Source organism: Vibrio mytili (assembly GCF_000830505.1).
GTDB classification, from domain to species: domain Bacteria; phylum Pseudomonadota; class Gammaproteobacteria; order Enterobacterales; family Vibrionaceae; genus Vibrio; species Vibrio mytili.
Map to the genome: position 1 here is coordinate 57,672 of NZ_JXOK01000049.1, position 115,343 is coordinate 173,014.

A 115,343-nucleotide genomic window follows, 5' to 3' on the forward strand; every position below is an offset into this window, starting at 1 on the left:
ACAAGAAACTCTGCGGCATTGGCAACGTAGGGCTGATTGCCTGCGTATTCTGCTAATAACGCCCGCTTGTCTGCGTCAGTGACACGAATAATCGATACAACTTGTAACATGCTGGAAGAGGACGCGGCCAAGCCTGATTTAATAATGGTTGCTAGCTGTTCTTGTTCGATAGGCTGTTCAGTGAACTTTCGAATTGAGCGGTGGTTTAATAGGGTCTGAATCGTACTATTCATGATGGCTGTGCACTCTTTTTATCGTTCTCAAATGATTGATATATCACCATAACGACATTTGAGAATTGGGTAAACCGTAGAGAGAGAAAAATTACTGTTCAATACAAGCCGAACTAAGCGTTGAGGTATAAGTTTGGAGTGATACGCTGGAGGAGATCAATTCAGCTTAAAGTTTTAGCGAGCCACAGTTGAGCAGCTCGCTCTGTTGAGTTTAGTCTTGTTTGCGCTGTTGTTCTTTTTGGGCCAGTTTGGCGGCGCGTCTGGCTTCACGCTGCTTGGCACTTTCTCCGCCTACGTGTTGTTCACCTCGCTGCTCCGCCAATGCGATTTGTTTCTCACGTTCACGGAAACGTGTAATTTGCTCTTCTGAATGCGTGCCGTGACATTTAGGGCAACTTACGCCTTGCTCGTAGAGATCAGACTGTTTGTCTTCTTCAGTGATTGGCAGGCGACATGCATTGCATAGATCATAATCGGCTTTTTCTAGCTGGTGGTTGACTGCAACGCGACCATCAAACACATAGCAATCACCTTCCCAAAGGCTTTCTTCTTCTGGCACTTCCTCTAGATATTTCAGGATGCCGCCTTCTAGGTGATAAACCTCGTCAAAGCCTTGCTCTTTCATGTAGGCCGTGGATTTTTCGCAACGGATACCACCGGTACAGAACATGGCCACTTTTTTATGTTTGGCTGGGTCCATGTTTTCTTTGACGTAGTCAGGGAACTCACGGAATGTGTCTGTATTTGGGTTTACCGCCCCTTTGAATGTACCGATCTCGATTTCGTAATCATTGCGAGTATCAACGACAAACACTTCAGGATCAGCAATCAAATCGTTCCATTCTTTTGGTTTAACGTAAGTCCCCACGACGTGACGAGGATCGATACCTTCTACGCCCAATGTGACGATTTCTTTTTTAAGTTTCACTTTGGTGCGGTTAAAAGGTTGGGAGTCTGAGAAAGATTCTTTGTAGACAGTACCTTTTAGTCGAGGCTCTGCTTCTAGCCATGTAAGCAGTGCATCAATACCAGTACGATCAGATGCAACGGTGCCATTGATACCTTCACCAGCGAGCAATAATGTGCCGCGGATATGGTGTTGTTCCATCAGCGCAAGCAATGGTTCACGCAGGTCTTGATGATTATTCAGTTCTACAAATTTATACAGCGCACACACTACGTACTGGCTCATGATCTTTCCTTTATAAAAAACAGGTGCTGAAAACCTTTAAATTTTAGCGGGCAGAATTATACCTGACTAATTTAGTCGGAAATACACGAAAAGTGTGTGGGTATTCTAACTACGTCGTGTGGTCGAGCTGGACATGTTGAATTAAATTAACGTCGCTGCCGTTTGCTTACCCATTGCGATCAAAGTGTCGAGAATATGTTCCCCATCGGCTCGCAAGCCATTGTGCTCATATTCATTGGTGATCCATGCTTTGGCATTCGGTATTGCCGCTAACGTCTCTCGGCTAATGTCCATTTCCACAAACATATCCTCTGCGTACACGGCGCAGCTTACCGGTACTTTGTTTTTTGCAAGCTGGCTTTCATCATAGAGCGGTGACCAGTCGTCTTTGCTCGCCAACAACTCCGCTGCTTCTTTCAAGGGTTTCAGGTTGACGTATTGGTCGAACATCCAAGGGAAGACCATTTCTCCGGTAAAATAAAAGGATTTACCGGGTTCATAGTTGAAGGCTTGAATGGTTTGACGAACGCGATGGGCACTCCAAAGAGAAGCAAAACCCTGACAATAAATGGACTCATGTAAAATGGCGTAAATAGGGTTGGTTTGGAAGTTTTGTTGCGCCAGCATATCGCTCAAGAATTCATAGCGTAGTTGCGGTTTGCCATTTACATTGATCAACGCACTCTCCAGCCAATAATACGTTGGTAAAAAGGTGTCACTGACGCCAAAGTTAATCCCAATTTGTTGAAACTGTTCCACGGTAAAGCGCTGTCCGTTCGGCAGGTATTCTTGGTTTTCGAGAAGGTGGTCTGCAATGCGTTGGCATAATTGCTGCGCTTTAGGGAACTGCTGAAAGAACGCTTGGTTTTTCTCCATTGTGCGCTTAAAGGTGGCTTGATAAACATAGTCGGGATGGCGCGAAATAGAGGGAATACCACCCGTGATGTAACTTGCCAGTAGACTTTTTGGGAAGAGTGAAAGGTAAGTCAGAGAACAAAACCCACCGAAACTTTGACCAAGAATGGCCCATTTTTCTACTCCGAACTGTTGACGAATGAATTCAGCGTCTCGAACAATATTGTCTGCACGAAAGTAGCTCAAGTATTCTGCTTGCTGCTTGGGTGTTAAGTGGGCGAGCGTTTGATGATTGATGACCGAACTGTTACCCGTTCCACGTTGATCGAGAAGTAATACCCGGTAATCTTTGAGTGCACGTTTGATCCAACCATTATTGCCATTTGGGCGAGGAGAAGGGAAACCTGGTCCACCTTGAAAATATACAAGCCAAGGTTTGGAAGTGTTGTCTTCTCCAACTAAGCAAATAGAGCGGGCAAATAGGTCAATAGTGCCCTTGCTAGTATCGGCATAATCGAGTGGCACTTGGAACGTGTGTGGAGCGTAGTGGAGACCTGCATCGATAAAAGATTGAGCATTCATTGTTCTACTTGGGTCCTTCTGGTTAGGGGGAGCCTGTGGCTGTTCACAGGTTTGTTACTTTAATTGTAATTATATTATTCACCAATACTATTTGCGGTTATCCGCACAGTTTCACATGGTACTGTTACGATACATTCATTTGTATAAATTAAAATGGTTGGGCAACAAGTTGAATGGTTTATGCTTAAGACTGTTGTAACCAATAGCTGCGCCAATGATGGAGGAAGTCGGATGAGAGTGCTACTGGCTCGATGGATGTTTTTTGCTTGTTTTATAAGTGTGCCTGCTTTTGCAGTCGTCACACCGAATCCCCCTCAATTAAATGCTAAAGGTTATGTGTTAATGGACTTTCAGTCCGGAACCATTATCGCAGAGCAAAATGGCAGAGCGGGTTTAGCGCCGGCGAGTTTGACCAAGCTCATGACCGCGTACGTCGTCGGACAGGAGATACATGCAGGTCGGCTCAATTGGGATGATGTGGTGACAGTCAGTGAAAATGCTTGGTCAGCGAAGTTTCCTGGCTCGTCAAAAATGTTCATTAAGCCAAAAGATGAAATTAGTGTGTCAGATTTACTTCACGGTGTGATTATCCAGTCGGGTAATGATGCGTGTGTCGCACTTGCAGAGCATGTTGCGGGTACAGAGCGTGGGTTTGTTGCCTTAATGAATGGGTGGGCAGAAAAGCTTGGCCTTCAAGACACTTACTTTGTCAATTCCCATGGTTTGGACAGCGAAGGCATTCAAACCTCCCCAGAGGATATGGCGAAGCTGATGCAGGCCATTATCAATGATGTTCCCGATGTATATGCGCTCTATAGCCAAAGAGTCTTTAAGTGGAATGACATCACTCAGTACAATCGCAACAAGTTACTTTGGGATAACTCAATCAATGTGGATGGCGGTAAAACGGGATACACCAGTAATGCCGGGTACAGCTTAGTTAGCTCCGCAACAGAAGGCAAAATGCGCTTGATATCGGTCGTTATGGGTGCACCAAGCCCAGAAGCACGGGTCAGCCAATCGAAGAACCTACTTAGCTATGGCTTTCGCTTTTTTGATACCAAGAAAGTCGCAACTCAAGGTCAAGTAGAATCAAAAGTTCGTGTCTGGAAAGGCAGTATCAGTGAAATTGAAGCCGGTTTTGCGAAAGATGCGTACGTAACCTTACCTCGTTCAATGACTGCGAATTTAGAGAAAGTCGTGGAACTGAATGAGCCATTGATGGCTCCACTTCAGGTCGGTGACGTTGTCGGTAAAGTCGTATGGAAAAGTGACGATCAAACGGTCGCGAGTTACCCATTAGTTAGCAAGCAAGCGGTTGAGCCCGGCTCTTGGCTCACCAATATCTGGGACAGTCTTGTTTTATGGGTGACATCATTTTTTAATTAACAACATCAATATTTCTTAGTCAGAAAGTCAACCTTAGCCAAGCTATGGCTCTCGGTTATAAAGCGGCTCTCAGTGATTAAACAGCCTTGCCGTAAAGGTGGGGCTGTTTTAGTATTTCGATTCGTAATGTCATTAAGTCGTTCATCTGTTCTCAACTCACCGCTGATTATTGTGTTTTATTTTCAAATTTAATTTGAAAATGTTTTTAGATCAAACCCGTTTCTTAAATTAACTCATAAGGTTATGCTGTCGGCCAAGACACTATTGTTTTTGGAGACTGTCATGGACATCGTACAAGCCGCTAAATCTCGCTATTCAACTAAAGCTTTTGATCCGACTCGCAAACTACCTCAAGAAAAAGTAGATGCGATAAAAGAGCTGATTCGTTTTAGCCCATCAAGCGTGAACTCTCAACCTTGGCATTTCCTTTTAGCGAGTACCGAAGAAGGCAAGCAGCGTATTGCTAAGGCGGCACAAGGCACTTACGCATTCAATGAAGCGAAAATCTTAAACGCTTCTCACGTTTTGGTGTTCTGTGCAAAGACAGATATTGATGAAGAATACCTTGAAGCGCTGCTGGCTCAAGAAGAGAAAGATGGCCGATACCCAACAGAAGACGCAAAATCAGCCGTTCGAGGTGGTCGCGGCTTCTTCGTTAATATGCACCGTTTCGATTATAAAGATGCGAATCACTGGATGGAGAAGCAAGTCTACCTAAATGTGGGTACGTTGTTGCTAGGTGCATCAGCACTGGAGATCGATGCAGTGCCAGTCGAAGGGTTTGATCCTAAGGTGCTCGATGCAGAGTTTGGTTTACGTGAACAAGGCTATACCAGTGTCGTGATCGTGCCGCTAGGTTACCACGCGGAAGACGATTTTAATGCTAAATCACCGAAGTCACGCTGGGACGAAAGCACTGTACTTACGGAAATTTAATCATACGGTAAAACTTTAGAGCGATGACCTTACTTGAGGTAGGGTTCACTCTCTGATGAATGACAAAATGTTGCCAGTACTTTTGCTCTCTGCTGGCAGCATTTATCTTGGATAAATTCACGGAAAGTGCGGATGCTTGGCGTAAGCAGTCGGCGATCGGCACAAACCATATAAAGTGGCACAGGACCACAATCCCACTCTGGCAGCACTCTTACTAAACGACCTTCAATTAAATCCTGACTAATATCCATTAATGATTTATTCGCGATACCTGTCCCTTTAATAGCAAGGCGATGTGGTAAATCACTGTCGTTGCTCAGTAAGTTACCACTGACGACGATCTGCTGTTTTTGATCTTCTCGTGTCAATGTCCATTTGTTGTAAACCGAGTCTGCAACCATGTAGCATAAACAGTTGTGCTGAGCTAAATCCTCCGGAGACTTCAACTCTGGGTGTTTGGCGACATAGTCTGGAGATGCACACAAAATACGTTCGTTTTTGCCACATAAAGCGAGCACGACTAAATTGGAGTCTGCTGGTTCTCCGTAACGAATCGCAATGTCGACTGGTTTAGCGTACATATCGGTGAGACTGTCCGACAACTCAAGCTTGATGGTGACTTTTGGGTAAAGAGACATAAACTCCTCCACCCAATCGAGCAGCATATTGCGTCCAAAATCGGATGGCGCACTGATGTGTAGTTGACCCGCAAGCTCCCCTCTGGCACTTGAGATTTGATCTAATCCATCTTGCAGCGTTGCCAGTGCTTGGGTGGTTTTATCCAAAAACAATTCACCTTCGGAGGTGAGCCTTAAGCTACGTGTTGAACGTACAAACAGTGGAAATCCGATTTGTTCTTCTAGGCGTTTAATGGATGCACTCACCGCCGCGGGCGTAATATCCATACTGGAGGCAACCTTAGAAAAGTTACCTTGGCGTGCAGTCTCGACAAAAATGTTCAGGTCGTTAAGGGCTTTCATCTCAAAAGGTATCTGGGAATTTAGCCCCACTATAGTAGGTAGTGATCTAAATTCAACGCTTATTAGTGGGGTTATCGTTGAACATGTCGGCCTAGGCGTCCCGACCGCGTTAGTGTAGAAGTCTCGTTGCTGTCAAAAAAGGAGAAGCCGCGCGACAACCTCTCCTTGTTTATCAACTTAATTGATGTGTATTACCAGCCGTGGCTTCTAGATCGAGCACGGATTGGCGTATGTGCTCAGGAACGTCTGTTTTTACATTATTTTTAAAGTCGAACATCACGCCCGTTGCGGTTGCCGTTGTGGTTATCGCTCCCCACTTTTTACTGAATACATGATATTCCATTGTCATGCGATCTGATTGCATGTCTATCACGCGCGATCCAATAAGTAGCGTATCCGGAAAGGTCACGGGAAGCTTATAGCGACATTGTGTTTCGCTCAATACGGGACCAATTTGTGAGGTTTTTAGATCGACCATCATATTGATCTTAGAAAAATAATCGAGACGAGCGGTTTCAAAGTAACGAAAGTAGACGACGTTGTTGACGTGCTGCAGTGCATCCATTTCTCCCCAAGCGACTTTTATTTCCGTCACGACTGGAAAATCTTTTAGTAGTGTATCCATCATCTTTCCTTTTCATTAGCCCTGTCACAGATTTTACTGTGGCTTGTCGGTTTGAGTATTTATTCTAGATGTATTTGCTTCAAATGTAATAAATTTGTTTTTAAAATGTGAATTAAACTGGTAAGTGACATATGTAAAGTGTAGACTTTACTTAGCTAGGCGAGTCAGAGAGTTGGGCGAGTCAAGTTTGCTTTAGGTTAACCACGAAGGAGGTGTTTCGTGACAGAGTTGAAAGGATTCAATCTCGCCAGTGTTGAAAAGCGAATAGACTGGACCAAAGACGTATTCAGTTTACGCGTGTCTGGGGCTTCTTTATCTTTTAAAGCGGGGCAATTTACCAAGTTGGCGTTACTTGATGACGATGGAAACCCTATCAGTCGCGCATACTCCATCGTGAATGCGCCCAGTGAGCAGTTTGATTGGCTGGAATTCCTTATTGTCGCGAACCCAAATGGTCAGCTATCGCCTAAGCTGCAAAATTTAAAAGTGGGCGATGGTATTTATGTTGGGCAAACCGCTCATGGTGACTTAGTGCACGATACGATCCCTAAACAAGCGCATGATTTATGGATGCTTGCAACGGGGACGGGGATTGGGCCTTTTCTTGCTTTGCTCGATGACATTAATCTTCTTCCTCACAATGAAAAAATTGTATTAGTCCATGGCGTCCGGTATGAAAAAGATCTGGTATATCGTTATTTAATTGAACAGTTGCAGCAGCGTTATGAAGGGCGTTTGCAATACATTCCGATTATCAGCCGAGAAGCGGTCGCAGGTCAGCTACAAGGCCGCATCCCAGACTGTATTTCGTCGGGTGCATTAGCGAATAGAGCGGATTTACCTTTTAGCGCCCAAAGTAGTTTTGTGATGCTATGTGGTAACCCAGACATGATTAAAGACACGTCAACGGTGTTACAAGAAATGGGGCTAGAAAAATATCGTACCAGAACTGGTGGAAATATAATCTACGAACGTTATTGGTAATGATGCACGTGAAAAAAGCCACTGATGTGGCTTTTTCTACGACGAGACTGAGAGATAGTCGTAATTATTGTTGATTGAGGTACGCTTTAAAGCGCGCTTTGGTGTCAGCATCTGCTTTTTGATACCAAAAGTGCAGCATCTCTTCGGCTGTTGAATCTGCTTTCGCAGCTTCTGCTCGAGCTTGTTTGAGATCGTCGGGAATTGGAGCTGGCAGAGTCATGGGTTGGACTGCTGCAATCGACACAGCGGCTATACCTCCGGTCTTGTTGTAATCTTCCGTTTCTCGAATGTAGTCGCGGCCAATTTGAACACCAGGTTTGATCAGCTTGTCTTGTTGTACATCAACGGTATTCCCTGACTTATCGTTTAATGTCCAGTCCAGATCGCCAATGTTGTTTTCTGCATCACTCAAATTGCGATATTTTGGTAATTGCATCGTTAGATCCGCATCTGAAGCAACAAACTTAGCGATAATTACGTCGCTTTCGGTGCTAACGCGATCGTTACCTTGGCTAAAAAATGGGGTATAGCGAAATACAAATTGATTCACTCCGTTAGGTAGGATCAATGTTTTTTCGGACGCGAAAAAACCACCTGAGAGCTTCACTTTATCCCCGTTTGCCGCCAGAACAGAGACTTCGTCAGGCACACGTACAGTGACATCCGCGAATGCCATACCACTCATTGTAAGAGCGATCATACAAGTTAAAGGCTTGATCAATTTCATTGTTTTTATCCTAAGCACTGTGATTAGCGATGGATGAGAGTGCACCGTTAGCCATTTGATTGCAACTCTCTACTGTTAGATGAATGAAAAATTCACAGTACCGTCATTTTTGTTGATTGTGCGAGCTTCGACTGACAGTCTGCGCCCGTTGAAGACAACGCATCAGAAAGCAAAACAAACCGCTGTAAGGCAACGGTTTGTTTCTTGTTTATAAGGTTTTTTAAATAAATGACGAAAGATGGAATGCTAAATACCAGCGCCTTGCCCAGAGTTGGCTTGATCATCCACCTCTTGCAGTTCAGCTAACTCCTCTTGTTGTTGAGCTTTTTCAATGTTTAACCACCAAACAAACAGCTCATACCAAATCGCGAGAATCACCGCACCCAAGAACAAACCGACGATACCATAGAACAGCATACCGCCGATGGCACCGATCAGAATCACTGGCATAGGGACATCGACACCACGACCCATTAACATTGGTTTGAGTAAGTTTTCAGATAAAGCACCAACAACGGCCCACACCGTAAACATGGTCGCTGTGCTGCTGTCTTGTGTCATGTACATATAGCCTATGACGGGTAAAACGGCTAACAAGGCGGGCAGTTGAGCGATACACAAAATCATCAAAATGAGCGTGAGTAAGCCAGCGGCTGGAACACCAAATATGAAGAATCCTGCACCGATAATCAGTGCTTGGATTGCAGCAACACCAACCACGCCGAGTAGAACACTCTTTATGGTTCCTGCGATCATTGTTGCCCAGCTTTTCGCATTGTCGCCGGCAGTACGAATGGCAATCGTTGTTAGTCCGGATGACAGTGACTCTGAATAAGTCATGAAGCCTGCCGCAATGGCCAGTGATAAAATGGAAAGTAATAGACTACCAATGGCGCCACCAACCATACCCAGTAATGCCGTTAGGCCAGATTTAATCTGTGGCATAAAGGTTTGTATCGCTTGCTCTAAGTTGGTCGCAAACATTGTCCAAGTATCAAACAGTTTATCGCCGACCAGAGGCCAGTCTGCAACCGAAGGTTTAGGACCTGGTATTTTAACACTTCCGCTTTGCAATACTTCGAGGGCGTGTGTGGCTCCGTCGTAAATGGAACCAGACACCATCACCAGAGGCGTGACCAATAAAGCAATACCCAACAATGCAATCGTCGTGGCTGCTAGTCCACGTCTACCCCCATAGGCGCGTTGCAGTTTTTGGGTGATGGGCATTAATGCTACTGCGATGATCGCCCCCCAGATTACTGGAATGATGAAAGGCTTGATAATATCGTACGTAAACATCAGCAATACGAATATCAAGCCAATACGTATTGATGACTCCACCATGTTACTGATGAAAAGCTTACTTTCATGTCTTTCCGATTGTTTATTCATTTTTATTTACCTGATGATCGATGTTAGAGCTGACGAGGCTTGAAACGACTATTGCCATATAAAACACACCTGTAATTGCCTCTAAATACACAATGACTTGCGCCAAAGGGGTTAGAGGACTGATGTCGCCATAACCTAGCGTGGTTAAAGTGACAAAACTAAAATACGCTGCGTTGGAAAAGTTCTGCCCCCAAGAAATGGCTTCCATACCTGTAAAGGCATTTGGAGAAAACTCAAGTAAGATGAGATAGGCAATGGCCCACATCAAACCAAGCAGTAGGAACAAAGCGACTGAACCGATCACCTTGTTGCTGTTCACAGAGCCTGTAAACAGAATTTGTCTCGCGATCGATTTGAACGTGCCAAAGAAAAACGCGAAGGTCAGCGCAAGCATCACAACGTTCATTTTTTCAATATCAAAAATGGTTTTGAGTGTGATGACAAGCACCCAGATACTCAGGAGAGAATAAAGAAAACGCGACCATGCTTTATCGAAGCGTAGGCTTGCCATACAGACGATAAACGTGATGATCGTCAACGCTTGTAGAATATGTTCTAACGCACCTTCGCCGACTCCCTGAAAAAAAGCACTGCACACAAGTAAGGTCACTAGCGCTAATGTCAGATAGAAAAAATTATTTTCTTCATTGATATTTTTGAGTTTTTTACCAATAACCATGACGGTTCTCACTTAAATTCTAGTCATTCATCTTTATTTCTAGTTATTCACCTGCAGATGATTCGCTCATCACCATAATAGATGCGGAAAGCCCAAATCTCAGTTCAACACCTTCTGGTAATTCTTTGAGCGAAACACGGACAGGAATACGTTGTGCTAAACGAATCCACTGAAAAACAGGATTTACGTTAGGTAATAGGTTGTAACCCACCGTGCCATCTCTTGGCGCAATGCCCCAACCAATGGAGTCTACGGTGCCATCAATCGGTGTATCTGGATGAGACATGAGGGTGACGCGCGCGCTATTACCTGATTTTATTTGAGTAAGTTGATTTTCTCGGAAGAAGCCAAATACCCAAAAACTGTTCTTATCGATCAGTGCCAGTAACGGTTGATTCGCGACGGCCTGGGTACCGTTTCGAATATCTAGGTTAGATACAAAGCCATCCACGGTGGCATATACTTTGGTGAATCCGAGATTTAGTTTGGCTGATTTCAATTGTTCTTCTGCAGATTTGATCTGCAGTAGAGACTCTTCATACGCAATCTCGCGACGAATCAAATCTTTGTGGGATACCGCTCCACGATCTTTGGTGCGGATGTCTTTTAAGCGCTCGTATTCGATCTGTTTTCCACGTGCGTTGACCTTTGCTCTTTCTAGGCCAACTTCCGCTTGAGAGAGCGCAACCTCATAAGTCGTAGGATCGATCTCAAACAGCAAGTCTCCAGCGGTTACTTCTTGGTTGTCTTGTATTGCCACGTTGACGATTGGACCGGACACACGTGGAGCGACTTTTATGACGTTTGCTCGTACCTGACCGTCACGGGTCCAGGGATGATGAAAATACTCGTCATACTTCTGATAGCCTAGCCAAGCTGCGCCGCCAAGAATGACAAGATTGAGTGCAATTACGAATAGTTTTTTCATCTTGTTTGGCACCTAAAATTGAATATAAAAACTGTCAATCGTGACCACATAAAAAACCATGATGGCGATAAAGGTCAGCGATGGAAAAGCGATGAAACGCGATAATCGGGTTTTGTTTAAAATGATGACGGTTATCCATGTGGCGGTCACCGCAAGAAATAGAACTAATAGCAAAGGAGAGAAGTACACATCGCCCCAAGAGAGTTCATACGGCATTATGGCTCCTCCCTTTTAGAGTCCGTTGGATTGTCGGGCGGCTGTTTGATACGCAGTGGCGGTAGTACGCGCTCGTCTTCGTCCAAATACCCACCCCAGTCAACGCGCTGTTGCATTTGCTGAGCAATGGCTTCGCTAACGAAAGGTTTGCCGGTTTTGGTTTGCCATCCCCCGCCTAACGCTTTGTACAACGCCACGACTTGGCTGGCTACGTTACCTTTAATCTGGGCGTAGCTGTCTTCGGCTCGAGTCATCTTCTCGACGGAATTGAGCAGACGTTCAAACGAGATTTGACCGTTTTCATATTGCGTCATCGAGATATTGAATGCGCGAATGGAGGAGTTAACAGACTGCAGGCGCAGGGATTTTTGTTTTACATACAGGTCATACGCTTCTAACGCATTCGTGACTTCGTTGACCGCTTGTAAAACGGCTTTGTTGTAGTTAGTCAACGTCTCTTGGAAGCTGGCATCTTCAAGGCGAATGTTATTTTTTACCCTGCCATATTGGAATATATTCCAGCTAAACGTTGGGCCAATCACCATGGTCAATGAGTCACTAAAACTGAAGCTGTCGCCATCAGGAACGGTACTATCGATACCAATCGAACCAAACAGTGAAAAGCTCGGATACAACGCGGATTCTGCGACGCCAATTTGGGCACTTTGCGCCCGTGCAAGCATTTCTGAGACTTGTAAGTCAGGTCGACGCATGACCAAGTTTGCGTCTATTTTGCTTTGTAAAACGGGAGGGCGAGGCACAATGGATACTTCATCGTTACCCGATAAAGCCAATTTTCGCCCAGTCGATTTAAACTGAGTTTCATAAGCAGTGATACTTTCAGGGATACCATTTGATTCAAGAATGACATCAACCTCTTCGGGCAATACACCTAACAAGAGCGCGAGTGCGGAGCGGGACTGCTTCATCGCGATTTCTAGACCCGGTTGCGCCGCTTTGGTTGTATACAGCTGGTTTTTCGCTTGTTGAACATCAAGTTCGGTGACGTTACCTGAGTCATATTGGACTTGAGTGATGTGCACAACGCGCTCTTGGATCTCGATGTTGCGGCGAGACAACAAAATGCGCTCTTGGTAGGTACGGTAATTAATATAATTGCGTGCTACCTCTGCCGTGATGGTGACCATAATGTCATGGTATGACGCAATCGTTGCATAGTAACCCGCTTCGGCAGATTCAATACCACGAGCGTATTTACCCCATATATCCATCTCCCAAGCCGCATCAAAGGACAGTGCCGCGTTATTAAACCCTTGATCGTTGACGTACGCACGAGCCACATTGCCAGATACGGTTTGTACTTGCGGGTATTGTAAGCCTGTTGTGATACCTAAAAGCGCACGTGCTTGGATGATACGCAAACCTGCCGCTTCCAAATCTAAGTTCTGTTGGCTGGCGATCTCGACTAATTGATTGAGCGTCGGGTCATTAAATTGTTGCCACCACTGCTGCATCTGTTGCTCTGATTGCTGTGTGTACTGCACGGCGCTCTTGAGCGACCAATCACTGGGTAATGCAGACTGCTGTGGATGGACATAGTCCGGTCCCACAGTTGTACAGGCACTGACCCCGAGTAGTGCCAGTAGGGTAAGGCTCGGTTTCGTGAGCTTTGAAATCAACATACCTTCACCTTTAAAACCGTTTCTGACGTAAGTTCACCCAATCGATATCCTCATAGGTCTGCTTGCAATGTTTGATTGCTTCGAACACGTTCCGTTTTAAATTCAGCAAGATATAAAAATCCGCTATCTCTGAATAAGCGTAGTCAGATAAATCAAGTTCACTAAAAAAACCTTCCAATTTATCTTCCAAGACTTGGTAATCTTGACTGTATTGCTCAAACACGGAATCGAGTTCTTCGGTTATCTGATGACTGGCTAACGAGCCTGCCATCAATGGAATAATATTGTCGCTATACTCTTGACGAAGCTTTGTGATAAGGGGGTTCATCGCCAATTTCTTTTCGGCCGACATTAACGTATTGATGTGATTACTCAGCACATCACAAGCGTGGCTGAACGCAGCAATGGCTTGCGGAGTGGTTTTATCAAAGTGCTTGTGATTGATTTTTGAACCCCACACTTTGAGCTTGTGCACAGACACATTAAGCGTCACAAGATGTAGAGCGCATTTCAAAGACGTAAAGTGACGGTTTGGCGGCTTTTGATAGATTGCAAGCAGGCTACGAGTATGCCGGAAATACCGCTCTTTCACCGTTAAAAAAAGGTGCTCTGGCTTTGAACTAAATGGAAAGTAGTGAGCAAAAATGATCATAAATACAACCATATAGAACAAGGTCATGATCGTCATCATAATGCCAAAGTGATACGTCATTGTGTTGTCTAAACCGAGAACGAACAGTCCGATCATGTAGAAAATGGTGATGGGACCATTGAATAGGTAAAACCCAATAAAGGTATAGATGAAGATAAACAGTCCCAGCTCTAACCCGAGATCCAGTTGCGGCAAAATAAATACGTAAGAGGGCACCGCAAACAAGAAACCAAACGTAAACAGAACAAGTAGCAATATGGGATGGACTGGCACAAAAGAGAGCAAGGACATAAAGATGGTTGAGAAAACCACAAATGAATACCCGCCTGGAGGATTAAGGTAAATCCAGATTAACCCTGCAACCCAATAGGTGACGAAGGTCTTTACCGCAGTTTTGAAATTTTCCGCATCCCACCACAAGAACTGACCATTTGCTTTAGGCAGTTGGATATCAAACGAAACACTATGGGTTACCGAGTCGATACAACGAATAGTTTCTGCTAGACGAGAAAGTTGCTGATGCATGGACTCCAATAGATACCCCAATGTTAATGCCGAACCTTTGGTTAGGTGAGGCTTGTTGTCTAGGGACTCATGATTATAGTCAACATTAAAGGGTTGAATGTTGTCAGGGTTCGCTTTGTCATCCCAAGCTTGGTGACAGCTATCAAACAGGGCATTGATTTCATTCTTCGCTTGATCAAAGTTATTGATGAATTCTAGCGCTTCTTGGTGACTAAACTGACTGCGAGCCGCAACAGTCAATTGCTGAGTCACTTGTTTACTAAGGTGCAGCGATAAGCGCCACTCTTTCAAATAAGCCGAGACGTCACTGCATTCCGCACTCACGGTATTAAAGCGTTGCTCTAGTGCATTTTGCGCGACAAATACCTTATCAAGAAGTTCATCGAGGTTAAGTTGAGGAGCAGGGGGGGCCAACGTCATTGCCTCTTCGCTTGGGTTGCCATCTTCTACAGTATGATCGACTTGTTGAGTAAAGTTCTTCACAATCGCGTTGAATAAGTTTTGCTGAGCTTGGTTTAACTGCTCTGTCAATTGTCTGAGGTTTTGCTCTGTTTTGGTTGGGAATAAAAATGTCCCGACGAGCGTGTATACCACCACACCAAACACCGTCATATAGGCGCGATCGATACCGTAAAGAAATGCGCCTTCCGCATCTCCCCCGTTGGACATCATGAGCGTCATAACGCCAGTCAGCATGAGCAAAGTTGGATCTTTTCGGTAGGCGTTGCGGAAGTAAAATATGAATGAAACGACAATGGATACGCTCAGCATGTATAGAAAACGATCTTGAGCAAACCATCCGACAAGCAGCAAACCGACAACGGCACCCGCTATCGTGCCGAGCACACGTAACGTTCCCTTCGCGAGAGATTCTCTGCGACTTCCGGTCGAAGCGATAAGCATTACTGTGGTCGCGGCCGTGGAGGCTTGGGGCCAGCCCATCGCAAAAGGGACCAAGTAAGCCAGCGTGAGGCTAAGCGATACTTTTATGGAGAATTTGATTTTATCATTCATAGTGTCAAAGTCTGCTCGGGCTTATCGTTTTTTCTCTAAAATGATGAATTTATTAATTAATTTGTAATTTTAGAATGTCGTTCTGTCTCCAGTGTGCGGAATGTATCGATAGTAATAATGGGCTTTGTGAACTTATTGTCAGGATTCTTAGCGAACAGAATGGTCAACGAGGCTCTAGCCCTTGGTATGACTCAGTTTTAGATAAAAAGAGCCAAAAATGCGAATATCATGAATTCTCACATGTAAGACATTATCGCTATTGCGGAAGAATACACACTCACCAGAGCACGTTTATCAAACGTGTTTTCTAAGTCTCTAGTCTGATATTTGTTAATGCACATATGCTCATAAAAAGCATAGATCATGAATTCGCAGTTTATGGGAAAGTTTTGTTTTTATTGAAATGTTTTCGGCGGGTTAAGGGGTGGTATTCTGAGAACGAGATACAAAGACTAACGCGATACCACCGAGTACCATCGAGCTTGTCATAATAGCGTGGAAAGAAAAGTACTCCTCCAGAAACATTGCGCCGAGAAGCAAGGTAATCACCGGGACGGAGAGTTGACTGATAGCAGCTTGAAGCAGAGAAAGCTTCTGCATCACTTGATACCACATTAAGTAGCCAACCCCAGATGTCAGTGAGCCAGATACAACCGCAAGCAGGGCTCCTTCACTAGAAACTTGCAGTGAAGACAGCAGCAAGGGAGACACAACCACACTGATGACAGAAGCGGAGATAAATCCCCAAGTGATGCCACTACTTGGAGAGGGTGCTTGTTTACTGAGTGCAGTAAAAACGGCCCAGCAAACACCGGATACTATCATTAATAATGAAGACCAAATATCTGGGCGTGTCGCGGAGGGGAGCATTAACCACACAAACCCGAGTATGGACAACGCGATTCCAAGCACTTCTAATCGATTAAAGCGCTCGCCTTGCCACCAATACATAGTGAGAAGGGTAAGCTGTACCGCGCCAAACAGCAGCAATGCACCAGTGCCCGCGGAGAGTTGTAAATAAGCATAAGAAATAAGGACCGCATAACCAAATAACGAGCAGCCAGAAAATAGGATGAATCGATTATTGGGCTTTTCAGTGCGCAATTTACCCGACATAATCAAGAAAAAAACTAAGGTAACGGCGCCTGAAATTAGGCGAATAAATGTAAAACTGCCTGCATCGCTCAAACCGTCTGCCAGTGCTAAACGGCAGAGCAGAGAATTTGCGGCAAAGGCGAACATGACGATCAGTGTGAGTAGAAAGGTTAACATCCTTGCCCCTAATTGTTGGTGTATCGAGCGAATGTGGCGTTATCGTCATTCAACTGTTTGACAATGCTCTAGTAACAAAACTTACTGGTGTTACACTTTAGTCATGCTAATTAGATAGCATAGGGAAGGAAGACTATGATTTCAATCGAGAAGTACACGCCTCTTCAGCACGATCAAGCATGTGCGCTCAGTGTGTTTGACGAGCAGTTAGCTTACACGGTTTCTGATATAGGGGAGATGCTGAGCTGCGTTACGTCTGATGAAATCCCCCATTTGATAATTCAAGATGGGCAGGTCGTCGGCTTCTTTGTGATGGATTTAGGGTATGCAGACCATTACGATTTTAGCCCTAAGAACGCGATTGGTGTGCGTGCCTTGCTGGTGGATCATCGGTTTCAAGGGCAAGGCGTTGCGAAAAAAGCGCTCTACCAATTGGCTGACTATACTAAACGGCAGTTCCCTACCTTTGACTCGCTCTATCTAACCGTAAACTGTCGCAATATTACCGCCTATCAGTGTTATCTTAAATCTGGCTTTGCGGATACCGGACAGCTGTATTATGGAGGCCCAGTTGGTCCTCAGCACATCATGAAATGCGAGCTTAAGCAATAATTCGGCAGCCATTCGGTCGCCAGTAGCGCATCTAACTATTGAAACAATTCCTTCTTTGACCGTTGCTATTCTTTATCCTGAGAGCAATGACACAGAGAACCGTTGAAACTAAAACTAAAAGGAAAAATCATGATCGATTTTGAAAACTCGTCTGTATTTAAGCTCAAGCCAATTGAAGTAACAAAGGTACGAGATGACTTTCATAAGTTTCTCATTGATGGTGAAGGAGTCTTTGCTGGCTTCAAGACCGTTCGAGATCAAGTGGTGTTTACCAACAAGCGAGTGATAGCGGCAAATGTTCAAGGTCTAACGGGCTCGAAAGTAGATTATACATCGCTTCCTTACAGCAAAATCAGTGCATTTTCAGTGGAGTCGTCTGGCTCGTTTGATTTGGACTGCGAGATAGAGTTTTTCATTAGTGGCGTAGGGCGTGTTCGTTTCGAGATAAAAGGTTCGTTTGACTTGGTCGCTTTCAATCGAATCATCAGTGAGCACGTGCTCGGTTAGCTTAAAGTCAACTCATGCGTTAATCGCTCTTTTTAAGATCCAGCCTCACCAGACTTTGGGAATATTCCTACAACGAGTTTTGTGAATTACTGTTATATTTCATAAAGTAAGCTCACTAATAGATTCGGTGAGACTCCCACGAGAATGATATAAAAAAGAGCGATGATAATGAATGAATTTGCTTTTCGATTGATGAAGTGCGCGCGAACTTATGAAAGTTTTATTGTGGCCAAGCTGGTAGACAAGCAAACCATCGACACGAAAGAGTTGGCTGCAATTGAAAAGGAAGCGATATCTATATTCCCCGAGCTTACCACGCGTAAACAACAAGAGAGCGTGACGGCTGAATTAGAACTGTTTAATAAGGTGTTAAGTAACCTGATTTTAAAAATCGGATTTAGAACTCTGGATAATAGTAGTTCAGTTTACACGCGTTGAGTCGTCGTTTAGTCAAAGGTTTATTCGTCGATTCGCGTATTCAACCGCACACGTTCAACCGCACACGTTCAATCACATAAATAGTGGTATAAAGAGCGTGGTATATACATAACGCCACGCTCACAAGCCTACAAATTACTGCTGACGTCGTCTGCGCCACCAACCGACACAAACTGAGAAGAGAAGCATTCCCGCACCGATGGAGCCTCCACCGCCATTACCGCTTTTTAAAGAGCTTGAATCGTTATTGTCTGAAGTCTCGTCATATTCGGTTTTTTGGCCGGCGCTGGTTTGCGCTTCAATCCATGACGTATAGTGTAATAATTCAGAAAAAACGCTTGGGAAAGAAGGATTCTCACAAACCGTTGAACCGTAGCTAACCACACCGATTTGTTGGTAGTTGCCATTGTCATCTTTATACGTGAGTGGACCACCAGAATCTCCTCGGCAAACCCCAGTATAGTCTCTGTCTTCAAACCCATTGGCACACAAGGACTCTTCAGCGTTATATCCGTTTACCAGTGCAGAACATTCTGAGTCGGTAAGCGGTTGAACTTCGGCCCAACGCAAATAATTCGGTCCACCAGTGTCTTCGGTTGACGTTTGACCGAGTCCAAAGATTTGATAAACCGAACGGTTACTGTAGTCACCAAAGTCTTGTGGCAAGGTAATGGATTGGACGTTGGCGGTGATCGGCTTGGAAAGCTCTAGTATCGCGATATCATTCAGCCAAAGTCTGCTTGCATCGTAGTTTGGGTGAAGAGTGATTGATTTAACATCGATAAACTCATCGACAGAAACATTGTCCATGGTTGGGTTGTCAACCAATACATTTAGGTCGTCTTTGGTCCATCCATCGGTAAACACGCTATCTTCGACACAATGTGCAGCGGTTAATATAAAACGGTCATTGATAATTGAGCCGCCACAAATATTGAAAAATTGTCTCGACCCCATTGTATGGATAATCAACCGGGCAAAAAAAGGCAGTTGATTCGGTGAAGCCTGCTGACCGCCTATGATTGCAGGAGAGAGGTCTCTGTCTGTGGCCGAGTCTTGGGCAACACTGCTGGTGGTTGCTAGAAGGCATACGCCAGTGATTAATACATTCAACAACTTCATAACCCATACCTTTGAGAATCGTACGTCACGTTATTGACCCCAGTCTAAATGCCGTTAAGCAACGCTATTCGCTGGCTAAGTGCGCAGACCGAGAATCAGTGACTTGTAGCAATATTAAATTATAGTAGGAATAAGTTTGAATGGATCACCCTTGCTACTCAATCGATTTTGTATTCATGGTGCACTAAGTAAAGCTAATTTGTGAGGCATTCGGACGTTTTTAAACATCAAGTTACATAACATCTTCATTAAAGCCCATACAGTACCTATTGTTTTAAGTCCGCCGAAATGATTGGGCATGGATACTGTTGATTCTGCTTGCCCGTTTACATCTCTGTACTCCTTGGGTATACAATACTCACTTATTTACGTATTCAAGAGATTCGACAATGGAATTTAAGGTTGATACCCATACCCATACGTACGCGAGCGGTCACGCTTACAGTACCTTGATTGAAAACGCTAAGCTCGCGCAAGAAAACGGTTTACAAATGTTTTGTACTACGGACCACGCAGAGTCGATGCCGGGCGCGCCTCACTATTGGTTTTTCTCCAACCAAAAAATTTTACCTCGCTTCTTAGAGGGGGTAGCGATTCTTCGCGGTGTCGAGTCTAATATTATTAACGCAGAAGGTGAGATTGATATTCCAAGCAGCGTTGACCGTAATCTTGATTGGGTCATCGCGAGCTTTCATGAGCCAGTGTTTACTCCAGCGAATAAAGAAATGCATACTGAAGCGTTATTGAATGTCATAAAAGGCGGACGAGTAGATGCACTGGGTCATCTAGGCAATCCGAATTTTGACTTTGATTTTGAAGTGGTTTTGCAATGTGCGCAGAAACACAACGTCGCGATTGAAATTAATAACACCACACTCAAGGGTAACAGTCGCGTCGGCAGTGTTGATCGCTGCTTTGATATTGCGCAAATAGGCAAAGAATTAGGTGTTTTCTTTACTACTGGTAGTGATGCTCACTTTTGTCATGATGTCGGTAACCTTACATTAGTGGGAGAACTTATGGATGAGATTGGCGTTGATCCCAACAAAGTGATTACTCACACTTCTAAGCAATTTTTGTCGTTCCTAGCATTGCGTGGACGTCAGCCAATTGAAGAATTGAATGCGGCTTTCAGCGAATAAACTTGATTACATTTTTTCCTATGTCCTGTCATTGTTATTGTTTACACTGACGGACTCAATCGCTCAGGTAATTATAAATCTTGAGCTACCAAGCCGACACAGAATTCGGTAGATAAAATCATAAAGCGGAGAAATAAAAATGTTACGTCCTTTAATGCTAGGGTGTGTCATCGCGTTGGGCTCAAGTTATGCAGCGGCAGAAGCGGTAGATTTAAAGCAGAATATGAAGCAGATGAAAATGGACTTTAAACAAGCCGCGGAAGCGTCTGATGTGGAAACCATGAAGTCAGCGATAGACAATATGCAAAATGTCATTGAACAATCTAAGCGCGGAAACTACCCACCAGAAAAGTTTGACACGTATCTAGAGGGCTTTAATAAGCTTACCGTTACCTTAGATAAAATCGATGCTGAGTTAGACGCGGGAAACCTAGACAAAGCAAAAGAGCAGCTGCGTCAGATAGATCAACTGCGCGAAGAGTATCATGATAAACGTAATCCAAGCATTTGGAGTAAGCTATTTGGTTAGGCGAATAGCGTAAACGTAGCATATCAGCGAAGAGAATGTTTTGAGCCCGCGATTAATAATCAGCGGGCTTTTTCATGCCTGTCATTTACGTATAAGCGATGGCGTCTCATCGTTGATAGACCTCTAGTGGCAAACCATCTGGGTCTTGAAAAAAGGTAAACGCCTTGCCAGTAAATTCATCGATGCGAATAGGCTCAACGGCGATATTTTTTGATTCGAGATATTGTTTGACTTGCTCTACGTTGTCCACGTGAAAAGCGAGATGTCGCAGACCTTGAGCTTCGGGGAAGCTTGGCCTTTTGGGCGCATCCGGAAAGCTGAATAACTCGATTTGTGTACCGTTAGGCAAGGCGAGGTCGAGCTTGTATGAATCCCGCGCTCTGCGATAGTTTTCTGCAACAATGGTTAAGCCTAACACCTCTGTGTAAAACTTTTTCGATGTAGAGTAATCGCTGCAAATAATCGCAACGTGATGGACGGCATTAAACATTAGTTTTCCTTAGCTACCAAGTGCTCATTCACAAAGTCAATAAACACGCGTAAACGAGCTGGCATATACTTGGTTTGTGCATATTGCATGGCGATTGCACCATGATAGTTACTCTTGATCATCCAGTCAGAAAGTACTTCAACGACTTCTCCACGGCTTAATGCTTCTTTGATGACAAAGTCATGAAAAATTCCAATGCCTAAGCCATCTTTTACGCCATTCAAGCGCATTTGAGAGTGGTTGACTGCGTAGTGTCCAGTGACTTGGATAGAATGAAATACTTCATCTTTAAAAAAAGACCAAATGTTATCGGTTTCGTTTTCGGCTAGGTAGATGCACTCGTGTTGTTCTAGCTGTGTTGGGTGTTCAGGAATACCGTATTTAACAAGATAGCTAGGTGAAGCGCAAAGCACCAAGTTGGTTTTTCTGATTTCTTTCAAAACCAGATTTTCGTCGGGTTTATCGGTCAGTTTAAATGCGACATCGACACCCTGTCGAAAAAGGTCTATCTCACCATCGGCTGCACGTAATCGTAATTGGATCTTTGGGTAACGTTTAAGAAAGGGCAACACGAAGGTTGGAGCACCGAGTTCAAAAACGCTTCTGGTGCCGCTACCGTTAATGTGCCAGTTGGTTCTGTATGATCTTCAGCTGATAACTCAACGGCTTGTTGTGCCGCATTAACCATGGCAATACTTTGGTCATACACCTTTTGTCCTGCTTGCGTAATGACTAATTTGCGCGTTGTACGTTCAAACAGTTTAACCGATAGCGCTTGCTCAAGCCGGGTGATCAATTTGCTTAATGCGGAAGGTGTGACCCCGAGCTTTTTGGCGGCGGCGGTGAAGCTCCCTTCATTCACGACTAGGATAAATGAAGCAAGATCAGGAAGTAACGCGATGAGTTTTGGGTTAACCATAAATTGTCAGATCTAGACGGTAGAATATAGCGTATTGTCCGGCACAATGTACTTTGGTTCAAGTCCATCAGCTAGCACTCACGCGGTCGCAGACTATGCGCGAGTCAGCGCTATCGATAAACCGCTTTTCCATTTCTTTCTATAGATTACTAGTATTACATACTTGTAGCTCGGGTATTACGTGCTACTTGTGATATTTGATTAACGTGAACTCAGCTAAATAGTCTCAATCGTTAAAATGAAAAAGCATCAACGAAATGCAATCATAAACTAAGGTATGAGTAATTCTAAACTTTGCATGCCTAACATGTATATAAGTGATTATTCTGTATGGTTTTAATTGTGTATAAAGGTGAGTGAGTTTTGTTTTTTTAAGGGAACCCTCCTAAAATTGGAAGCAAGGTCACATAATGGCGTTTGGGTACGTCCAACTGCTGTTTTAATAAGTAATACTAGTTTAGTAACAGAGAGTTACGCTTATCATAATTAGTAACATGGTTAATATTCGACAAGGATTTATACATGAGCATCAAGGAAAAACCTCAGACAGATCGTAGCCGCCGTCAGTTTCTGAAAGGCGCAACGGGCGCAGTTGTCGCAGGTGTCACAGCATCTACTTTTTCTAACGCGGTACAAGCTCGAGGCCATGGACATGGCTGGAGAGGCAATCACTCAGGACATCACAATGAAGATCAATTTTGGCGCCGAGTGAAAAGAGAGTTCGTATTGGACCGTCGTACAACGTATATGAATGTTGGCACTACAGGATCGATGCCAAAACATGTGCTTAAAAATTACGATGATAACAATAAGTTGGTCGCGAAATATCCTTGGGACATGCAAAACAAATTTGGAGCGTGGCCTCATGTAACTGACATGGCAGCGGAAATCGCCCCAGGTTTTGGTGCTGATGGGGATGAAATTATCCTGAGCCGTAATACCACCGACGGTTTATGTACCATCATCAACGGCCTGCATTTTGAAGAAGGCGACGTTATCCTGACGACGCACCATGAGCATATTGCCGCAACGTCTCCACTTAATGTTGTTTCGCAACGTTTTGGTGTAAAAGTCGAGGAGATTCAGCTTCCTGTGTTTACTGGTCACGAAGACGTCTCTGAAGCAGACTATGTTGAAGCATTCCGTCAAGCATTAGAAGCGAATCAAAATGTTCGACTGATCGTTTTCTCTCACATCACCTATAAAACGGGCGCGGCGTTGCCAGCCAAAGCAATTTGTGAACTGGCAAAAGAATACCAAGTACCTACGTTAATTGATGGGGCACATACTATCGGTATGTTTGACCTTGATTTACATGACCTTGATTGTGATTTTTATGCTGGCTCTGGTCATAAATGGCAATGTGGCGCGGGTGCGACGGGGATCCTCTACTTACGTAAAGATGAAGGCGGGGTATTAGGCGGACGACTGAACCAATATTGGTGGGATAGGACAAACCCATTATGGTTGATAAACTCTTCGCTTTCTCACGCAGATTATTTGGGTAAACAAGTCCAACTCCAATACGTAGGTAATGATAACTTTCCGGCGAAGCAAGCACTTACTGATAGTTGCAAAATGTGGGATGAGATTGGCCGTGACCGCATTGAAGAACGAGTCTTATCTCTCGGTAAACTATGCAAAGAACGACTTGCAGAAGCCTTGCCGCAAGCACAGATCTACTCGCCTAATGTGAAAGGGCTAAGTAGTGCGATTACCACTTTCAATCCACTCAATGATGTCACCAACGCAGACGATTTGACTCTATTCCGTGACCGTCTTCGCGAAGAATATGGGTACATTATTCGAACCACGAGTTTCAAATTAAAGAAAGACGATGGGTATGACACACAAGCGCTTCGCATTTCGACACATTTGTTCCATGATGAACAGGATGTGGAGGGATTAGTGCAAGCGATTACTGATCTGTACCACTCTTTCTAAGGGCAAGGTTCCTTCGTATAAAGCGCCCATGTTGGGGCGCTTTACTGGAACATGGATAACGAAGCTAAGGATTCGCGCTATGTCAGTCAAAAAACTAAAACGATCGCTAATGGCAATAACTATCCTAGTGTCGTCGGTCATTGGGTCTCCGGCATGGTCAAGTGATTTGCAAGATATAAAAGAAAGAGGAGTCTTACGCCATATTGGTGTGCCCTATGCCAATTTTGTCTCATACATAGAGCAAGGTGACATGCAGACTTTGTCTGGTTTGGATGTTGATATCATAAAAGGCTTCGCTGAATCACTAGGGGTAAAGTATGAATACGTTCCTGCCCGGTGGAGTAATTTGATTGGTAAACTGACCGGGCAAAACGCGCAATATAAAGACAAACAGGTAGTCTTGGGTGAGAGTGTTCCCATTGAAGGTGACTTAATTGCAAATGGCGTAACCATTCTTGACTGGCGAACTGATGTAATCGATTTCTCGAACGACTATTTCCCCTCAGGTGTTTGGTTAGTGGCCAGAACAGACTCTACGCTTGAACCTATCAAACCGGCAGGCTCGATCGAAAAAGATATTAGTACGGTTAAGCAGTTGATTAAGGGACGAGATGTACTCGCTCTGGAGCATTCCTGCCTTGACCCGAATCTGTATGATTTGTATGACACTGGAGCCAACGTCATCATACCGGATGGCCATCGTCTATTGAATGAAATGGTTCCTGCGATTATGAAAAACGACGCGGAAAGTACCTTGTTAGATGTAGCAGATACTTTGATCGCGTTAGAAAAATGGCCGGGGGAAATAAAAGTGATTGGTCCTGTGTCTGAGAATCAAAGAATGGCGGTCGCATTTCGAAAGGAATCGCCTGAACTGCGTGAAGCGTTCAATCAATATCTAAGTTCAATAAAGAAAGATGGAACATATGATGAACTGGTTAAGCAGTATTATCCATCTATTTACTATTTCTATAGCGATTACTTCGTTGAAGGCAGCAAAAAATAACAATGAAGAAAACGGCAAGTAAGATAACCAGCAGAAAAACGATCACAATAAGCGCGGTATTGGTTGCCATTTATCTCGCTGTGCTTATTGCTATTACAAGTGTTGGTCAAACAAAGCTGAAAGAGTCACAGTATAGAGAATTGGATCTAAAAGTTAAAAGTTATGCCACTACACTGAACAACTTTTTTACCGTTGCAAGTGAGGATATTGATAATTTATCCAACGATAAAACGGTACAAACTTTTTTTGCCAACTTAGCTTCAGGTATGTCGATCGAGTATGGTCTAGGAGCAAGTCTAATAAATTTGAAACACAGATTTGACGGTGAACTAAACGCCAAACTAATCAACGATCTCAACATCTATGACCAACTCACTCTTGTTGGCAATGATGGCAACACCATCGTTGCTGTCGGTCAGTCAACACCGCATCCCGTCGATATAAAACGATTTACATTCAATGAAGAGTATAGTGAAGAGATTTACGCAAGGCAGGCTAATGACTCTGTACTCATACAAGTGATTAAAAAAGTAGAGTTTTCTGGCAAGCCTGTAGGCTATTTAGTCGCTGATCTTAACCAAGATGTTGTGATCGAACACTTAACGAATCAAGAACATGAAGATAGCTACAGCCGATTGTTATTGAAAATCAATGATGTTGAAATGGTGGTGTGGGACTCAATAAGTAAACATACAACCCAGAGTCATGGGAAAAATTATCAACTTAGTAGCGATCATAAAAACCTTTATTTCGAAGTCGCTGTACCGCAGCATCACTTTAAGTTAATGGCTTGGTTTGAACCTTTAAGCTCAAGAGATATTTTTACTTCACGCTTGTTCATATGGGGTTTAAGTGTTTTTGCAATCTTGATCGTTGTCGCTTTGTGTTGCGCCTTTGTCGCTAACAACAACAGGCTAGAACTAAAGATTAAGTTAGAAGAAGAAAAGAAGCGTAAAGATATTCTTTCGGAACAAAACATCAAGCTAACGAATGAAATCGCTCGTCGTAAAGCCTCTGAAAGCGAGCTTGCGTTCCAAGCTAAATATGACACCTTAACCAACTTGCCTAACCGCAGTTATGGCTCTGAAAGGTTATCGCTTGAGCTACAAAGAGCAGCTTGTTGTCGTTCAAAAGTGTTGGTGATGTTCATTGACTTAGATCACTTCAAGCAAATCAACGATTCTTCAGGGCACCTAGTGGGTGACGAGATTCTGAAATTAAGTGCGAAGCGGTTGCGTCAAGTGGCAAGAAAAACGGATCTGCTAGCTAGGATTGGTGGCGACGAATTTTTACTCGTACTGCCTGATCTACCTGATAATGAAACGGCGAAGCGCGTGGCTTCCAACGTGCTATCCGCATTTGTAGAGCCGTTGGTGTTTAACCATCAAGAATTCTTTTTAACCAGTAGTGTAGGTATGTCTGTGTATCCGGATGACGGGGAAACTGCGGAGCAGTTACTTGCATGTGCAGACATGGCAATGTATCGGGTTAAACAAGAGGGGCGTGATGGTTTCTGCTTTTATGATCAAAACATGAACAATGCTCTGCAGCGTTATCTCGATCTAGAAAGTCGACTGCGCAATGCGATCTCGAATCAACTATTGGAATTGTATTATCAACCCATTATCGAGCTAAAGACTGAAAAAATAGTCGGTGTGGAAGCTCTGATGCGCTGGAAGGACGAGAAGTACGGTTTTGTAAACCCAGAAGAGTTTATCTCTATTGCAGAAAAAAATGGTCTGATTCATCAGATTGGCGAGTTTGCTATTAAGCAATCTTGTATCCAAGCCGCGCAGTGGCAATCCATCACGCCTTTGTTTGTCTCGGTTAACTTCTCGAGTGTTCAGTTCCGTTACTGTGAAAAGTTGCTTCAGAGCATTAAAACGAATTTATCAGACTCAGGGCTTCCTGCTGATAAGTTTGATGTCGAGGTCACCGAAAGTCTCCTTTTCAATCACGATACAGAGCTGTTGGATATGCTAAACGATCTACGAACGCTGGGCACTAAGCTCACCATCGATGATTTCGGTACAGGCTACTCGGCACTCAGTTACTTGCAGAAGTTTCCTTTTGACCGCCTAAAAATAGATCGCAGTTTCATGCAAAACATGTTTGAAAATGATTCCGATCGAGAGTTAGTCAACGTGATTATTGCGATGGCAAAAGCGCTGAACTTAAAAATCATTGCGGAGGGGATAGAAGATCGTTGTCACGTAGACTACCTCAACGACTTAAACTGTGAGTTCGGGCAAGGTTTCTACTTTAGTCGGCCTGTACCAGCGGAGGAGTTTGAACTAATGCTTAAGCAAACTCCTTGGCTATAAACCCTTTAAATACAATGCAATAGAAAAGCATTGATGTCATTTGTTCCTCAAGTTCATCAATGCTTTTCCACTTCAAGGGATAATCGCCCTCCTTGCTTTGAATTACACTACACTTAATCGATAGTAGATGGCCTATGACGCCCGTCATATAAAGGCTTTTCAAAACTTGAAACGAGTAAATACTCGCCCAAATAACCAGGAAGGAATTGCGAATGTCTTCTGCATTTTACCAACAGATACAGCAGCAAATTGAAGAAGTGAAGGCTGAAGGTCTCTATAAGGCCGAACGTATCATAACCTCTCAACAACAGGCCGCAGTGAAAATCTCTAGCGGTGAAGAAGTTCTCAACTTCTGTGCTAACAATTACCTCGGCCTAGCCAACCATCCAGCGCTTATTGAAGCGGGCAAAGAAGGCATGGATGAACATGGTTTTGGTATGGCGTCCGTGCGTTTTATCTGTGGTACTCAAGACATCCACAAAGAACTTGAGCAAAAGCTTTCCAAATTTTTAGGTAAAGAAGACACCATTCTTTACACTTCTTGTTTTGATGCCAATGCAGGGTTATTCGAGACAATTCTTGGCAAAGAAGATGCAATTATTTCAGACGCGCTGAACCATGCATCGATTATCGATGGTGTTCGCCTTTGTAAAGCCATGCGTTTCCGTTACTCAAACAACAACATGGAAGAGCTAGAGCAGCAACTGGTTGCCGCGAAAGAAGCTGGCGCTCGCCACATTCTTATCGTGACTGACGGCGTGTTTTCAATGGACGGCGTAGTTGCAAATCTTCCTGCCATCTGCGACTTGGCTGACAAGTACGGAGCATTGACCATGGTTGATGACTCGCATGCGGTTGGTTTTATGGGTAAGACGGGTGCAGGTACACACGAATACCACGACGTTGTTGACCGTATCGACATTATTACTGGCACGTTAGGCAAAGCCATGGGCGGCGCTTCAGGTGGTTATACCTCTGGTAAAAAAGAAGTCATTGATTGGCTACGTCAGCGTTCTCGTCCGTACCTATTCTCTAACTCGGTTGCGCCAGCCATTGTGAATGCGTCTATCCGTGTCCTCGACTTGTTGGCAGAAAGTGGTGACCTACGTGACCAGTTGTGGGAAAACGCAGCGCACTTCCGCGCACGAATGGAAGCGGCGGGCTTCACTATGGGTGGGGCCGATCACGCGATCATTCCAATCATGCTTGGTGATGCGAAAGTCGCGGCCGAGTTTGCTGAGCGTGCACTTGAAAAAGGCATTTACGTTATCGGTTTTTCATTCCCTGTTGTCCCTAAAGGTCAAGCGCGTATCCGTACGCAAATGTCAGCAGCACATTCCCGCGAGCAACTTGATCGCGCTATTGATGCGTTTATCGAAGTTGGCAAGGACATGGGCATTATTTAAGGCTTATGGCCCTAGGGATTCATCCAAAGGGCCTGTAAGTTAAGGTTACCGTATGAAAATTAAAGCATTATCAAAGCTAAAGCCTGAAGAAGGCATTTGGATGACCGAGGTCGATAAACCTGAGGTTGGACACAATGACATTCTGATCAAAATTAAAAAAACTGCGATCTGTGGTACCGACGTTCATATCTACAACTGGGATGAATGGTCACAAAATACGATTCCAGTGCCAATGGTCGTCGGTCACGAATACGTGGGTGAGGTGGTTGCTATCGGTCAGGAAGTACGCGGCTTTGAAATAGGCGATCGTGTCTCTGGCGAAGGTCACATCACGTGTGGTCATTGCCGTAACTGTCGTGGCGGTCGTACTCACCTCTGTCGTAACACCATTGGTGTCGGTGTTAACCGTGAAGGTGCATTTGCAGAGTATTTGGTCATTCCTGCGTTCAACGCGTTTAAGATTCCCGATGAAATTTCTGACGATTTAGCCTCTATCTTTGACCCGTTTGGCAACGCTGTACACACGGCACTGTCTTTCGATCTCGTCGGTGAAGACGTTCTGATCACTGGCGCAGGCCCGATTGGTATCATGGCAGCAGCCGTTGCGAAACACGTAGGTGCTCGTCACGTAGTGATCACGGATGTGAACGAATATCGCCTAGAACTTGCGCGTAAGATGGGAGTGACTCGCGCTGTCAACGTTGCTGAGCAAAAACTTGAAGACGTTATGGCAGAGCTCAACATGACGGAAGGCTTCGATGTTGGTCTTGAAATGTCTGGTAATCCATCAGCGTTTAACTCAATGCTAACGACGATGAACCATGGCGGCCGTATCGCGCTACTGGGTATCCCACCATCAGACATGGGTATCGATTGGAACCAAGTGATCTTCAAAGGCCTGGTTATCAAAGGTATCTATGGCCGTGAGATGTTCGAGACGTGGTACAAGATGGCTTCATTGATTCAATCAGGTCTAGATTTGACGCCAATTATCACTCACCACTTCAAAGTGGATGACTTCCAAAAAGGCTTTGACGCTATGCGTAGCGGGGCCTCCGGTAAAGTTATCCTTGATTGGGAATAACCGTTCAAATAATAATAAGCGCTCCGAAAGGAGCGCTTTTTCTTTGCGATCAATATGTGTGCAAACACAGTAAAATGGCAGGGAGAGAACAACGGTGCTCAGCACTCCCGCAAACTGGCATATTTCTAACATTTACCCCTTCATGACTTTTGCATAATAATTCTCTTGGATGTTCTGTCTGGCACGGGAACTGTTTGGACGGGGCTGCGAAGTTTCCTGTAATGGGATAAAAATAGGCAAAACATTACCAACGAGTTTCGGCAAAATATTCTGATAAATAATCAATCAGTGTACGAACAGTGGGTGACATGTACTTTCTGGAAGAATAGAGAGCATAAATGGTAAGCTCTTCTGGTTTCCAACTTGGCAAAACCTGCTGAAGCTGACCACTTTTGATGTATTGATTTGCGAGATAAGTTGGCTGAATAGCTATACCTGCGCCACACAATGCAGCGTGCAGTAAGGTTGTCGCTTCATTTGCAGTCAGATTGCACTTAACTTCTATTGATTGTTGCGAACCCTCTTTTGTCAAATGCCAGATATGTTGCTGGAAATTTTTATATCCAAGACAAGTATGACGCATTAAATCGAGTGGCCTTGAAATGGTACTGCTAGTGGCCAAATACCCCGGTGAAGCCACTATAACTGACTCACATACTGAGATAGGTTTACCTATTAGGGACGGATCAGGTGCTGAGGCAATTCGGATAGCAAGATCTATCTGCCTTTCAGTCAAGTCGGCGACTGAGTCTTGCAAGTCGATATCGATATTTACATCGGGGTGCTCCGACATAAAGGCTTGAATAGCTGGCACCAATTGAGCATAACCAAATGACATGCTGGTTGCCAACCGAACTGTTCCCGACAATTTACCACTGATGTCTGCCAGCCCGCTTAGGCTTTCTGCTTGCCCAAGCCATTGTTTAACTTCTTCCAGACATGTTTCGCCCGCTGTTGTCAAAGAAACTTTTCGTGTAGTTCTATGTAACAAGCGGGTATTCAGCCAAGATTCCATAGTCTCAATGTATCTCGTTACCATGGGACGAGACATATTCAGTCTGTCTGCTGTAGAGGTAAAACTGCCAGTCGTTGCGACATCAACAAATACAGTTGCAGCTGTTAGCCTATCCATATATTTGATCGTTTTAAGAAATAATAATGTTCAGTTTGGTGTGTTTAAATGAACATGTCAATTCCTTATTATCCTTTCCGTCCCCAAACACATTGAATGAGAACGGTATGAAAAAATTAACTTTAATGGCTGCATCTATCTTACTGGCTGCAAACGTAACTGCAGCAGAAAACACACCACTCACTTTTGATATTTATAACGCTGACGAGAACAGCTTCCACATGACCTCAACATTAGTCATCGGTGAGAGTGAGGTTATGGTGGTCGATACAGGCTTCACCAAAGCAGATGCTCTACGTATTGCCGCAAAAGTTCTTGATAGTGGCAAAGAACTCAAGACTATTTTTATTAGTCAGGCTGACCCTGATTATTACTTTGGTGCAGAAGAACTACATGCACTATTCCCGAATGCACAAGTGCTGAGTACGCCAGCAGTTGTAGAGACAATTAAGAGTAAGCTAAAAGGTAAATTAGCTTATTGGACGCCAATAATGGGCACGAATGCGCCCGTTGAACCCTACGTTCCACAAGCTATTGAAAACAACACTTTGACAGTCGACGGACACAAAATCGAAATTCGTGGCACTCAAGGCGAGCAAGCTCATCGTCCTTATTTGTGGATCCCATCTAGCAAAGCTATTCTGGGTAATGTTGCTGTATACGGCAATCTGCACCTATGGATGGCGGACGCACAGTCTGACGAGAGTCAGAAAGCATGGGCTGTACAGTTAAAAGAAATGCAAAGTCTGCACCCAGAGTTGGTCATTCCAGGGCACATGAAAGCGGGAACTAAGCTTGATGCCAGCACGATCAGTTATTCGCTAAACTATCTGGCAGACTTTAAGAAAGTGAAAAAGAATAGTAAGAATAGCATTGAAGTGATAGACAAAATGACCGAACGCTATCCTGATGCAGGGCTGCCGATGGCTCTACAGATTGGTGCGAAAGTACATATGGGAGAAATGAAATGGTAAAAGTACACTACTTTTTCGATCCGATGTGCGGTTGGTGCTATGGTGCGACTTCTCTGTTAGCCGCAATGGCAGCTAACTCTGAAGTTCACTTGGAGTTTCACCCTGGCGGCATGATTGACAACAAGGCTATCGATCCCTCTTTTCGTAAGCATATCCTCGAGCATGACGAACGCATTGCTAAATTGACGGGAGCGACATTTGGAGATGGTTATGTTCAGCGAGTGCAAAGTAACGAAGAAGTGGTTTTGGACTCCTTTATCACAGCACGAGCCATTCTTACGGCAGAACAATTGGGCCTCTCGCCGTTAGAAATGTTGAAAGCCATTCAGCATGCTCATTATGTTAAGGGTAAGCAGGTCAATCATCCTGAAGTGCTCAAGGAACTAGCAGTTAACTTAGGACTAGAAGGTACACAGTGGCATAAAGCGATGAATGCAAATGTAGGTATTGAGCAGGAAGAAATAAATAAAAGCCAACTGCTGATGCAGAAGCTACAGGTTTATGGGTATCCAACGTTGATCCTTGAAGTTAACAATAAGTTGATAAAACTTCCTCACACTGAGTTTTACGGCAAGCCTGATGAGTGGCGACAGCTTGTTGATAGCTATATCCGAAGCAGCTCAATGAATCCCTAGGCAAAAAATTTTGCTGTGCCATAGAACGCAAAAGAGTTGCCATCTGGCAACTCTTTACTAACTGTATATTCAATTTGATTAAATTTTTTTAGTGTTTGATTCGCACTTTTTTTAGCTTAAACCAGATCTTCTTTCTACTGTTATTTCTCAAAGTAATTCCTCCAAAACAACACCTGTTTCACCATTAGCAATCCTTTGAAGAAAGCTATTCATTTTTATTCTTTTATTGATTATAGTTTTTTTATTTCGAACAGAATCATTTCTATTAATTCTATTCTGATTTTTAAATGTTTGATTAGGCATATCATGCTCCTTATAAAATTTAAATTAAGGTGCGCTGAACATAAGTATTATTTTAGGATAGCGAATTAAGGGAGATTACAGAGAGAAACTTGCTAGGGATGACGCTGGAAAACTTTCTTATATTTTATCTTGAAACAACTCTTTGTTAGAGCAACTACCTTACCACAAAATGACAAGGTAGTTTAAATTCAACTTTAAGGCTAAATGGTCGTTACATTTTCAGCTTGAAGACCTTTTGGTCCTTTGCCTACAATAAAAGAAACCTTATCACCTTCAACAAGTTTCTTAAAACCATCGCCTAAAATGCTTCGGAAATGAACAAATAGATCATCACCATTTTCTTGAGAAATAAAACCGAAACCTTTAGTTTCGTTAAACCACTTTACTGTACCAATTACTTGATTAGACATATTATGCCCCTTATGAAATTAAAATTAAGGTGCACTGAACATAGGTATCATTTTAGGATAGCGAATTAAGGGAGATTACAGAGAGAAACTTGCTAGGAATGACGCTGGAAGACTTTCTTTATACTTTATCTTGAAACAACTCTTTGTCAGAGCAAGAGCCACTATACAGACTTATTTAATTAAAGATAGCTTTATTTTCAATTTAGTTCATCCATACAAGTTTAAAGTTTTTGTAACAATTTAGCTTAGAATCCGTAGATGGAAGAGTATGTCCAATTCCTTCTATCTAAAGTTCTTCAGTTTATCTATGGAGAGCTATCTATGGAGTATGGAGAGGGACGCACCATCTCATTAAGTGCGTTTCAACCATTACTCAAATTCATAACCATCTCTAAGTAGGGAGTGAAGTCGGGAGTGGCTTATCTAAAGTCGAATTCATTATTCTTTAAGGGGTGCAGGAATGAATAGGTTCCGTTCCATGAAGCGCATACTTGATGTGATAGGCATCTATATATTGATAGTTCAGAAAAGTATAACTATGACAACCTTCTCATTTTCTGTCGTTCTAATTGACATTAATGCTGGATTGTTTAATTTACCATCATAAAACATGGTAACGATTTCATAGTGTGTATGGCAACGATAAAAGAAGTGGCAAACTCTGCAGGATTATCGGTAACAACCGTTTCCCGCTACCTGAATAATCATCCTTATATTTCGGATGAAAAGAGGCTGAAAATTGAAAAGGCAATGGCGGATCTGGACTATCAACCAAGCGCTGTTGCACAGCAAATGCGTGGGGTAAAGGCTTTTCATATTGGTGTTCTAGTTTCCCGTATTACTAACCAATATTACGCAGGATTAATTGATGCTCTTGAAGTAACCGCGCGCAAGTTTGGCTATTCCATTTTAATTATTCAAAATCACAATAGTGAAGGGGAAGAAAAACGCGCTCTTGAGTTGTTGAAGAAAAAAATTATTGATGGTTTGGTTTTATGCACTGTAGAAAGCGATATAGATACTCTAGAAAATTATGTTAAGCATGGCCCAATAGTCTTGTGCAACACTCATTTATATAATACCAATATTCCATCTATCCATATAGATGATGAGCAAGCAACAGAAGAGGCGATAAACTATTTAACCGGAAAAGGGCATAAAAGAATTGCTTACTGTACCGGAGGTGATTTCACATCACAAAGCCATGGTGCTCGTCGGAATAAAGGCTTCAAAACCGCGATGCGAAAAGCAAATCAGAATATTGATTATGACCTAATATTTCGCCATGTTCATACACTTGAAGATGGAGAGAAGATCGGATCACAACTAGCTAGTATGAAAAATGAGCAGCGTCCTTCTGCCGTTTTTACAGGCAGTGATGAAGTGGCCTGTGGGGTTATCAACATACTAACAAAGTCAGGCATTAACGTACCCGATGATATTGCTGTAATGGGGTTTGATAATCAGAAGATTTCATCCCTAATTTCTGTGCCAGTTACCACGGTACATCAGCCTGTAGATGTGCTAGGGAAGTTTACGATGGAATATCTATTAGCGGCAATTGAAGGAAAAAGTTACGTTTATGATACAGGTATGCTTAAAACCAATATGGTTATAAGAAACTCAGCCTAAATGAATTGAGTCCTTTTGCTTAGATGTATGATATCGATATCATGAGCTTTTTTCTTGCTTGTGTGGTATCGATATCATATTTAACATGAAAATATGATATCGATACCATATAGTAATAAGGAATGATAAATGTGTAAAAACGAGACGGAAACATCTGTTTGGTGGAAAGAGGATGTTATTTATCAAATCTATCCTAAGAGTTTTCGAGACAGCAATAATGATGGAATTGGCGATATAACAGGTATCATAGAGAAGCTTGATTACCTTAAAGATCTTGGCATCACTATGCTTTGGGTATCACCTTTTTATCGTTCACCAATGGCGGATAATGGGTACGATATTTCAGACTATTACGATATAAACCCTGATTTTGGAACGATGAGTGACTTTGATGTACTGATCGAGAAGGCAAAATCTAAAGGAATAAAAATCATGGTTGATCTGGTTATCAACCACACCAGTGATGAGCACGAGTGGTTTCAAAAAGCGATCAGTAACCCTTCATCAAAATACCGAGATTACTACATCATTAAACCAAGTAATAATGGGTTACCACCAAATAATTGGCGATCAATTTTTGGTGGAAGTGCTTGGACGAAAATTGAGGGTGAAGATAACTATTACCTGCATGTTTTTGATAAGAAACAACCTGACCTAAATTGGGAGAATCCTGCCCTGCGTCAGGAAATTTATCGTATGGTGAACTGGTGGCTTGATAAAGGTATTGCAGGTTTTCGTATTGATGCCATTACTTTTATCAAGAAAGATCAGGACTTTGCTTCAATACCTGTTGATGGGGCTGATGGTTTGGGCAGCATAAAATATAAGTCAAGAAATCGTCCAGGCATCGAGGAGTTTCTATTAGAGCTTAGAGAGAATACCTTTGATTGTCATCCTTGCGTTACTGTTGGTGAGGCTCCCGGTGTATCAAAAGATGATTACGGCAAGTTCATCGGCCAAGATGGCTTTTTCAATATGATATTCGACTTCCATGCTGCTGATCTTGATGTAGAAAGTGGAACGGAGTGGTTTAAAAGAACTCAGTGGCAAACCAAAGATCTGAGAGAGCATTTGTTTTCTACTCAACATGCGTTTCAAACTCACGGTTGGGGAACAACATTTATCGAAAATCACGACCAACCTCGTGCACTGTCTAAGCTAATAAAAAATGCTAACTATCGTGATCAAACCGGTGCAAAATGTTTGGCTGTTTTATACTTTTTCTTACAAGGCACACCATTTATATATCAGGGACAAGAGATTGGAATGACTAATTTCAAGCGCGAGTCCATCGACGAGTTCGATGATATTTCAAGTATCGATAACTATCATCGCTCAGTACTTGAGGGATATAGTGAAGCAGAAGCGTTAGAGTTTGTTAATCTTCGTTCCCGCGATAACAGCAGAACACCGATTCCTTGGGAAAATACAATTAATGGTGGGTTCAACAAAGGCTACCCAACTTGGCTTGGACTTTCGCATTCAGAATACACCATCAATGTAGAAGATCAAATAAAAGACCCAGAGTCGGTACTTAACTTCTATAAATCGATGATAAAAATTCGTAATCATCAATATCCTGACGCATTGATTTATGGAGAGTTCGTGTCTTTGGATACAACAGAAAATATTATTGCTTATAAGCGATTAGGAAGTAAAGAGACATTCTTTATCATTACTAACTTAAGTGACGAAATAGTGCCATTTACCATCCCAGATGGAGATATACTGCTTAATAACTATAAAGAAGTATATTCAAAACTACAACCTTACCAGACTTTACTCATTAAGGGATTATAAAATGAAAGATTATCAAAGTACTGCTGAAGAAATCATAAGAGAAATAGGGAAGGATAATATTATTTCAGCTGCACATTGTGCGACCCGACTAAGAATTCAAGTTAAAGATCGAAATATTATTTGTGATGAAAACGTGCAAAAAATTGATCAGGTTAAAGGAGTGTTTTATAACTCCGGACAATATCAGGTTATTTTAGGTACAGGCATCGTAAATAAAGTATACGAAGCGTTTATGGATGTCACACAAACTAAAGAAGTAGATCATAAAACGGTTGCTAACAATGATGCAGGTAAATTAAAAACAGCACTAAGAAACCTTTCTGACGTTTTTGTACCTATTGTTCCAATATTGGGAGCGACAGGTCTCTTCTTAGGACTTAAAGGCGTGTTATTCAACGCTACCGTCTTAGGAATGATGGGAATGAGTCTACAAAATGTCCCTGAAAGTTTTACCACAATAATGACTATTCTCTGCGATACAGCATTTGCCTTTCTCGCGGCATTTATTTGTTGGTCAGCTTTTAGAAAATTTGGAGGTACACCTATTATCGGCTTTCTCATTGGTCTAATGCTAGTTTCGCCAGCTTTACCCAATGCATATGCCGTAGCATACGGTAGCGCAGAGCCTATTTATGTATTCGGATTTATTCCTTTAGTGGGGTATCAAGGGTCTATATTGACAGCCTCATAACAGGATATATTGGTGCTAAGCTTGAGCTTTACTTCCGCAACATTATGCCACATTCAATGGATCTGATTTTCACCCCTTTTGTCGTTATCATTCTGTCGGTGGCCTCTGCTTTATTAGTGATGGGACCATTAGTTAAAGGGTTTGAAAGTGTTGCAATTGAAGCTATTCAAGGCTTTTTACAATTACCTTTTGGTATCGGTGGTCTTGTGATCGGTTTCCTTTATCCAATTGCAGTGCTGACGGGGATGCACCATATGTTCATCATGATTGAAACTTCTTTAATTGCAGGCACAGGCTTCAATCCGCTAATAACGGTTTGCGCTATGTATGGATTTGCCAATGCTGCGGTTTGTTTAGCTATTTCTCTTAGAACAAAAGATACGGCTTTTAAAACAGCAGGGATCTCTGCAACAGTTACACAGTTGTTAGGGGTATCCGAGCCTGCTTTATTTGGTGTGGTTTTGCGATCCGGTATGACTCCACTGTGCATTATGTTGTGTGGCTCTGCTCTGGGTGGAATGGTCTTATCACTACTTTCGGTTAAGGCTAACTCATATGGTCTTGCGGTACTACTTTCTCCACTCATGTACATTTATGATAGCTATCAAGTACTCGCTTATATTACTGTGGGAATATTGGTGTTTGCGTTCTCATTCTCTGTAACTTATATGGCTGATAAGTTATTTGTCTTCAATAAGAAAAGTAATGGAAAAGTAAATACGGTAATTTGATTGTCAGTTAAAGAAATCTAGTAATCATATTTCATAATTAAAAATTAAGACTTAACAATTAAGGGTTTTATCGAGTATCACCCTTGGCCTCTCTACACCTAAAAAACGTTAATTAATGTTAAAATATAAAATGGAAGAACAATGATGAATATTTTAAATATAACTACAGCTAGTCTTTTAGCTTTATCCTCTATGAATTCATTTGCGGATGTAAAAGTTATAGATAACGAAAAAGGTAACTTTTCAATTGGTGGTAATGTCGAAATTAATGTGAATTTCCAGGACCGAGAATCTAACGAAAATAACGACACTGAATTTAACCAAGATGGTCGTGTTCTCATAGAGTTTTCTGGAGAGAAATATACGAACAAGAATTATTATGTTGGTGTTAAAGCACAACCCCTGTTTGAGAGTACCGGTAATATCGCCTTAGATGATGCTTATTTTGAGTTTGGTAAAAAAGATATTTGGTCCATTAAAGCTGGCCGCTTTGAGACTTACGATATGTTTCCTGTAGGATTGGATGTCTTCTTAGACTATTCAGGGGATACTGCCAATGACTTGTACACAGATGGCTCGGCATATTTATACCAAATGAAAGAAGCACGTGGCCGCGGTTCAGATGGTCAAATAATGTATAACCATAAACTCGGTAACATCTATGTTGAAATCGGTGCAATGCTGGGGGATCGTTCAAACTTATTTGACGGAGGTGTTGGTGGGTACTACCACGGCCAACAGATAGACTCAGCAAAAGATACTATACTACTTCGACCTGTATTAGCTTATCAAATGGGTGATTTTCGTCTGGCAGCTTCATTCGAAAAAAATTTAGTTTCCAATTCAATTATGGCTAATGGCATTGATATCTCAGACCGTACAGGTTATGGCTTGACTGGTAATTGGACTAGCGGCGATTGGGTCGTAAATACAAACATTGCATACTTAGATGCCGTCGATGAAAACAACTTATCATTAGGTGCTAACGTACTTTGGAATGACCTAGGCTTAGGTTATGTATACACAACTAACCAATATGAAAACAAAGATTTCTCAGCTTGGGCTACTGGTGACGTGAACGTGTCCACTGTGTATGCATCCTATGCAATTCGCAACGTGCTAGAAGTAACGGATTTCTCCATTTTAACGGGTACTTACTACTCTATGGTGGATAACAAGTTGTCACAACAAGCAAGTACATCTTCATTTACTGAAAGTGACGATTTCGGTGTGCGTGTTCGGCTGTTCTACGTATTTTAGTGTGCTCGTGTTTTAAAATTATAAAGTGAGTAACGATAAATTTAATACTATCAGACAGGTGGTATTATAAAAAACGGTCTGGCGTACCATTGCCGGACCGTGCGCAAAACTCAATGAGCCTTATCCTTGCCATGCAACTTTAGAACTAAGTTAAGAGATTTTTCTATATCTGAGATAATCCATAATATGTTAATTTAGCAAAGTCACTGACACATTACTGTTCCTAGATCTGCCAGCGTGATCAAAGCTAGTGCGTTTTCGTACCCATGGTTCGTTAGAGCTGGGACTCATTAACAAACAATATCAGTGAAATTTTAATATACTTTCTTAAGGTTATTTCTATAACACTTCAGTCAACGTGACTAGAGGTACGCGAGGTGATACAGCATTCAACGCAACTTTATGAATCATCGCGTCAGTAGTTGTACAACAATCTTCAATAATTGAAACTTTATATTTTTCTGCTTTCTTTGATATAGCAGTATGCGTGACACAATTTTGTGTCATCATCCCACATATCAGTAACTCATCAATATCAAACTTTTCCAATGATTCCCCTAAATGAGTTTGATAAAAGCTGTCTGCATGCTGTTTTTGTACGACTTCAGCATTAGGGCATATCGCCACTATTTCTGGGTGAATATTCGCTCCTTCACTACCTTTTTCAAAGAAAGGTGCCATTCCTTTTGGGGCCGAAGATAAATGTTGGATAAGAAAGACCGGAACATCCTGCCGGTTAGCTTTAGCAATTAATTCTTTAATGTTTATCAGGGTTTTATCTGTATTCCATAATGGAAATTTACCTTTAGGGAAGTAATCACTTTGTATATCAATGATAAGTAATGCAGTTTTGTTCATTTTTGATTTCCTGTTGCTTTAACTTTTGGTTAAGGAAAATTATGAGCAACTTGCTGTACTCTTTTTAGAGGTTAAAATGACATAAAAAGGGCAAAAACCGACAAATGTAGAGAGTCGTATGACCAAAATATCCATTGGAATTTGTGAGTATCCTTCAGTATTGAAGTCAGCAGTTTATGGCCTTGAAGAGATGTTTTTGCTTGCAAGTAGAGTTTGTCGGGAACAGGGGGTTGAGGTCCTATTTGAGCCAGTCATTATTCCACATGATGACCTGATAGAAGATAGTTATACGGTTGTTTTGCTACCGCCAGCTTCAATAGATGATTATTACTTAGCCCCTGAAACCAAACTTATTGACTGGCTCAAAAAGCAGTACGCCAAAGGTACCGTTCTATCATCTGCTTGTGCGGGGGTATTTATTCTGGCCGCAACTAACTTGCTTGGTACGAGAGAAGTGACAACCCATTGGGCGCTAGCAGACACATTTGCCAGAATGTTTACGGAGATTCCTCTTAACAGCAACAAGATATTGATTGATCACGGTGACATAGTGACGGCGGGCGGTATGATGTCGTGGTTAGATCTCGGGTTTGAACTTATCTCTAAATATTCATCTCCTAGGGTTGTAAGCCAACTTGGTAAAACACTTGTTATAGACACCGCGCAGAGAGAACAGAGCTATTATCAACAATTCAAACCATCGTTCGCTCATGGTGATTTGGTGATTGTTTCGGTTCAACAAATCATGCATCAAAGTTATACGGCACCGTTATCGATACATCAGTTAGCGAAGCAAGTAAATCTTACTGAGCGTACTATGCAAAGACGGTTTCTAAAGGCCACGGGATACAACCCAAATCAATATTTGCAGCGTCTCAGAGTGCAGAATGCGTGTGACTACCTGGAAAGTACAAACCGCTCATTTGAATGGATAGCTAATCAAGTCGGTTACGAAGATATCAGTGCATGTCGAAAGGTTTTTATCAATATTGTTGGATTAACTCCACGAGAGTTTCGAAAGAGGTTTTCCTGATTCTTGGTGAATAGAATCTGCTCCTTGCTGATCTTGCGCAACAAAATGGTGAGTAATCTGCGCTAGAAACTGTAACCCTCCCCAAAAACTATCCAACATATATGTCAGGCAATGTCCCAAAGCGCCTTGATTTTTTGTTCATAAACTTGCGCTTCTTCCAGCTCATCCTATGCCATCTTTTACAAGTTCCAGCTTGGGTACTTCGTCTTCGCTACTCACAACAGATTCAATATAGCAGCCTAACTTAGAGTTGAGAAAATCATCAAACGCGCAGTAATACCCCATTGTAATCCAAGTGCTTGGGAGAAGAATTTATTGGGTTCGATTAGAACCATAAAGTGTTTCAGACCTTATGGCTTTAATCGTTTTACCTGTAGATGAAGGCCAATAACTACGAGAGACAAAGCCACTTAAAGCACTAAAAAAGCAGTTTCCCCTACAACAATTTTTGTTGTTGAAGCCCACGAATTTGTTGTGGATACACGAGCCTTCTTAAGCAATTTTCCACATGCGATATGAGGCATTATCTGTGTATTGATTGCCTCAATCTTATACCAGAATTGAGAGGTGTGGTGGTTGGCAAAAAGCTTTTTTTGAAGTATCAGGCTGTGCTTTTAACCTCATGTTGGCTTCTGCACCTTTCAAGCTTTTCAAAAATTCTTTCATTTTAGTTGTTGGCTTTTTGATTATATATGCACAGGAGTAATAGTTCTGATGTAAATAAGTCATTTTACTCATACATTTATTTCCATGATATTAGTGCGGTTATTTAAGCCCGAAAGTTTTCATATTAAACAGGCTAATGCGCACAAAATCTTGGGTGGTTGGCGCGTTTGATATGAGAATTAATCTATTAGAGGAACAATCTATGACTAAGCTAACCGATGACATCGTATTCCAGTCAGGAGGCAAGCTTCATAACCGAGTCGTCATGGCTCCAATGACCATTCAATCTGCGTTTTTCGATGGTGGTGTAACGGATGAGATGATCAATTACTACGCTGCTCGCTCAGGTGATGCTGGTGCGGTAATCGTCGAAAGTGCGTTTGTTGAAAAATATGGCCGAGCATTCCCTGGTGCACTTGGTATCGATACTGATAGCAAAATAACAGGCTTAGGTAAGCTCGCTGAAGCAATTAAAGCCAAAGGCTCAAAGGCTATTTTGCAGATATACCACGCGGGGCGTATGGCAAACCCAGAGTTCAACGGAGGATATCAACCTATCTCGCCAGTCCAGTTGCAGCTTTGCGTGATAATGCGGAAACGCCATTGCAAATGACCCAAGAGCAAATCGAAGAGATGATTGAACGCTTTGGTGATGCCGTGAATCGAGCGATTCTTGCTGGTTTTGATGGTGTCGAAATTCATGGCGCAAACACTTATCTAATCCAGCAGTTTTTCTCTCCGCATTCAAACCGCAGAACCGACAAGTGGGGTGGAGATATTGAGAAACGCACGACGTTTCCGTTAGCCGTACTCGCAAAGACAAAAGACGTTGTTCATGCTCACGGTAACCCCGATTTTATTATCGGTTACCGATTCTCTCCAGAAGAGATTGAACAGCCAGGTATCCGCTTTGATGACACTATGTACCTGTTAGATAAGCTTGCGACATGTGGCTTGGATTATTTGCATTTCTCTATGGGGAGTTGGTCACGTAACTCAATTGTGACCCCAGAAGACCTAGAGACGCTAATCGACAAGTACCGTCATCTGCAATCTGAGACTTTAGCGAAAGTGCCAGTGATTGGTGTTGGTGGAATTGCTCAGCGCAGTGACGCTGACAAAGCCATTGAACAAGGCTATGACATGGTAGCGGTGGGTAAAGGCTTCTTGGTTGAGCCAACTTGGGCAGATAAAGCGCTTAACAACGAGTCGTGTGCCGAGTTTGCAGACATCGCGCAACAAGAAGAGCTGAAAATCCCAACACCACTATGGGAAATCATGGACTATATGATTGTCGATAGTGCAGCCGAGGCTATGAAGCACCAGCGAATTAAAGAGTTGCAGAGCGTACCTATCAAGTTTAATGCAGGTGAATACACTGCGTATGGCCGTGGTCATAATGATGACTTACCTGTGAAAGTCACCTTCTCTGAAGACAAGATCCTCAATATCTTTGTCGATTCATCAAAAGAATCTGATGGTATTGCAAACCCTGCATTTGAGCGCATCCCTCAACAAATTCTAGATGGTCAAACTCTAAATATTGATGTTATTTCAGGTGCAACAGTTAGTAGCCAAGCTGTGCTTGATGGTGTTGCAAACGCAGTTGATCTCGCTGGTGGTAACTCTGAAGCTTTACGCTGTAAGGCAAGAGAAGCGGTAGAGTGGTCAACAAAGACTATTGAAGAGACGGTTGATATTGTAGTTGTTGGTGGCGGCGGTGCGGGTTTAAGTGCAACATTAACCGCATTGGATAAAGGAAAGTCGGTCATTTTACTTGAGAAGTTTCCTGCTATTGGTGGTAACACAGTACGTACCGGTGGCTGGGTAAATGCTGCTGAACCAAAGTGGCAAGGTGATTTCGCTGCATTACCAGGTGAAAAAGAGACCTTAATGCAGCTGGCAAATACACCTGAGTCTGAATTTGTTGAAGAATATTTAGCAGACTTTAGAACGTTGAAGTCTCAGTTAGATGACTATTTTACAGCTCTAGAGAAAGGTAAACCGTATCTATTCGACTCAGTTGAATTGCACCGTATTCAAACCTATCTGGGCGGTAAACGTACCGATCTAAATGGTGAAGCGATTTATGGTCAATATGATCTTGTAGAGACGTTAACGTCTCGTTCAATGGAATCGATCGATTGGCTAACTGAGAAGGGCATTGATTTTGACCGCAGTGTCGTTGAAATCCCAGTTGGAGCATTATGGCGTCGAGCACATAAACCAAAACGTCCGAAAGGTGTTGAGTTTGTTGACAAGCTATCAAAACGTATTCAGGAGCAGAACGGTCGAATTATCACTGATACTCGTGCGACTGATCTTATCATTGAAGATGGCAAGGTCGTTGGTATAAAAGCGGTACAGGCGGATGGTACAAAGCTTACCCTGCATGTGAATAATGGTGTAGTAATGGCTTCTGGCGGCTTCGGTGCAAATACGCAGATGATCAAGAAGTACAACACATATTGGAAAGACATTGCTGACGACATCAAAACGACTAACTCACCAGCACTAGTAGGTGACGGTATTGAGATTGGCGAAAAAGCGGGGGCAGAGCTAGTCGGTATGGGCTTTGTTCAGTTGATGCCAATTGGTGATCCAAAATCGGGCGCTTTGCTGACGGGCTTGATCGTGCCACCTGAAAACTTTGTGTTTGTTAACCAACAAGGTCAACGTTTCGTTGATGAGTGTGGTAGCCGAGATGTGTTATCTGAAGCCTTCTTCGATAACGGTGGTCTCGTTTATATGATTGCAGATGAAAATATTCGTCAAACTGCAGCAAATACTTCAGATGAAACTATCGAGCGAGAAATCAAAGAGGGAATCATTATTAAAGCGGACACCATTGAAGAGCTAGCAGAAAAAATTGGTGTGCCTGCAGAAGCATTGTCGAACACCATCTCGCGATACAATCATTACGTAGAGCAAGGGAGTGACCCTGAGTTTAATAAGAGTGCATTTGGCCTAAAAGTGGCTAAGGCTCCATTTTATGCGACACCACGTCAACCGTCAGTCCACCACACTATGGGCGGCTTGAAGATTGATATGCAGGCGCGTGTAATTGGTAAAGATGGAAATATTATCAAAGGCTTATACGCAGCAGGTGAAGTCGCAGGTGGTATTCATGCTGGTAACCGTTTAGGTGGCAACGCACTGATTGATATCTTCACCTATGGTCGTATTGCTGGTGAAAATGCAGCCAATCTTGTGTAACAGCATATCGGTACATTAGGCCAGACAGAGGGAAGCTTTGCTTCCCTCTTTATTTAACACTCAATGACGATATGACCATGAAAAGCTATAGCGCAAGATTCGAAATGATGGGGACCTTTATTGATTTGGTGGTTCACCATCAAAACGGTGAGCAGCTCATTAAAGACGCGTATATTCAATTAAAGGATTACGCGACTCGATTTACGGTAAATCAAGCAGATTCTGAGTTGATGCGTGTCAATCTTAACGCAGGTATCGCGCCTATCGTTGTTGCCCCCGATCTGTTTGAGCTTATTAAACTAGGTAAACATTATAGCGAAGATGTCAGTACCCCCTTCAATATTGCAATTGGCCCTTTGGTGAAAACGTGGCGTATTGGGTTCCAAGAAGCGACGGTACCGTCGCAAGATGTCATTAACGAAAAGCTGGCCTTAGTCGACCCAACTCAGATCATTTTGAATGAGCAACAGTACTCGGTGTTTCTCAGCCAAAAAGGAATGGAAATAGACTTAGGCTCGATTGCAAAAGGTTATTTTGCTGACCAAGTCATGCAAAGGCTGACAGAAGCTGGTGTGGATAACGGTTATATAAGCTTGGGAGGCAATGTGCTAACGATAGGACATTCACCAAACAACCCTAATAAAGCGTGGAACGTGGGTATTCAGAATCCATTGTCCCAACGGGGGGATGTGATACGTATCGTACCGTTGCAAGGCATGTCGATGGTAACGTCTGGCATCAATGAACGTTTCTTTGAATCCAATGGTCAGCGTTATCACCACTTGCTGGATGGGAAAACGGGAATGCCGATTTCAACGGATATCGCGAGTCTAACGATTGTTTCCAAGAAATCCGTTGATGGAGAGATCTGGAGTACTGCCGGTTTTCTTCCTTCGGCTTCACAATCGATCAGCTATCTAAACACTATTGAAGGTATCGAGGCTGCAGTTGTCTCGACACGAGGGGATGTAATGACGACGGATGGATTAATAGACATACCGATCAACTCCACTCTGCTGTTTGCTGGACAGTAATCAACGCTTACCTCACCGGAAAACGAAAGCGAAGGTTTTGGCTTTACGGTGCGGGTGTTTGTTATTTACTTCTACTTAGCCACAGTTTTAATGGGGAAAGTCGATTGTTCCGTCTGGTTGATTTGGAAAGCGGGCTTGGCCACGGGCGTTTCCGCTGGCTGGTGTCACCATTGTGCTGGCTCTACTCTTAGATTGGTTACTGGTAAGCCGAATCTCCAAGCTGAAAGTTGCATTCAGTTAAGTGAGCGACTCAGTAAGGAATGGATATAGGTCAGACATCGTCTGGCCTTTGTTCGTTCATAATAAAGCGAGATAGTGCTCTTCGATGTGACTTCCTGTGAACATTACGATAAGTAGGAAAACTATCAATTACATCCCGAGAAGCGTAAGGACAAAATTCTTTTGCAATCATAGATTTCACTCTATTACAACGGTGTTGTTCGAGATTAATATTGTGATTCTTAAAAACGTTACTTGATGGAATAAGGAATCATTATGAACAAGTCACTCATCGCGTTGGGCTTATCTTTGCTGTGCGCAGGTTCTGCGAATGCGGCTCATTGGAGTTATGAAGGCAATCACGGTCCTGAGCATTGGGGAGAGTTCGCGCCAGAGTGTTCTAAGGGAAAAAACCAGAGCCCGATTGATATTCAGTCAACGACAAAAGCGGAGTTAGCAAAACTTCAGTTGAATTATCAAGGAAAAGCAGTCTCACTCACAAATAACGGTCATACGTTACAAACCAGTATCGAAGGTGAAAATAGCCTTACGGTAGATGGTAAGCAGTTTGATCTTAAGCAATTCCATTTCCATACACCGTCAGAAAACCATGTAGACGGAAAGTCTTACCCACTGGAAGCGCATTATGTACATGCGGATGAACAGGGAAATCTAGCGGTTGTTGCGGTCTTTTTTAAACGAGGAGAAGCCAACCCGGCTCTTGCCAAGTTGTTAGAAAACGTTCCGGTTAAAGACAGTAACGTGACGATTAAAGCGCCATTTGACGCCAGCGCGTTAATTCCAAGCGACCAGGACTATTATCGATTTAATGGATCGTTAACCACTCCTCCGTGCTCGGAAGGTGTGCGCTGGTTAGTGCTTAAAGACGCGCAATCGATCTCCGCAGACCAAATTCAACAATTTGAAAAAGCGATGGGTGCAAACAACCGTCCAATCCAAGCATTGAACGCTCGTATGATCTTAACCCAGCAATAGTGTTGTTTCAGAAGCAATATGGCTAAAGACCAGATAGCAAAAGCCCACTCACTAAAACAAAAGTGAGTGGGCTTTTTATACGTTACCTAGTCCTTGCTATAACTACGTCAATAAACATTAAAAACCATGGTCGTCTTGATCGGCAGCGTTGGTCATTTGGATAGGGTCCAATTTCAAAGTCTGAGTTGGGAACGCAATGTCCGCATTATGTGTTTTGATGATATCGATCACTTGCAACAGCACATCTTGTTTGACTTCATGATAGCGAACCCAGTTCACCGTTTTGGTGAAGGTATAAATAAAGAAATTTAAAGATGAAGGCCCAAAGGCATCAAAGTTGACGATAAGGGTTTGGCGTGCGTCGATATCTTTATGATTCTTTAGCATTTCCCTCACCGCCGTGATGATTTCAGGCATCTTTTCTGCGTCGCTGTAGCGAAGCCCTATTTTTTCGTAAATCCGTCTATTCAGCATGCGAGATGGGTTTTCGACGACAATGCTACTGAACACTGAATTGGGGACATACAATGGTCGTCTATCAAACGTGCGGATAATTGTCATACGCCAACCAATGCGCTCCACAGTGCCTTCTATCTCTCGATCCGGTGAACGTACCCAGTCACCGACTTTAAATGGTCGGTCAAAGTAAATCATCATTCCGCCGAAGAAGTTAGACAGTAAGTCTTTGGCGGCAAAACCAACAATTAAACCACCGACTCCGCCAAAAGTGAGTAAGCCTGATAACGAAAGACCAAAGGCTTGCATCACCGTTAATACGCCGAGTGTGACAAACAATAATCGTGTCACTTTGGCAACAGCTTGTACTGTGGTTTCGTCTCGCTTCTTGTTCTCTAGAACATACTCTTCCACATTGGTGATCAGACCCATGACAATCCAGATTAACACGCTGATGACAAGAATCAGTTTGAGTGTGCTTAACCAGTTGAAATGACTTTTCATTTCACTTTCTAACACTATGCCAAGTGAGACAGTTGCGGGCCAACACCAGATGAGAGTACTGATAGGAGTCTTTAATGCGTCGAGCAACATGTCATCCCAATGGAATGGGGTTCTCTCGACGATTACTTGTAAACGAGAATGGAGCAGCCGCCAAACTATCCAAGCTAAAAAGCTAGCGATGGTGATGAAAAGAACACTGCCACTCCAGTTTTGGCTATGAACGTGGATGAAGCTTTCTAATTCGGTAAACCATTGTGTCATAAGTAAGTTTCATTTGTGACGAATCATGGAAGGAAAGGTAACAGATATTATCGGTTCACCCCAGTTATTTTACTTTATTGTCGCGGTGTTATTTCTGGACGTGAGTCGCAGTGCAGGCATGAAATTTTACTTATACCCAAATGACTTCAAGATGCAGGATTCAGAGCATTGTCAGTGACATGCTCCCGAAGGGCGAGTTGACTTGGCTCACTGCCTTTGTTGACGATTTTGGATTTAGAACCACTAGATCTTCAAATCGTTGCCGCGTCTGTGAACCAAGTCATTCTCGCTGAACCTAGCATCTTGAGGTTATTTGGGTATACAACAAGTAATTATAATTTCTCTGACTTATCGCTAACATTCTCGTAAAGTAAGTGTGAGAGGGTAACGCGACTGATTTTATGGGAGGAAAATATGGAATTTAGTGAGCAGGATAGAAACGCGCTCTATGACATTTGGATGTCACAAAAAGCCAAGATGCATATCACTCAAATGGAAATGGCGAAACGCCTAGGTTTGAGCTTACATGAATTTTCTGGTTTTTTACGCGGCAACTCTCCGCTGACGCTAGGTTTTATTAAACAGCTATGCGAGCAACTCCATGTTCGTCCTAGCCAAGTGATTCCTTCGTTGACAGAGCGAGATTTATCTGTCGCTGGCAGTGTATATTTGCAGAACAGAGTGACCGTGGATGGTGACATCAGCAACGTGTTTGTTGAAGGTAACCAAGTGGTTATTGAGTACGTACATCAGGTTGCTTAATCACTTACGCTAAACATAAACCTTACCCAATGCTCTATGTCTTTTCGTTACATGATTTGCGTTACACTTTTTAGTATTGGACTTAAACGGTGAAAAAAAACGAGCCGAAAGATGGCTCGTTTTTTATTTTTTGTCCGTGTCAACTTGAGTGTTCGAGTTAATTGAACGCGTTTTTATGATGGTATTTTTACTAGAGACTCTGACGAAAGATCAGAAATACGCTTTGCGCCGGTTAATGTCATCGCGACTCGCATTTCTTTGTCGTATAGATCGAGTAAGTTCTCAACGCCTGCACCGCCTTGAGCCGCCAACGCATAAACAAATGAACGGCCCAGCAGAGTACAGTCAGCACCCAGTGCAAGCATACGAACAACGTCCAATCCGGTGCGAATGCCAGAATCCGCAAAGATCTTTAGGTCGCCTTTTACTGCATCTGCGATACTTGGTAAGGCCTTTGCGGTAGAGAGGACACCGTCTAACTGACGCCCACCGTGGTTGGAAACCACAATGCCGTCGGCCCCAAATCGTACTGCGTCTTTTGCATCTTCTTCATCCAGAATGCCTTTAATGACCATCGGACCGTCCCAAAAGTCACGAATCCACTCTAAATCTTTCCAAGAGATGGAAGGGTCAAAGTTCGCACCTAACCAGCCGATGTAGTCTTCCAACTTGGTCGGTTCACCGCGATACGTTGAAATGTTCCCTAAGTCATGCGGTTTACCCAATACTCCGACATCCAATGCCCAGCTTGGATGAAGCATGGATTGCAATACGCGGCGCATTGCGGCATTCGGCCCACTCATACCAGAATGCATATCACGGTAACGTGCGCCTGGTACGGGCATATCAACAGTGAACACTAGTGTTGTCACGCCGGCGGCTTTGGCACGTTCCAACACGTTTTTCATGAAACCGCGGTCTTTCAATACGTACAGTTGAAACCACATTGGGCGTTCGATAGCTGGCGCGACTTCTTCAATCGGGCACACCGAAACGGTAGACATGGTGAACGGGATGCCTTTTTTCTCAGCGGCCATTGCGGCTTGCACTTCGCCGCGGCGGGCATACATACCTGTTAAGCCAACAGGCGCAAGAGCAATCGGCATCGCCAGTTTCTCACCAAAAATTTCGGTTTCTAGACTCAAGTCTGCCATATCACGCAGAACACGTTGACGCAGTGCGACGTCACCTAAATCGTCCGTGTTGCGCTTAAGTGTGCGTTCGTCATACGAGCCCCCATCAATATAGTGAAACAGAAAGGGTGGCAGTTTCGCTTTAGCGGCCGCGCGATAATCGGTAGAAGCGGAAATAATCATAGTAAAGTCCTAGCGTATGTTCTGAATAAACCAATTGATAAACCGTTTATTCATTTGTTCGTTTATTCACTTGTTCATTGACACAACCATCTCAAGTGAACGATGTATTGTTACGATGGTTGTGTCGAATTTGATGCAAAGTGATAATGCTCAGTGTTTGAGTTAATTCAACAGGGTATTAAGACACCATTAAGGCGTCGCTAATTTGGAATCCGTATATCAAGACCATGCCTATAATTCCCGTCATTACAATGTAGTAGAAAGTTGGAATGACCGTTTTGCGTAACGTTGCTCCCTCTCTTCCTAGCAGGCCTACCGTCGCAGATGCGGCAACCACATTGTGAATCGCAATCATGTTGCCAGCCGCTGCGCCTACAGCTTGCAGTGACACGACCATTGCGCTTGAGATAGACAAGGTTTGAGCGACTTCAAACTGGAATTGACTGAACATCATGTTTGATACGGTGTTAGAGCCGGCGATAAATGCGCCCAGTGCTCCCACCGTGGCACTTAATGCAGGAAATGCAGCACCAACAAGATCAGAGGCAAAGTTCGCGGTGGTGACGGGCATGCTGGTAAGGTCTGCTCCATTAATGCCTGAGTTGATGAAGATACGTACCATAGGGATAGTAAATATCAGGACAAAACCTGCGCCAATCAGTGTCTTGCTGGATTCGCCGAAAGCGGCACGCAGCGGCTTAGCACTGCCGTTTTGCAATACAGCGGCAAGAAGAGCGCAGAACACTAAAATGCCACCAGGTAAGTACAAAGGTTGAATAGCGGCGCTTACGCCCATTTCACCGAGAATGTTGTTGAATGAGATGCTGATGCTTTGTAGAAAGCCTTTAAACTCTGGGCTCACACGGCTGGCAACAAGAATGACGGCTAGCATGACATAAGGAATCCACGCTTTCACCAAGCTCATTGGCTTACCAGGGTTATCTTGTATGTCGATTTTGAGCGAGCCTAACCATTCAGCTGGCCACTTATCTTCGCTTTCAAAATTCCAAGTTGATTTTGGAACCAAAAAGCCTTTTTTCGCTGCAGTTACGACAATGGAAAGCCCAATGAGACCACCAATCAACGATGGGAATTCAGGACCGAGCAATACACCGGTCAGTGCGTAAGGCACGGTAAAGGATACCCCAGCAAAGAGGGCAAATGGTAAAATATCCAGACCCTCGCTCCAGCTTCTGTTTTTGCCAAAGAAGCGCGTCAGCATCATCGCCATGAGCACCGGATCATAGTACCGACTACCGCGTGGATAACGGCGACATTGGCGGTTATCTGTTGTAAATACGCCTCCCACGAAGAGCCTTGCGCAAGTAGGTTCTCAGTAATGTTATGCGAATCCAGCCCTTTGTTTACACCGACAATAATCGGCGTTCCGACCGCTCCGAATGACACGGGCGTCGATTGAATCATCATTCCCATCAAAACTGCGGCAAGCGCCGGAAAGCCAATCGCGACTAACAAAGGTGCCGCGATCGCAGCAGGCGTGCCAAAGCCAGATGCGCCTTCAATGAATGAACCAAAACACCATGCAATAATGATCGCCTGAACGCGACGATCGGCAGAGATATCGGTAAATCCATTGCGGATAGTGGTGATCGCGCCAGTGTGCTTTAAAGTGTTGAGTAAGAAGATGGCTCCAAACACGATCCAGAGTACAGAAACAGTAATACCTAAGCCTTGGAATACGGAAGCCAGCACACGAGTGACTGACATATCCCAAAACAGTAAGGCGATAGCGACGGTAAGACCGAACGCAACTGGCATGGCTTTTTTTGCTGGCCAGTTGAGACCAACCAATAAGATGGCGGCAACAACAATTGGCGAGAATGCCACTAGGGCAAGTAGGGTTTCACTCATTGGTACTTCCTTTGTCCACAGACCTATCAAGCAGAATGAATCTGTTGTAGAGGTGACTTTTGTTGTAATGGTTTTGTTAACGTGGCGTGAATCTACCCCTTTATTTTTTGTTGATATAGGGAAATAATGAAAATAATTAATTCCAAAAGTGACATAATAGTATGCGAGCAGACGACTTAATCCTGTTTTCACAGGTCATCGAACTAGGCAGCTTTAGTAAGGTTGCAGAAGTAAATGATCTTACAAATTCGGTAGTTAGCAAAAGAATTGCAAGATTAGAAGAAGAGATTGGGACTCAGTTATTATATCGAACAACGCGTAAATTGACCTTAACGGAAGCTGGAAAAGCTTTGTTACATAGTGCGAAAAATGTGAAGCAAGCCACTCAGGAAGCCAAAGACGCTGTGGCTGGGTTCGGTGAGAATGTGAGTGGACACATTAAGATGTCTGTCCCAACTATTTCTGGCGATTTGATTCTTGCCGATGCGGTGGCGGAGTTTTGCAACCTGCACCCCGGATTAACAGTGGAAATGTCATTAGACAATCGCTTTGTTGACCTTGTCGCTGATGGCTACGATCTTGTTATTCGAACCGGATACCTCGAAGATTCCAGCTTAATCGCTCGGCATATATTGGACTCGCAATGGGTAGTATGTGCCTCACCTTCTTACATTGCAAAGAATGGTAAGCCGATTAAACCAACGGATTTAACCAGCCATAATTGCTTGCAATACGCTTACCAAACGACGGGCGCATCAGAGTGGGAATTTAAAGGTCGCGAGGGCAATTATATTGTTAGGGTCTCGGGATGTTTTTCTACCGACAATGCAACAGCATTGCGTAAGGCTGCGATGGGAGGACACGGTATCGCTTATGTGCCTCGATGCTTGGTGTATCACGATATTCGGAGTGGGCAGTTGGTGGACATTTTTCCGGAGCTGGTCGGTAAAAAACTCGGTGTTTATGCCGTCTATCCATTTACTCGACAGCCTCCGAACAAAGTTAAACTACTGATTGAGCACATTCGTGAGCGCTATTTGACCATCTCTCATTACTTCTAGACAGATCAGATATTTACAAATGTTTCAATCTTTTCGTTGAAAACAAAGAGGTGTCACTTAAAGTATGGGTTGAGAGTGAATCTCAACTCACCTAACTCTTCCCTATTAAAAACAAATAACCGGAGTGACACGGACGTTATGCATTACCCAAAAACACGTAAAGATTCTGTTGTGGACACCTATTTTGGCCACGATATTGCCGACCCTTATCGGTGGTTAGAAGACGACCGAAGTGAAGAAACCGCCCATTGGGTTTCGAGCCAAAATGCGGTCACATTTGATTACCTAGGTCAGATCCCATACCGAAGTAAAATTCGTGAACTTGTGGCCAAAAGCCAGAACTATGAAAAATATTCTCAGCCTTTTATTCGCGGAGATTATACCTACTTTTATAAAAACGATGGCTTACAAAACCAGAGCGTACTTTTCCGTCGTAAAGGTGAAGACAATAAGGCGCAGGTCTTCCTTGATCCCAACACGTTTTCTGAGGACGGAACCACTTCGCTGGGCGACGTAAGCTTTTCTAAAGACAATCGATACGTTGCCTATTCTATTTCTGAAGGCGGTAGTGATTGGCGAAAGATTTTTGTCATTGATACAGAAACGAAGGCGCAGATCGAACCCGAAATTGTTGATGCAAAGTTTACGGGCATTTCTTGGTTAGGTAACCAAGGCTTTTACTACGCGAGCTACGATAAGCCGAAAGGCAGTGAACTTTCGGCACGTACCGAACAACATAAACTTTATTACCATCAGCTAGGGACACCGCAGTCGGAAGATAAAGTGATTTTTGGTGAGTTGGACTCACAAATTCACCGCTACGTTTCCGGCAGAACCACCACCGATGATCGCTATTTGATCATATCCGGAGCGGAATCTACGTCGGGTAATCGCCTGTTTTGTATCGATCTTGAAGACGCATCTCAAAACATTGTGACACTGAGAGAGACAACGCAAGGGGATACTTTCCTTGTCGACAATCAAGGCAGTACATTATTGCTATACACCAACCTCGACGCTCCAAATGGTAAAGTTGTGAGTTACGATACTCAAACCTCACAATGGGCAGAGGTTATTTCGGAGCAGGAACAGCCGCTAGAAATCAGTAAAGGTGGTGGCTATCTATTTGCGACTTACATGGTGGATGTCCTGTCAAAAGTACAACAATTTAACTATCAGGGTGAGCTGGTTCGTGAGTTGCGTTGCCAGGGCAAGGTACGGTATATGGCTTGTCTGGAAAAACTGAAGAAACCACGCTCTACTACACGTTCACCAATTACGTGACGCCACCTACGATATTCTCTTTTGATACCGAAACCGGAAAATCTGAGCTTTATCAGGAGTCCAAAGCGCCCTTTGAACGTAGTGAATATCTGTCTCAACAGGTGTTTTACACCTCCAAAGATGGGACACAAATCCCGATGATCATCGCTTATAAAAAAGGCATAAAGTTGGATGGTCAAGCGCCAACCATACTCTATGGTTATGGTGGTTTTAACATCAGTTTAACCCCCATGTTTTCTACTAATGTTGCAAATTGGCTAGAGTTGGGCGGTATCTACGCAGTTGCGAATATGCGCGGTGGCGGTGAGTACGGGAAAGAGTGGCACGACGCGGGTACTCAGCAACAAAAGCAGAATGTATTCGATGACTTTATTGCGGCGGCTGAATACTTGATAGACCAGAACTATACCAGCCCCAAGCGTTTAGCCATCCGTGGAGGATCCAATGGTGGCTTGTTAGTTGGCGCATGTATGACTCAACGTCCGGACCTGTTTAAGGTTGCGCTTCCTGCGGTTGGCGTTCTAGATATGCTGCGCTATCACACGTTTACGTCGGGTGAAGGCTGGAAGTATGACTACGGCACGTCTGAGCAAAGTGAAGAAATGTTCCAGTATTTAGTTGGTTATTCGCCACTACATAACGTCAAGGAAGGCGTCACTTATCCAGCGACGTTGATTACTACGGCCGATCATGATGATCGCGTTGTCCCCGCACATTCGTATAAGTTTATCTCCGAGTTGCAAGAGAAACAGCGTGGTGAAAATCCGGTCTTAATTCGGATTGATGTCAATGCCGGGCATGGTGCAGGTATGCCGCTGAGTAAGCAAATTGACCTGACGACGGACATGTATGCGTTCACGCTCCATAACATGGGCGTTCAGTTACTCTGATTGAGCTTCACATCAGCATCTGTTATGGATTGCCGAAATGAAAAATGCCGCGACAGTGTCGCGGCATTTTTCTGGTTGGGGGGAACTCAAGCCCAATCATCTCAACGATGGAGGAAATGTCAGGTTGACTAAGCCTAACTCTTGAACCAACCGTCTCGGCGGCCAAACCGAATGGCAGCTATACCATTTTCGATAATACTTATTAAACTCTAGCTTATGATTGTTAAAATTGGATGAACGTAGGCGCGGTTGACTCGATTTTCATGACTTTCACTCTCAAATCAAATACTAATCACTATTCTATTCAGTTGTAAAACTGAGTGTTGTGCTGTTCTGCAGCACTCATCATTTGCAAATATAAAAATTTTTCGTGCGCACGGGTAACCTGATCCAGCTCGATCATCCACGTTGCATGACGTTGAGCCGCGCAAAATGCCGCCATGTGTGCAAGCAGATCTTCGCTGTGCTTGGCGAGATATTGTTCGGTACGACGAACCAGTTCATGGTTTTCTAACTGCAGGAATTGGAGTAAAGCGTACGTTTGATTCAGTGTTGAAAAAGCAGCACGTTTTAGACCTAACCGGTTGAAGAGCTCCGATTGAGCGATGCTTGCATCTCGTAGTCCGCTAATCAGGCAGACAAATTGACATGGCTTGGTATGGTTATCTTCTAAGGCATGATGAACGTGATTGGGTAAGTGCTCAAGGACGTCTTCATACAACCTCTGGGCTTCTGGCCAGTGGCCTTGGTGCATCAATTCCTGTGCTTTTATATATCGCATCCAACACTGCTCAATATCCATGTCCATATCCACTCTTTTGATTTGTTTTAGATGTTAAATGAAATTGATTATCAATTGCAAGTGTATTTTATGGTTACTTTTATACACTGGCATTGGCTATAAATTGTCCAATCAAACTGGGGTGTAAGGTAAATCACTTAAAATTAAACAAATAATCTCTAAACTCAATGGACGACAATAAAAAAAGGAAAATGGATATGGCAATACTAAAATTGGAACGTAGTCAGCTATATTCTGTCGCGGCATTAGACAATATGCCGTGTAAATCGACCAAAGAGTTACCGCCTATCGATGAAATTGTGGGTCAGGAGCGCGCGCAAAAAGCGGTCGAATTTGCAATGTCCATTAAGGAAAAAGGTTACAACATCTACGCTATAGGCCAAAACGGACTCGGCAAGCGTACGATGATATTGCGGTATCTAAATCGTCACAAACATGATGCAAACTCACTGTTTGATTGGTGTTATGTCGCAAACTTTGAAGATATTCGTACCCCCAAAGTTCTCAAACTCCCTTGTGGGGTGGGACACAAGCTCCGGGTTGATATCGAGACCTTGATGGGGAAATTACTTAACGCCTTACCTTTAGCTTTTGATAATGAGATGTACTTTAGTCGTGCAGAGCGATTAAAAAATCAGTTAGCCAGTAAGCAACAGAATGAACTTGAACGTATTAGTCGGGAGGCGAAGGAAAAAGATATCAGCCTGACAATTACCCCTCAAGGCGATTACCAATTTGTCGCGATGAATGGTGATGAACTACACACGGAAGAATCGTTTGATGAGCTCAGCAAAAAGGAGCAAGAACAATTCAGTGACAGCATTGATGAACTCGAAGTCAGTTTGCGCTCTATGGTTCGAGAGCTAACGGAATGGGAAGAGGCATACAGTGACAAAATCAAGAAACTTAATGATGAAGTCACGCTTGATGTGATCACTCACTTTATTAAAAAGCTTAAAGAAGATTACGCTCGTTACCCAGAAATCAAAGCTTATCTTACTGAGTTGCAAAAGGATATTGTCGAAAACGCGGATATTTTTCTCGACGAAACGGGTGAGCAAGGCGAAATTGCTGCCGCGTCATTAGACAAAAAATTACCACGCCGATATAAAGTCAATGTATTGGTCAGTCGTAGTAACAGCGATTTTCCAATCGTTGTAGAAGAAAACCCCAATTATCACTCCTTGTTTGGTTCTATTGAAACGGCGACGTTTAAGGGCACGGTATTTACCGATTTCTCTCTCATTCGTGCAGGCAGTTTACACAAAGCGAATGGCGGAGTTTTACTGATGGATGCGCAGAAAGTACTGGAACAGCCTTATGTGTGGGATGGTTTGAAGCGTGCTATTCGTTCACGCCAACTTAGCCTCACATCGCTTGAGAAAGAAGTCACCTTAACCGGTGCTGTCTCTTTAGATCCTGAGCCGATCCCACTCGATATCAAAATTATCCTATTCGGCGACTACCGAACCTATCAGTTGTTACAGCACTACGATCCGGAGTTCAGTGAGCTGTTTCGCGTCACGGCAGATTTTGAAGATGAAATGAAGCGAACTCCTGAGTCTGAACTGCATTATGCAAGATTTATTTCTAGTGTTGTTAATGATAACAACATGCTGCACTGCGACAGAAAAGCCATTGCGCGGATTATTGAGTACAGTTCGCGCCTATCCGGCGATCAAACCAAGTTATCACTGCATTCGGCCAATATCGCGAATCTGCTGAGAGAATCCAATTACGTCGCGCGTCAAGCAAACTCTAATATGATTCGTACTGGTCATGTAGAAGAAGCGATGAAGAACCAAGAAATGCGTGTGAGTCGATTACGCGATAACGTGATGGAGACCTTTGTTAATGGCACGACACTGATTCGTACCGAAGGATCAGCGATAGGGCAAGTGAATGCTCTCTCGGTATTGAGTACCAGTGATTATATGTTTGGTGCACCAAACCGGATTACGGCTACTTCGTGCTACGGTGACGGCGATGTTATCGATATTGAGCGCAGCGTTGAACTCGGTGGCAGTATTCACTCCAAAGGGGTCATGATTTTGTCCGCGTACTTATCTGCTGTATTTGGTAAAACCGCTCGGGTTCCACTTACAACGACCATTACGTTTGAACAGTCTTACGGTGGTGTGGATGGCGATAGTGCGAGTATGGCAGAGCTGTGTGCGGTAGTGTCTGCATTTTCAAAGCAACCCAATCGACAAGATATTGCTATCACGGGATCTATGAACCAGTTCGGTGAAGCACAGCCAATTGGTGGGGTGAATGAAAAGATTGAAGGTTTCTTCGACGTTTGTGCCATCAAAGGGCACCATGACGGTCAGGGCGTCATCATTCCGCGATCTAACGTGCATAATTTAATGTTGAGAGCAGACATTCTGAAAGCAGTGGAAAGAGGGGAGTTTCACATTTGGGCGATCGATCATGTCACTGAGGCCATTGAATTATTTACTGGTAAAGTGGCGGGTGAGCCAACGGAAGAAGGTACTTATCCCGTACATAGTATTTTTGGCCTTGCTCAAGCCAAGCTCAATGCATTGAGGAAGTAGTCAATATTGAAGCGTGCCATGGCGCGCGTATACCCCGCTTACTATTTGGTATTGGCGGGGTATTTCTGATATCGCTTTTTTGCAAAGGCTTATGGCTTAAGCATCAGTTATAGCTTGAGCGACAGCTTGGTACCATCGAACTTGAGGTGGCTAAGTAAACTTTTTGCGTTTTCCTTGCCCGCCTCATCAAATTCTACCCCGTACCGTGCGTAGTGTGTTGACTTTTGAAGGTTACAAATACGTCCGCTTATAGGCGCAAATACGAGATTAGTTTTTGGTACTATCAACTCCAATAGCACTTTATCGTCGACTTGAAGCGGGCGGCTTATAGGGTTGGTGACAAAGCGGCAACCACTGCGGGAAACATCACGTAATTCACACTCAACACGGTAGTCGCCGATGTGCGCATAGGCTTGTAAATTGACCTCATAGCGCACTTCTTTTCTCAGTTGATAGACCTGCATTGTCGAAGGTAGGCTGAGTATTAAAATTGGGTAGGGGTCACTCAATCGGTGTTGGAGCTGAGCTCGAAAAGGAATAACTGCACCTTCACCTCTTTGTGAGTATGCTTTAACGGTAATCCAAAATCCTTCCTGAAAATAAAATTTCAAGTCTTCGTCCGATATATTTGGGACTTCTATTAATGCGGTATGATTGGTATGACAGCCGATAAAGGTGCTAGTGGTGATGAACTTTGTGCCTACGGGGGTGGTCACATTTAATGAGACTTCACTGCCGTGTTCCACCATTGCCATTGCATCCGTGCTATTTAGTGTGGTGGCCTGACGTTCCTGAGTCTGCTTGCTGTGCAGTGCTCGTTTACCATCTCTGGTATTGATAATCGTATTTCTCATTATTATTGTCGTTATTTGTTAGTTGACTGATATGACATCGCATCCTAGCGCCCGATTTATTTTATTCAGTGATATAGTTTGTTTCAATAAATCTCAACAAAAAAGGTGATTAAAGTTATGCAAAAAGTGGCCCATGACGTTAAAAATTACTGCTTTTGGGTTGGACTTAATCCAGAATATAAGGCAAAAGTTGAATACAAAATGGTAAATGGTGTGATGCATATCACATCGACTTATATTCCCGAGCCGATGAGAGGAAAAGGCTGTGGCAAGATCATGATGGAGCAGTACTGCCAGAAATTGAGGCGTTAGGGTACAAAATTTATCCAGTTTGTTCTTACGTTGCGCACTATATTGAGAACAATAAACAGTGGGCAGAACTTTTAGCTCCGGAGGCTTGAGGATCCGTTCTTTGTATCAAAATATTGGTGATGAACTAAATCTAGGTAAGTTCATTTGCAGTCAAGTTATTCAGTCACTTTGGGGTGGGTATGGTGAACTGGTTCGGTTACGCTTCTCTAAATGTTCGGTGATTGTGAAACATGTAAAACTACCCAAACCATCTCAACATCCGAAGGGCTGGAATACCAATCGCTCACACTATCGAAAGCTCCATTCTTATCAAGTGGAAGTCAGTTGGTATGAACATTTTAGCCAGCCTATTGACGAGCGCTGTCGAATACCAGTGGGATTAAAATGTTTTCAGACAGGCCATGAGTGGTTAATTGTGATGGAAGACTTGGCACAAGCGGGCTTTACCAAAATGATCCAAAACGCGACCCAAACCCATTTACATGCTTGTCTGTATTGGTTGGCGAATTTCCACGCGCGTTATATCGGGGTTCGTGGCGAGTGTTTATGGCAGATTGGTACGTACTGGCATCTCGCGACTCGCCCCGATGAACTAAAGGCATTAGAAGATAGGAATCTAAAAGAGACGGCTGTTTTAATTGATCACACCCTTCAACAGGCGAAATACACCACTATCGTGCACGGTGATGCCAAGTTAGCAAATTTCTGTTTTGACGACGAAGAGACGTCAGTTGCCGCCGTAGATTTTCAATATGTTGGACATGGTTGTGCAATGAAGGATGTTGCACTGTTTATGAGCAGTGCAGTCGCTCCCGAAGCTTGCGCTGAAATGGAAGACTGGGTACTTAATACGTACTTCTCCGAGCTGAACCAAGCACTCCAAATCTATCAACCTCATCTTAATCCGGTAGACGTTGAGAGAGCTTGGCGTCCACTTTTTGCTGTCGCTTGGGCTGACTTTCAACGTTTTATCAAAGGTTGGAGTCCTGAACATTGGAAAGTTAACCCCTACACTGAAGCCTTAACGATGAGAGCGATTGAGAGTTTGACAAAGTAGTATCAGTGAATAGATGAGACAGCCTATCTGCAAGTGGTTGAAATACGTTGGACGTTGCGAGTTTGTTGCATATAGAGCTATCATGATGACTTCATCATTCAAGGAATCAACATGAATACCTCATCTCAAGGTTGGAGAACACCACATAATTTTCTGTTATTGGTTTCTATTATCGTACCGATTGTCTTTTCTACATGGATGGCATTACTCAATAACTTCGTCATTGAAAAAGCCAATTTTGATGGTGCAGATATAGGATTGTTGCAAAGCGTTCGCGAAGTGCCAGGGTTCTTAGCGTTTACTGCTGTGTTTGTTTTGCTGTTTATTCGTGAGCAACGTTTTATGTTAGTCGCGTTGGCGATGCTAACATTGGGGACTGCGATGACGGGGTATTTCCCCACGCTGTACGGATTGCTGTTTACTACATTGCTTATGTCTACGGGCTTTCACTATTTTGAAACGCTCAAGCAGTCACTATCGTTACAATGGCTTTCGAAAGATGAAGCGCCAGAAATGCTCGGTAAGCTGATTTCGGTGGGTGCGCTTGCATCTTTGTTTACTTATGGCGCGCTGTGGGTGATGTTGGAGCAACTCAAGTTTGAGTTTAAAACCGTTTATCTATGTGCTGGTGGATTGGGTTTTGTACTGATTCTGGTAATGGCATTTGCTTTTCCTCAATTTAAAGCGACCGTGCCACAAAATAAGAAGTTGGTACTTCGCAAACGTTATTGGCTTTACTACGCATTGACCTTTATGAGTGGTGCTCGTCGTCAGATCTTCACCGTGTTTGCCGGATTTTTAATGGTTGAGAAGTTCGGTTATTCAGCCGCCGATATTACGTTGCTATTTTTGATTAACTACCTATTTAATTTCCTGTTCGCAAAGCGTATCGGCCGTATCATTGGTGTGGTTGGTGAGCGTAAAGCGTTAATGTTTGAATATGTGGGGTTGATTTTTGTCTTTGTCGGCTACGGTTTGGTGCAAACTGCAGAATGGGCTGCGGCACTTTATGTGGTTGATCATCTCTTTTTTGCATTGGCGTTAGCTATCAAAACCTATTTCCAAAAAATCGCTGATCCTGCTGATATGGCATCCACGGCAGGAGTGGCTTTCACCATTAACCATATTGCTGCGGTTGTGATTCCTGTTACTTTTGGCGTCATTTGGTTGGTGTCACCTTCAAGTGTTTTCTATATTGGTGCCGGTATGGCAGCAATAAGTTTGCTGTTCTCACTCAATATTCCGGCAAAACCAGAGGAAGGCAATGAAACTCGCGTTTTGAAATGGAGCTAACCTATACGAGAAGCCGATGACGCCTTAGAGAAGTCGTCTAAAGGGATTCGGGGACAAAAAATAGAAGGAGCTGAAAACCGCTCCTTCTATTTTTATGTTTGGATAAACCGTTTTATGGTTGGATAAACAGCGTTAACTAGTGATCGAGGTATAGGTAGTTTTGCCAGCTCTTCATACGAATGAGTACTTTACGCATGATAGCAACGTGATGGAAACTGTCAGAATAAACCGCGACTTCAACAGCGGTACCCAGAGGTAGGTGATACTCGCTTAAATCATCGGTTATTTTTAGTTTGACGAAAACACGTCCACTGGTGCGAAGCGCATCTGTCCCTAACAGGTTTCCTCGAGCCTGGAATTGGCTTTCACCAATCGCAGGAATGACCTCGACTACTTCGCCTTTAAACACCTTGCCAGGAATCGCTCGGAACATGAACTCTGCCTCGAAACCGGCCTTTAAACGCTGCAACGAGTTTTGTCGAAACGCTGCGGTATAAACAATGTCTTCTGTGTGAACAAAGGTCATCGCTGGTGCAAGTGGCAGAGGGACGGCCATGACACCGGGACGTAGAGCAAGTTGAGTAACGTAGCCGTCAGTCGGTGCGCGAACCACCGTCTGTTCTAAGTTAAACTCTGCTTTGCGTAGCTCTGCCAATAATTGAAGAACTTGGGTGTTCTCTCCACCAATTTCTGAGTCAAGTGCAATTTGTGCTTGTTCTTCTCGTTTGTTAGCGACTTCAAGCATCGCCTGTGCTGACTTAAAGGCTTGGCGTCGAGTATCTAAATCTTGTTCAGTAAAGGCACCGCGATCAAATCCACGTTGGTAACGATTGAATTCACGTTGTGCTTTATCTCGGTCTGCAATGGCTTTAATCACGGCAGCTTGAGCCTCTTGTACATCTGACTCCAGTGATAGTGCACCTTGACTAGCCTCTTTCACCTTCGCTTTTAGTCGTTCTACTTCCGCTTCAAAAGGCGTTGGATCAATTTTGAATAGTATATCTCCGGTTTTAAGCGGTTGGTTGGCCTCGACAGGGACCTCGATCACACGCCCGCGAACACCAGAAACAATTGGAGTTGTAGGGTAGACTTGAGTGCCTAACTGAGTGAACGGATGGTTGTAGTTCATCAAAAGAACCAATGTGCCAATCAGCACGACACCGCCTAATACTGCGGTTGGAACTGTCCATTTGTTAAGAGGAATTTTAAAGATTTTAAAAATGGCAATACAGATAGCGGTATAAGTCAGAATGAGTAATAAATCCATTATTCTTCCTCTTTACTCTTTTCAGCATTTAGCTTTTGCTGACTTTGTTGTTTTAACGTCGATACTTCATTTTTTAGCTCGTCAACTTGGTCGATAAGCTCTTCAAGGCGATGATGAATATCGTGCGTTTCTTGTTCTAATTGTTTAAAGCCCCAACCGCGTTCTTTCCGCCATAATGTGGCCCAAATCCAAAGAAAAGGCCAGAGAGCATGAAATGTAAACAAGCTTACCCAACCTGCATAGTGAATGGCGTCCTGGTGTGGGTGCTCGCGCTCTTTAGCTATTTCATAAGGAATGTCGTGGATAACGATGACACCGTAGAAAATAACTAAAGCAACGAAAATGAGAACGCCAAGTGCAAAATAGTCTAAAAACATCTTTCTTACCTGTGGTGGTTGCTAATTGGAAAAAGTTACGTAAATTAACTATTTAAGTATTTGTGAGAACAAAAGATGAATCAAGTTATTTTCTGATTAAAGTGGTTTATTGTTTAAGTGGCACACAATGGTCGACGAGATAGGGGAAAATGGTGGAGTATTTAGGTGAAACAGCAGCCATTGGTGCAGCAGTCGTGTGGTCTATTGCAACTTGGGTGTATAGTCAATTCAGTCATCGTTTCTCTGCCATGCAACTCAATATTGTCAAAGGAATCATCGCTTCAATGATGATGTTGGTTGTTTTGCCAATGCTCCCCAATGACATTCCCACCAATATCGAGCCTAATTATCTTATCGTTTTGGCTATCTCGGGCATTGTTGGCATTGCGATAGGAGACTCGGCCTATTTTGCTTCCCTTAAACGCATCGGCCCGAATAAGACGTTATTATTAGAGTCTTTGGCTCCGCCATTGTCAGGTCTATTAGCTCTGGTCTTTCTTGGTTCAGAACTGACGTTGCAAAGTTGGCTCGGTGTTATTGTCACTACCATTGCGGTGACGTACGTCGTATTTCAACCTTCTGATTCAGGTGGTCCTACCAACTGGGCTGGTGTCAGTTTTGGTTTGTTAGCCAGCGTTTGTCAGGCCACCGGTGTTGTCATTTCGCATTATGCGCTAGTGGCTGGAGACCTGCCGCCTCTGCTCGGTGCATTGATTCGTCTTAGCATTGGCGTGATCGCGGTCAGTATTGTGGTCAAAGTCGTTGAACCTAAACCATTTTCAAATATTAAACTGCATCTCAGAGAAATGGGAGGGCGAGCAAGGGGCTGGTTATTGCTGGCAATTTTTCTAGGTACCTTTCTCGCACTTTGGTTGCAGCAAGTTGCGTTAAAGCATGCGAATCCTGCCATTGCTCAAACACTCATCGCGACAAGTCCGCTATTTATTTTAGTTATTTATATTGTTCGAGGTGAGCCAGTTGGTTTCAAAAGTGTACTGGGGACGCTAGTCGCACTTATCGGCATTTCACTGTTTTTTATGTAATATATCGACATTTATCTCACGTTGTCTTAACTTTGCGATAGCAAGTGTTTTACGAAGCGAATTACAATCACGCAGTTTTACATCAATAAGAGTAAGGAAATCGGATGGCTTCGAAAGTGGCTGGAATATCGGCACTGAGTTTATTGGTCGCCCCATTTGCGATGGGAGAACCCGCCAGCGCGTACGAGTTATGTTTGTTAGACGCAATTAAACAGGGCAGTGGAGAAGAAACCATCGCCAACATTCGTGAACAGTGTGAACTGGATGCGATAACAGATACTGTGGCAGTTGAGTCTGAAACCACGATAGCGGAAGCACCTCAAGATAACTTAGCCGAGAAACGGTTGGAAGCGGAAAAACAAACCGCGTTTGAGCCTTTCAGTTTGGTGGCCCATCGGATTAACTATATCCTGCCGATCACATATAGCGATCGCGTCAATAAAAAAGCTTACGAAGATACGAAGTACGGGGACGAAATCCGCAAAGAAGAGGCTGAATTCCAAATCAGTTTTAAAGTACCAATGAACTACAACGATTTATTGTTTGATGGCGATAGCCTTTTCTTTGGTATTACGCTCAAATCTTTTTGGCAGGTGTACACTGGATCGGCATCTCGCCCGTTTCGTGAAACCAACTATCGGCCTGAGATCTTTTATTACACTCCAACCGAATGGAAACCATTTGATGGCTCGACTTGGCTGGGCTTTGGCGTAGAACATGAATCTAATGGTCAGAAGCAAGACTTATCACGTAGTTGGAACCGTGTTTACGCCAACTTCACCTTTGGTAAAGAAAATTTCGTAGCAACGTTTCAGCCTTGGTGGCGTATCCCTGAAGACGAGAAATCATTTGCTGATGATCCAAATGGTGATGATAACCCAGATATTGAAGACTATATGGGGCACTTTGAGTTAACCAGTGCTTACAAATGGAATGGATATGAGTTCACTTTCTTAGGTCGTCAGAACTTTGAAACGCACAAAGGTTTTGCTGAATTAGGTGTGCTTTTCCCGATTTGGGGCAAAGTTCAAGGGTATGCACAATACTCGACGGGTTACGGCAAAAGCTTGATCGACTATAACCATGACCAGCAACGTATTGGTCTTGGTATCGCTATCAGCGGTGTGTTGTAGACACTCGTTCAAAAAAACCTCCCGTAACAAGGAGGTTTTTTTAATTCATAAAGATGTTGTTAGTTGACGGAGGCTGACTAAGCCGCTGCCATGACGAGTAAAAATATCACCCAATCATTAATAATGTGCGCGCCAGTGGATACCCAGATATTTTTGGTTCTGATGTACGCTAACGAAAGAATTAAACGAGCACTGCCGATCACAACAATACACTGTGCCCAGTTCCAGTTATACGAAGGCAGGTGAACAAGCCCGAACACCAACGAAGACAGGAACCATGCAAGCAGAACGGACATCCTTCTCGACAAGCCAAGCTTGCTATAGCCCACATAAAGGAATGCAAGGAACGGCAGTATCGTCAACACTTCTTCGCCAAACAGCTGCGGAATGCTTTGCAGTAAAAAGAGCAAACGTTGCTGTAAGTCTTGGTCTTTCAACGCCACAAGCGCGGCGTTTGATTCCGCGCCCAACGTATTAAGAAAAATAGCACCAATAGATACGGTCACGACTAAATTTAGCAGTGCAATAAAGAACATTACGCCAACGCTACGCCAAGATAGTTTACGAAAAATAGCGTGAAAAAATGGTTTGGCAATCAGATAGTAAGCGAGGAGTGGGATCGAGAAGAATAATACTGAACGTAACACCCCTGAAAACTCACCCGTCAGAAGTGGCATTTCTACGGTCAGTACCGTGAAGCCGATAGTTACGCCCAGTAATATAACCAGCCAGCTCTTTAAATTTATGTGGGTTGGAGAGTCGTTGTAAAAAGGAAAATCGTCTCCAGCTCTTTCTAACCACGAAATGTGATGAGAAGTAGATTCAGTCTTACTCATTAAGGTTTGCCTCTTAATTCATCTCAAGCGTATGTAACTGGCTCTTTTCAAAATAGTGGACACCGAATGCCATGCCACCACTCTTGGCTTTTCCTGTCGGATCGCCCGGAATTCTAATTGTAAGTGAAGAACCCTTATCGTCGATGATTTGTGCATTGCTATATGCCAAAACATTGGGGCTGACTAAGCCGGAGATTTTACTGCCAACAATAAACAAGCTGCCAACTTTTGCAGAAGTTCCTTTTTTAGGTAATTTCCCACGTATATCTCGGCTGATAATCTCGAGAAGCTCATGAGCGCCGACACGCAACTCTTTTGCCACTGTATCAAGCGTTGCTGGAGAGGGGGCTTGGATATGTTCACTTTGGATCGTCGTCGGTAAATGGTAGTAGTAGCGGCCTATCCAGTCATCTTTTTCCAACTGTAGTGCTAACGATAAACGATAAACGTCATCATAGCACTCTTCGATAAAAACAATCGGGTAGAGCGTATAGCCGAATTTGTTGTCCCCGTTAGCGGCTTGTTGTAAGTCATCATGTGTTGCCAATTCACCCTCCACGATGTCGTAAATGCGCAATGGTTGCATTTGTTTTTCGTATTTTTCCGCAGCGCTGTCTTTCACGTAGTCGACCACCATGTCGGTCACGAATGGAACAGGAACAACTAAGCTCGCGAAGAACTCGGAGGTTTGATCTGCATGCACAAAGAATAAGTGTGAATGGCTAAATTGTGCAGAGCCATCAGGCAACTTTGTAGGAAAATCCTCTGCCACTTCAATCTTGGTGATGTCATTTTGAGGGGGAGGGGTTTGAATTGAGACACAGCCGCTAACGCTCAACACAATAATCATAAGTAGTAACTTCAAGGACGAACTCCATCGTTAAACATACAATGTGAGATGCTCTTTTCCTTTTCACTGACTCGCTGTCCCTAACCATTCCAAGAGTAGTCTCGCAAGGTATTGGTATAAAAGCAGAGTAGTGCTCAATAAGAAATACTCACAGTAATTAAATTTAATAATCATTATTTGTAATTAAATCAATTAGTTGATTTTTATGATGAATGGTTGAACCAAGTATTCTCCGACTTTTAGTCGACAAAAAGCCACTGTAAATATTGTCTTGAATGGCATCAGTGATTAGGCGATCAATCCTGCATCTAGATTGCACCATCATGGTTCGGTTCTGCACCAGTAGTTTTGATTAACGCAAGGTTAAAAATAACCAAATTAGTCGGCTGTTTAACTAACTATTTGAAAATAAATAATATTTAATTTACGGCTCGGGTTGGCTCAATCGTTGCAAAGGTTTGATTAAATGTTTCAAACGTTTCATCGTTAAAAGGAGATTTACCATGAAATTTTTCGCAGCGGTATCAAGTGTGGTGATGTCAGCTTGTCTGATGTTCGGTGCCAATACAGCTCATGCTGACCAGTTAGAGTCGATACAACAGAAAGGAGTGCTTAAAGTTGCTGTCCCTCAAGACTTTCCCCCTTTTGGTTCAGTTGGGACCGATCTAAAACCTCAAGGTTACGATATTGATATGGCCAGCTACCTGGCTGAAAAACTGAACACTAAGCTGGAACTGATTCCGGTCACTAGTGCAAACCGTATTCCCTACCTACAAACTGGGAAAGTGGATTTGGTAATTTCGAGTATGGGCAAAAATGCCGAGCGTGAAAAAGTGATTGATTTCAGTTCTGCGTATGCTCCGTTTTATTTAGGTGTCTTTGGTGCCGACGGAGAAGCGGTGAGTAACGCTGAAGACCTCAGCGGTAAAATCGTTGGTGTGACTCGTGGCTCAGTAGAGGACTTGGAGTTAAGCAAAATTGCGCCTAGTGATACGACGATTAAACGCTTTGAAGACAACAACGCTACGTTGTCGTCTTTCTTGTCAGGTCAAGTAAGTTTGATAGCGACGGGCAATTTAGTGGTGACTGAAATTGCAACGCGTTACCCAGCCAAAGCACCACAGACTAAGTTCTTACTCAAGAATTCACCGTGTTACGTCGGTGTCATGAAAGGTGAAGACGCGCTACTGAAAGAAGTGAACCGTCTTATCTCAGAGGCGAAAAACGACGGTGTATTAGAGAAATTCTCTCAAAAATGGCTAAAAGCCCCATTCCCTGCCGACCTCGGCGCTTAACTTAAGGATGAAGAATGAGTTATCAGTTGGACTTTAGCGGTTTGACGCCTTACCTGCCACAATTTATGGCAGGTTTGGGTACCACCGTCGAACTGACCGTGATCTCAACGCTTGGTGGGCTGTTACTCGGAACACTGTGTGCCGGTGCAAAAACCAGTCAGGCAAAGTGGTTGAAGTTTGTATGTACTTGTTACATTGAAGTGATTCGAAATACTCCCTTCATTGTGCAGTTGTTCTTTATTTTCTTTGGATTACCTGCATTGGGAATCAAATTATCGGCATGGCAGGCTGGCGTGATCGCTATGGTGATCAATCTTGGTGCGTACTCAGCAGAAATCATTCGAGCAGGTATTGAGGCAACGCCTAAAGGGCAATGGGAAGCAGGCAGAACGTTGGGGTTAACGCGTATGCAGATTTTTACTCGCATCGTTATTCCACCCGCTTATCAGCGAGTTTATCCAGCAATTGTAAGTCAATGTATTATTGTTATGTTGGGCTCAGCGGTTGTGTCTCAAATCTCGGTAGAAGATCTAACTTTTGCAGCGAACTTCGTTCAATCCCGGAGTTTCTTGAGTTTTGAGTCTTACATGGTAACGGCTGCGATTTATTTAGCTCTCGCCATTATTATGCGCCAGATGTTTGCACTGGTGAAGCGCATCACATTTAAAAACCCTTCATTGTAGGAGCGCAAACTATGGTTCAGTTTACTGATTGGGATATTTTCCGAAGCCTGTTAATGGCCGCACGCTGGACAATAGCGTTATCTTTGATTGCCTTTGTCGGTGGTGGGTTATTGGGGCTATTTATCACTCTGCTGAGAAATACACGACACTCCATTTTTACTGGGGTCATAAAACTTTATGTCGAGATATTTCAAGGCACACCGTTGCTGATGCAACTATTCTTAGCGTTTTTTGGCTTGTCATTGTTAGGGATAGAAGTGAGCGCATGGACTGCGGCGGTCTTGTCACTGACTTTGTTTAGTAGCGCATTTTTCCACGATATTTGGCGTGGTTGTATCGAGTCTTTACCAAAAGGTCAGTGGGAAGCATGTCGGACGTTGGGTTTAACTTACCTACAAACAATGCGATACATCATAGCCCCACAGGCGGCAAAGCTGGCGATTGCCCCTACCGTTGGTTTTTCTGTTCAGATTGTAAAAGGAACGGCACTCGCATCCATTATCGGTTTTGTTGAGCTTACAAAAGCGGGCACCATGCTCAATAACGCCACCTTCCAGCCGTTCAAAGTGTTCGCGCTGGTTGCTCTACTTTACTTTGCTATTTGCTTTCCTCTTTCTGCGTTAGCCCGATACTTGGAGAATCGAAATAATGTCGCTCGTTAGTGTTGAACAAGTCCATAAATATTATGGTGATAACCATGTACTAAAAGGTGTTGATCTTAAAATCAACCCAGGTGAAGTTGTATCGATCATCGGCCGAAGTGGGTCGGGAAAGAGTACGTTACTACGTTGTATGAATGGTCTCGAAGACTACCAAGAAGGTGTCATCATTGTTGATAGTCAATCCGTCGAAAATGACGATTATAAACTGCGCTTGTTAAGTCGTAGTGTCGGCATGGTGTTTCAGAGTTTTAACTTGTTTCCGCATATGACGGTCGGAGAAAACGTCATGCTTGCGCCGAAACTGGTGTTAAAAAAATCCCCTAAGGAGTGCGAAACGTTAGCGAAAGAGTTGTTGGAAAAAGTCGGATTGGCCGATAAATTTGATGCGTTTCCGACCAATTTGTCCGGTGGTCAACAGCAACGTGTTGCCATAGCTCGTTCTTTGGCAATGAACCCAAAAGTTCTTCTATGTGATGAAATTACCTCCGCGCTCGATCCGGAACTGGTAGGCGAAGTCCTTAAAGTACTCGAACAACTCAAAGCTGAAGGCATGACACTGATTCTGGTTACACATGAGATGAACTTTGCTCGTGATGTGGGTGATCGAGTGGTGTTCATGAACCAAGGAAAAGTTTGGGAAACTGGTTTAAGCGAAGAAGTATTTGCTGCGCCTCAAACGCCTGAACTAAAGAGCTTTCTCTCTGCGGTTCGTTAGTCTAGCTTGTTTTTATTCCGGTGAGAACAATTCAAAATGGAGTCAGCATGACCAATACTTATCACTCACTGAGTGAGCGTATTACACAGCAGTATTCACGTTTAACCGAGAGTAGTCGACGGGTTGCCGATTATCTGCAGCTTAATCCAGAAAAAATATTGATATTGTCGACTTCGGAGATCGCAGAATCTTGCTCTGTATCTAAAGCCAGTGTTAGCCGCTTTATTCGGCAGCTTGGTTATGATGATTATGTTGCACTCCGTCAAGAGTTGATGCAAGCGCGAGACAAGGGAGTGCCAGTAATGACTTCCAAAATCGAAAACCCGGAAATTCAGCATGACATGAAAGCGATCGAGCAGTTGTGGTCGCAGTTATCCAGTCTAGATATCAGTGAGCTGGTTGACTCCATCGCCAGCGCAAAATGTGTGAAAATTATTGGTTTTCGCAACAGCTACCCGTTGGCGATGCACTTTAGGCAACAGTTGATGCAGTGCCGTGATCATGTTCAGCTCCTGCCTCTGCCGGGTCAAACCCTTGGGGAAGATCTGGTTACGCTATCTGGTGATGACTTCGTCATTATCATCGGCATTCGTCGACGCATTGCGAAGTTTGACAAAATTATTGAGCATTTAAAGGGGAAACGCTGTTTGCTGATTACGGATCAATCAGGACAAAAGTACACAGAATCTGTGACCCATTCTTTGATCTGCCATATGAATAACCAAGTGCCTTTAGACAGTTACGCGGTTCCAATGAGTCTGATTGCGTATTTGGTCAATCATGTCTATCGCTACTTAGGTCCAAGCGCTGCGGCACTTAGCCGCAGCATTTCATTAAGCTACTCAGAAATGAATGAAGTTGAGTAGTAGTTGACGTTGCGTGCTGGTTATACCTTCAACTCAATTGATTGGAGATAGACATCGTTTATTGAACGTTGGACTCCGATACGTTAGTCAACTCCTCATTGACCCAGTATTTTGAACCAGAAACGTTTGCATCAATGAGCAAGCCTTTAGAGTTGAGTTGATAAACTGCGACACCATTATTGAAATGTGCGGCTAGCGATTCTGCTTCTTCACCTGCTACTGCCGATGCTTTGCTCGATGCTTCCCAACCGTCATTAATAAAAGAATCGAAGTCAGCCTTGTTTTCAAACAAAACCACTTGCTGATAAAACTCGCCGCCAGCACCCAGAGCAACGCCCATACCAAACATGTTCATGTAGGTCCGTTGGCTGGTCTCTTTGTTGACCGCAACACCGGATCCTGAGTTTGTGTGAAATAACAAAGATAAGGCGCGTGAATCAAACACGGCGTAACCATAGGCGCTGTCGTAAATGGCTTTTGCTTCCGGTTGTTCGTTGAACAGTTTGAAAAGGGTACTGTCTGCCATCAAGTCAACTGCTTGGCGAGCTTCTTCCGGTGTATCGCTCTTCATCAACTGATCTATCTTTTTGTCCGCGATATCGATCCACTCTTTGCTTTTTTCAATGCTGGCATCCGTCCACTCACCAGCGGTGTTGATTGCTTCTTCGGACCAGTTCATGAAGTCTTGCCAGGCTTGTTTGGAGAACGTCTTCGTGTTGTCCCAAGCTTCTTGCGCACCTTCTGCAACCGCTTCACCGAGCTCCGACATTTTTTCAGAAATCTTGTCCCAATCTGCATGAGCAGGAGAGGAGAGTAATATCAGCGTGGTTAAGGCAACGATTGTTTTTTTCATCGACTCAGTCTCTAGTGGAATGGATTTATATTTATTCTAGGTGAAAATAGCAGCGGAAACATGGATTACATTTTCACTATGACAAAAAAATCACGTACTTACGTAGTTTTGACACGTAAAGATAAAACGAAAAAGCCTTCAAACCGAAGTTTGAAGGCTTTGTTTCTATTTGGCTTTTTCTACCAGAGAATTGCTTAAGTGATTACTTGCTTACTTTGCCAAGCTGCAGCCATGTATCAATTACGGTATCTGGATTGAGCGACACTGAGCTGATGCCCTGTTCCATTAACCATTCGGCTAAATCTTCGTGGTCAGAAGGACCTTGACCACAAATACCCACGTATTTGCCAGCCTTGGTTGCCGCGTCAATCGCCATTTGCAGCATAACTTTAACCGCAGGGTTGCGCTCATCAAATAGGTGAGCAACATCGCCAGAATCACGATCTAGGCCAAGCGTTAGCTGAGTCATATCGTTTGAGCCGATTGAGAAGCCATCGAAGTACTTCAAGAACTCATCAGCAAGTACTGCGTTTGAAGGCAGCTCGCACATCATGATGACTTTCAGACCTTGGTCGCCACGACGTAAATCGAATTTTGCCAGTAAGTCGATGACCGATGCGGCTTCGCTTGGCGTACGAACAAATGGGATCATGACTTCAACGTTCTTCAGACCCATCTCATTACGAACGCGTTTGATGGCTTGAGTTTCTAACTCAAAACAGTCTTCAAACACTGGTGAAATGTAACGAGACGCACCACGGAAGCCCAACATTGGGTTTTCCTCATGCGGTTCGAATGCTTTTCCGCCAACCAAGTTGCTGTACTCGTTCGACTTAAAGTCCGACATACGAACGATCACGCGTTTTGGCCAGAATGCCGACGCGATGGTGGCAATGCCTTCAGTTAGCTTGCTGACGTAGAAATCGATTGGATCGTTGTAGCCACGGATACGCTGCGTGATTTCCGCTTTGAGTTCATCGCTCTGAGCATCAAAGTTCAACAGCGCTTTCGGGTGAATACCGATCATTTTGTTGATGATGAATTCAAGACGTGCAAGACCAACCCCTTCGTTTGGAATTTGTGCAAAGTCGAAAGCGCGATCCGGGTTGCCCACGTTCATCATGACTTTGGTCGGTAGTAGAGGCAGTTCTTCTACCGAAGAACGTTTCACTTCGAAATCCAAGTCGCCTTGATAAACGTAACCTGTTTCTCCTTCAGCACACGATACGGTGACAGTCGTGTTATCGCTCAGCTTGCTGGTAGCATCACCACAACCTACGATTGCTGGGATGCCAAGTTCACGTGCAATGATCGCAGCGTGGCACGTACGACCACCACGGTTGGTTACGATCGCAGAGGCTTTCTTCATGACTGGTTCCCAGTCTGGGTCTGTCATGTCAGTCACCAATACGTCACCGTCTTGAACCAATGACATTTGGTCCAGAGAATCGACTAAACGTACGGGACCTTTACCAATACGTTGACCGATAGCTCGACCTTCAATTAATACGTCTGCTTTGTTATTGAGCTCATAACGTTCAATCACGTTCTTCTCGTTTTGAGAACATACTGTTTCTGGACGAGCCTGCACAATGTACAGCTTGCCATCAATACCATCTTTGGCCCACTCAATATCCATTGGACGTTGGTAGTGCTTCTCGATGATCATCGCTTGTTTTGCCAGCTCTTTGATTTCTTCATCGTTGAGAGAGAACGTATTACGCTCTTCATCCGAAGTATCGATGATGTCGACTTGTTTACCGATCTCTTGGTTGGCGGAGTAAATCATTTTGATCTGTTTAGAACCAAAAGTTTTCTTCACTATCGGATGAGCACCGGCTTCCAGCATTGGTTTGTGAACGTAAAACTCATCTGGGTTGACGGCACCTTGAACGACCATTTCACCGAGGCCCCAAGATGACGTAATGAAAACAACTTGATCGAAGCCTGACTCGGTATCTAGCGTAAACATGACGCCCGACGACGCTTTATCAGAGCGGACCATGCGTTGAATACCGGCTGATAGAGAGATACCACGGTGGTCAAACCCTTGGTGTACACGGTAAGAGATAGCACGGTCATTAAACAGAGAAGCGTAAACGTGTTTCGTCGCTTCCATTACCGCATCAATCCCTTGGACGTTTAGGAAGGTTTCTTGCTGACCAGCAAAAGAGGCGTCTGGTAAGTCCTCTGCGGTAGCAGAAGAACGTACAGCAACTGAAAGTTCCGGGTTACCTTCAACCAATTCTTGGTAGTTTTCGCGGATTTCTTGTTCGAGATCCGCAGGGAAAGGCGCGTCTAATACCCATTGACGGATTGTAGCGCCTGTCTTACGCAGAGCGTCCACGTCGTCAACGTCCAGTTCATCGAGTAGTTGGTGAATACGCTCATCCAAACCTTCATAATCAAGGAATTGATTAAACGCATAGGAGGTTGTCGCAAAACCGTTTGGAACCGAAACGCCAACGTTAGCAAGGTTAGATACCATTTCACCAAGCGAAGCGTTCTTACCGCCGACTTTGTCGACATCATTCATGGATAGACCATTGAACCAGAGGGTGTTCTTTTGCATGTCTTTCTCCAGCAACATTGCAGCTTTTGTAGGGGACTTAAAACAACCTAAACACGTACCCGCTCGCTATATCGTTATAAAATTCACAGACAGTGTGACAACAGATTGTGTAACCAGAGTAACGAGTTACAGTAACCCATAATTCACTATGTGCGACTTTTACAGCACAATTTTCGACCAGTCACGTTCCAGGTTGAGTTCAAAGGCAAACGATTACATTCTGGCTAAAAAAATTCGGGGGAATTTTCAAAGCTGTGGGGAACCTAACTGAAAGCCAAATCAATTTATTAATATTATGTTGTCCATCCTACTCAAATGAATTTTAAATATTAAACAAAAATGCAAAAAAATAACCAAAGTCGTGATGTGTTCTATGTTTCTGATGGAACGGCCATAACATGTGAGACATTGGGCCATGTTGTCCTGGGTCAATTTCCGTTTGTTCCGAGTGAAAAAACCTTTCCTTTCGTAGAAACGCCAGACAAAGCGTTGGATGTTATCAAACAAATTGAAACTTCCTATCGCCAAAATGGTGTCAAACCTTTGGTGTTTTTCTCTATTGTGGTTCCACAGGTACGGGAAATGCTGCTGGCTACCCCAGCGTTTAGTTATGATGTATTGGAAAGCATCGTGCAAAAAGTGCAAGACGATATTCAGATGGCACCAAAACCTAAGTTGCAGCGTTCGCGTAGTGTGGGTAAAGATTCCGATACTTATTTCGACCGTATCGCTGCAATCGAATACACTTTGGCGCATGATGACGGCATTACGCTTAAAGGTTTGGAGCAAGCCGATATTATCCTGCTGGGTGTTTCTCGTAGTGGTAAAACGCCAACGAGCTTGTATATGGCGATGCAATTTGGTTTGCGCGTTGTGAACTATCCGTTTATTGCAGAAGACGTGAAGATGCTTCGTCTTTTACCAGAATTTGAAATCTATCGGCACAAGTTGTTTGGATTAACGATTAACCCAGAACGTTTGACTGAAATTCGTGAGAATCGCTTATCAGGCAGTGATTACGCCAGTCAAGAGCAGTGTAAATTGGAGTTGGATACGGTTGAAGCGCTGTTCAGAAGGGAAGCAATCCCTTATATCAATACCTCGTCCTTGTCGGTAGAAGAAATTACCACGCGTATATTAGAAAAGGCAGGCATGAAGCGTCGATTATTTTAACTGTCTCGACAGCCCAATTTTCTCTACAGAGAAAGGGACACAAAAAAAAGCGGCTTTACCCCGGAAAAGATAAAAGCCGCTTGCCAACTGACGAGTTAACGTCTTATTGCATAATCACTTATCGCATAATCATTTGTTCGCGGCCTGGGCCGACAGAAACCATTTTCACTGGAACGCCCATTAGCTCTTCAATGCGCAGAACGTATTTCTGCGCAGCTTGCGGTAATTCTTCAAATTGACGACATCCCGTAATATCTTCACTCCAGCTTTCCATTTTTTCGTAGATTGGTGCGAGTGAAGCCGTTTGAGGCCAAATTGGGTTTTCACTGTGATCGCCTTCGTAGCCGACACAGATTTTCAGATCTTTTAGGCCAGTCAGACAGTCAACTTTGGTGAGCGCGATTTCAGTTGCGGCTTGCAGTTCTACGCCGTTCTTCGTTGCTACTGCGTCAAAGTAACCCATGTCACGCGGACGACCTGTGGTTGCGCCAAACTCACCAGCGAGTTCACGGAAAGCGTCTTGCTCTTCCATCGCTGTGATCAACGTGCCAGTGCCAACTGATGAGCTGAATGCTTTTGCTACTGCGATAACACGCTCAGGACGAAGTGCTGGTAAACCGCTACCGATACCAGCATACATAGACACAACGTTTGACGAGGTTGTCCACGGGTATTCACCGTAAACAAGGTCACGACCCGCGCCTAACTGTGCTTCGAACAACAACGTTTTGTCTTGTGCTTGTAGATCTTTTAGTGGCAAGGTCACGTTACAAATAGAGTCGCGCCAAGGTTCAGACACTTCTAACAGCCAGTCAGCGAGTTCTTGGGCTGTTTGTTCGAATTCGAACGTAGGGTAGAGCGCGCGAAGTTGTGGCAGTTTCCAATCCATCATGAATTGAAGACGTTCAACCAACACTTCAGGTTGTTGTAGCCAACCGACAAGGATGCCTTTTTTCATCACACGGTCACCGTATGCAGGTGCAATACCTTGACGAGTAGAACCGTATGCTTTGTCGCCTAAGCGTTGTTCTTCTAGTGTGTCTTCTAGTGAGTGAAGAGGAAGACACAGGGTAGCGCGATCTGAGATACGCATATTTACGCTCACGCCCGCTTCTTGGACTTCTGCGATTTCCTGAGATAGCAGGGCAGGCTAATCACCATGCCTGGACCTAAAACAGCAATACAATCTGGGTTAAATACGCCGCTAGGGAGTTGGTGCAGTTTGAACGTGCCTAGGTCATTCACCACGGTGTGACCCGCGTTGTTTCCACCTTGGAAACGAATGCTTGCAGAAGCTTGCTCTGCCAAAAAGTCTACGATTCGGCCTTTGCTTCATCACCCCAGTTTGCACCTACAACAACAATTGACGACATAATTTACCCTCCAAAAACTGATGCAAAAATCTTAAGGTGTTCGCCATGATAAGAGAAATTAATTATACTGATTAAGTTGATAAGGTTTTCATATGAGGAGTGGCAAAACATGTTGGATCTTAATTGGCTACGCACTTTTGTCACCCTAGCTGAGGTGAAGCACTTTGGTAAAACCGCAACAGAGCTGCATATGACTCAGCCTAATGTAAGTCTTCATATCAAGCAGTTAGAGCAGGCGACTCGCACTAAACTGATTGAGCGCAACCCGGTACAATTGACTCAGGCAGGAAAACGACTGCTGTACACTGCGCAAGATATGCTGAATGAACTACAAATTTGTCAGTCTGATATAAACGCAATCAATGATCTGACTCAGGGGACACTGTCTATTGCAGCCAGTGACATTGTTTCGCGCTTGTTACTGATTAAGCCCTTCCAGAAGTTTAAGAATGAGTACCCTGGGATTGATTTAGCCTTGTTTAATACCACGTCTTATCAGGCGGTTGACTTGGTAAAAAGCGCTCGCGCAGATATCGGGTTTGTGATCGCGCAGAAAGAAAGCCAGCCATTGCACTTTACACCCCTCACGCAGATCCATTGGTGTGCCTTTGGCGACAATATTTTTGAGTGGCAGGAAAACAAACAGGAAAACCAGACCTTAATTTTGTTAGGTCATGACACGCGCACTCGAGAGTTGATTGACGCGTCCTTACCTGAGTTAGGTCTGCCGAAGCATCGAGTCATGGAAGTGGGAAGTGTGGAAGCTCAGATAGATTGGGCGGAAGCCGGGTTCGGTACTGCGATCGTTCCAGACTTTTCTCTCGACCCGAGACTTAAACTATCGCGAGTGCTCACACCGTTGCCAAGCTTTCCTAACACAGATTTTGGCTATATTGTTCGCCAGAATCAGGTGCTCTCCAAAGCGGCCAAACAGTTGTTGCTTTGGGTAGGAGAGAATGTCTCGGAAGTCAGCTAGGCGTACTGATTGTTTGGGAATATCTATTGTTTAGAAATGGCCGTTAGTTAGGAATATCGGCGGTTATCTGGGCACTCTGTTCAGATAACCAAGTCGCAAACTTGCCGACCATCGTATTGTCTTCATGTTTGGGGAGTAGCAAATGATAGCTGTTACCTGACGCGACATAACTGTCGAAAGGTCGAACTAATCGTTTGAGTTTTAAGTCTTGTGCGGCGAGGGTGATGTCGCCGATTGCGATGCCAAACCCTTGCTCAGCGGCATTGACGGCTTGGTCTAATGTAGCAAAAGTTTGATTCCCCCTGCCTTGGATATTGTGATGACCGCGAGCTGCCAACCACATCGACCAGTCCGATTGTTCGGTGTTCGCATGTAACCAAGTACAACGCTTAAGAATTGCAATCTCATCTAACCCTTCTTGCTGGGCTTTCTTCGTCATGTTTTCCCACCATTGCGGTGCGCAAACTGGCGCAAGCACTTCATCAAACAGCACGACTTGGTCCATTTTTCTGCTTCGAATGGGCTTGCCGTAGGTAATGAGCAGATCGAAGCTGTCGAAATTAGGAATCACTTGGTGTTTGGTGGTCGACGTTAATTCAATGTTTACATCGGGATACGCTTGCTGAAAGTTAGCAATATGGGTGAGTAACCATGAAGTGATACAACTTGGGGCGCTGAGTTTGATTCGGTTCGCGCTATCGATAACTTCACGAATCGAGGCTTGTAAGCGTTGAATAATATCTTCAGCTAGTGGAATAAACTTTTCGCCTTCTGGGGTGAGAGCTAGGCCTCGGGCTTGACGATAAAATAGAGTCACACCCATCAAGCTTTCAATCGACTGGATTTGTCTACTGATGGCGCCCTGAGTCATATTGAGGGCTTCGGCAGCATGCGTGAAATTCAAGTGTTGTGCCGTGGCTAAGAAGGCTTGCAGATTTTTTGTGGAAGGAAGTCTCGTGTTCATGTTCATACCCATGCATTTTTTGCATGGCTAGTATGCCTTTATTTCGATTTAATCCAAAGTGCTTTTTGACTACTTTATTACTCAAAGAGATATTTAATTTACATTAGTCGTAATGTAATGACTATTTATTCAGTAAGAGGTTGTGGTTATTATGTCATTAGCTGAGAAGCTTGCTCCTGAGAACATAAAAAAATTAATACCATATCAGTCCGCAAGACGTATTGGTGGCACGGGACATTTATGGCTTAACGCGAACGAACTCGAAGAGCCTTTATTGTTTAAACCTCATCAGTCGCCATTGAATCGCTATCCCGACTTTATGCCTCATGATATTGCCTCGGCTTATCAGGCTTACTGTCAAACGCGACAGCCCACGTTGGCGGTGCGTGGTGCCGATGAAGCGATAGATTTACTTGTGCGTACGTTTTGCCAGCCGGGTAACGACGGCATCGTGACGTGCAGCCCGACTTATGCGATGTATGAGTTTTGCGCCGAGTCATTAGCCGTTGAAGTCATCGATTGCCCATTGCTTTTACCCGACTTTGAGCTCGACGTGGATAGTGTGGTTAAAGCCGCTGAACAAGCGAGTATTGTGTTTTTATGTTCGCCAAACAACCCAACTGGCCAGTTGTTGAGTCGTGAAAAGGTGATAGCAGTGCTGGAACAAACCCAGCAGAGTGCGCTTGTGGTTGTCGATGAGGCGTACATTGAGTTTGAGCTGAGCCAAAGCATCGTTGATCTGGTTGAGCAATATCCAAACTTAGTCGTCATACGTACTTTGTCGAAGGCATTTGGTCTTGCGGCGGTACGATGCGGTTTCATTATCGCTCAACAACCAGTGATGGATTTTGTCAGTAAATTGATACCACCTTATCCAATGCCAGACAGCTCTGCAGAAATCGTTCTGCAAGCTTTAAGTCCAGAGGGGCTGGAGAAGGTAGCGAGCCACACCGCCACCTTAATTGAATCTCGCCAACGCTTTGTTGAGAGAATTCAACATCTTGAATGGATAGATACCATTTATCCTTCGGATACTAACTTTGTGTTAATTCGTACTCTGCCGGACGTTGATCTTTTTGAATATTTACGTCAACAAGGCATCGTAACACGTAATCAAACCCATGAACCAAGCTTGCAAAACTGTGTCAGAATTACGATTGGCACTGAACGAAGTATGCAAGAGGTGGCCCATGCAATTTGTCGTTACACCTGCGAACTGACACCATCTACTGAACAATAATAGGGACATCACACATGAACAAACTGCTTAGCGTTTTCGCTTGTACCGCTGCACTTCTTTCTACGCCTTTGATGGCAAAAGAAGTGCGTTTAGCTTCTGATTTTACGTATCCGCCATTTAACTATAAAGATGCGAGCGGGACTCCGGTTGGCTTTGATATTGAAATTGCTGACGCACTTTGTAAAGAAGCAAAGTTAGACTGCACTTGGGTATCACAAGGTTGGGATTCCCTGATCCCGAGTTTGCTTGCGCGTAAATCCGACGTGATCATGGCTTCTATGCGAATTACGGAAGACCGTAAAAAGCGTGTGTTGTTTACTGATAAATACTACCAAACACCAGCACGATTTGTGGCGAAAGCAGACAGCGGTATTGAAATCACCAAAGAGGGCTTGAAAGACAAAGTCATCGGAGTGCAAACCGGTACGATTCATGACATGTACGTGACGGACAAGTTCGGCTCAGTTGCCACTATCAAGCGTTATTCTGGTCAGGATGAAGTCTATCTTGATATGGCGAATGGTCGTTTGGATGTCACGTTTGGCAACTCGGATCAACTTGCACTGGCATTCTTGGACAAAGAGGTGGGTCAGGGCTTTGATTTTGTTGGTGCAGCAGTCACAGATAAGGCCTACATCGGTGAAGGTACAGCGCTAGCACTACGCAAAACAGATAAAGAATTAGCGGAGAAGTTTAATCAAGCGATTAAAGCGATTCGTTCTAATGGCACCTACGATAAGATCGCAGCGAAGTACTTCTCTTTTGATATTTATGGTGAAGAGTTGTAAATACTTACTATCACTGCTTACCTAAGAGATGAATTGAACAAGCCTATCTTGCTTAGCAAGGTAGGCTTTTTTTGCGTCGTTTTTACTCGTATTGATATTACGAAATCGGCTCAACTGATGAAAAATCGAAACGCAGCGTCTAAAATGGTTCACCATGTTTGTTGGTAGTAAGCCTTCTATGAGTTTAAATACACTAACTATCCCATTGCCTTCGTTGATCCACCGTATTGGTGGGGAACACGCCAAGCGAGCGAAAGTCATTGCGGTGGAGAAAGGGTGTGAGTTGAAGCGAATTCGGCGATCCAGAAACTGGCAAATTTCTGGTGAAGCTCTGAATTTGAAGAGGGTGCTTGATCACCTCAGCGTGGAAGAGTCAGAAGCGTTCGGATTTATGATCAGTAAACTGGAAGTTGGCTTGTCAGCGCACCAAGACAAACTGGAACCGCTAGAAGAAAAACTGGTGCGTTTAGTATTGCAGAACTCGAATATTACCCTGGCTGAGTTAATGGCTGAGACCAATTGTACGATTGCTCAAGCTCGTAGCGCGCGTTTTGAAGCAGAATTGCTCTAGTTCTCGAGGCGTTTGCAAATCCATGCCTTATAAATAAACGCACGACTCCAAATGATGAGTTCATCACCGGAGTCGCGGTCAAAATATTTTTCTACGTCACTTTACACAGCTTACTTTTCTAATGCGGGTTTTGACAGTCGGCCTTTTGCCGCGTTATTTTTAGCTTCAGGGTTTTCACTTTCGGCTTCTGGTTTTGGTAGTACTAAAGTCATGACAATCGCTGCAATACCACTGGCGGTGACTGGTGACCCTAATACGCTTTGCATGATCTTAGGCATGCTTTCGAGAATTTCAGGCACTAACATCACGCCAAATCCGATACCGAATGAAACAGCCAAAATCATCAGGTTTCTGCGGTCTAGTTCTTCATTTGAGATGATCTTAATACCGGCTGCTGCTACGGTGCCAAACATGACGAGTGTTGCACCGCCAATGACGGGTTTAGGAATGGTTGTGAGGATTGCTCCGATGAGCGGGAACAAGCCAAGTACACACAAAATCAACGCAACAAAATAGCCTACATAACGGCTCGCAATGCCTGTTAGATGAATCACGCTGTTGTTCTGACTGAACGTGGTGTTTGGGAAAGTATTAAACACAGCGGCTATCAACGAATTGACGCCATCACCTAAAATGCCAGCTTTGATTCGTTTCAAGTACTGTGGACCAGAAACAGGCTGTTTAGTGATAATACAGTTCGCTGTAATATCGCCAGCTGACTCAATCGCTGTGATGGCATAAATGACAGCGATTGGCACAAAGGCAATCCAGTCAAAGTCGAAGCCATACTTAAATGGTATCGGCACACTGACCAAAGGTTGATTGAATGCACCGTCAAAGTTCACCATCCCCATCGCTGCGGCGATGACGTAACCTAAGACCATTCCAATCAATATGGAAGAAAGCCTCACCATCAGGTTTTTAGAGCGGTTTAAAACAATGATCGTCGTGAGTACGACTGTCCCTAAAGCAAGGTTGTTCCAAGAACCAAAGTCGGGCGCGTTAAAACCACCCGCTAAGTCCGTCATCCCTACTTTAATAAGAGAAATACCGATGGTTGTTACCACGATGCCTGCAACAACGGGTGTGATGATGCGTTTGAGTTTGCTGATAAACTGAGAAAGAATGATTTCGATAAAGGCACCGACAAAGCAAACACCAAATATCATTGCCAAAATCTCTTCCGGTCCACCACCTTGAGATTTAACAATGAAACCTGCGGCCAGTACGGAACTGAGAAAAGCGAAACTGGTTCCCTGAACACACACTAACCCAGCGCCAATCGGGCCGATACGGCGTGCCTGAATAAACGTACCCACGCCCGATACGATTAACGCCATACTAATCAGATACGGGACATGCTCTCCCAGTCCGAGTACCCCACCGATAATTAGAGTAGGGGTGATGATGCCGACAAAGCTTGCGAGAACATGCTGTAAACCAGCATAAAGTGCCGCGCCTGTGTTGGGTTTGTCTTCCAACTCGTAAATAAGGTCGCTGGATTCTTGTTGAGACATACTGACTTCCTTGTATTCATTATTGTGTCCTATTATGAATACAATTGAGCAATCTTTGTGCCACAAGTTTCTTGACTGTCTAGTCAAGTTATTACAGGGGGTTAAGTTGTCCGCTCTCAAATCCTGTGGGCATTTTTGTATCGAAATGGTGCAGTTTTATTCAATATAGTGCACTGTTCACCTTAAATATCTAGCTAAGTTAGGTTTCATCTATAAAAAAGCCACCTAGGATATAGGTGGCGATAAGTCTCTGAATGATAGGTCAGTTAGCGTCTGAGGTCGATCAGTTCAGCACCTCTTTTAAACGCTTTCTTTCTTCCTCTGTCATTTCTGTTTTATTCAAAAATGGCATATCAGCACTTTCAACAGAACGGGCCAGAATCCGGGATTTCCAGCGTTCGATATCTTCCCAGCTGTCAAAGACAGCGCCACTCGGTGCAACTTTGAATATATCATCGGTGGGCGTAGAGCTGTGGCATTGGCTACAGCGTTCCGTGATGATTTGCTTTGCGATTTTTTGATCATCAGTCAGCGATGCTTGCGAGGTGGCTACTGCTGAATTCTCCGCAACACTGGCGACCGTCTGTTGTACCACGTTGCGACTTGTTGATTGCCAACTTACAGCAACGGCTAAGACTAACATCGCCGCGGCACCGCTAAGAATGACACTCGGTTTATTTTTTCCAACATGTTTAAGGTTAAAGTAGTGACGAATGTAAGCACTGATGATCAGAACAAAGAAGCCAATTAACCAGTTAAGCGGGTGCTGGTAAATCATTGGGTAATGGTTGCTGATCATCAAAAATATCACGGGCAGGGTGAAGTAGTTATTGTGAATCGAGCGTCGTTTGCCTTCTAACCCCGGTGCCGGATCAACGGTTTCACCTGCGGTCACTTGTGCAACCATTTTACGTTGGCCGGGAATGATTTTGTGGAATACGTTGTTGACCATAATCGAGCCAATTAAAGCACCCATATGGATAAAGGCACCACGCCCACTAAATAATTGGGTAAACCCGTAAAAAAATAGCGCACCAAATGCAAGTAGCACAGCGCTAAACGCCAATGTATTACGGCTTAACGGCGAACGCATTAAGGCTTCATAGACCACCACACCAAGTAGAATTCCGCCCACGCCGACACCGACTGCTTGAAGCGAAGTGAGCTCCATCACTCGCGGGTCAATCAGATAAGCTTGCGCGTTGAAATAGTACATCCAAATCATCAACGCGCTACCTGTTAGCCATGTGGCGTAAGCTTCCCATTTAAACCAATGCAGTTTTTCAGGGATTTTTTCCGGCCCTACTTGGTACTTGGCAACTTCGTAAAACCCTCCTCCATGGACTGCCCACAAATCGCCTTTGATACCTTTATCTTTTTTCCATTTGGGTGGTGTTTCTAAGTTGTTATCCAACCAAGTAAAGTAAAAGCTAGCACCGATCCAGGCAATGCCACAGATCACATGAAACCATTTGATAAATAGGGCTAACCATTCGTAGAGTTGTGGCCACATCATAATATTCCTTGTTAACTAAAATCCTTGAACTTCATTCTGCTAATGTTGGGTTGTGCTTTGCGGGCTAAGCTAAAGTAGCCTCACTTAAGAACAAGCCGATCTTCTATTAACTGCCTCTGTAACTCGAATAGGAGAAAGGAGACAACAGAAGAGGGATGTGGTAATTACCATCGTCGTTTACGGTGAAGTTCACGTCGATGAGCGGAAAAAAAGTGCTGCCGAATTGCGCATCGCAATAGGGAGCGACGAGAAAACGTAGGGTGTAGTGTTGCGTTTCTAAAGTGACTTCGGAAAACGTCGCTCGGCCATCTTGGTCTGTCGTTGTTTCACCAAGGCAAGTTTGATCGTTGAGACGAAATAGCTGTACTTGAATACCGGTTGCGGGCTTTCCGTTTGCTGTATCCAAAACGTGGCAACTGAGTTTTTTCATAGTAAGGCTTCCATCCTAATTTGACTGATTTTCTGTTGTTCTAGCGCGGCTTGGTGTAACTCTTCTTCTCGCGAACGATTGATTCTCGCTTTGAGTAAGTCGAGCATCTCTGGAGCCGTCTTGTTGGTGGCACACACGATAAAGATGAATCCAAATTTATCGTGGTATTCTCGGTTGAGGTTCAGCAGTTCTTGCAACACCTCTGTGGAGGCTTGCTGAACATTCTTTTGCTCTTTTTCGCTGAGGTCTTTGCCCTGTGAATATTTTTTTTCTAGCTTTTAAGATCGCCAATCATTGGGTGGCCAGCGAAGGCTTCCAGCCAGTCGTTTTCTTCTAATTGGGCAAACGCGCTTTCGAAACCCGAGAACACCGCCTGAGCGGAATCAAACGGCATGGCGTCTATCATCGCTTGCTGCCAACGTTGGCTGGTACAAATTCGCTCTAATTGTTCATTACTCAAGCTGATCGCATGGTTCGCTGCACTCATTTATGGCTTTCCTTTATCGTCTTACGTGCTTGGTTGGCTTGCTGCCATTGGTGTTCGTTTGTTTGATCACGATTTTTCGGCAACGGTTTTTGCTGTGTTTTAAATAGCGCCATCAATTCTGCTGTGACAGAGACCGCGACCTCCATGGGTAGCTTGCCTGTAATGTCTGGATGACCAATAGGGCAAGTGAGTTGGTCGAGTAAGGAAGCGTTGGTCAGTTGCTCTTTAAGGCGGAATCGAAAACGCTGATTTTTACCCTCTGAGCCAATCAGGCCGATATAAGCAAATCGTTGGCTTTCAAGTGTGTGTTGAGTTAGCTCAAAGTCCAAACCATGATCTTGGGTCATGATCAATACAAATGCGTTGTCTTTGATGGCTTCTATCGCATCGATAGGGTGAGCATGTAGCTCGGTTTCGATGCCTTTTTCAGACAGCGGTTCTAACCACTCCGGACGGCTATCAATGACTTTTACATGGCAAGGTAGCGCATGCAGCACAGTGGTCAGCGCTTGGCATACGTGTCCTGCGCCAAAAATCACGACTTGCGGAGTTTGGGTTTGAAAGAACTCAAACATCACCTGCACTGCACCACCGCAGCATTGACCAAGATCGGCAGACAGCGCGAAACGTTCAATCAGTGGTTCATCACGCTGAAGCTTGAGGTTCTCACGTGCTTTGGCAATCACTTGGTATTCCAAATTGCCACCACCTAATGTATCGAATTGTCCCTGAGAAGAAATCACCATTTTCGCACCACTTGAGCGTGGAACTGAGCCAACATAAGCCAGTACAGTGGCAATACAGTATGCTTGGCCCTGCTGTTCAAGCTGTTGGCACGCAGACAACCAATTCATAGAACTATCGGACAAATAGGTATTACTCTTCGACAGCATAAGGTACCTCCTGAGTTACTTGCTCTGCCAGCCACTGTTGCTGGTGCTCACAAGCATTAAGGATTTCTTCGCCAGTCGCAGGCGCATGCAGTGCTGGTGCGCATTGGTGTTCACTGATAGAAGCAACAGCATCATAAATGGCGCACCAAACGCTGTTTGCGTGCATGAACGGTGGTTCACCCACTGCTTTGGAGCGATAAATGCTGTATTCCGGGTTTTCTTGATCGTACAGATCAATAGCCAGTTGTTTCGGGTAATCGCCAATGGTTGGTATCTTGTAGTTCATTGGGCTGTTACTCAGCAGTCGCCCATTATCATCCCAGACTAACTCTTCGGTGGTTACCCAGCCGAGACCTTGAATGAATGCACCTTCAATTTGGCCTTTATCTATCGCAGGGTTAAGGCTATTGCCGACATCGTGAAGGATATCAACCTTATCTACGCACATTTCTCCGGTTAGTGTGTCGATCGTGACTTCTGAACAGGATGCGCCGAGTGCAAAGTAGAAGAATGGACGCCCGCTTGCACTTTTGCGGTCATAACCGATTTTCGGTGTCTGATAATAACCTGCAGCTGAGAGAGAAATTCGGTTCATATAAGCAAGCTGAATCAATTCCGCCCAAGACACAGGGTGTTGGTAGTGAGGCGAAGATTCGATACCTACGAGTGTGCCATTGACGATGTCTGCTTCTTCCACCTGATAATGCTGACACGCGAAATTCAGTAGGCGTTGTTTAATTTCCATCGCAGCGTTATGTGCCGCCATACCATTGAGATCGGCACCGGAAGACGCGGCAGTTGGTGAGGTGTTAGGAACTTTGTCGGTACGCGTTGATGTCACTAACACTTTTGCCATATCAATACTGAATGACTGGGCAACAATTTGCTGGATTTTGGTGTGCAAGCCTTGGCCCATTTCCGTACCGCCATGCGATACCTGAAGTGTTCCATCCGTATAAACATGGATCAGTGCGCCTGCTTGGTTAAGGTGAGTGGCGGTAAAAGCGATGCCGAATTTAACGGGAGTCAATGCCAGCCCTTTTTTTAGCACTGGATGACGTTGGTTCCAGTCGTTGATGGCTTCACGACGGGCTCGGTAGTCACTCTGTTCTTCAAGCTGACGCATAATGTCGAGCGTGGCGGCATGTTGTTCCACTTCCATACCATATGGTGTCGTGTTCGCTTCGTCTCGATACAGGTTTTTATAGCGTATATCCAACGAATCTTGACCCGTTTTGATCGCCAATTCTTGCATCGCTTTTTCAATCACGATCATACCTTGAGGACCACCAAAACCACGAAATGCAGTGTGAGATACCATATCGGTTTTGAGTCTGTTACCCACCACACAAGCTTGACCGAGTGAGTAAGCATTGTCTGCATGGAACATGGCTCGGTCGACAATCGCGTCTGAGAGATCAGGTGAGTGACCACACAAACCGTTCACTTCAATATTTGCAGCGGTTATCAAGCCTTGTTCGTCTGCGGCCAGTTGATAACGGTTAAAAAATGGATGACGTTTACCCGTACTTGTCATGTCCACAGAGCGAGGTAGGCGCATTTTTACTGCTCGTTTTGTGTGATGTGCACCAAGTGCGGCCAAACATGCCCACTGAGCGGCTTGGCTTTCTTTCCCCCCAAAACCACCGCCCATACGACGCATATCAACCGTGACGTGGTTGAAACTGATGGCCAGTACTTCGGCGACCAACTTTTGAATCTCAGATGGGTTTTGAGTTGAACAGCGAATGAATATTCCCCCGTCTTCGGTGAGTTCTGCAAGGCTAACTTGACCTTCTAAATAGAAGTGTTCCTGCCCACCCACACGGATGTTGCCCTCGACACAAATAGGTGATTTTTCAAAGACGGTGTGATCAACTTTAGTTCCCATCTGATGAGAGGGTAAAAGGTGATCTTGAACAGCAGATTTCGAATAGCTCATCGCTAAATCATCGCTTTCTTCATACTCGATCTTTGCGAGGTGTGCGGCTTTCCAAGCCAGATCATGACTGGTCGCTAGAATCAAAACAATGGGTTGTCCGAAATACTTAATCTCGTTGTCTATTGTTAATAAAGGGTCGCCTTTAAAGATCGTGCCGATGTCTTTTTCTCCTGGGATGAAAGTCTCAGTTAGCACTTTGATGACGCCTTCAGCACGTTCCACATCCGTGAGATCGAGTTGCGTAATGTGGCCTTTGGCGATTGTGCTGGTAACGACGGCCGCATGTAAGCACCCTTTTGGTGTGGCGTAATCGTCTACATACAATGCTTCGCCACTGACTTGTTTGTCTGCGCTCTCGTGCTTGTACGACTTCCCTACAACTTGTTTGGATTCAGGGAGTAAGGTTTGTCCTGATTCAATCTGAGTTAATTTACGCATCGTGCACCAACCTTGTCTCAATGCTTTGAGACGCTAAGTAAAAACGTTTAAGCAGGTTTTGAACCAACTTGATTCGGTAGGTATTGCTACCTCGAACATCGCTGAGCGGGTTAATAACCTCTGGCACCTTATGTTGCGCGTGCTGCACGACAGAAATAGAAAGAGGACGACCAATAAACAGGGCTTCAAGCTCAGTCAGACGAACAGACTTCGCAGCGACACCGCCAGCAGAAATGATGCATTGGCTCACACACTGTTTGTCATCAAACGCCATGTTGAGGCCTAGAGTGACCGTCGCGATGTCATCTTCATAACGTTTACTGACTTTATAGATCGCATGACGTTCGTTGTTTGCCAGCTGAGGCAAGTGAATGGCACTGATCCATTGGTTGGATTTAAGGGCGGTCTGGCGATAGCCGGTAATGTAGTCTTCTGGCGCCAGCAGTACTTTATCCTCACCATCGTCCAGCTCGATCAGACCATGCAAACTGATAAGCAGAGGAGCAATATCACCAATAGGCGATGCATGACCAAGGCTTCCACCTAATGTTGCTCTGTTACGTATGGTTAAGCTTCCCAAGCGCTCAACCACTTCATCTGCGGTAGGGAAGTGCTGTTTAAAAAACTGATGTACTTGCGTCATCGGAACGGCTGCACCAATACGCCAGCCCGAAGAGGTTTCCGTGATAGTCAACAGATCATCAACGTGAGAGAGATCGATCAGTTGCGCAAGCGATTTATGCTGTTGGGTCACTTCTAGTGATAAGTCGGTACCACCTGCGATGATTTTTGCTTGTGGCATGCTTTTGATGGCTTGCGCAAGTTGTTGTCTATTTTGCGGGCGGGCATAATTCGGTTCGTCTACAGACTTAACGGACTCTAGCCATTGTTTCACTTCGGCTTCATTGGCACTTAACGGGTCGTCAATTTGGCTTTGAGCAATTTCGTCAGCGACAGTAATCAGTGGGCCATAGCCCGTGCAGCGGCACAAGTTGCCTGATAGATACTGTTTAGGGCTCTCTGGTGTTTTTTGTTGCTTCGATAGGGCATACAGCGACATCACAATTCCGGGTGTACAAAAGCCACATTGTGAACCGTGGTGGTTGACCATCGATTGTTGTACTGGGTGGAGTTGCTTGCCTTGTTTTAGATGCTCGACGGTAATGATCTGCTTACCATGTAAAGCGTGAATCGGTGTAATGCAAGCATTGATCTGTCTATAATTCAGTTGTTGTTCGTTGTCGAGATCAACCACAACAACCGTACACGCGCCACAATCGCCGCTCGCACACCCTTCTTTGGAGCCTGTCATGTGCCTTTCGTCACGCAAGTAATTGAGAAGCATCGTGTCTGCTTTTGCTGATGTCACTTGAACGACATCATTGTTAATCATGAGCTCTAGCATAACTTCCTCTGTTCATTATTATTAAAAACCTGTCCATATGGTCAACTCACAATCCTTAAAGTGCTTTTGCTGACGTATCGAAAGCATAAGCTGAGGCGAATCCGGTATTTGTTTAGCCTTTTACGGCTTAATCCTTTTATGGGATCGAGAACGTCTTGTTGGCAATAGGTTCAATGGCTTGTAATAGGGTTAAAGCAAAAACCTGACCAATTGGTCGTATTTTAAAAAATAACTTTCCATTTTTAGCTGAAGGCTTATACCTCAAGCATAATAGGCGTGCTAGAAAACCCCAATTTTTGCTAGGCTTTTAGTTGGGAGCTTGGGTTGTGTACAATTTTGGTGCTAACTCTTGTATACATTGCACTCATTTGATGCAGTTAGAGTTTTGTGCCTGACGCGATACCTGTTGCCAGTAAGGAAGGTTATAAAAAAACAGGGTTGGCGCGCATCTTGTTTAGTGTGTAGGAAAAACGTGAAAAGAGACCAAGGAGTGAACTTGACGGTAGAAGTAGGGCAAACAAAGCGAGCGAATGTTGGAGAAATCAGACGGCGTAATGAAGAGTTAATTCTTCAAGCGGCGGCGGATGAGTTCGTCAAACATGGTTATAAAGGCACATCTGTACAAGCGATTGCGGACAGAGTGAATTTGCCCAAGGCCAATCTGCTATATTACTTTAAGTCAAAAGCAGGCATCTATAAGGCACTGTTAAAAGACATACTCACACTATGGAATGATGGCTTTTCAGAACAAGCCGCCATGCTGTCGCCAGACGTCGTGTTAAGAAATTACATCATTGGAAAGATGCAATACAGCCGTACTCACCCCAAGGAGTCGAAGATCTTTGCTCAAGAGATCATTCAAGGCGCCCCCATTATTGCGGATTCCATCCAGTTCCCGATGGTCAATTGGGCGGCAGGCAAAGCCACCATTATTCAATCCTGGATTGATCAGGGGCTGATTCGCCCAGTAGAGCCGCTACACCTTCTGTTTTTAATCTGGGGAGCAACGCAGTTTTACGCCGACTTTGATACTGAAATCCAATTGATTAAAGGCGCACCAATGTCGGATGAAGAATTCGAAAATGCTAAGGAGTTTGTCGTGGATATGGTATTGCGGGGGTTACAAGTCACGGATGCGCAGTAGCAGCATAGCAACGCATCAATTAGGCTATCGGGCCTCGTCTTTAAACACTAATGAGTTAATAGCATGAATTTTCTTCATGTTGAACATTACGTAATACCATTGTTATTCATGTATCCAAATCGTTATAAATTACTTAACAAATAATGATAATCGGATTCGACCTCAGCTCGGTTTTGCCATCAATCGTGGAATGATACACGCTCATCGTATCAACGCTTAGCTCAGGTTAATCTCAGAAAATGGATATAAAGTCACCATGAATACGGATTTTGCCTTTAAGATTAAGAGTCTTTGTCTCGATGAAAATTATCGACCATCAGACAATACACGCATCACAACCAATTTCGCGAACTTGGCTCGAGGGGAGCATCGTCAAGCCAACCTAAGAAACGCATTAACCATGATTAACGATCGTTTTAATGCATTAGCAACTTGGGATAACCCAACCGGGGACCGTTACGCTGTCGAGTTAGAAATCATTTCGGTGGACATCGATCTTGAAGGACGTGGTGACGCTTTCCCGTCGATTGAAGTGTTAAAAACCAATATTGTTGACCGAAAAACCAATCAGCGTATTGAAGGGATTGTCGGCAACAACTTCTCTTCATACGTTCGTGACTACGATTTTAGTGTGCGCTTGCTTGAGCACAATAAAGGGCAGCCGAATTTCAGTATTCCTGATGACTTTGGTGATTTGCACGGGAAGATTTTTAAGGCTTTTGTTAATTCACAGAGCTACAAAAACAACTTTAGTAAGCCGCCAGTCATTTGTTTAAGCGTATCGGATAGTAAAGTCTATCAACGGACAGAAAACGAGCATCCGGTGTTAGGTTATGAATACACGCCGAACGAATCATCGTTAACGGAGCAGTATTTCAAAAAGATGGGCTTACAGGTTCGTTATTTCATGCCAGAAGGCAGTGTCGCGCCTTTCGCTTTCTACTTCTTTGGTGATTTACTCAACGATTACTCTAACCTTGAGTTGATCAGCACCATTAGCACAATGGAGACATTTCAAAGAATTTACCGACCAGAAATTTATAATGCGCATGAGGTTGCAGGAGAGCGCTACCAACCTAATTTGAAAAACCAAGCGCATTCATTAACTCAAATTGTTTACGACCGTGAAGAACGCAGCAGATTGGCGGTTGATCAGGGTAAGTTTGCTGAAGAGAACTTCATCAAGCCTTATCAATCGGTATTAGAGCAGTGGTCTGCTACCTACGCTTAACCGTTAGCCAAGCTTCATTTTTCCAAACAGCTAACAACTAACAGCTAACAACTAACAACTAACAATAAACAGAATTAACGGTCTAAACTATGAAAAAACTATTTCCTACTTCAACGGCAGGCAGCCTGCCTAAGCCAACGTGCTTGCTCAACCTGAAGTACTTTGGTCTCCTTGGAAACTTGAAGAGCAAGCACTCATTGACGGCAAACAAGATGCATTACGCGTAGCGTTACAAGAACAACAGCATGCAGGCGTCGATATTGTCAGTGACGGCGAGCAAACCCGCCAGCACTTTGTGACTACGTTTATTGAGCACTTAAACGGCGTTGATTTTGAAAACCGCAAAACAGTGAAAATCCGTGACCGATATGACGCAAGTGTCCCAACGGTTGTGGGGCCTGTTTCTCGCCAAAAATCGGTGTTTGTCGAAGACGCCAAATTTTTACGCCAACAAACTAAGCAACCCATCAAATGGGCATTGCCTGGTCCTATGACAATGATCGACACACTCTACGATGATCACTACCAAAGTCGTGAAAAATTAGCTTGGGAGTTTGCCAAAATCCTCAACCAAGAAGCCAAAGAATTAGAGGCGGCGGGTGTGGACATTATTCAATTTGATGAGCCTGCATTTAACGTGTTCTTTGATGAGGTCAACGATTGGGGCATCGCGACGTTAGAACGAGCGATAGAAGGGCTTAAATGCGAAACCGCAGTACACATTTGTTATGGGTATGGCATAAAAGCGAATACCGATTGGAAGAAAACGTTGGGTACGGAATGGCGTCAGTACGAAGAAGTTTTCCCTAAGCTACAAAAATCGAATATCGATATCATTTCTCTCGAGTGCCACAATTCTCGCGTGCCAATTGAGTTGCTTGAACTGATTCGCGGTAAAAAGGTGATGGTTGGGGCGATTGATGTTGCAACCAACACGATTGAAACGCCAGAGGAAGTGGCCGAAACATTACGAGAAGCCCTTAAGTATGTCGATGCCGATAAGCTTTATCCTTGTACTAACTGTGGTATGGCGCCTTTATCGCGCGATGTCGCAAGAGGAAAGCTCAATGCGCTAAGTGCAGGTGCCGAAATCTTGAGAAAAGAGCTTTCAGCCTAAGACCCTAGGATTTGGGAGTCTCTGAGTGTTGACTCCCAAACGATTTGCTGTCTTATCATTTACTCGATACGAAAGTAAACCTAAACAACCGCTGGTGGTCTGGACTGCCCGCTTATGCGCCTGAGACGTGACAACGCTTGATCTCTTCAATCAGAGCCTTAGCTAATGGTGAGGCTGAATTGTTTTTCAGTGTAATCAGCATCACAGGGATCTGATAAGTGTATTTTTCAGGCAGAATCGGTTTAAACAATCCCTTTTCGACCCAACTGCTGGCGTAGTGCTCAGGCAGATAACCAATAAATGCGCCTGATAAAATCAAATGTGCAATCCCTTCATCGTGATAGGCGGTGGCGCTGTTTTGATAGTTTAGTGCATCGTTACGGGTCTCTTTATCTCGCATGTAGTTACTGGTGATGACTTCTGCTTGTTGTAACAGTGTTTCGATTTCTGAAGGCTGACAATCAAACAGAGGATGACCTTTACCACAATATAAGTAGTTCGTTTCATTATGCAGCGGAAAGTAATCGAGTCCGCGTAGTTGATGACGACTGACGCCGATCCCTGCCAATGACCGCCCATTCACAACCGACGTTTCCACTTCACGCGCCTCACATACGTTGATATCAAACTGTAAGTTATTGCTTCTACTTTTCAGCGCTGAAATGACATCAGCCACATGGCAACGTGGGTCATTGACTAACGTATCAATCATTGCAATGGTGACTCGGCCTGATAGTTCGTTTTTAGAACTCGCAACAGTGGCGGCAAACGCGTCACACTGCTGAAGTAACTCTAAGGAGGCTTGATAGGTGACACGTCCTGCTTCGGTTACTTCAAACCCACTTCGACCACGTTTACACAGTTTCAGCCCAAGCCGTAGTTCGAGATCAGACAGGTGCGAGCTGATGGTCGAGCGTCCGATGTTTAAGCGAGATTCTGCCGCCGACAATCCACCACATTCCACAATGGCAACAAAAACCCTCAACATACGTAAATCCACATCTTGAACCTGCATGGTGTGACCTCTTCTCTTTAGTTCGATAAATCCGGAATAAACTACGAACATTATGCTTTTATAAAACTTACAGAGCAAGTTAGCATAGGAACATAATAAGCAGTCTGATAGTCGATTATCAGCAAGTTAGGAGAAAAGTGATGTTTAGATATGGTGTAGACCGACTAAACCTAGATATTGTAAACGGAATTGCTGATGGCAGCATCAAAGCGGAATTGTGTGAAGAAGCGTTGGATAAAATCAACGCAAGCCGTCGTAACGTAGAGATCATCGCGTCTTCGGACAAAGCGGTGTACGGCATCAATACGGGATTTGGCCCTCTATGTGATACTCAAATTTCGCCTCAAGAAACGCACCTGCTACAAAAAAACTTGCTGATTACTCACGCAGTTGGTGTTGGGGAGCCGATTGCCAAACCTATTTCCAAGCTTATGCTGATCACCAAAGTTCACGCTTTAAGTCAGGGATACTCAGGTATTCGTCTAGACGTGATTCAACGTATGTTGGCGTTTATCGAACTGGATCTTATTCCTGTTGTTCCTGAGCAAGGCTCAGTGGGCGCATCAGGTGACTTGGCCCCTCTTTCTCACTTGTTTTTGCCATTAATTGGCGAAGGTGAGTTTTGGTTAGGGGACACTATCGTTCCTGCGGCACAAGCGCTGCGTGAAAACGGCTTGGAGCCATTGGAACTGCATGCCAAAGAAGGTTTGGCATTGATCAACGGAACACAGTTTATTCTCTCTCATGCCATTACCGCACTCACCAAAATGCGTTACTTACTTGATTTGGCCGATCTTGCGGGCGCAATGAGTATTGAAGGTATGCAGGGCAGTGGTTCTCCATTTAGAGAAGAGCTCCACTTAACACGTGCATTTGCGGGCAACATTGAAGTTGCAGCGCGCATGAGACGATTCTTTAAAGACTCAGAAAACATGGCTTCTCATGCCGATTGTGTTCGGGTGCAAGACCCATATTCATTGCGCTGTATTCCTCAGGTACATGGTGCCTCTCGCAATGCATTCAACCATTTGAAAGAACTCGCAGAAATCGAGATGAACTCGGTGACCGATAACCCAATAGTGATCAGTGCAGAAGAAGCAATTTCTGGTGGTAGTTTCCATGGTCAACCACTCGCCATGGTGTTGGACTATGCTTCTATTGCCGCTGCCGAGCTTGGCAATATTGCGGATCGTCGTTGTTATTTATTACTTGAAGGTCAGCACGGTTTGCCGCGTCTATTGACATCTTCTGGCGGTCTTAACTCTGGCATGATGATCCCACAATACGCAACGGCCGCATTGGTTACTGAGAACAAATCGCTTTGTTTCCCACCATCTGCGGACAGCGTGCCAACATCGATGGGACAGGAAGATCACGTTTCCATGGGTAGTATCTCTGGGAGAAAGCTGAATCAGATCTTGGGCAACCTAGAAAAAATCTTAGCTATCGAATTAATGTATGCCGCACAAGCGCTCGAGTTTAGACGTCCAAATAAATGCTCAGATCTGATTGAAGAAAACTTCCAGATCATTCGTGAAAAAGTGGCGAAGCTCGAAGAAGATCGTCTATTGAAGCCAGACATTGATGCGATGATTACTCTGGTAAAAACACAAGCATTTAACGTTAACTAAGGGAGCCTCGAAATATGGAAACGATATTGGATTTTCAACAACAAATTAAACAAGGCATTCCTAGTACTTTGCCGGAAGCGAAGCCATATCCGGCAGGAGTAAACCGCGCTCCTAAGCGTAAAGACATTCTAACCGCAGAAGAGAAGCAGTTGGCGATTCGTAATGCGTTGCGTTACTTCCCGAAAGAATGGCATCACGAACTGGCAGAAGAATTTGCTCAGGAACTGAAAGACTTCGGTCGCATCTACATGTACCGCTTTAAGCCAAACTACAGCATGAAAGCTCGCTCTATTTCTGACTACCCTGCGAAGTGTGAGCAAGCGGCGGCGATCATGTTAATGATTGACAATAACTTAGACCCAGCGGTTGCTCAGCACCCAGAAGAACTGATCACCTACGGTGGTAATGGCGCGGTATTCCAGAACTGGGCACAATATCTGCTGACGATGAAATACCTCAGCGAAATGGAAAGTGATCAGACTTTGCATTTGTATTCAGGTCATCCTATGGGGCTGTTTCCATCATCGGAAGATGCGCCTCGCGTTGTGGTCACGAATGGCATGATGATTCCGAATTACTCAAAGCCTGATGATTGGGAAAAATTTAACGCATTAGGTGTGACTCAATACGGCCAGATGACGGCTGGCTCGTTCATGTACATTGGTCCACAAGGTATCGTACACGGCACGACAATCACGGTAATGAACGCATTCCGTAAGGTTCTGGAAAAAGACCAAAGCCCGAAAGGTAAAATCTTCCTGACTGCTGGCCTTGGCGGCATGAGTGGAGCGCAGCCAAAAGCCGGTAATATCGCAAACTGTATTACCGTGTGTGCAGAAGTGAACCCGAAAGCAGCAACCAAGCGTCATCAGCAAGGTTGGGTGGACGAGTTGATCGACAATATGGACGCGTTAGTCGCACGTGTTCGCGAAGCGCAAGCGAACGAAGAAGTCGTATCGATTGCCTTTATTGGTAACGTGGTTGATGTTTGGGAAACCTTCTATGAGCAGGACATCTTCATTCACCTTGGTTCGGATCAAACGTCGCTGCATAACCCTTGGTCAGGCGGCTACTACCCTGTCGATATCAGTTATGAAGAATCGAATCGTCTTATCCGCGAAGAACCTGACTTGTTCAAGACAAAAGTCCAGGACACGTTGAAACGCCACGCTGATGCGGTAAACAAACACACCGCTCGTGGTACTTACTTCTTTGATTACGGTAATGCCTTCTTGCTTGAAGCATCTCGTGCTGGTGGCGATGTGATGGCAGAAAATGGTATCGACTTTAAATACCCATCCTACGTACAAGACATACTTGGTCCTATGTGTTTTGACTATGGTTTTGGTCCTTTCCGTTGGGTTTGTACGTCAGGTAAGCCTGAAGACCTTGATAAAACCGATGCGATTGCCGCCGATGTGCTGAAGAAGATCATGGCCGAGTCGCCAGAAGAAATTCAACAGCAGATGCAAGACAATATCACTTGGATCCAAGATGCGAAGCAGAACAAGCTCGTCGTCGGTTCACAAGCGCGAATTCTTTATGCAGATGCGCAAGGTCGTATGGAAATTGCGAAAGCGTTTAACGATGCGATTGAACGTGGTGAAATTGGTCCTGTGGTCCTTGGTCGTGACCACCACGATGTTAGTGGTACCGACTCGCCGTTCCGTGAAACGTCAAACATCTACGATGGCAGTCGCTTTACGGCGGATATGGCGATTCACAACGTGATCGGCGATGGCTTCCGCGGTGCAACCTGGGTGTCAATCCACAACGGTGGCGGTGTTGGTTGGGGTGAAGTGATCAACGGCGGTTTTGGTATGCTACTTGACGGTAGTGAAAGCGCGGAGCGTAGACTCAAGTCGATGCTGCTGTTTGATGTTAACAATGGTATTGCACGTCGTAGTTGGGCACGCAATAAAGAAGCGAACTTTGCTATCCAACGTGAAATGGAGAGAACACCGAAGCTTAAGGTGACGTTAGCGAATCAAGTTGACGATGACATCATCAATGACCTGAAATTCTAACCCATCCAATCAACAAACCGATGACTCTAACCAAGCAACGTTAGAGTCATCGACTACCTGGTCCTGTGATCGAACCTTTCTATCTAGAAAAGCTGAGGGCCGGAACCAGCTACCGTTTTTTGAACCCGATAGAGTCGCCAGCGTGGATCTCTTACGTGTTAAACTTCACGCGTAAATGCTCGCCGATTTTTATTGATAGACGACCATAAAATGCTCTAATACCAACAACATGTCCTCTGTTGGTTCAATATCCAATTCTTCACACTCTTGGCTAAAAAATTGCCAATGTGCTTCTCTCCACCACTTAAGCGACTTATCGCCTTCTCCCTCTTCTGCGGCAAACTCAGCGGTTACTTCGCGAAATTTACATTGGCTCACAGAGGTGATTTCGATAATGCATCTCGGATTGCCGTCCCAGTCCGTCACGACTTGCAGGTGACCGACTTCTGGCATCACTTCCCCTTTATTGCTGTACCAATACGCCATACTGCACGATGCGCGCTTCTCGCCACGTACGATGAGATCGGCACAGACATTTGCGTTGTACTCATCGGCACAAAAATAGTCTGCACTAAAAGAGGTATATTTTTGTGCGATATCAGAAGGTAACGAACCTAAATACTCATTTAAATAAGATTGACTTTTTCCTTCCATGACTCTTCATTTCCACGTTATATGAACCGTTCTTAATTCTATTTCACGTCATTGTACTTGTTGGTAAAGTGGCACGTATACGGTGAGCGACAAATTATCTTAATCTTTGTTGTTGAATGAGACGTTTCCCTGCAAAGATATGAAATGTAGCTGCATTTTAAATCTAAAACGAAATAGAATGACGCTACATTTAGTGGCCAATGGATATGGATAAAACCATGAATAAACAAACCAATACTTATCTTGGCGTGACATTCAATGTTATCGGCTCCGCGCTATTTGCGGCAATGTTTGCTTATGCCTCATTACTGGGAGAAATAGGCAGCCAAGAGGTTTATGGATGGCGTATCCTGTTTACTATTCCCCTGTTGACCATTTTTATTTTAAGTAATGGTTACTGGCCTCAGGTCCAAGATATCGTTAGCCGCTTGTTTCGCGAACGCTATTTCTTGCTCACTCGTTTGCTTTCTTCTTTTTTAATTGGCATTCAATTGTGGTTGTTTATGTGGGGCCCTGTTAACGGCTATGGATTAGCGGTGTCATTGGGGTACTTTATAATGCCTATCACCATGGTAGCAGTGGGTTGGGTAGCGTTTAAAGATAAATTGTCACGGTTCCAAAAATTGGCTTGTCTGTTTGCTGTCGTTGGCGTTTTAAATCAGTTGGCGATTTCCCAAACGCTAAGCTGGCCGACACTGGTGGTGTGCTTGGGGTACCCAATTTATTTTTGGTTACGCCATAAAACAGGCACCAATCATATTGGGGGTATCTGGTTTGATATGTTGCTGAGCCTGCCATTTAGCGTCTACTTTATCGTTAACGGTGGCCACGTTCTGTATACGCTTCCAACAAGTTACAACGCACTTTGGCTGGTCTTTGGACTGGGTATCATCAGCGCACTCGCCCTCGCGTTTCAGTCGTTGTCGGCACCACATCTAAACTTAAGCTTATTCGGGCTGTTGGTGTACGTTGAACCCGTGATGCTGGTGTTGGTGGCCATTTTATTAGGAGAAACCATCGCTCCCGCCGAATGGCCGACATACATTGCAATTTGGTTGGCTGTGATTGTTTTGATCGCTGAAGGATATGTAAGCTTGAAGAGAAGGCCAAGGACAGTGAAGTAACTTCATTTCAGAGCAGTCAAACAAAGTTACACAAAAAAGCAGCGAATCGCCGCTTTTTATATTTCAGATGTTATATTTCAGATGATTTCAGACCGAGTAGTCTTTGTTTACCACATCAGATCGTCTGGTACGACGAACTCTGCATATGGGTCGTCTTCTGCTGGAATATCGGCTTCAGGTTCTTTCTGATCAATGATCACAGATTCGTCACGTTGGGCGATTTTGTTTGCTACACCACGAGGAATCACAACGTAGCTCTCACCGACAGCACGATGGCTAAGATACCTTTGATTAACTGATCTCGAACTACTGAGTCCACGTAAAGTGATTTCACCAGAGTGCCGTCGGTAAAATTGTATTTGATGTCGCCATCTTTCAAATCAATCTTGTTCATATCAATCAGTTGATTAATTTGCGCTCTGAGCTCTTTACTCAAACGTTCGGCGTTTTGTTGCTGGCTCAACTCTTTGTCTCGTTCTAACTGCTGGCGTTTACTTTCTTCAACCGCAGCTTTCACTTCGCGTGCTTGTACGCGGGATTTTTTTGAGCCTTTCTTGGCTTTCTTTAGTTTTTTCTCATTCACTAAGCCAGCTTTCAGCATTTGTTCTTGAAGGGTTAGTTTTGCCATGTTCCATCCAGTTAGTACGCAATTTTGACTATTTTAACCAGTCCTTATCAGCAAGGAAAGGGCAGGGAAGAGAAGTCGGGCAAATACGTCCGGTGAGAGGGAACAAAACGCACGCCTGTTCCCTGTTTTACATGCAGACATTTCTAGAGGTAGACTCCCGATTCCATAGTAATGATCAATTCCTTTTTATCGCTGGGGAAGGCAATAAGTCACTCGGCGTTTTAGATGACGTTGTTGAGCGGGGTGCCGCTAAAGCGATAGCGATAAGGACGAACATCGCCCCCAAAAGCTGAGGCAACGTTAAGGTTTGGTCGAGGATGAGAAAGCCTAATACACATGCCGATACACTGCTGAGAAAACCAAGAAATGATACGGTTACTGGCGGTAGCTTCTCTATACCTCGGAACCAAAGGGAGTAGCTTAAAATCGCGCCGATCACACATAAATATAAATACCCAATATAATTGGGCAAACTTAAATGTGTAGGAAGTCCTTCAGCCCATAGAGTGATAGGAAGTAACATCAGCCCACCAAAAAACAACTGCCAACCAGTGAAGCTCAGTAAAGTCATGCCACTGGGCCTTCCCCATTTTTTTGTTAGCACCACACCAGAAGCCATACTTAATGTACCCACACAAGCAACAGCAACACCTGCCAAATGAATTTGTACTGAGCTGTTAATTACTAACAACACTATGCCTAAAATTCCAACCACACTTGCCATAATGTGATGCAATGAAAGTTCTGAATTTAGCCACTTCCAACTGAATAGGATCACAACGATAGGTTGCAAAGACATCACTATCGCTGCCATTCCTCCGGGTAAGTAAGTCGCAGCAAAGAATAGGCAGTAGAAAAACAACCCGATATTTAATAAGCCGAGTAATGCAAGGCGCACTAGCCATTTGCGATCAGGTAGCGTTTTGCTTAGTAGAACTAAAAATAAACCGGCAGGTAACGCTCGAAGCGTTGCTGCAAGTAGCGGGCTTTCTGATGGTAGCAACTCTGTGGTGACCACGTAGGTGCTTCCCCATACGATAGGTGCTATAGCCGTCAAACCAATCGTCTTTATCTGATGTAATCCTTTCATACTGAAACCTTAATAATTACTTTATAAAAGTATCTTTTATAAAAGATACTTTTTATAAAGTAATGGAGGTTTAGTTTTTGATCAAGTATCTTTTGAAAAAGATATTTATGGAGAAAGAGAAATGTCATTAGATAGCGTCGATACCATACTCTCTCAATGGGAGCGCGTTAGACCTGATCTAGACTGTTCTTCGATGGGGGTGGTTGGTCGCCTTCGTCGTACCAGCAATGTTTGGAAGAACAAAATGGATAAGGTTTTCAAAGACTATCAATTAAGTAGTATTGAGTTTGATATCTTAGCGACAATACGTCGAAGCGATCCTTCCGGTATCACACCAACCGAGTTATACAAAACACTTATGCTTTCTTCTGGCGCTGTCAGCACGCGTTTGGAGCAACTGGTAAAAGAGGGACTTGTTGAACGTCTTTCTAGCGAATATGACCGACGCAGTTGTAAAGTGACGTTGACCGACAAAGGGGTCGAACTTGTTGATACTGCATTAAACGCTCATGTTGGAAATATGGATAATATGCTGAATGCTTTGACGAAAAAAGAGCAAGATCAGCTTGCCGGTTTACTGCGTAAAGTATTGGTTTATGAAGAAAATGGTAAAGCTAATATTCGTCGGTGATCGCAATGATTTCAGCCTTTTAACTAGGCGTCCCCATCCGAACAAAATTTAACTGCGAAACGTCAACAGACCCTAGCGCAATTTTATTTTAGTTCCCGGCTTGATTTAACACTCCCTATCAAAATGCCGACTTGGAAATCAAAGTCGGCATTCAGTACGACTTGTTGCCGTTATTTAGCGTTCCACTGTTTCGACGTGACTAGGTTATCCATCACTTTGTTGATGGCTCGATGTGCTTTATCGATGATGGTATCGACGTCATGACGAGTGGTAATCAGTGGTGGTGCAAAACCAAGAATATCGCCGTGCGGCATAGCTCGCGCAATCAGGCCTACGTCCATACATGCGGCGGAGATCTGCGGTCCGACTTTTAAGTTAGGGTCAAAGTGTGCGCGACTCAGTTTGTCTGGCGAAAACTCCAGTGCGTGCAACAAGCCAATACCACGAGAATCACCAACGAGTGGGTGATCTGCAAAAGTTTCCCTCATGCGTTGTTGCAAGTAAGCGCCCACATCTGCTGCGTTTTGTACTAGGCCTTCGCGCTCAATAATGTCTAAATTGCAGTTTGCTGCCGCTGCGCCCATCGGGTGACCAGAATAGGTATAACCGTGGCCGATAGCTCCCCATTGGTCGGTGCCGTTTTCAAGTACATTCCATACTTTTTCTCCGACAATCACCCCTGATAGCGGTTGGTAAGCTGAGGTTAAGCCTTTGGCTACGGTGATTAAATCGGGTTTCATATCATAGTGAATAGAACCAAAATCCGCGCCTAAACGGCCAAAACCACAGACGACTTCGTCCGCGATCAACAGAACATCGTATTTATCGAGGACTTTGCGAATGGCTTGCCAGTAACCTTCAGGAGGTGGCACGATACCACCCGTTCCGAGAACGGGTTCGGCGATCATCGCAGCAACGGTGTCTGGACCTTCTGCCAGGATCATGTCTTCGAGCTGATCCGCACAGTACTGAGAAAACTCAAGCTCTGACATGCTGTCGTCTTCGCGGCGGTAGTAGTAGGGGGCCATTGTGTGTTTGATACGCTCTAGTGGCAAATCAAAATGGGCATGAAAGAGTGGTAGCCCAGTCATGGAGCCCGATGCGATGCTCGAGCCATGGTAGGCGCGATCACGAGAGATGATTTTTTTCTTTTCTGGCAGACCGCGAACATTATTGTAGTACCACACCAGTTTGAGCTGAGTTTCGTTGGCATCGCTGCCGGACATGCCGTAGTACACTTTGCTCATGCCTTCGGGGGCCATTTTTATAATGCGGTCTGACAGTTTCACCAGAGCTTCGTTAGTATGTCCAACATAGGTGTGATAATAAGCCAGTTCCTTTGCTTGTTCGTAAATGGCATCGGCCATCTCTGTTCTGCCATAACCAATATTGACGCAGTACAATCCCGCAAATCCGTCGATCAGTTCAATACCTTCTGAGTCGGTAATACGTATCCCGCTTGCACTGGAAATTATTCTGCCTGGTAGCTCACCAGCAGCATACTGCTTTAAGTGGGTTGAAGCATGAAATACGCGCTGACGGTCAATCTCTAATAATTGCTGGGTTTTATTACTCATAAGCCTTCTCCTTTCGCATCTTATTTCATTTCAACTGCCACTTGCACTGGGTAAGTTACCCAAGCAGCAGTACTTTATTTCGCTAAATTCTTCAAAGCCGTAGCGGCTGCCTTCTCGCCCAAGTCCGGACTGTTTTACTCCACCAAATGGGATGGGATGCCCAGTCATCTTGACGGAATTGACGCTCACCATGCCAAATTCCAAGCCGCGTAGGCATTGCCAGATCTGATGAATATCATGACCATAAACGTATGCGGCTAATCCATACTCGGTGTCATTACTCATCTCAATTACATGGCTTAAATCTTGGTAGGGAAGCACGCCCGCGACTGGGCAAAAGTTTTCTTCCCGATACACGGCCATATCAGGTGTTACGTCGGCAATTAGAGTGGGGGCGAAGAAGTTTGGCCCTGGCACCAACTCCTGATCGCCTGCTACCAGTGTTGCGCCTTTATCGAGTGCGTCACGCACTAAATCATGGGCTTTTTCGACAGCGGATCGATTGATCAATGGTCCCATGGTGGCTTTTTCGTCCAACCCGTTACCTAGTACAATCTTGTTCATTTCATTGCGAAAGGCATTGAGAAAGTCATGGTATTTATGCTGGGGGACAAAAATACGATTGGCGGCTAAGCAGTCTTGACCCGCGGTTTGAAACTTAGCCTCTACTGCTGCTTTGGCCGCAAGCTCGACTTCCATATCTGGTAATACGATAAACGGTGCATTGCCACCGAGTTCCATACTGCATTTTTTTACGGTTTGCGCTGCATCTCGCAGGAGCAATTTGCCAACGCGTGTGGATCCCGTAAAAGACAGTGCTTTGACTTTGTCTGAACAGCAAAGTGTTTGCGAAATCATGGCTGCATCGCCTGTGACGACATTGAAAACGCCGGGCGGAAAGCCCGCGCGGTCCGCAAGCTCTGCCAAAGCAAGAGAGGAAAAGGGGGTCTCGCTCGCTGGCTTGATGATTACTGGGCACCCAATCGCTAATGCAGCAGCCGCTTTTCGTGTCACCATGGCGTTAGGGAAGTTCCAAGGCGTAATTAGTGCGGCAACACCGATGGGCTCTCGAATTGTAGAGAGTTGCGCGTTCGGTATGTGGCTGGGAATGGTTTCTCCGTAGCTGCGCCTCGCTTCTTCGGCAAACCAACGAATGAATGAGGCTCCGTATTCAATCTCGCCTATTGCATCGTTTAAGGGTTTTCCCTGTTCCATTACCATTAAACGGGCTAGATCGGGTTTGGCATTCAGAATCAGATCATGCCAACGCATCAGTATGCTGGCGCGTTGCTCAGCTTGCATTTTCCGCCATAGCTGAAAAGCACGATCAGCATCATCAATCGTCTGGTATATCTGTTGCTGGGACAGTCGGGTCGTATAACCAATCACGGTATTATCTACGGGATTTGTCACCGGATGGAAACGATTTCCACTTGTCCATTTACCGTTGACGTAAGCAAGCCCTCGGACTAAACGTACATCTTTCATGATAGCCATCATGTCGTGCGATGCTTTCATTTCGTCTTTCGGGTTGAGTTTGTCGCTATTAAAGCGGTGAAGTGCTGCCATAAATCCTTCTCCCTGCGTTATCGTCCATAAATAAACTGTAGTGGAGGAGGGGGAGGATTAATTTCTGATGCATGGCGCTGTATCGTGAAGTTTTTCTGTTTAGTCCGGTGATAGATGGTGATTTTTCTTGTTGAGTGCGCAGGGAGACTTATGTCAATCACAGCGATTATTCAAAACCCGGCGCTCTGCTTAATCTCTAACGAATCTGAATCTCGTTTGATGGTTTTGGTCACGATATAAGTAAAGTAGCGTTCAATGCCCACTTCAGAGTCGAGCCATTTGTCGATAAGTCTTTGGTATTGGTCGATGTCTTCCGATTGAATTTTAAGAATGTAATCCACACCACCACCAGTGGCATAGCATTCAGTCACTTCGGGGGTATGTTTCACCAACTCTTCAAACCGTTTAAACGCTTGTGCATTGTGTTCTTTTAAAGACACTTCGACCATGACCGAGGTTTTCTTAAGTAAAACGTCGGTATTTACCTTGGCACCATATCCTTGGATGATGCCCGCTTGTTCAAGTTTCTTTACGCGCTCCCAGCATGGACTTACCGACAGATTAATTTCTGCTGCTAGGTGAGATTTGGTGATACGACCGTTGTTATGAAGGATCTGTAGAATTTTAACGTCGTAGCGATCAAGGCGCATGGGGCTCTCCGTATTACATCGTTTGGGACAAGTCTAGCGAATTTGTGCTTAACACGTTTAGTTAACGCATCAGCTTTCAGATAATCTAGGTTGTGTAAATCGTGGTTAATGACTCAATGTTTAACGAATAAATGTCGTGGGAAGTCACACAAGGTTTTTGCTCCGAGTCGGGTAATCACAATGCTTTCTGTCGTTTCTAAACCCCAATCTTTAAACCAAAGACCGGGCATGAAGTGGAAGGTCATGCCTTCTTGCAGAACGGTTTTGTCGGTATCTCGAAGGCTCATGGTTCGCTCACCCCAGTCGAGGGTAGCTCAGGCCAATTGGATAACCACAACGCGCCCCTTCGCGTGAAAAGCCTGCTTTATCGAGGACTTTGTTTAATGCATTAGCAATATCGGCGCAGGTGTTGCCGGGTTTGGCGACTTCTAACCCAGCCTCTAGGCCGCGTGTTAGTGCTTCATCGGCTCGCTTAAACTTATCATCGGGTTCACCTAAGAAAATGGTACGAGAGAGAGGGCAGTGATAGCGACGGTGCGCTCCTGCGATTTCAAAAAACGTCCCTTCTCCTTTTTTAAACGGCTTATCATCCCAAGTTAAATGGGGCGCGGATGCGTCTGCTCCGGAAGGTAACAAGGGGACGATCGCAGTATAGTCGCCAAAATGATCCTCGTAACCTAGCACTGCCTGACGATTGATTTCCGCAACCAAATGATGCTTAGGCAATCCGGGCTCTATCATGTCGAAGGCGACGCGGTGCATGTTTTCAACGATTCGTGCAGCACGGTACATATAAGCCAGTTCTTGATCTGATTTCACCGCGCGGCACCAGTTCACCATCCCTGTAGCATCAAGTAACTGCGCGTTAGGTAGGTGAGTAAGTAGCGATTCATAAGCAGTGGCACTGAAGTAATAGTTGTCTTTTTCGACGCCAATCCGACCGCGATCCCAACAGCGTGGTGTTAGAACGGCCTCAACCAGATAATCCATCGGGTGCAGAGGCGGGTTCATGACGTAATGATCGGGGTAGGACGTGATATTTTCGACAGACATATACGCAGTACGGTATGCCCCATTGGCATCATGATAGCGGCCGAACCAAATCGGATCACTTTCTGGCCCAACAATGACACATTGTGGTACATAAAAAGACCAGCCATCATACCCGGTCAGCCATGACATGTTGGATGGGTCATGGATAATGAGCACATCTAACTCTTGTTCGAGCATCGATTGTCGAACTTTCGATAAACGTTCCTGGTACTCTTCCAACGTAAAATGCATAGTAATGCCCCGCATACACTCTCCTTGTTGAAACCCGATGCTCTTCGATGAGCGTCTAATCCTGTTAGCAGGTCACTTGGCCTGCATTCGCTTTTAACCCTGAATCCCATAAACCTTATTTTCGGGTTAAAAACATGGATGCATTGATTGACTCCTTGCGCTATCCGACCCCACAGATAAAAACAAGTGTGGTTTAATTTTGTACGCTATGCCGCATTTTTTGATAGAAAAATACAAATTAGCTTATTGATACTAGGGGATGTTGGCGTTTCTTACCGGTTTGTAGCATGACTTATGGAGGACGTTATTGGATGTCAGGGAGCTTTGTTACTCTGTAAAGATGCAATGAAAGGGAAGACGATACCCCGCGTCGATGGCGTACGGCGCGGAGAGTGAGGAGAATTTGAATTGGGTCTGAATGGGTGGGGGCTCAGTTCACTTTTTGAGTAGACTCTTTGACTTGTAAAGCACCTTGATACTGAAAGTGTTTTTCGCCTTTGTCTTGTTCTTTTTCCAGTGTGAGCGCTGCATTGACCGCATCTCTGGTCAACTCAAGGATGGGTAAAACCACAGTGGATAAACGCGGCACTATGTAACTTGCGGTTGGATCGCCATCAATACCGATGACAGAGACGTCATCAGGAACGGTTAATCCTCGGTCATGTAAGGCACGTATAGCGCCAATCGCCATTGAGTCGGTACTAGAAAATATGGCAGTAAAAGGGGCGCCGCTGTCGAGCAGGCTGATTGTCGCCTCATAACCACTTTGCGGCGTACTTTGCCCTTCAAAAATTAGTGACTCGTTCACGTTTATGCCGTGCTCTTGTAAAGTTTGCTTATAAGCGGATAGACGTTTCTGTCCGGTGCTACTCGACAGTGAGGTAGTGATACAAGCGATCTGTTTATGTCCGAGTTCCAAAAGGTAATTTGTGGCGACTTGTGCCACTTGCTCTTGATCAAATCCAAAACTGAATAATTTATCGTCGTCTAACGAGCGGTTAATCACAATGAGCTGTGTTCGGATTTCCTTTTGCAGATCAGAAAGTTGCTGCTCTGATAGGTGACGGCTGTAAATCAAGATAGCATCGCAGTGATGAGCATTAAGAGAGCGGACCGCATCCTCTTCTCCAGCTGCATCGTCACTGCTGTTAAGGACAAACAGTTTCTTGTTGGCTTTTTGCATATCATGCGCGGCTTCTGTCAGCATGGAGCCAAAATAGTGGCTTTCAAAATGAGGCAGAATCAACCCAAACGTATTGTAACTGTTTGTTGCTAAAGCTCGTGCAAAAGCATTGGGCTGATAGCCAAGAGATTTCATCGCTTCTAGTACAGACTGTCGTGTCTGCTCTTTTACAAACTCACTGCCATTTAGCACTCTGGATACCGTTGCTTTAGATACTCCAGCGGCTTTACATACGTCTTTGATTGTCGCCATATTTTTATTCCCCAACACTTTGGCTTGACAGTTTACACTATTTAATTGAGTGAAAGTAAACCGTTGGAGTGTTTCAGTAATGTCAAATAAACTCTATTCAACTATGAGGTTGAGTTGTTTTTACTCAAAATTTACTTAAAAAAACTGTCTTCACTCAAAGTAACCGGTTACATCAGTTGATATACTGTTCAGTCAACAAATGCGATCGGAACAAGAGCAGGAAACGATTTTGATAGAAACGATTATTTTTGATATGGATGGTGTACTCGTCGACTCTGAACCTTTTTGGCGTAAAGCAAAAGTGAACGCTGTCGCGAAATTTGGTGGCGAAATTACCGAAGAACTGGCATACCAGAGTACCGGTCTCCGCATCGATGAAATTGCCAATTACTGGATTCGATACTGTGGGTTAGATCCGGCTTGTTCAACGGATCTTGCCGATACCATTTTGAGTGAAGTCATTGCGCAGATTAAGATGCACGGCCAATTGCTTCCTGGAGTAAAAGCTTCTCTAGAATCACTTGCGCAGACAGATCTAAAAATCGGTCTTGCTTCGTCTTCTCCGCTACGATTAATCGAAGCGGTGCTGGAAACGTTTGATATTGGTAAATTCTTTTCCGTTTATGTGTCTGCAGAACACCTTGAATACGGAAAACCGCATCCGCAGGTATATCTTAACGCCGCAGAAAAATTGTCGACCAAGCCTCATAATTGCGTTGCGATTGAAGATTCGGTTAACGGTTTAATCGCCGCCAAATCAGCTCAAATGACGGCAATTTGTGTGCCTGAACCCGGCCAAGAAACCAACCCACGCTTTGGAATTGCAGACATCAAGTTAATTTCTTTAGAAGAATTTTCGACATCGCAAGAGGTGCAAACCCTACTTCAGCGTTAGTGGGTCTCGGCATTGATCAGCGGAGAACTCAAGGGCAACAGACCCTAGGGTCTGTTGACGTTTAGCGGTTAAATTTTGTTCGAGATAAAAGCATTTTAGACAAGGCAAGTTGATTGAAGCCTAGTTACTCTAAGTAAATGAAACTTAACGCCGTATAAAATGCTTTTAGTGGGGGCGCCTAGCTCGAACCCGAAGGGCAGCGTTTGTTGAGCTTTTCTACTGCGTCATCGGCTTCTCGTGTAGGCTAGCTACACCACAAAGCCTCTTCCTTGTATTAAACCTCAACACTTCGCTGCAAAAATCATCTCGAAACATCAACAGACCCTAGTTATGTCTGGATTCAATAAAAATACCCCAGTGTTTGAGCACTGGGGTATTTACGTTAACTGGATTCTTTACGTTTCAGACTTGATTACAGCTTTTCGCCATTGCTGTTGATGACGTCTTTGTACCAGTAGAAGCTTTTTTTACGGCTACGATTCATCGTCCCGGTTCCATCGTCGTGGCGATCTACGTAAATAAAGCCGTAACGTTTTCGATATTCGCCCGTTCCATAGGACACACAATCAATACAGCCCCATGGGGTGTAGCCCATTAAATCAACACCATCGTACGAAACTGCTTTCGCCATCTCTTCGATGTGCGCTTTGAGGTAGTCGATACGGTAATCATCGTTGATCTCACCATTCTCTTCGACTTTGTCTATTGCACCGAAGCCGTTTTCGACAATAAATAGTGGTTTATTGTAGCGCTCGTAAAGCTCACACAGAGAATAACGCAAACCGACAGGGTCGATCTGCCAGCCCCATTCTGATGCTTGAACAAATGGATTTTTCACGCTGCCCGTAAAGCCACTCATTGAACCTTCAGTACTTGCTTCAGCATCCGCTTTTATTGCCACAGACATGTAGTAACTAAAGCCGATATAGTCGCAGACCCCTTCTTTTAAGATCTCTAGATCGCCCGGCTCCATTTTGATGTTGTAACCTTTGCGTTCCCAATCTTTCAGTGTGTAAGCTGGGTATTCACCACGCATATGCACATCACTAAAGAAGAATCGATTACGCATGGCTTCTTGAGCAAGCATGACATCGTCCGGTGCACATGAGAATGGATAAATAGGCACCCACGCCACCATACAGCCAATTTGGAAGTCTGGATTGATCTCATGACCCAGTTTGACCACTTTTGCGCTGGCGACAAACTCATGGTGAACCACTTGGTACATACATTCTTCCGGGTTGTCTTCTACCGTGTAATCAACACCGGAGTTGGAGTAACCCCACAATGGAAGATGAAGGTCACGCTGGTTATTAATTTCGTTAAACGTCATCCAGTATTTGACTTTGTTCTTGTAACGACGCATCACGGTTTCCGCATAGTGAACAAAGAAATCCACCACGCGACGATCTTTAAAACCGCCGTATGCTTTGGATAAGTGAAGCGGCATTTCAAAGTGAGAAAGCGTAATGACTGGTTCGATACCGTGTTTTAACAGCTCATCAAATAGGTCGTCGTAGTACTGCAAACCAGCTTCATTTGGTACGAGTTCATCACCTTTTGGGAAAATACGCGGCCAGTAGATAGAAGTGCGGAAACATTTGAATCCCATCTCTGCTAAAAGCGCGACATCGCCTTTATAGTGATCGTAGAATGCCGTCGCTTGGTGGTTAGGGTAGTGATACCCCTCTAACACGCCATCGGTAATTTGGCGCTGAGTGTTGACATTGCCACCGGATAGCACGTCCACAATACTTGGCCCCTTACCATCACGGTCCCAAGCACCTTCAACTTGGTGAGCGGCGACGGCACCTCCCCATAAAAAGTTTTTAGGAAAAATACTGCTCATTTTACTTACTCCTAAGCCATCTGGATGACTGGTTGACCTACATTAATTTGGTTATCTTCATGATCTTGAGAGATCACTTCAAATTCGAATTCGTCACTGTTCATGACAATAAATGGTGTGGTTGTGTCGTATCCCGCGGCAGCAATACGCTCTAAGTCAAACTTAATGAGTGGATCGCCCGCTTTTACGTTTTGGTCTAGCGCGACTAAGCAATCGAAAAATTCGCCTTTCAGTTCAACCGTATCAAGCCCGACATGTATTAAGACTTCGGCACCGTTCAATGATGTCATACCCACGGCGTGCTTGGTTTCGATGACCGATGAAATCACCGCATCACAAGGAGCACGAACGACGCCTTCTGTCGGTTTAATGGCAACGCCATCACCGAGTAGTTTTTGTGCGAAGCTCTCATCATTAACAGTCTCCAATGGAATGATTTGTCCTCTTAACGGGCTGACGAGAGTGACGGCTTTTTTCACCATGGTTGGGGCGGTTTGTGGGGTTGATTTCTGCTGTTTTTTTTCGTTTTTACTGTCAATCTCAACAGGATCGTCGAAGCCAACCAAGTAAACCAACGCGATAGTCAGGACGATAGTGACGCCAGTACCGAGTAATGCACCGGTGAAAGAGGTTGGGTTTTCAGCGTTAATCGCATTAACCACGGTAAGGATGCCGGTCAGTCCAGCATAAGCATAATAATAAGTGTTAAATAGGCTTGCGACAGCTGAACCTACCGCGCCACCAATACAGCCACAGATAAATGGCGTTTTCAGTCTGAGAGTGACACCGTAAATCGCTGGCTCGGTGATACCAAAAAATCCAGTAAGACCCGCCGAGTAGCCGGTTGTTTTTAGTTTGGTATTTCGTGATTTCATTGCTACTGCAAACGCAGCCGCCATCTGCGCAACAACCGCAATGCCACAGAATGCTTGGATGGAGTCAAAACCAAAGTTTTCATAGTTTGCGAGTACCACTGGAGTAATACCCCAGTGAACACCGAAGATAACCAGTACTTGCCAAATTCCTCCGATAAGAGCCGCTGCGACAACAGGGGCGACGTCATACAGCGTGTTGTAGCCGACCGCTATCATACTGGCAACGAAGCTTGTCGCAGGGCCAATCAACACTAAGGTCGCTGGCACCATGATTAACATACAAAGTAGTGGCGTAAATAGTTCACGGACCACATCAGGTAAGATGCCTTTGATGTATTTTTCTACATAACTCAGCGCCCAAACCATGAAAATCGGTGGTAAGACAGACGCGGTATAAACCGTTTTTGCCAGTGGTAGGCCTAAGAAGGTAATCAGCTCGCCGTCTGCAATTCTCTCTGCAATGGCTCCCCAAGACGGGTTGATCAGCGCACAGGCACAAAGAATCGCGATAAGCGGATTACAGTCAAACAGTTTTGACGCGGTAAATGCAATAAAAACTGGCAGAAAGACAAACGGTGTCCATGACATGAAGTTAAGGACTTCAAATGCACCTGTACCAGCAATACTAGGGAATAGGTAATGGGCAAAAATAAGCGCACCTTGCAAAATACCCGCGGCCGCAAGAATGTAAACAAAGGGCGCAAAGATGGCTGACATCGATGCGATGATAGCATCAAAGAGTCGAACTTTTTCTGAACCTGTCGCCATTAGCGAAGAGTCAACTAAAGAGGACATTGCAGCATACACGTCTTGAACTCTTGTGCCGATCACGA

At 44.3% G+C, this 115,343-nt stretch carries 93 protein-coding genes and 11 pseudogenes (2 of these 104 cut by a window edge); 50 read left to right on the plus strand and 54 right to left on the minus strand.

What is annotated here, in order from left to right:
• The 3 genes from nfsA to SU60_RS12575 form a co-directional block, all read right to left on the minus strand.
• On the minus strand, positions 1–233 hold the 5' end (the start) of the coding sequence (nfsA, locus tag SU60_RS12565; protein ID WP_041155803.1) for an oxygen-insensitive NADPH nitroreductase. 490 nt of this gene lie to the left of the window's left edge; the window shows 233 of its 723 coding nt (coding positions 1–233); the start codon lies at positions 231–233; its stop codon lies beyond the left edge, outside the window.
• Between the two features lie 211 nt (positions 234–444).
• Entirely contained in the window at positions 445–1,425 is a 981-nt protein-coding gene (gene trhO / locus SU60_RS12570; RefSeq protein WP_041155804.1) for an oxygen-dependent tRNA uridine(34) hydroxylase TrhO, read from the minus strand.
• Between the two features lie 141 nt (positions 1,426–1,566).
• Complete coding sequence (locus SU60_RS12575) at positions 1,567–2,862, minus strand: alpha/beta fold hydrolase (protein ID WP_041155805.1); 1,296 nt, start codon at positions 2,860–2,862, stop codon at positions 1,567–1,569.
• 231 nt (positions 2,863–3,093) lie between these two features.
• Between SU60_RS12575 and SU60_RS12580 the strand changes: the two genes are divergently transcribed.
• Together SU60_RS12580 and nfsB are read left to right on the plus strand one after the other, a co-directional pair.
• A complete protein-coding gene (locus tag SU60_RS12580; RefSeq protein ID WP_052481532.1) occupies positions 3,094–4,251 on the plus strand; it encodes a D-alanyl-D-alanine carboxypeptidase family protein in 1,158 nt (385 codons plus the stop codon).
• A gap of 282 nt (positions 4,252–4,533) precedes the next feature.
• The gene (nfsB, locus tag SU60_RS12585) at positions 4,534–5,187 is read left to right on the plus strand and encodes an oxygen-insensitive NAD(P)H nitroreductase (protein ID WP_041155806.1); all 654 of its coding nucleotides are present in this window, start codon (positions 4,534–4,536) and stop codon (positions 5,185–5,187) included.
• A gap of 29 nt (positions 5,188–5,216) precedes the next feature.
• Here the strand turns inward: nfsB and SU60_RS12590 are convergent, their stop codons facing one another.
• Positions 5,217–6,167, minus strand: a complete 951-nt coding sequence (locus tag SU60_RS12590; RefSeq protein ID WP_041155807.1) for a LysR family transcriptional regulator — start codon at positions 6,165–6,167, stop codon at positions 5,217–5,219.
• Positions 6,168–6,339: 172 nt separating this feature from the next.
• A complete protein-coding gene (locus SU60_RS12595; RefSeq protein WP_041155808.1) occupies positions 6,340–6,792 on the minus strand; it encodes an acyl-CoA thioesterase in 453 nt (150 codons plus the stop codon).
• A 219-nt stretch (positions 6,793–7,011) separates the two neighbouring features.
• On the opposite strand from SU60_RS12595, the gene SU60_RS12600 reads away from it, so the two are divergent.
• The gene (locus SU60_RS12600; protein ID WP_041155809.1) at positions 7,012–7,776 is read left to right on the plus strand and encodes a ferredoxin--NADP reductase; all 765 of its coding nucleotides are present in this window, start codon (positions 7,012–7,014) and stop codon (positions 7,774–7,776) included.
• Between the two features lie 64 nt (positions 7,777–7,840).
• On the opposite strand, the gene SU60_RS12605 is transcribed toward SU60_RS12600, so the two are convergent.
• The 9 genes from SU60_RS12605 to SU60_RS12640 form a co-directional block, all read right to left on the minus strand.
• A complete protein-coding gene (locus SU60_RS12605; RefSeq protein ID WP_041155810.1) occupies positions 7,841–8,503 on the minus strand; it encodes a DUF2057 domain-containing protein in 663 nt (220 codons plus the stop codon).
• A gap of 92 nt (positions 8,504–8,595) precedes the next feature.
• Entirely contained in the window at positions 8,596–8,787 is a 192-nt protein-coding gene (locus tag SU60_RS21720; RefSeq protein WP_128814672.1) for a hypothetical protein, read from the minus strand.
• Positions 8,750–9,895, minus strand: a complete 1,146-nt coding sequence (locus SU60_RS12610) for an AI-2E family transporter (RefSeq protein ID WP_041155811.1) — start codon at positions 9,893–9,895, stop codon at positions 8,750–8,752. Before SU60_RS12610 ends, SU60_RS21720 begins: the two co-directional genes overlap by 38 nt.
• Positions 9,888–10,574 carry a potassium channel family protein gene (locus SU60_RS12615; RefSeq protein WP_041155812.1) on the minus strand — a complete coding sequence of 229 codons (687 nt, stop codon included), beginning with the start codon at positions 10,572–10,574 and terminating at the stop codon, positions 9,888–9,890. Before SU60_RS12615 ends, SU60_RS12610 begins: the two co-directional genes overlap by 8 nt.
• Positions 10,575–10,617: 43 nt before the next feature.
• Positions 10,618–11,502, minus strand: a complete 885-nt coding sequence (locus SU60_RS12620; protein ID WP_041155813.1) for an HlyD family secretion protein — start codon at positions 11,500–11,502, stop codon at positions 10,618–10,620.
• Positions 11,503–11,514: 12 nt separating this feature from the next.
• Complete coding sequence (locus SU60_RS12625; RefSeq protein ID WP_041155814.1) at positions 11,515–11,718, minus strand: DUF1656 domain-containing protein; 204 nt, start codon at positions 11,716–11,718, stop codon at positions 11,515–11,517.
• Positions 11,718–13,361, minus strand: a complete 1,644-nt coding sequence (locus tag SU60_RS12630) for a TolC family protein (RefSeq protein ID WP_041155815.1) — start codon at positions 13,359–13,361, stop codon at positions 11,718–11,720. Before SU60_RS12630 ends, SU60_RS12625 begins: the two co-directional genes overlap by 1 nt.
• A 10-nt stretch (positions 13,362–13,371) precedes the next feature.
• On the minus strand, positions 13,372–15,552 hold the full coding sequence (locus SU60_RS12635; protein ID WP_041155816.1) for an FUSC family protein: 2,181 nt from the start codon (positions 15,550–15,552) through the stop codon (positions 13,372–13,374).
• A 417-nt stretch (positions 15,553–15,969) separates the two neighbouring features.
• Positions 15,970–16,824 (minus strand): DMT family transporter, encoded by an 855-nt coding sequence (locus tag SU60_RS12640; RefSeq protein WP_041155817.1) that lies wholly within the window; start codon positions 16,822–16,824, stop codon positions 15,970–15,972.
• Between the two features lie 135 nt (positions 16,825–16,959).
• Here SU60_RS12640 and SU60_RS12645 point away from each other — a divergent pair, with 135 nt between their 5' ends.
• The 3 genes from SU60_RS12645 (at position 16,960) to SU60_RS12655 (ending at position 18,381) form a co-directional block, all read left to right on the plus strand.
• Entirely contained in the window at positions 16,960–17,436 is a 477-nt protein-coding gene (locus SU60_RS12645; RefSeq protein ID WP_041155818.1) for a GNAT family N-acetyltransferase, read from the plus strand.
• 129 nt (positions 17,437–17,565) lie between these two features.
• Positions 17,566–17,943, plus strand: a complete 378-nt coding sequence (locus SU60_RS12650; RefSeq protein ID WP_041155819.1) for a PH domain-containing protein — start codon at positions 17,566–17,568, stop codon at positions 17,941–17,943.
• A 168-nt stretch (positions 17,944–18,111) separates the two neighbouring features.
• Positions 18,112–18,381: a hypothetical protein gene (locus SU60_RS12655; RefSeq protein WP_041155820.1), complete on the plus strand. Its 270-nt coding sequence runs from the start codon at positions 18,112–18,114 to the stop codon at positions 18,379–18,381.
• A gap of 135 nt (positions 18,382–18,516) precedes the next feature.
• Here SU60_RS12655 and SU60_RS12660 read toward each other — a convergent pair whose 3' ends face one another.
• Positions 18,517–19,503, minus strand: a complete 987-nt coding sequence (locus SU60_RS12660) for a S1 family peptidase (protein WP_041155821.1) — start codon at positions 19,501–19,503, stop codon at positions 18,517–18,519.
• Between the two features lie 389 nt (positions 19,504–19,892).
• On the opposite strand from SU60_RS12660, the gene SU60_RS12665 reads away from it, so the two are divergent.
• On the plus strand, positions 19,893–20,645 hold the full coding sequence (locus SU60_RS12665) for a phosphatase (protein WP_041155822.1): 753 nt from the start codon (positions 19,893–19,895) through the stop codon (positions 20,643–20,645).
• Positions 20,646–20,784: 139 nt separating this feature from the next.
• A complete protein-coding gene (locus SU60_RS12670; protein ID WP_041155823.1) occupies positions 20,785–21,174 on the plus strand; it encodes a cytochrome b562 in 390 nt (129 codons plus the stop codon).
• 106 nt (positions 21,175–21,280) lie between these two features.
• Here SU60_RS12670 and gloA2 read toward each other — a convergent pair whose 3' ends face one another.
• Positions 21,281–21,664 (minus strand): SMU1112c/YaeR family gloxylase I-like metalloprotein, encoded by a 384-nt coding sequence (gene gloA2, locus SU60_RS12675; RefSeq protein ID WP_041155824.1) that lies wholly within the window; start codon positions 21,662–21,664, stop codon positions 21,281–21,283.
• Positions 21,664–22,583: pseudogene (locus SU60_RS12680) on the minus strand (LysR family transcriptional regulator). The gene gloA2 and the pseudogene SU60_RS12680 overlap by 1 nt, the downstream one beginning before the upstream one ends.
• 522 nt (positions 22,584–23,105) lie before the next feature.
• Here SU60_RS12680 and SU60_RS12685 point away from each other — a divergent pair.
• The 5 genes from SU60_RS12685 (at position 23,106) to tdh (ending at position 30,347) form a co-directional block, all read left to right on the plus strand.
• The gene (locus tag SU60_RS12685; RefSeq protein ID WP_041155825.1) at positions 23,106–24,527 is read left to right on the plus strand and encodes an aminotransferase class V-fold PLP-dependent enzyme; all 1,422 of its coding nucleotides are present in this window, start codon (positions 23,106–23,108) and stop codon (positions 24,525–24,527) included.
• Positions 24,528–24,606: 79 nt separating this feature from the next.
• The gene (locus SU60_RS12690) at positions 24,607–25,533 is read left to right on the plus strand and encodes a transporter substrate-binding domain-containing protein (protein ID WP_041155826.1); all 927 of its coding nucleotides are present in this window, start codon (positions 24,607–24,609) and stop codon (positions 25,531–25,533) included.
• 2 nt (positions 25,534–25,535) lie between these two features.
• Positions 25,536–27,857 carry a putative bifunctional diguanylate cyclase/phosphodiesterase gene (locus SU60_RS12695; protein WP_041155827.1) on the plus strand — a complete coding sequence of 774 codons (2,322 nt, stop codon included), beginning with the start codon at positions 25,536–25,538 and terminating at the stop codon, positions 27,855–27,857.
• A 212-nt stretch (positions 27,858–28,069) separates the two neighbouring features.
• Positions 28,070–29,263, plus strand: coding sequence for a glycine C-acetyltransferase (locus SU60_RS12700; protein WP_041155828.1), 1,194 nt, complete (start codon positions 28,070–28,072; stop codon positions 29,261–29,263).
• Positions 29,264–29,315: 52 nt separating this feature from the next.
• Positions 29,316–30,347, plus strand: a complete 1,032-nt coding sequence (gene tdh, locus SU60_RS12705) for an L-threonine 3-dehydrogenase (RefSeq protein ID WP_041155829.1) — start codon at positions 29,316–29,318, stop codon at positions 30,345–30,347.
• A 244-nt stretch (positions 30,348–30,591) separates the two neighbouring features.
• Here tdh and SU60_RS12710 read toward each other — a convergent pair whose 3' ends face one another.
• Entirely contained in the window at positions 30,592–31,479 is an 888-nt protein-coding gene (locus SU60_RS12710) for a LysR family transcriptional regulator (RefSeq protein WP_041155830.1), read from the minus strand.
• A gap of 107 nt (positions 31,480–31,586) precedes the next feature.
• Between SU60_RS12710 and SU60_RS12715 the strand changes: the two genes are divergently transcribed.
• Together SU60_RS12715 and SU60_RS12720 are read left to right on the plus strand one after the other, a co-directional pair.
• Positions 31,587–32,453, plus strand: coding sequence for an MBL fold metallo-hydrolase (locus tag SU60_RS12715; protein WP_041155831.1), 867 nt, complete (start codon positions 31,587–31,589; stop codon positions 32,451–32,453).
• Positions 32,447–33,088 carry a DsbA family protein gene (locus tag SU60_RS12720; RefSeq protein ID WP_041155832.1) on the plus strand — a complete coding sequence of 214 codons (642 nt, stop codon included), beginning with the start codon at positions 32,447–32,449 and terminating at the stop codon, positions 33,086–33,088. The genes SU60_RS12715 and SU60_RS12720 overlap by 7 nt, the downstream gene beginning before the upstream one ends.
• Positions 33,089–33,235: 147 nt before the next feature.
• Here the strand turns inward: SU60_RS12720 and SU60_RS21995 are convergent, their stop codons facing one another.
• Together SU60_RS21995 and SU60_RS12725 are read right to left on the minus strand one after the other, a co-directional pair.
• Positions 33,236–33,391, minus strand: a complete 156-nt coding sequence (locus SU60_RS21995; RefSeq protein ID WP_164833045.1) for a hypothetical protein — start codon at positions 33,389–33,391, stop codon at positions 33,236–33,238.
• A 200-nt stretch (positions 33,392–33,591) separates the two neighbouring features.
• On the minus strand, positions 33,592–33,801 hold the full coding sequence (locus SU60_RS12725) for a cold-shock protein (protein WP_041155833.1): 210 nt from the start codon (positions 33,799–33,801) through the stop codon (positions 33,592–33,594).
• Positions 33,802–34,434: 633 nt separating this feature from the next.
• Between SU60_RS12725 and SU60_RS12730 the strand changes: the two genes are divergently transcribed.
• From SU60_RS12730 to SU60_RS12745, 4 genes and pseudogenes are all read left to right on the plus strand, one after another.
• On the plus strand, positions 34,435–35,433 hold the full coding sequence (locus tag SU60_RS12730) for a LacI family DNA-binding transcriptional regulator (protein ID WP_041155834.1): 999 nt from the start codon (positions 34,435–34,437) through the stop codon (positions 35,431–35,433).
• Positions 35,434–35,562: 129 nt separating this feature from the next.
• Positions 35,563–37,233, plus strand: a complete 1,671-nt coding sequence (locus SU60_RS12735) for an alpha-glucosidase (RefSeq protein WP_041155835.1) — start codon at positions 35,563–35,565, stop codon at positions 37,231–37,233.
• 1 nt (position 37,234) lies between these two features.
• Positions 37,235–38,655: pseudogene (locus SU60_RS22390) on the plus strand (PTS transporter subunit EIIC).
• Positions 38,656–38,796: 141 nt separating this feature from the next.
• Positions 38,797–39,915 carry a carbohydrate porin gene (locus SU60_RS12745; RefSeq protein ID WP_041155836.1) on the plus strand — a complete coding sequence of 373 codons (1,119 nt, stop codon included), beginning with the start codon at positions 38,797–38,799 and terminating at the stop codon, positions 39,913–39,915.
• Positions 39,916–40,254: 339 nt separating this feature from the next.
• Here the strand turns inward: SU60_RS12745 and SU60_RS12750 are convergent, their stop codons facing one another.
• The gene (locus SU60_RS12750; protein ID WP_041155837.1) at positions 40,255–40,773 is read right to left on the minus strand and encodes a cysteine hydrolase family protein; all 519 of its coding nucleotides are present in this window, start codon (positions 40,771–40,773) and stop codon (positions 40,255–40,257) included.
• Positions 40,774–40,891: 118 nt separating this feature from the next.
• Here SU60_RS12750 and SU60_RS12755 point away from each other — a divergent pair, with 118 nt between their 5' ends.
• Positions 40,892–41,806, plus strand: coding sequence for a GlxA family transcriptional regulator (locus SU60_RS12755; RefSeq protein ID WP_041155838.1), 915 nt, complete (start codon positions 40,892–40,894; stop codon positions 41,804–41,806).
• A gap of 549 nt (positions 41,807–42,355) precedes the next feature.
• Here SU60_RS12755 and SU60_RS12760 read toward each other — a convergent pair.
• Positions 42,356–42,544: a hypothetical protein gene (locus tag SU60_RS12760; protein WP_041155839.1), complete on the minus strand. Its 189-nt coding sequence runs from the start codon at positions 42,542–42,544 to the stop codon at positions 42,356–42,358.
• 130 nt (positions 42,545–42,674) lie between these two features.
• Between SU60_RS12760 and SU60_RS22400 the strand changes: the two are divergent.
• From SU60_RS22400 to SU60_RS12775, 3 genes and pseudogenes are all read left to right on the plus strand, one after another.
• Positions 42,675–45,688 (plus strand): annotated as a pseudogene (locus SU60_RS22400) (flavocytochrome c).
• Positions 45,689–45,759: 71 nt separating this feature from the next.
• The gene (locus tag SU60_RS12770; protein WP_052481533.1) at positions 45,760–46,722 is read left to right on the plus strand and encodes an FAD:protein FMN transferase; all 963 of its coding nucleotides are present in this window, start codon (positions 45,760–45,762) and stop codon (positions 46,720–46,722) included.
• A gap of 495 nt (positions 46,723–47,217) precedes the next feature.
• Positions 47,218–47,937: a carbonic anhydrase gene (locus tag SU60_RS12775; protein ID WP_041155840.1), complete on the plus strand. Its 720-nt coding sequence runs from the start codon at positions 47,218–47,220 to the stop codon at positions 47,935–47,937.
• A 117-nt stretch (positions 47,938–48,054) separates the two neighbouring features.
• On the opposite strand, the gene SU60_RS12780 is transcribed toward SU60_RS12775, so the two are convergent.
• Positions 48,055–49,158 (minus strand): mechanosensitive ion channel family protein, encoded by a 1,104-nt coding sequence (locus SU60_RS12780; protein ID WP_041155841.1) that lies wholly within the window; start codon positions 49,156–49,158, stop codon positions 48,055–48,057.
• A gap of 414 nt (positions 49,159–49,572) precedes the next feature.
• Between SU60_RS12780 and SU60_RS12785 the strand changes: the two genes are divergently transcribed.
• Complete coding sequence (locus SU60_RS12785; protein ID WP_041155842.1) at positions 49,573–49,920, plus strand: helix-turn-helix domain-containing protein; 348 nt, start codon at positions 49,573–49,575, stop codon at positions 49,918–49,920.
• 173 nt (positions 49,921–50,093) lie between these two features.
• Here SU60_RS12785 and lldD read toward each other — a convergent pair whose 3' ends face one another.
• A complete protein-coding gene (lldD, locus tag SU60_RS12790; RefSeq protein WP_041155843.1) occupies positions 50,094–51,236 on the minus strand; it encodes an FMN-dependent L-lactate dehydrogenase LldD in 1,143 nt (380 codons plus the stop codon).
• A gap of 178 nt (positions 51,237–51,414) precedes the next feature.
• Positions 51,415–53,108: pseudogene (locus SU60_RS12795) on the minus strand (L-lactate permease).
• Positions 53,109–53,269: 161 nt separating this feature from the next.
• Between SU60_RS12795 and SU60_RS12800 the strand changes: the two are divergent.
• Positions 53,270–54,169, plus strand: a complete 900-nt coding sequence (locus SU60_RS12800) for a LysR family transcriptional regulator (RefSeq protein WP_041155844.1) — start codon at positions 53,270–53,272, stop codon at positions 54,167–54,169.
• Positions 54,170–54,307: 138 nt separating this feature from the next.
• A pseudogene (locus tag SU60_RS12805) lies at positions 54,308–56,343 on the plus strand (prolyl oligopeptidase family serine peptidase).
• 304 nt (positions 56,344–56,647) lie between these two features.
• Here SU60_RS12805 and SU60_RS12810 read toward each other — a convergent pair.
• The gene (locus SU60_RS12810) at positions 56,648–57,145 is read right to left on the minus strand and encodes a hypothetical protein (protein ID WP_041155972.1); all 498 of its coding nucleotides are present in this window, start codon (positions 57,143–57,145) and stop codon (positions 56,648–56,650) included.
• A 197-nt stretch (positions 57,146–57,342) separates the two neighbouring features.
• Between SU60_RS12810 and SU60_RS12815 the strand changes: the two genes are divergently transcribed.
• On the plus strand, positions 57,343–59,703 hold the full coding sequence (locus tag SU60_RS12815) for a Lon protease family protein (RefSeq protein ID WP_041155845.1): 2,361 nt from the start codon (positions 57,343–57,345) through the stop codon (positions 59,701–59,703).
• A 107-nt stretch (positions 59,704–59,810) separates the two neighbouring features.
• On the opposite strand, the gene SU60_RS12820 is transcribed toward SU60_RS12815, so the two are convergent.
• Positions 59,811–60,557: a flagellar brake protein gene (locus SU60_RS12820; protein WP_041155846.1), complete on the minus strand. Its 747-nt coding sequence runs from the start codon at positions 60,555–60,557 to the stop codon at positions 59,811–59,813.
• Between the two features lie 117 nt (positions 60,558–60,674).
• Between SU60_RS12820 and SU60_RS12825 the strand changes: the two are divergent.
• From SU60_RS12825 to SU60_RS12835, 3 genes and pseudogenes are all read left to right on the plus strand, one after another.
• Positions 60,675–60,958 (plus strand): annotated as a pseudogene (locus tag SU60_RS12825) (GNAT family N-acetyltransferase).
• A gap of 2 nt (positions 60,959–60,960) precedes the next feature.
• Entirely contained in the window at positions 60,961–61,926 is a 966-nt protein-coding gene (locus tag SU60_RS12830; protein WP_415679278.1) for a phosphotransferase, read from the plus strand.
• Between the two features lie 111 nt (positions 61,927–62,037).
• Complete coding sequence (locus SU60_RS12835) at positions 62,038–63,219, plus strand: MFS transporter (RefSeq protein ID WP_041155848.1); 1,182 nt, start codon at positions 62,038–62,040, stop codon at positions 63,217–63,219.
• Between the two features lie 136 nt (positions 63,220–63,355).
• Here SU60_RS12835 and SU60_RS12840 read toward each other — a convergent pair whose 3' ends face one another.
• Both SU60_RS12840 and SU60_RS12845 read right to left on the minus strand, forming a co-directional pair.
• Positions 63,356–64,486, minus strand: a complete 1,131-nt coding sequence (locus SU60_RS12840) for an HlyD family secretion protein (protein WP_041155849.1) — start codon at positions 64,484–64,486, stop codon at positions 63,356–63,358.
• On the minus strand, positions 64,486–64,863 hold the full coding sequence (locus SU60_RS12845; protein ID WP_041155850.1) for a DUF3302 domain-containing protein: 378 nt from the start codon (positions 64,861–64,863) through the stop codon (positions 64,486–64,488). Before SU60_RS12845 ends, SU60_RS12840 begins: the two co-directional genes overlap by 1 nt.
• Before the next feature lie 152 nt (positions 64,864–65,015).
• On the opposite strand from SU60_RS12845, the gene SU60_RS12850 reads away from it, so the two are divergent.
• Both SU60_RS12850 and SU60_RS12855 read left to right on the plus strand, forming a co-directional pair.
• Complete coding sequence (locus SU60_RS12850) at positions 65,016–65,906, plus strand: DMT family transporter (protein ID WP_041155973.1); 891 nt, start codon at positions 65,016–65,018, stop codon at positions 65,904–65,906.
• A 104-nt stretch (positions 65,907–66,010) separates the two neighbouring features.
• On the plus strand, positions 66,011–67,039 hold the full coding sequence (locus tag SU60_RS12855) for a phospholipase A (RefSeq protein ID WP_041155851.1): 1,029 nt from the start codon (positions 66,011–66,013) through the stop codon (positions 67,037–67,039).
• 77 nt (positions 67,040–67,116) lie between these two features.
• Here the strand turns inward: SU60_RS12855 and SU60_RS12860 are convergent, their stop codons facing one another.
• Together SU60_RS12860 and SU60_RS12865 are read right to left on the minus strand one after the other, a co-directional pair.
• Entirely contained in the window at positions 67,117–67,875 is a 759-nt protein-coding gene (locus tag SU60_RS12860) for a CPBP family intramembrane glutamic endopeptidase (RefSeq protein ID WP_041155852.1), read from the minus strand.
• Positions 67,876–67,888: 13 nt separating this feature from the next.
• On the minus strand, positions 67,889–68,740 hold the full coding sequence (locus tag SU60_RS12865; RefSeq protein ID WP_041155853.1) for a hypothetical protein: 852 nt from the start codon (positions 68,738–68,740) through the stop codon (positions 67,889–67,891).
• 488 nt (positions 68,741–69,228) lie between these two features.
• Here SU60_RS12865 and SU60_RS12870 point away from each other — a divergent pair, with 488 nt between their 5' ends.
• From SU60_RS12870 to SU60_RS12890, 5 genes are read left to right on the plus strand one after another with little or no spacing between them, the layout of a single operon-like run.
• Positions 69,229–70,020 carry a transporter substrate-binding domain-containing protein gene (locus tag SU60_RS12870; protein ID WP_041155854.1) on the plus strand — a complete coding sequence of 264 codons (792 nt, stop codon included), beginning with the start codon at positions 69,229–69,231 and terminating at the stop codon, positions 70,018–70,020.
• A 14-nt stretch (positions 70,021–70,034) separates the two neighbouring features.
• Positions 70,035–70,703, plus strand: coding sequence for an amino acid ABC transporter permease (locus SU60_RS12875; protein WP_041155855.1), 669 nt, complete (start codon positions 70,035–70,037; stop codon positions 70,701–70,703).
• A gap of 11 nt (positions 70,704–70,714) precedes the next feature.
• Complete coding sequence (locus SU60_RS12880) at positions 70,715–71,365, plus strand: amino acid ABC transporter permease (protein WP_041155856.1); 651 nt, start codon at positions 70,715–70,717, stop codon at positions 71,363–71,365.
• The gene (locus SU60_RS12885; protein ID WP_041155857.1) at positions 71,352–72,080 is read left to right on the plus strand and encodes an amino acid ABC transporter ATP-binding protein; all 729 of its coding nucleotides are present in this window, start codon (positions 71,352–71,354) and stop codon (positions 72,078–72,080) included. The genes SU60_RS12880 and SU60_RS12885 overlap by 14 nt, the downstream gene beginning before the upstream one ends.
• 47 nt (positions 72,081–72,127) lie before the next feature.
• Entirely contained in the window at positions 72,128–72,946 is an 819-nt protein-coding gene (locus SU60_RS12890) for a MurR/RpiR family transcriptional regulator (RefSeq protein WP_041155858.1), read from the plus strand.
• 58 nt (positions 72,947–73,004) lie between these two features.
• On the opposite strand, the gene SU60_RS12895 is transcribed toward SU60_RS12890, so the two are convergent.
• Complete coding sequence (locus tag SU60_RS12895) at positions 73,005–73,799, minus strand: lipid-binding SYLF domain-containing protein (protein WP_041155859.1); 795 nt, start codon at positions 73,797–73,799, stop codon at positions 73,005–73,007.
• Between the two features lie 202 nt (positions 73,800–74,001).
• Positions 74,002–76,371, minus strand: a complete 2,370-nt coding sequence (ppsA, locus tag SU60_RS12900) for a phosphoenolpyruvate synthase (RefSeq protein WP_041155860.1) — start codon at positions 76,369–76,371, stop codon at positions 74,002–74,004.
• 339 nt (positions 76,372–76,710) lie between these two features.
• On the opposite strand from ppsA, the gene ppsR reads away from it, so the two are divergent.
• Positions 76,711–77,544: a posphoenolpyruvate synthetase regulatory kinase/phosphorylase PpsR gene (ppsR, locus tag SU60_RS12905; protein WP_041155861.1), complete on the plus strand. Its 834-nt coding sequence runs from the start codon at positions 76,711–76,713 to the stop codon at positions 77,542–77,544.
• A gap of 118 nt (positions 77,545–77,662) precedes the next feature.
• Here the strand turns inward: ppsR and SU60_RS12910 are convergent.
• A pseudogene (locus SU60_RS12910) lies at positions 77,663–78,852 on the minus strand (adenylosuccinate synthetase).
• Positions 78,853–79,026: 174 nt separating this feature from the next.
• Between SU60_RS12910 and SU60_RS12915 the strand changes: the two are divergent.
• On the plus strand, positions 79,027–79,893 hold the full coding sequence (locus tag SU60_RS12915; RefSeq protein WP_041155862.1) for a LysR family transcriptional regulator: 867 nt from the start codon (positions 79,027–79,029) through the stop codon (positions 79,891–79,893).
• 43 nt (positions 79,894–79,936) lie between these two features.
• On the opposite strand, the gene SU60_RS12920 is transcribed toward SU60_RS12915, so the two are convergent.
• Positions 79,937–80,857 carry a LysR substrate-binding domain-containing protein gene (locus SU60_RS12920; RefSeq protein WP_041155974.1) on the minus strand — a complete coding sequence of 307 codons (921 nt, stop codon included), beginning with the start codon at positions 80,855–80,857 and terminating at the stop codon, positions 79,937–79,939.
• A 148-nt stretch (positions 80,858–81,005) separates the two neighbouring features.
• Between SU60_RS12920 and hisC the strand changes: the two genes are divergently transcribed.
• From hisC to SU60_RS12935, 3 genes are all read left to right on the plus strand, one after another.
• Complete coding sequence (gene hisC, locus SU60_RS12925) at positions 81,006–82,097, plus strand: histidinol-phosphate transaminase (protein ID WP_041155975.1); 1,092 nt, start codon at positions 81,006–81,008, stop codon at positions 82,095–82,097.
• A 14-nt stretch (positions 82,098–82,111) separates the two neighbouring features.
• Positions 82,112–82,885, plus strand: coding sequence for an ABC transporter substrate-binding protein (locus tag SU60_RS12930; RefSeq protein WP_041155863.1), 774 nt, complete (start codon positions 82,112–82,114; stop codon positions 82,883–82,885).
• 178 nt (positions 82,886–83,063) lie between these two features.
• Positions 83,064–83,456 (plus strand): ribosome recycling factor family protein, encoded by a 393-nt coding sequence (locus SU60_RS12935; RefSeq protein WP_041155976.1) that lies wholly within the window; start codon positions 83,064–83,066, stop codon positions 83,454–83,456.
• Between the two features lie 110 nt (positions 83,457–83,566).
• Here the strand turns inward: SU60_RS12935 and SU60_RS12940 are convergent, their stop codons facing one another.
• From SU60_RS12940 to xdhA, 8 genes and pseudogenes are all read right to left on the minus strand, one after another.
• Positions 83,567–84,973 carry a uracil-xanthine permease family protein gene (locus SU60_RS12940; RefSeq protein WP_041155864.1) on the minus strand — a complete coding sequence of 469 codons (1,407 nt, stop codon included), beginning with the start codon at positions 84,971–84,973 and terminating at the stop codon, positions 83,567–83,569.
• 283 nt (positions 84,974–85,256) lie between these two features.
• Positions 85,257–86,489: a urate hydroxylase PuuD gene (locus SU60_RS12945; protein ID WP_041155865.1), complete on the minus strand. Its 1,233-nt coding sequence runs from the start codon at positions 86,487–86,489 to the stop codon at positions 85,257–85,259.
• A 106-nt stretch (positions 86,490–86,595) separates the two neighbouring features.
• Positions 86,596–86,919, minus strand: coding sequence for a hydroxyisourate hydrolase (gene uraH / locus SU60_RS12950; protein WP_041155866.1), 324 nt, complete (start codon positions 86,917–86,919; stop codon positions 86,596–86,598).
• Positions 86,916–87,125 (minus strand): annotated as a pseudogene (locus tag SU60_RS22645) (2-oxo-4-hydroxy-4-carboxy-5-ureidoimidazoline decarboxylase); the annotation flags it as partial. The pseudogene SU60_RS22645 and the gene uraH, both read right to left, overlap by 4 nt.
• A gap of 65 nt (positions 87,126–87,190) precedes the next feature.
• The gene (locus tag SU60_RS22650; RefSeq protein ID WP_280806721.1) at positions 87,191–87,406 is read right to left on the minus strand and encodes a 2-oxo-4-hydroxy-4-carboxy-5-ureidoimidazoline decarboxylase; all 216 of its coding nucleotides are present in this window, start codon (positions 87,404–87,406) and stop codon (positions 87,191–87,193) included.
• Positions 87,403–88,299: a xanthine dehydrogenase accessory protein XdhC gene (xdhC, locus tag SU60_RS12960; RefSeq protein WP_041155867.1), complete on the minus strand. Its 897-nt coding sequence runs from the start codon at positions 88,297–88,299 to the stop codon at positions 87,403–87,405. The genes SU60_RS22650 and xdhC overlap by 4 nt, the downstream gene beginning before the upstream one ends.
• Positions 88,283–90,679 carry a xanthine dehydrogenase molybdopterin binding subunit gene (xdhB, locus tag SU60_RS12965; protein ID WP_041155868.1) on the minus strand — a complete coding sequence of 799 codons (2,397 nt, stop codon included), beginning with the start codon at positions 90,677–90,679 and terminating at the stop codon, positions 88,283–88,285. Before xdhB ends, xdhC begins: the two co-directional genes overlap by 17 nt.
• The gene (xdhA, locus tag SU60_RS12970; protein WP_041155869.1) at positions 90,672–92,084 is read right to left on the minus strand and encodes a xanthine dehydrogenase small subunit; all 1,413 of its coding nucleotides are present in this window, start codon (positions 92,082–92,084) and stop codon (positions 90,672–90,674) included. Before xdhA ends, xdhB begins: the two co-directional genes overlap by 8 nt.
• 496 nt (positions 92,085–92,580) lie before the next feature.
• Between xdhA and SU60_RS12975 the strand changes: the two genes are divergently transcribed.
• From SU60_RS12975 to SU60_RS12985, 3 genes and pseudogenes are all read left to right on the plus strand, one after another.
• Positions 92,581–93,228: a TetR family transcriptional regulator C-terminal domain-containing protein gene (locus SU60_RS12975; RefSeq protein ID WP_041155870.1), complete on the plus strand. Its 648-nt coding sequence runs from the start codon at positions 92,581–92,583 to the stop codon at positions 93,226–93,228.
• Between the two features lie 256 nt (positions 93,229–93,484).
• Positions 93,485–94,459 carry a DUF1852 domain-containing protein gene (locus SU60_RS12980; RefSeq protein WP_041155871.1) on the plus strand — a complete coding sequence of 325 codons (975 nt, stop codon included), beginning with the start codon at positions 93,485–93,487 and terminating at the stop codon, positions 94,457–94,459.
• Positions 94,460–94,548: 89 nt separating this feature from the next.
• Positions 94,549–95,576: pseudogene (locus SU60_RS12985) on the plus strand (methionine synthase).
• Positions 95,577–95,688: 112 nt separating this feature from the next.
• Here SU60_RS12985 and SU60_RS12990 read toward each other — a convergent pair.
• Positions 95,689–96,591 carry a LysR family transcriptional regulator gene (locus SU60_RS12990; protein WP_041155872.1) on the minus strand — a complete coding sequence of 301 codons (903 nt, stop codon included), beginning with the start codon at positions 96,589–96,591 and terminating at the stop codon, positions 95,689–95,691.
• A gap of 140 nt (positions 96,592–96,731) precedes the next feature.
• Between SU60_RS12990 and hutH the strand changes: the two genes are divergently transcribed.
• Positions 96,732–98,222: a histidine ammonia-lyase gene (hutH, locus tag SU60_RS12995; RefSeq protein ID WP_245228405.1), complete on the plus strand. Its 1,491-nt coding sequence runs from the start codon at positions 96,732–96,734 to the stop codon at positions 98,220–98,222.
• 14 nt (positions 98,223–98,236) lie between these two features.
• On the plus strand, positions 98,237–100,249 hold the full coding sequence (locus SU60_RS13000; protein ID WP_041155874.1) for a urocanate hydratase: 2,013 nt from the start codon (positions 98,237–98,239) through the stop codon (positions 100,247–100,249).
• Positions 100,250–100,438: 189 nt separating this feature from the next.
• On the opposite strand, the gene SU60_RS13005 is transcribed toward SU60_RS13000, so the two are convergent.
• Positions 100,439–100,903, minus strand: coding sequence for an ASCH domain-containing protein (locus SU60_RS13005; protein WP_041155875.1), 465 nt, complete (start codon positions 100,901–100,903; stop codon positions 100,439–100,441).
• A gap of 218 nt (positions 100,904–101,121) precedes the next feature.
• Between SU60_RS13005 and rarD the strand changes: the two genes are divergently transcribed.
• Positions 101,122–102,027 carry an EamA family transporter RarD gene (gene rarD, locus SU60_RS13010; protein ID WP_041155876.1) on the plus strand — a complete coding sequence of 302 codons (906 nt, stop codon included), beginning with the start codon at positions 101,122–101,124 and terminating at the stop codon, positions 102,025–102,027.
• A gap of 107 nt (positions 102,028–102,134) precedes the next feature.
• Here rarD and SU60_RS13015 read toward each other — a convergent pair.
• Together SU60_RS13015 and SU60_RS13020 are read right to left on the minus strand one after the other, a co-directional pair.
• Positions 102,135–102,655 (minus strand): annotated as a pseudogene (locus SU60_RS13015) (DUF2058 domain-containing protein).
• A gap of 175 nt (positions 102,656–102,830) precedes the next feature.
• Positions 102,831–103,745: a DMT family transporter gene (locus SU60_RS13020; protein ID WP_041155877.1), complete on the minus strand. Its 915-nt coding sequence runs from the start codon at positions 103,743–103,745 to the stop codon at positions 102,831–102,833.
• 121 nt (positions 103,746–103,866) lie between these two features.
• On the opposite strand from SU60_RS13020, the gene SU60_RS13025 reads away from it, so the two are divergent.
• Positions 103,867–104,376, plus strand: coding sequence for a MarR family winged helix-turn-helix transcriptional regulator (locus tag SU60_RS13025; RefSeq protein WP_041155878.1), 510 nt, complete (start codon positions 103,867–103,869; stop codon positions 104,374–104,376).
• Positions 104,377–104,546: 170 nt separating this feature from the next.
• On the opposite strand, the gene SU60_RS13030 is transcribed toward SU60_RS13025, so the two are convergent.
• The 5 genes and pseudogenes from SU60_RS13030 to SU60_RS13050 all read right to left on the minus strand — a co-directional run bounded on the left by SU60_RS13030 (position 104,547) and on the right by SU60_RS13050 (position 110,891).
• Entirely contained in the window at positions 104,547–105,953 is a 1,407-nt protein-coding gene (locus SU60_RS13030) for an aspartate aminotransferase family protein (RefSeq protein ID WP_041155879.1), read from the minus strand.
• 30 nt (positions 105,954–105,983) lie between these two features.
• A complete protein-coding gene (locus SU60_RS13035; RefSeq protein WP_041155880.1) occupies positions 105,984–107,522 on the minus strand; it encodes an NAD-dependent succinate-semialdehyde dehydrogenase in 1,539 nt (512 codons plus the stop codon).
• A 170-nt stretch (positions 107,523–107,692) separates the two neighbouring features.
• Positions 107,693–108,172, minus strand: coding sequence for an Lrp/AsnC family transcriptional regulator (locus SU60_RS13040; protein ID WP_041155881.1), 480 nt, complete (start codon positions 108,170–108,172; stop codon positions 107,693–107,695).
• Positions 108,173–108,285: 113 nt separating this feature from the next.
• Positions 108,286–109,471, minus strand: a pseudogene (locus tag SU60_RS13045) (M24 family metallopeptidase).
• 415 nt (positions 109,472–109,886) lie between these two features.
• A complete protein-coding gene (locus tag SU60_RS13050) occupies positions 109,887–110,891 on the minus strand; it encodes a LacI family DNA-binding transcriptional regulator (RefSeq protein ID WP_041155882.1) in 1,005 nt (334 codons plus the stop codon).
• A gap of 229 nt (positions 110,892–111,120) precedes the next feature.
• Here SU60_RS13050 and hxpB point away from each other — a divergent pair, with 229 nt between their 5' ends.
• Positions 111,121–111,786 carry a hexitol phosphatase HxpB gene (hxpB, locus tag SU60_RS13055; protein WP_041155883.1) on the plus strand — a complete coding sequence of 222 codons (666 nt, stop codon included), beginning with the start codon at positions 111,121–111,123 and terminating at the stop codon, positions 111,784–111,786.
• A 412-nt stretch (positions 111,787–112,198) separates the two neighbouring features.
• Here the strand turns inward: hxpB and SU60_RS13060 are convergent, their stop codons facing one another.
• Together SU60_RS13060 and SU60_RS13065 are read right to left on the minus strand one after the other, a co-directional pair.
• Positions 112,199–113,635, minus strand: coding sequence for a 6-phospho-beta-glucosidase (locus SU60_RS13060; protein WP_041155884.1), 1,437 nt, complete (start codon positions 113,633–113,635; stop codon positions 112,199–112,201).
• Positions 113,636–113,646: 11 nt separating this feature from the next.
• Positions 113,647–115,343: the 3' portion of a beta-glucoside-specific PTS transporter subunit IIABC gene (locus SU60_RS13065; protein ID WP_041155885.1), read on the minus strand. Its footprint extends 199 nt past the window's final position; the window shows 1,697 of its 1,896 coding nt (coding positions 200–1,896); the start codon falls outside the window, past its right edge; its stop codon occupies positions 113,647–113,649.

What these genes read in the sequence shown, in the direction of transcription:
- SU60_RS21720 (WP_128814672.1), bottom strand. Translation starts at nt 8,787, where the DNA reads ATGATCAAGCCAACTCTGGGCAAGGCGCTGGTATTTAGCATTCCATCT.
- SU60_RS12855 (WP_041155851.1), top strand. Translation starts at nt 66,011, where the DNA reads ATGGCTTCGAAAGTGGCTGGAATATCGGCACTGAGTTTATTGGTCGCC.
- SU60_RS12630 (WP_041155815.1), bottom strand. Translation starts at nt 13,361, where the DNA reads ATGTTGATTTCAAAGCTCACGAAACCGAGCCTTACCCTACTGGCACTA.
- tdh (WP_041155829.1), top strand. Translation starts at nt 29,316, where the DNA reads ATGAAAATTAAAGCATTATCAAAGCTAAAGCCTGAAGAAGGCATTTGG.
- SU60_RS12605 (WP_041155810.1), bottom strand. Translation starts at nt 8,503, where the DNA reads ATGAAATTGATCAAGCCTTTAACTTGTATGATCGCTCTTACAATGAGT.
- SU60_RS13030 (WP_041155879.1), bottom strand. Translation starts at nt 105,953, where the DNA reads ATGAGTAATAAAACCCAGCAATTATTAGAGATTGACCGTCAGCGCGTA.
- SU60_RS12730 (WP_041155834.1), top strand. Translation starts at nt 34,435, where the DNA reads ATGGCAACGATAAAAGAAGTGGCAAACTCTGCAGGATTATCGGTAACA.
- SU60_RS12760 (WP_041155839.1), bottom strand. Translation starts at nt 42,544, where the DNA reads ATGAGTAAAATGACTTATTTACATCAGAACTATTACTCCTGTGCATAT.
- SU60_RS12640 (WP_041155817.1), bottom strand. Translation starts at nt 16,824, where the DNA reads ATGTTAACCTTTCTACTCACACTGATCGTCATGTTCGCCTTTGCCGCA.
- ppsR (WP_041155861.1), top strand. Translation starts at nt 76,711, where the DNA reads ATGCAAAAAAATAACCAAAGTCGTGATGTGTTCTATGTTTCTGATGGA.
- SU60_RS12875 (WP_041155855.1), top strand. Translation starts at nt 70,035, where the DNA reads ATGAGTTATCAGTTGGACTTTAGCGGTTTGACGCCTTACCTGCCACAA.
- SU60_RS12810 (WP_041155972.1), bottom strand. Translation starts at nt 57,145, where the DNA reads ATGGATATTGAGCAGTGTTGGATGCGATATATAAAAGCACAGGAATTG.
- lldD (WP_041155843.1), bottom strand. Translation starts at nt 51,236, where the DNA reads ATGATTATTTCCGCTTCTACCGATTATCGCGCGGCCGCTAAAGCGAAA.
- SU60_RS12945 (WP_041155865.1), bottom strand. Translation starts at nt 86,489, where the DNA reads ATGATGTGGCCACAACTCTACGAATGGTTAGCCCTATTTATCAAATGG.
- SU60_RS13060 (WP_041155884.1), bottom strand. Translation starts at nt 113,635, where the DNA reads ATGAGCAGTATTTTTCCTAAAAACTTTTTATGGGGAGGTGCCGTCGCC.
- SU60_RS12725 (WP_041155833.1), bottom strand. Translation starts at nt 33,801, where the DNA reads ATGTCTAATCAAGTAATTGGTACAGTAAAGTGGTTTAACGAAACTAAA.
- SU60_RS12815 (WP_041155845.1), top strand. Translation starts at nt 57,343, where the DNA reads ATGGCAATACTAAAATTGGAACGTAGTCAGCTATATTCTGTCGCGGCA.
- SU60_RS12820 (WP_041155846.1), bottom strand. Translation starts at nt 60,557, where the DNA reads ATGAGAAATACGATTATCAATACCAGAGATGGTAAACGAGCACTGCAC.
- gloA2 (WP_041155824.1), bottom strand. Translation starts at nt 21,664, where the DNA reads ATGTTTAATGCCGTCCATCACGTTGCGATTATTTGCAGCGATTACTCT.
- SU60_RS12920 (WP_041155974.1), bottom strand. Translation starts at nt 80,857, where the DNA reads ATGAACACGAGACTTCCTTCCACAAAAAATCTGCAAGCCTTCTTAGCC.
- xdhA (WP_041155869.1), bottom strand. Translation starts at nt 92,084, where the DNA reads ATGCTAGAGCTCATGATTAACAATGATGTCGTTCAAGTGACATCAGCA.
- SU60_RS12895 (WP_041155859.1), bottom strand. Translation starts at nt 73,799, where the DNA reads ATGAAAAAAACAATCGTTGCCTTAACCACGCTGATATTACTCTCCTCT.
- xdhB (WP_041155868.1), bottom strand. Translation starts at nt 90,679, where the DNA reads ATGCGTAAATTAACTCAGATTGAATCAGGACAAACCTTACTCCCTGAA.
- SU60_RS12665 (WP_041155822.1), top strand. Translation starts at nt 19,893, where the DNA reads ATGGAATTTAAGGTTGATACCCATACCCATACGTACGCGAGCGGTCAC.
- SU60_RS12890 (WP_041155858.1), top strand. Translation starts at nt 72,128, where the DNA reads ATGACCAATACTTATCACTCACTGAGTGAGCGTATTACACAGCAGTAT.
- SU60_RS12645 (WP_041155818.1), top strand. Translation starts at nt 16,960, where the DNA reads ATGATTTCAATCGAGAAGTACACGCCTCTTCAGCACGATCAAGCATGT.
- SU60_RS12785 (WP_041155842.1), top strand. Translation starts at nt 49,573, where the DNA reads ATGGAATTTAGTGAGCAGGATAGAAACGCGCTCTATGACATTTGGATG.
- SU60_RS12775 (WP_041155840.1), top strand. Translation starts at nt 47,218, where the DNA reads ATGAACAAGTCACTCATCGCGTTGGGCTTATCTTTGCTGTGCGCAGGT.
- SU60_RS12745 (WP_041155836.1), top strand. Translation starts at nt 38,797, where the DNA reads ATGATGAATATTTTAAATATAACTACAGCTAGTCTTTTAGCTTTATCC.
- SU60_RS12615 (WP_041155812.1), bottom strand. Translation starts at nt 10,574, where the DNA reads ATGGTTATTGGTAAAAAACTCAAAAATATCAATGAAGAAAATAATTTT.
- SU60_RS12635 (WP_041155816.1), bottom strand. Translation starts at nt 15,552, where the DNA reads ATGAATGATAAAATCAAATTCTCCATAAAAGTATCGCTTAGCCTCACG.
- SU60_RS12685 (WP_041155825.1), top strand. Translation starts at nt 23,106, where the DNA reads ATGAGCATCAAGGAAAAACCTCAGACAGATCGTAGCCGCCGTCAGTTT.
- trhO (WP_041155804.1), bottom strand. Translation starts at nt 1,425, where the DNA reads ATGAGCCAGTACGTAGTGTGTGCGCTGTATAAATTTGTAGAACTGAAT.
- SU60_RS12800 (WP_041155844.1), top strand. Translation starts at nt 53,270, where the DNA reads ATGCGAGCAGACGACTTAATCCTGTTTTCACAGGTCATCGAACTAGGC.
- SU60_RS12625 (WP_041155814.1), bottom strand. Translation starts at nt 11,718, where the DNA reads ATGCCGTATGAACTCTCTTGGGGCGATGTGTACTTCTCTCCTTTGCTA.
- hutH (WP_245228405.1), top strand. Translation starts at nt 96,732, where the DNA reads ATGTTTAGATATGGTGTAGACCGACTAAACCTAGATATTGTAAACGGA.
- SU60_RS12710 (WP_041155830.1), bottom strand. Translation starts at nt 31,479, where the DNA reads ATGGATAGGCTAACAGCTGCAACTGTATTTGTTGATGTCGCAACGACT.
- rarD (WP_041155876.1), top strand. Translation starts at nt 101,122, where the DNA reads ATGAATAAACAAACCAATACTTATCTTGGCGTGACATTCAATGTTATC.
- SU60_RS12670 (WP_041155823.1), top strand. Translation starts at nt 20,785, where the DNA reads ATGTTACGTCCTTTAATGCTAGGGTGTGTCATCGCGTTGGGCTCAAGT.
- SU60_RS12595 (WP_041155808.1), bottom strand. Translation starts at nt 6,792, where the DNA reads ATGGATACACTACTAAAAGATTTTCCAGTCGTGACGGAAATAAAAGTC.
- SU60_RS12690 (WP_041155826.1), top strand. Translation starts at nt 24,607, where the DNA reads ATGTCAGTCAAAAAACTAAAACGATCGCTAATGGCAATAACTATCCTA.
- SU60_RS12930 (WP_041155863.1), top strand. Translation starts at nt 82,112, where the DNA reads ATGAACAAACTGCTTAGCGTTTTCGCTTGTACCGCTGCACTTCTTTCT.
- SU60_RS12840 (WP_041155849.1), bottom strand. Translation starts at nt 64,486, where the DNA reads ATGGATTTATTACTCATTCTGACTTATACCGCTATCTGTATTGCCATT.
- SU60_RS12650 (WP_041155819.1), top strand. Translation starts at nt 17,566, where the DNA reads ATGATCGATTTTGAAAACTCGTCTGTATTTAAGCTCAAGCCAATTGAA.
- SU60_RS12620 (WP_041155813.1), bottom strand. Translation starts at nt 11,502, where the DNA reads ATGAAAAAACTATTCGTAATTGCACTCAATCTTGTCATTCTTGGCGGC.
- SU60_RS12990 (WP_041155872.1), bottom strand. Translation starts at nt 96,591, where the DNA reads ATGCAGGTTCAAGATGTGGATTTACGTATGTTGAGGGTTTTTGTTGCC.
- SU60_RS12750 (WP_041155837.1), bottom strand. Translation starts at nt 40,773, where the DNA reads ATGAACAAAACTGCATTACTTATCATTGATATACAAAGTGATTACTTC.
- SU60_RS12590 (WP_041155807.1), bottom strand. Translation starts at nt 6,167, where the DNA reads ATGAAAGCCCTTAACGACCTGAACATTTTTGTCGAGACTGCACGCCAA.
- SU60_RS12735 (WP_041155835.1), top strand. Translation starts at nt 35,563, where the DNA reads ATGTGTAAAAACGAGACGGAAACATCTGTTTGGTGGAAAGAGGATGTT.
- SU60_RS22650 (WP_280806721.1), bottom strand. Translation starts at nt 87,406, where the DNA reads ATGAGTGCAGCGAACCATGCGATCAGCTTGAGTAATGAACAATTAGAG.
- SU60_RS12695 (WP_041155827.1), top strand. Translation starts at nt 25,536, where the DNA reads ATGAAGAAAACGGCAAGTAAGATAACCAGCAGAAAAACGATCACAATA.
- SU60_RS12780 (WP_041155841.1), bottom strand. Translation starts at nt 49,158, where the DNA reads ATGACACAATGGTTTACCGAATTAGAAAGCTTCATCCACGTTCATAGC.
- SU60_RS12660 (WP_041155821.1), bottom strand. Translation starts at nt 19,503, where the DNA reads ATGAAGTTGTTGAATGTATTAATCACTGGCGTATGCCTTCTAGCAACC.
- SU60_RS12940 (WP_041155864.1), bottom strand. Translation starts at nt 84,973, where the DNA reads ATGTCTCAACAAGAATCCAGCGACCTTATTTACGAGTTGGAAGACAAA.
- SU60_RS12845 (WP_041155850.1), bottom strand. Translation starts at nt 64,863, where the DNA reads ATGTTTTTAGACTATTTTGCACTTGGCGTTCTCATTTTCGTTGCTTTA.
- SU60_RS12935 (WP_041155976.1), top strand. Translation starts at nt 83,064, where the DNA reads ATGAGTTTAAATACACTAACTATCCCATTGCCTTCGTTGATCCACCGT.
- SU60_RS13035 (WP_041155880.1), bottom strand. Translation starts at nt 107,522, where the DNA reads ATGGCAGCACTTCACCGCTTTAATAGCGACAAACTCAACCCGAAAGAC.
- SU60_RS12655 (WP_041155820.1), top strand. Translation starts at nt 18,112, where the DNA reads ATGAATGAATTTGCTTTTCGATTGATGAAGTGCGCGCGAACTTATGAA.
- SU60_RS13050 (WP_041155882.1), bottom strand. Translation starts at nt 110,891, where the DNA reads ATGGCGACAATCAAAGACGTATGTAAAGCCGCTGGAGTATCTAAAGCA.
- SU60_RS12580 (WP_052481532.1), top strand. Translation starts at nt 3,094, where the DNA reads ATGAGAGTGCTACTGGCTCGATGGATGTTTTTTGCTTGTTTTATAAGT.
- SU60_RS12860 (WP_041155852.1), bottom strand. Translation starts at nt 67,875, where the DNA reads ATGAGTAAGACTGAATCTACTTCTCATCACATTTCGTGGTTAGAAAGA.
- SU60_RS12715 (WP_041155831.1), top strand. Translation starts at nt 31,587, where the DNA reads ATGAAAAAATTAACTTTAATGGCTGCATCTATCTTACTGGCTGCAAAC.
- SU60_RS12880 (WP_041155856.1), top strand. Translation starts at nt 70,715, where the DNA reads ATGGTTCAGTTTACTGATTGGGATATTTTCCGAAGCCTGTTAATGGCC.
- nfsB (WP_041155806.1), top strand. Translation starts at nt 4,534, where the DNA reads ATGGACATCGTACAAGCCGCTAAATCTCGCTATTCAACTAAAGCTTTT.
- SU60_RS21995 (WP_164833045.1), bottom strand. Translation starts at nt 33,391, where the DNA reads ATGCCTAATCAAACATTTAAAAATCAGAATAGAATTAATAGAAATGAT.
- uraH (WP_041155866.1), bottom strand. Translation starts at nt 86,919, where the DNA reads ATGAAAAAACTCAGTTGCCACGTTTTGGATACAGCAAACGGAAAGCCC.
- SU60_RS13040 (WP_041155881.1), bottom strand. Translation starts at nt 108,172, where the DNA reads ATGCGCCTTGATCGCTACGACGTTAAAATTCTACAGATCCTTCATAAC.
- SU60_RS12755 (WP_041155838.1), top strand. Translation starts at nt 40,892, where the DNA reads ATGACCAAAATATCCATTGGAATTTGTGAGTATCCTTCAGTATTGAAG.
- ppsA (WP_041155860.1), bottom strand. Translation starts at nt 76,371, where the DNA reads ATGCAAAAGAACACCCTCTGGTTCAATGGTCTATCCATGAATGATGTC.
- SU60_RS13005 (WP_041155875.1), bottom strand. Translation starts at nt 100,903, where the DNA reads ATGGAAGGAAAAAGTCAATCTTATTTAAATGAGTATTTAGGTTCGTTA.
- SU60_RS13025 (WP_041155878.1), top strand. Translation starts at nt 103,867, where the DNA reads ATGTCATTAGATAGCGTCGATACCATACTCTCTCAATGGGAGCGCGTT.
- SU60_RS12835 (WP_041155848.1), top strand. Translation starts at nt 62,038, where the DNA reads ATGAATACCTCATCTCAAGGTTGGAGAACACCACATAATTTTCTGTTA.
- SU60_RS12575 (WP_041155805.1), bottom strand. Translation starts at nt 2,862, where the DNA reads ATGAATGCTCAATCTTTTATCGATGCAGGTCTCCACTACGCTCCACAC.
- SU60_RS12980 (WP_041155871.1), top strand. Translation starts at nt 93,485, where the DNA reads ATGAATACGGATTTTGCCTTTAAGATTAAGAGTCTTTGTCTCGATGAA.
- SU60_RS12770 (WP_052481533.1), top strand. Translation starts at nt 45,760, where the DNA reads ATGACCATGAAAAGCTATAGCGCAAGATTCGAAATGATGGGGACCTTT.
- SU60_RS12610 (WP_041155811.1), bottom strand. Translation starts at nt 9,895, where the DNA reads ATGAATAAACAATCGGAAAGACATGAAAGTAAGCTTTTCATCAGTAAC.
- SU60_RS12885 (WP_041155857.1), top strand. Translation starts at nt 71,352, where the DNA reads ATGTCGCTCGTTAGTGTTGAACAAGTCCATAAATATTATGGTGATAAC.
- SU60_RS12720 (WP_041155832.1), top strand. Translation starts at nt 32,447, where the DNA reads ATGGTAAAAGTACACTACTTTTTCGATCCGATGTGCGGTTGGTGCTAT.
- xdhC (WP_041155867.1), bottom strand. Translation starts at nt 88,299, where the DNA reads ATGCTGTCGAAGAGTAATACCTATTTGTCCGATAGTTCTATGAATTGG.
- SU60_RS13000 (WP_041155874.1), top strand. Translation starts at nt 98,237, where the DNA reads ATGGAAACGATATTGGATTTTCAACAACAAATTAAACAAGGCATTCCT.
- SU60_RS12700 (WP_041155828.1), top strand. Translation starts at nt 28,070, where the DNA reads ATGTCTTCTGCATTTTACCAACAGATACAGCAGCAAATTGAAGAAGTG.
- SU60_RS12870 (WP_041155854.1), top strand. Translation starts at nt 69,229, where the DNA reads ATGAAATTTTTCGCAGCGGTATCAAGTGTGGTGATGTCAGCTTGTCTG.
- SU60_RS12915 (WP_041155862.1), top strand. Translation starts at nt 79,027, where the DNA reads ATGTTGGATCTTAATTGGCTACGCACTTTTGTCACCCTAGCTGAGGTG.
- SU60_RS13020 (WP_041155877.1), bottom strand. Translation starts at nt 103,745, where the DNA reads ATGAAAGGATTACATCAGATAAAGACGATTGGTTTGACGGCTATAGCA.